Origin of the sequence: Pseudarthrobacter sp. TAF60_1 (assembly GCF_052113505.1) — a bacterium.
GTDB lineage: Bacteria > Actinomycetota > Actinomycetes > Actinomycetales > Micrococcaceae > Arthrobacter.
Map to the genome: position 1 here is coordinate 1 of NZ_JBFRDI010000005.1, position 115,343 is coordinate 115,343.

Sequence of the window (115,343 nt, forward strand, 5' to 3'; positions counted from 1 at the left end):
CCAGCTGGAACTCACCCGCCCCGAGGGGCAGCGCATGGACCGGCTGACCGTCCGGATTGAACGCCGCGAAACCGTTACCATCGAGCAAAGTTCGACGGCGGCCCGCGCCCTGCAGGAGCAAATCAAGATCCACGTAGGTTCCTCGTGCACCGTGGACGTGGTGGATCCGGGCTCGCTGGAGCGGTCCAACGGCAAGCTGCGCCGCATCTACGACCTGCGGCCACAGCCATAATTTCACAGTAAGTTATCCACTGTGGGTCCAGCTAGCGACACATACTCTCCAGCATTCCCCGGTCAATACCGCTGATCGCAGGGGAGGACGCAGCCTATACGCCCACATGGGAAGGATCAGCCTCTCAGCTTAACCACTCGGCTGAGGTCGTACTGCGGAGGCGGTGTCGGTTTGAGCGTATGTTCGAACCCGTCGCCGTCCCGCAGCGCCTTGCCGGGCTTCAGCTTCCGGTCGTGCCTGGCCAGCCAGCTCCGCGCTTGCTCCTCGGCAGACGGCGGATCCGGAAAGTACCGCAGGGGCGGCCTGTATCGACTACAGGGGAATAACTTGTACGGAAGCGTATGAAAGTTTTCCAAACAGTCTTGACACTGAACTACTCGTTCAGCGATGCTTGATTGACGGTGCAGCATGTGAGCGTCGTCACTCTGTTCAAGTGCCGGGATTAGCTGGTTGGGGCGGAGGGATTTCGTACAACCGTGGAAGCACAAAGGAGTCTCCCAGGCAGGCGCTAACTTCCTCACCACTTCAACGCATATTTCCGTGTTGTCACGTCTCACCATGATGCCTCGTGCTACCACCAACGAGGCCGCCGAGCGTCCGTACAACGGTCACTAAGGCAAACAACTCTATGGCGGGCGGCCGCCCCTTGGCCAGGACGCTCCTGGTCCTTGAGGGGACCACTGCAATGTCAGAGATTCTTCACGCCCACCCCGGCAGCAAACCTGCAACCAGGTGGCTGATGTGCCCGCACCTAAGCCGGTTACTGACCGCTATATCCGCTCAACATTGACCGGAAACGAAGGCCTTCGTGACCCGGCGGCAACGCGCGCAACTCCCCGTTCAGCATTCTCAGGTCTGCCTCACGCGAGGCCTGAATTCAGACACAATTCCGGAGGTCAACAATGTCCGAAGTCAGAATTGCATCCAGCACTGACACAGATACCGGCATGAGGCGAAAGCCTCTGCGGGCATTCTGGTACAGCGTTTCCAGCGCCCTGGTGATCGTCTATCTTGGCGCCGCGACTGCGAACGCCTATGGCACGGTCAATGCGCTAATCGGCATCGCGTTGTCAGTCGTACTGATGACTCTTATCTGCCAGTCCCTGACAGGTTTTTCGTTACGACATGGCCTCAACGTAGATGAACTGTCCCGCCGGATGTTTGGCAAAGGTGGAGCAGTCATTGCCACCATCACGCTTTTCCTCGCGGCGCTGTATTTCGCGGTGTTTGAAACCAGCGTCCTCGTCTTCACGTTCCAAACACAGTTCGGCGGCCCAAAGGAAATGTGGGCGGCCATCGTGGTCCTGTACTCGACACCACTCATCATTGGGCGCATGCGGCAGTTTCTGGACCGTATCAACGGATGGCTGCTGCCAATCTACTGGGGCGGTTTTGCCGTAGCCATCGTCTGGGCGACCATCCAGTACGGACTGAGCACGGACTGGATGACCCACGCCGGAATCCCCCTCGCCGTCATGGAGGGCGTTCCAGGCTGGGTAGCTGCCGCTGCGTCATACATGGGCACGTGGTCAGTGCTGTTGTTTGCCGTTGACTTCGCAGCACTGGGACGGCCCGGCGACGAGCAGTACCACCGTCGGTGGACATTCGGATTCCCGTTCTGGGTGCCGACCATTGTGTTCAACAGCCTCATCGGCATTGTGTTGATTTTCACCATCCAGGGGGCAGAATTCAGTGAAGCGGGTGTCGCTGGAGGCCTGGTGAAAATGATGGGAATCATTGGCCTGCTCCTGGTATTTGTCTCCCAGACCAGGATCAACACAGCCAACTACTATGTGGCCGTCACAAACCTGGAGACTACTGGTCGGCAGGCATTCCGCTTGGGTTGGCCCACCTGGGCGTGGGCTTCGATGAGTGCGGTGCTCATCTTCCTGCTGGTGCTCTTGCCGGTCATGGAATACATGCTCATTACACTCGCGTGGCTTGGAGTGGTCGTGCTGGCGTGGATTGGGATAGCTCTGGCCCACATCTTCATCAGCAACCGTCAGACCGGATCTGGGGGAGCCGAGCCTCATCCAGGCTGGCCCGGAGTGACTTCCTGGGTGATAAGTGCCGCCCTCGGCTTTGCAATCCTTCAGGCTAAAGGCTCCTGGATCTCAGGCTACGGCGCTTTTGTCACCCTGGTCGTAGCTGCCCTGTCCTACTATTTCTTGGTCAAGGCCGTCCCCCAGCCTGTTCCAACGGCCGTCGACTCATGAAGCACCTAACGGATGGGAACCCATGGATGGAGATGAACAAACTGCAGCCTTAGCCGCCGGCCCAACGATGCAGGGCCGGGCTGAGGCAGTCCCACATCCCAAAATCCCGTCAGTAATATCAGGCTCGGGTGCTGCAATGCCGGACTCCACACCGGCATTGCAGCATCGCCGAACCGGCCGTCTCCTGGGCGGATAAATTCGCACAGCTTCTGAGAAGGAGTACGCCCCTTGAATTCCCCCCAGTTCAACTTGAGGAGCATAGCCGTGGCTCTGCCCGATCGCGCCCCAGATCACACGAGAGCGTACGTTCGAGGAGATCTGCCATCACTGCTGCGCGCAGCACTTGAAGTTTTCAGACGCCGCGGCTTCGATGCTGCATCAATAGGTGATCTTGCCGAGTACCTGGGCGTGAGCCGGGGCACCATCTACCACTATGTGCCGTCAAAGGGCGAACTGCTGCGGCTGGCCCTAGAACCGGCACTAACAGCTTTGGAAGTCATACCGATCCAACGGGGAGCCAAGCACGGGCCTGCTCTCGATCGACTGCTGTTTGTGCTGCGGGAAATGGTAGTGGTGCTGACTAATCATGCGCCGGCAGTGGCCGTGCTAATCAGCCTGAGGGGTAACCTTGCAATTGAGCGCGAGGCCATGAGCCGCCAGCAAGCAGTAGAACAGGAAATCATCAAACTAGTCTCCGTGGCCCAAGACGAGGGGGCTCTACGGGCGGGTGTCGATCCCGATGCCGCCGGGAGGCTGCTCGTTGGAACCCTCAACTCCATTACAGACTGGTATTCAAAACGCGGGCCAATATCTCATCCCAGCTCGCAGAGGACATCATCTCTCTCACCTTCAGCGGGTTGAAGACGAGCACCGGGAACCCATCTGCCGTCTAGCTCGTCGCACATCGATTATCCTCTTTCAGAAATCCCCTTCGGAGGGGCGCGGAGCGCCGCTGTGCGACGGCAAAGCTGCTGGCCAACTCACCGCACAAGCCCTACAACGTCGGCTGGGACGATGACGGCAACTTCCACGCAGACGTCTACTTTTCGGAGAACCTGACCACAATCGGGGGATGGTTCGGTGAGTAGCGTACCGTCAGCGCCTGCATCCACTACACCGCCGCCGAAGATGGCCCGACCATGACATCCATCGCCCGCCTAGACGAGCCACCATACAACCGAAAAGTCGACGAGCAAGTCACCGTTCCGTGAGCCCCGGGGGGAAGCACTTGGCAGTGCAGCCACGGTGGCGTTGCCTTGAAGCTATGCCCGAACAGACATGTCCAGGTAAGCAGTTCTAGGGCCAGCGCATAAGGATTGAGGCGGCAATGAGGCAATCAAATGCATGATTTTCTCATCTAACGGGACCCCACATAAAACGGCGATAATGGAGATTCCGTCAAGCTAGCTGCCGATGTCAGGTTTGGGTGCCGTTTAATCTGGCTGGGAACGGTGGTGGCCGTTGAGGCCATTTTCGTAGGCGAAGATGACGGCGTGGACGCGGTCGCGCAGCCCGAGTTTCATCAGGATGCGGCCCACGTGGGTCTTCACGGTTGATTCGGCCACGAACATTTGCTCTCCGATCTCGGTGTTGGTTAGTCCGCCGGCTATGGCCGAGAGAATTTCGCGTTCCCTCGGGGTCAGGGCTGCGACGGCTTCGTCGCCCCTTGGTCGGGGACCGGAGGGAAGCCGTTGGCTGAAGAGGTCCAGCATCCGGCGGCTGACCCTGGAGGAGATGGTGGCGTCTCCACCGGCGACGGCCCTGATGGACGTAACCAGCTCGGCTGGTCCGACGTCCTTGAGGAGAAAACCGCTCGCACCGGCCCGGAGTGCAGCGAAGGCGTACTCGTCGAGATCGAACGTGGTGAGGACGATGACCCGTGATTGCGGATGCTCCTCAACAATTGTTCTGGTGGCGGCGATGCCGTCCATGCCGGGCATTCGCACGTCCATCAGCACCACATCCGGGGCAAGGGTGTGGGACATTTCGATTCCCATCCTGCCGTCGGCGGCTTCCCCGACGACGTCGATTCCTTCCTGGGCGTCGAGGACCATGCGAAATCCCATCCGGACAAGGTTTTGGTCATCGACGAGCAGCACCCGGATCGACCGCCCGGGTGCGGCAGTTACTGGCTCCATGAGGCTCCTTCCTGCGGGACGAACCGTGCGGTCACGGACCATCCACGGCCCGCCATGGGGCCCGCCTCCATCGTGCCGCCATACAGCGCGACGCGCTCACGCATTCCCACAAGGCCACGTCCGGAGTGGCCTGCGGGAATGATGTCATGTTGGCCATCGTCAATTACCGAGACCGTGATCTCTTCGGCTCTGAACTGCACCTCGACAGCCACCGTCGATGCCTCCCTCGCGTGCCTAAGCGCATTGGTGAGACCCTCCTGGACGACGCGGTAGATTGCCAACTGGATCCCGGTGTCAGCGTCAGCGGGAGGAATACCGGCTGACCTCAGGACCACCGGAAGACCTGTCGAGCGGAAAAGTTCCACGAGAACGGGTAATTCCCTGACACCGGGAGCTGGTGTGACCGTGCCGGGTGGTTCCCCGGTGTTGCCTTCGTTCAGTACTCCGAGCATCCGGCGCATGTCTGCCACTGCGGCGCGGCCCGTCGCGGCGACCTGGCGCATGGCCTCGGCGGCGCGGGCAGGGTCAGAGGGTGCGATCTCTGCCGAACCGTGGGCCAGAGAGATCATCACGGCCAATCCGTGCGAGACGATGTCGTGCATCTCCCGGGCAATCGCGTTCCGCTCAGCGGCCGCGGCGATGCTGGCCAAATGCTGTCGTTCCCGCACCAATCGGTCGGCGCGGTCGACTAGGGCGGCCACGTAGCTGCGCCGCGAGCGGACGTTGAAGCCGATCAGTGCCGCGATGACGAGCGCAGCAATTGCCTGACCGGCCTGGCCCGGGTCAACCATAGACGCGGGCAAGAGGACCGCGGCCAGAAGGAGGACGCCGCTGGTCCCGGCGAGGGCAATGGCTGCGTGCCGGGGGGACCTGTAGACGGCGACGGCATACAGGGCCATGGCTGCCGCCACGGCTGCGAAGCTGGCTGGCGCCGGGAACGTGAGGAGCATGATGCCCGCGGTGGCGGCAAACGAATACATCGGAGCCCGCCGGCGGAATAGCAGGGCAGTTCCGGAAGCCACCACCGCGAACAACTGGAGAACGAACTCCGGGCCGATGGTCTCGTGAACGACAGCAGCCGTGACAAGGGCCGGCCCTGCGTAGGCGGCAGAGATCAGAAAGTCTGTGATTCCCGGACGGGAGCGCCACCCGCCATACCGGATCGGCTCCTCCGGGGAACCCAGGGTGAACAAAGCCGGTTCCGCCGACGACTGAAGGCGCTCACTTCCTCCCGTCCCTGTCATGCTCCGGACTCTACCCGTCGTGAAGTGCATTACGGTCTTCCGGTCTTTAATTGGCAGGGAACGGGCAGTGCCAGCGTGGAGAATCATTGGACTGCAAGGACCAGATACAGGGCGGCGAGGGCAGCCGTTGCGGGGGTCATCACGAAGCGTTCGGGTTTGCTGCGCGAGAGGCCGTTCATCAGGACGCCGAGCGCGAAGTATCCCGTCATCACCCAGATGGTGACGGTCATCAAGGATTCCCCTATCAATGGCGGGACAAGGTCAGCCTCGGCCAATGCTGCATAGGCGAAGATTGCATACAGGCCGATGGAGACCGAACTGAGGATCCTGAGGTTGGTTGGGAGGACGCGGTGTTGTCCGCCCCAGGCCATCCTTCCGAGCGGAGCCCCGGTAATCAAAGCGACTTGGAAGACGGCCAGGGCTGCCAGAAGCCCGCAGGCGAGTATTGCGGAGGGCTGGTCCAACGGCATCAGAAACCACTCTTTACCATCGCGCCGAGGTGCGTGTGGGTGTTGACGTATCCGGCCCGGGTCTTCGCGACGGGCCGCGCGGCCCCGTCCAGGGAGAGGCCCGGGCGCTGACGGGATTCGTGGAGGTGCCGGGTCATTTCATCTGTCCTTCTGCCCGACCCCGAAGAGCGGTGCGAATGAGGGCCGGCAGGGCACCGGCGAGAACGGCGAGCAGCAGGCCGAGCACGATCAGGGTAGGGACGCGGACATAGGTTCCACCGGCGGGAAGGGTCAGATGCGCGGTGGGATAGTCGATCATCTTGGCTGCCGACAGGGCGGTGGCATGGTCGGTATGCTGCGCCAGATACTCCAGCGCGCCATCGAAGCCAAGCGCACCATCAGCGCCGGCAAAGGCACCGGCGGAAACGTTGCGGGACGCGGCCCATTCCTTCAAGTGGGGGTTGATGTCCTGGTCCCGGGCCGCGCCCGGGACAATGACCTCGTCCACCTGGGGTGCCCGGGTTTCAGGGACGGTGAGGAGAACCATCCCGTGCCTGGTGGTGACGGTCTCCGTGGCGGCGACCGGCACGGTGCGGGCCGCGAAGGACATGTTGTATACCTCGAAGGCGCTGGCGACGTCGGATTCTCCCACTCCGTCATAGAGCCCGACGGCGATCGTGGGCCGGAACCACGGGACGAGGGCGTTGAGTCCGACGGGAATGTCCGAGGCGGCAAAGGACTGGACGGGTATCGATGTCGACGCCGTGAGCGACCAGCCCGCATAGTTCACCAGGCGCCCGACCCGTTCAGCTTCGTCGGCGCCGGCCAGGTCCGCCATGACTTTCAGCGCGCCCGGAATGCCGGACGTGACACCGGCTGTGGTGGTGATCGTGCCGTCCTGGACGTACCGCAGGCCTTCGGCCCATTGAACCTGGGGACGGCTCTTCTTCAGAGAACTTAGACGTGACCAATGGCCGGTCGCCGTGTGCCCGTCGAGGATACCGCTCGCGGCAAGGACGTTCGATCCGTTGCAGACGCCCAGGATTTGGGCTCCGCGTCCTGACTCCTCCAGGATCCACTCCCGCATTGCAGTTTCCTCCGGCCCCTCGGGGGCGCCGACAGCGGGGACAACGACGACGTCCGGCTGCCGGGCCCTCCCCGATCGGACGTCGTTGAAGGTGTAGGTCGGCACGATCGCCGGACCTCCGTCAATGAGTGCAGGACCTGGCTCGGCTGCGATGGTGTAGACGGAGAATTCGGGGGAGCTGGCGAACACCTCGTAGGGAGCCAATACGTCGCTCCCCACGGTGCCCGACGAGCCGAGGGCAACGGCAACAACGATCGGGCCTGAGGAGGAAGGCTGGTTCACCGGCAATCCTTGCAGGCTCTGCTGTGGTGGTCCGGCATGGCTTTGTGCATCAGCCGCCTCGATGCCAACGAAGGCCAGCGCAGTCACAACGGTCAGGAATAATGTCCCGGAGAGAGCGGCGTGGGAAAAGCGTCGTGAACGGGAAGCCATGAGCTGGGTCTCGATTCTATGAACGTGCGGGCTGGCAGAGTGTGTGCGCCTGCATCGCTTTTCACGCTACGTTTTGCCCGTTTCCCGAACATCGGTCCAAGGGACACTTCCCGGAAGGTGCGCGTCGTACCGCGGTACTACACGTGTGGTTGTTGCATGCGGCAACATCGGCCGTGGCAGACGGTTTTGCTGGGACGGGCGCTCTCGCTCTGGCGTGCTGAGGCGTGCCTCGAGGGGCTAAGAGAAACTTCGATTCGAAAGTCCGTCCCCGAACGCGGGAGGCGACATGCAGTGATATCGGCTAACTCGAACTCACAGAGCTTGCAAACGGATGAAGGATTCGCTCGTCTAACGACGGTCTGGATCGAACGCTGAGAACCAGTCTGTCGTCAGCCTGCCATGGGGGAGAGGCTCCCAGCTGGCACACCTGTCCCTGACGATTTCGGCTAACGCGGCTCATATACGTCGGATCGGTGGTCGATGCCGGTGGACATACAGCATGCTCTTGTCAACGTCGGGGTGAACAGCGCGCAAGAGTCCCCGCGCCATGCCGTGCGCAGGCCGGGCAGTTCATTCGTGCGAGGTTTGCTTAGCCGACGGGCATCCTCTGCCAGCGGGCCGGTGACGAATTCAACGATCGCTGCTGCCGCCCTCCCGGGGAGCCGGCGGAATCCTGAAAGAATGGGCGCATGGACCAACCTCAGGCTGGCACCTTGGTTTGCCGGGAATCGGTCCTGGAGGTTCGCGTGGAGCTGGTCCACAGCAAGCCGCCCATTTGGCGTCGGCTGGAGATCGGTGGCTCCGTGGCGCTTCATCAGGTACATCAGATCCTGCAGGCAGCATTTGGCTGGGAAGACGCGCACCTGCACCGGTTCACACCGGATTACCCCTTCGCGCCGCTGCGGCCGGTCGACGGCGAATATCCGGAGGCCCTGCAATGGCTACCGGGACAGGAGTGTGAAGAACCCGAGGACAGGCCCGAGGAGGACTACACCCAGGATCAGCTGCTCGCCCTGGGTTCAGGCACAGCCTTCTACGAATACGACTTTGGTGACAGCTGGCTGCACCGGCTTGGACTGGTCTCCCGCCGGCCGGCAACCGCAGACACGCCGCCGGCCCGACTCATCGATGGCGCCAGGCGCGGCCCGCTGGAAGACTCCGGAGGATTCCCCGGCTATGAGGAAACCATGGATGCGCTGGCCGACCCGTCACATCCCGGCCACGGCGCATATTCCGCGTGGGTCGCCGAAACAACCGGCTCCGACGGGCCTTTTGACCCCGCTTCCCTGGATATCCGGCGGTGAACCGGGCCCTGGCAGCCCAGTTCTAATGCCCGCATTTTGGTCGAAAACGCTCAAGTTCGATCTCACGCACAGTCTTGAGGCCGCTCCCCCGCCCATTTGGGAAAGCCGATAACGGACGTTTCGGCCGGTTGAAGCGTGGCCTGGTGCTGCCCGGATCCGGTCATCGGCCGAGCGTATTGTCGCGAGGGCATTGAATCAGCACAACTGAGCAGGGTGGCCCCCTCCGGACGTGGGGTCTTGTGGCTGCCTGCAGCACGCTTCCGACATGGCTGAAATAGTCCTGAGGCGGGCCAAATGGCCTCGGCCGGTCATGCGGGTGTAGGCCCAAAAGCTCATGAGACGGGTGAAGGAGGTGTAGCCACATGAAGTCTCTCACAGTTAGATGGTTCTGCCGGCCACTTGGTGCTCGGTCCCTCGCGGGAGGCATCAGTCAGAACGTGGGTCGGCGCGAACCCGGCCGGCGTCACACATTTGCCAGCGCAAAGACAAACCGCGCCCCCTCAGTGGGGGAGCGCGGTTTGTCTTTGCGGGCTGCGCAGAACGGCCAATTTTGGGGTGTGCACATTGTGCACACTTCGGGCGGCGGATTGGCTCGTACTGGGGGCGGACCGGGCCGGATTGGCGATGTTTCCGGGAGTTCCCAGTTTTTGCAAGGGCTGGAACCCGGTTCGAGTCCCACCTCGGGCACGAAAAACCCCTCGTCAGAGGGGTTTTTGCTTTAACGTGTGGACATTGGCCCTGCTCGGGTCCCTCTGACGGGTGGTTGGCCGGCTTTGGCCGGGCTGCCGCGGAGCCTATTCAATGTGTGGGGGTGGCGGGTTCAAGCCCCTGGCTGGTGGGCCTTCCGCCTGCTGTGAGCGAGTTCTTGCGGTTCCTCGTTCCGGTTGTGTTGAGTGGGCCTGTGGTGGTGGCTTACACCTATTCATGGGCTGGGGGAGCGGGGACACCATGACTTCGGCGATATCGCTGCAGGACGCCTTTGGGAGGTGGTCTTAGGCGTGCCCGCGAGAGTCGCACGCCGAGGTTTGTCCTGCCAAAGAGGGTGTGGACAGTGTCCACACTTACGTCTGCTTTGTTGGACGGCCTGAGGACTTGAGCCCGATGCCGGGTCGGGCCAGAACCTTTCGATCACGGTGCCTAGAGTGTAGGTCTTGGAGCACAACGTGGTGCGATTTGGGGTGGTTTACAGCGATGAATGGCGGCGCTTCAGCGCCCCTACATATCGCCTTCGGATGCCCCTCCGCGGGTGCAAGAGGCAGTCAGGCCAGCTTTGGCCATTGACACTGCCCCGCTGTCTCGAAACGCTAGGGATTTGAGGCGCCTCAGTTATGAGACATGCAGGTGGGTTTCAGAGAAGGAGCCGGCGCCCGAGGGCGGGACCGCCTTATCGCATCAGCTGGTCACTTGTCGGAGCTTGAACACGACCGAGTCGAAGACGGTGCGTGCCTCGCTCGTCAGCTCCGGATTGATCGATTCGTGGAATTGAACCATCCAGAACATGGCGCGCTTGCCGTTCAGGTTGACCACCCTGTAGGTTTCGCGCTCAGCGGCGCTCGAGTACCAGCGTGTGCATAGGTTCGAATATTCTGAGTGGACGCAAAACTGACCGTTGTCGCAGGGTTTGATGTCCACGTCGCCCTCGACGGAGTGGTCGAACTCGACGCCGGAGTAATCGCCCACTATGACCTCGACGGGAGGGGTGCTGGCCGTGGACGTCTGCGCCGTCATCGCGTCGACGAAGGCCTTAGCCGACGGATTGACCTCGACGAGCGAGCCCTGCCACTTGCATGCGTCCCTCGGCACATGGTTGGAGGGCCACCAACCGACGAAGACCCCCATCGCATCCGGGTGATTCGGGTCGTCCTTTCCCAGGGCATCGCCGTCTTTACTCACCCAGCCGTCTGGGACGGTGATCTCGAAATTCTCTGCGAAGCTGGTGACGAGGTATGTGCCGGCGTCGATGGCGCCACTCTTCGGCAGCGGTGGGACCGTGGGAGTGTCGCCGCCGTCCGGCAGCGGTGGGGGCGTGCGAGCCTCCGTAGTCGGAGAACTGGCGGACGGGAGGGGGACGTCCTTGGACTCATACTGGCACCCCCCCGAGAAATCCAATCAGCGCGATAGCCGCCAGGGGCAAGAGGTGGCGGGGCCGCCGAGCGGCCTTTTCGAGGAGTGTCATGGAGCTCATCGATCCACCAAGGCCGCTACAGGGTGCTGTGAGGCCCCGCAGCCGGGTGGCCCCGCGGGCGGCCCGAAATGGGAGGCCGTCGCCTCAAGTCTCCTCCTGCCCAGAACCCGTGACAATGAAGTGTTGTACGCAGACCAGTTTCGACTCATGCCATCCCCCGAAATGGCAGAACCGCCCTGAGTCAGTGTTGATGACATGCCAAATTTGGTGGCAGTTTTCTCCGCCCGGGTCTAACTGGCTCAAGAGATCTGGGGCAGCTGGCTCTCGTAACCCTTGGGAAACGAGACGCCTCAACGAGCGAACAGTTGTGGAGTTTGCCGATAAGTGGCGGCGTTCTGTGATCGGTTAATGTCGCACCCCTGGGCGACCAGCTGGTGCGCATGGCTGGGGTTTCAACACATTTGGTTTCGAGACGTGGTTCGCCCCATCGTTTCCACTTGGCGACGGCCGTCGTGATTCAGGGGATCTTCGTTCGCTGACCGACTTCGTTATCTTGCTCCTCATTCCTCGTGCAGCGCCCAATCTGCCTTGGATGCAGGAAGTGCCGTGGCATGGTGAGCGACTCCGCGGTCATCGGTCACTGGAGGCGCGGGTCGAGCCCGTACTGATGTGGCGCGCCGAGGTGGTCACGGAGGGTTGTTCCCCGGTAGTCGTGGTGGAACAGGCCGCGGTCCTGGAGGATTGGGACGACTTCATCGACGAAGGTGTCGATACCGTCCTCGTAGATGTCGACGGAAACCCAGAAGCCGTCGACCGCGCCAGCCTCGAACCACTCCTGCATGTGGTCTGCGGTGACGGAAGCCGGACCGACGGGGGTGGGATGGTAGTCGATGACCCCGTGAGCGAGGACCTCCCGGATCGTCCAGCCCTCGCGTGCGATGGCGAGTGCGTTGCTGGCCCGGGGGTCGCTGGGGTTTGGCCTCGCAGCGGTGAGTTCCGCTGCGGTCAGGGGTGTATCGAGTCGATCGGCGGTGAGGGAGATGCTCAGCATGTAACCTAGGTAGGGCACCCGCTGGGGGAAAATGTCCTTCCCGAGGAGCAGGCGTCGTTCAAGCGCCTCCCGTCGGGTGGCGGCGATGGCCGGCATCACGCCGGCGAAGAATTTGATTTCGTCGGGATCGCGGCCCGCTTTCTCGGCCGCTTGCCGCAGCGCCCTCCGCTGCGCAATCGCGTCCTCAATCGTGAACGTCGCGCCGATGACGCCGTCGGCATAGCGTCCGGCGACGCCCAGGCCGTAGCCGCCGCCACCTGCTTGAAAGATGACCGGCTGGCCCTGCTCGGACGGCGGTATGGGCAGCGGTCCCCGCGAAGCGACGTGCCGGCCGCCCAGGTTCACGGGTTGAATCTTCGATGCGTCAGCGAAACGACCGGTTTCGGCGTTCTTAATCCATGCTCCTTCCTGCCAACTCCCCCACAGTCCCTGCACGACCTGGACCATCTCGTGGAGGCGTTCGTACTTATCCTGGCGCGCGGGGGCGGCCCTACCGAAGTTCGCCGCGGCCGTGTCATCTGCGGTCGGTACGACGTTCCACCCGGCCCGACCATGGCTCATCACGTCGAGCGTTTTAAACTGTCGCGCGAGGTTGTACGCGTCATTGAATGTGGTGGACGCCGTTGTGACCAGGCCGATCCGTTCAGTCGCCCTGGCGACGGCGGCGAGGGTCAACAGCGGTTCCAGAGTGAACATCGGTGGATGGTGGTCGATCTCGGCGCCGAGGCCGAGGAAGTCCGGCAAGAAGAGGAAGTCGATCTTCCCGCGCTCGGCGCTGCGCGCATATCGCACGAGTGCATCGAAATCCGTGAGGTTCGACGGGTCGACTCCGGGCATACGCCACGCGTCGGGCTGGGAACCGTAGCCGTTGCCGAACTGTAGGCCGAGAAGCATCTGACGCTTAGACACGATGGTCCTTCCAGAAAGGTAAGTGAAGCGGACTGGACGTACTGAACATGGTTCTCCCTGCGGACAACCACAGCCCGGTACGACCGCCGCCGACGCTTTAGCGGAGCGAGAATTCCGCTTCTGCTACTATACAAGCGGAGCGATCGCTCCGCTAAATCGTCAGGAGATCAATGAATACGCAGACCACCCGTGCTCATCACCAAGTGACCTTCGTGGTCCTCGTCGTCGGAGTCATCGCCTACGCGCTCCTGCAGTCACTGGTCACACCCGTGCTGCCGGTGATTCGGGAGGCACTCGGCACGACGGAGGGCAACGTCACCTGGGTGTTGACGGCGTATCTGCTGTCCGCATCGATCTTCACGCCGATCATGGGACGCCTTGGCGACATGCAGGGTAAGAAGAAGTACTTTGTCATCACGCTTATGGCCTTGGCGCTGGGTTCGGCCCTGGCCGCTCTTGCCACGTCGCTGCCGGTGATGATCATCGCCCGTGTCATTCAGGGCGTCGGCGGCGGCGTGCTTCCCCTCGCGTTCGGGATCATCCGCGACGAGTTCCCGGCAGGCAAAGTGCCCGGGGCGGTCGGTCTCCTCGCGTCCTTGTCCGCGATCGGGGCAGGTCTCGGAATCGTTCTCGCTGGGCCCATCGACTCCATCCTGGGCTACCAGTGGCTGTTCTGGATTCCCTTCATCATGATCGCAGCAGCCGCAGTCGCCGCGATCATCCTCGTGCCCGAATCCGAGAGCCGTGAGGCGGGCCGCATCAACTGGTTCACCGCGGCGCTGCTGTCCACCTGGCTCATCACACTCCTGATCGCCATCAGCCAGGGATCAGGCTGGGGCTGGACGTCGCCAGCCGTGATCGGACTGTTTGTCGTTGCGGTAGCCGTCGGCGTGGTTTGGGTGATCGCTGAGGCCCGGTCCTCCAACCCTTTGATCGACATGAAGATGATGGCCACGCGCGCCGTGTGGACCACGAACCTAGTGGCCTTCCTGTTCGGCGTCAGCATGTACGCCATCTATTCGGCCCTGCCCAGGTTCCTGCAGACAGCACCCGATGCCGGCTATGGTTTCGGCGCTACCGTGACGCACTCCGGTGTGATGCTGCTTCCGCAAGCCGCGTTCATGTTCCTGGTCGGTCTGACCACCGGACGCCTCGCCCAGCGATTCGGCTCGAAGAGGGTTCTCGTTGCGGGTTCGGTCGTCTCTGTAATCCCGTTTGTGATCCTCGCTTTCGCGCACGACCAGCAGTGGACGATCTACATTGCAACGGCCGTGAGCGGCATTGGCTTCGGGCTCGCGTTCTCGTCAATGTCGAACATCATTGTGGCATCGGTCCGGCAGGACCAGACCGGGGTCGCAAGCGGCATGAACGCAAACATCCGCACTATCGGCGGCGCCGTCGGCGCGGCGGTCATGTCGAGCATCGTCACCTCGCAACTCTCGTCGACTGGAGTGCCCAGCGAATCCGGATATACCATCGGGTTCATCGTCCTTGGCGGCGCGATGGTGCTCTGCGTCATCGCAGGACTGCTCATCCCGACGATCAAAAAGCACGTCGTTGGCCGCCACATGGAAGAGCCGGAAGTGCCGCTCCGGCACGCGGAGTTTGCTCTGGTGGCCGGAGGTACCGTCGTTGGTGACGAGTCGGAGTAATGTGCCACCGGCGACCATCACGATAGAAGGAGTAACTGTCCCGTGAAATCCACGACCGCTCAACCACCGCTACGCCGGGACGCCCTCGAGAACCGCCGGCGCCTCCTGAGCGCTGCCCGCACCGTTTTCGCCGAGCGCGGTCTGGAAGCGGGCGTGGAAGAAGTGGCAACAGCCGCTGGCGTGGGTATCGGCACGCTGTATCGCCGCTTCGCTACCAAGGACGCTCTCATCGATGAGCTCGTCAACGAACTCCTGATCGAAGTTCTGGCACTCGCCCGCGCGGCCGAAACGGTCGAGGACGGTCGTGGATTGGAGCAGTTCCTGTTCGCTGCAGGCGCTGCCCACGCCGCGAACCGTGGATGCCTGCCGCGGCTGTGGGCCGGTCCCGCCCTGGACCCTCTTCGCCTCGAGACCCGCCAGGCGATGACGCGCCTGCTCGCGGACGGGCAACGCCACGGCCGCGTCCGCCAGGAAGCCTCGCTCACCGATATCGAACTGCTCTTCTGGTCCTGGCGGGGCCTGTTCGAGTACGCGGGAAATCATGCTGAGCCTGCCTGGCGCCGCCAAACCTCTCTCACCCTCGCAGGCCTCCGACCGTCCAGCGGAACCATCGACGAACCCGCCGTCACCGCCGACCACATGAGCGCGATCATGCAAAACGCGCGCCGGGCAAAGAGCAACCTGTGAGGGCCGGAGCCGATTAGGGCGAGGCGCGGAAGCAAACACAAGTCTTAGTTCGGCTGCCTCGCGTCTTGAAAAAGAACCGCTTTTCACGACACCACTCCCGGGATTCGAATGAGCCGGTACCGCGGGCGGGATGCCGGTCCTAGCGTCTCGGAAAGTCGCCTCACCGCAAAATGGTCTCGATGGGGAATGATGCCGAGCTTTCGAGCCAGAATAACTTGAAGTGGGAACTGGGCACACCCGTGGCAGTACTGCCAGCCATGATGGTGAGCTTCAGATGGACGCCCGGGCCGCTCCGCGTAGGGTACAGACACCCGCCGCCTTGGGCAGCGGGCAGTGTCCGCCGGAGCAGTGGATGGGATGGTACTAGCTTGGTACCATGTCTTTCATGGCTATGAATTTGCGTGTCCCCGTGGATCTGGATCGTCGTTTGGACCAGCTCGCCGCAGAGGAGCACACCTCGAAGTCGGCGTTGCTGCTTCAGGGGGCGGAGCTTGTGCTGCAGCGCCACCGGCGAAGTCGTGAGGTCGGCGAGGGACTGGATTTCGTGATGAGCCATGATGCTGAGCTTTTGACGCGCCTTGAGGATGCGTGACCGCGTACCTCGAGATTGAGGACGCGTTACAGGTCCTTGACCGGTACGGGTTCCATATCCGGGATATCGGCCTCCTGGCCTCGGCCTTGGCGCGTCCGGCAACGACAGTCGTAGGTGTGGAAGCATATCCGCAGCTGGCTATGAAGGCGGCGGCCTTATTGGAGTCGGTGGCTAGGTTCCATCCGCTGATAGACGGCAACAAGCGAACTGCCTGGACGCTGATGGTTTTGATGCTTTGGATCAACGGGTTCCGGCATGACTTCAGCACTGATGATGCGTTCGATCTCGTCGTGGGCGTTGCCGCCGGTGACATCTCGTTGGAGGACAGCGCAGGGATGATTGCCGCGCACCTCGTAAAACGGTAGCCATATAATTCTGTGGCCGAGTTGGTGATGCTGGCTCACGGACCGGAATGCCGCGCGCGTTCGCTACAGTCGGCACCGGGCCTGGTGCGAGGCCGGATGCCGCATCACCTTTTGCCTGGTCAGGTGTTTACCCTCCCCAGAACCCGTGAGGTGGGCGAATGAGGTGTTTGCCGCCATGAAGTCTTTCTATGTTGAGTGGCCCTGCCGGCCATTGCACCCTCCGTTGCTCGAGGGCGGCGTCGACCACAACAAGGACGGGGGCGAAACCTGCCGTAGTCCCGGCGCAAACACGAACCGCTTCCTCAGTGGGCGAGCGCGGTGGTCGTTTCGAGGTGCTCAGAAGGGGCGAAGTAAGAGTGTGGACACTGTCCACAGTTGGGGCTTCGGACCGGGTCGTCCACCGGTCGAATCTGGCCGGATTCCGCATGTTTCCGCCACTTCCCAGTATTCACAAGGCGCGGAATACAGTTCGAGTCCCATCCCGGGCATAGCATATCCCCTCGTCAGAGGGGTTTTTTGCTTTAACGTGTGTACAGACTTTGGGGTGGCGTCCCTCTGACGCTATAGGCGCGGGCTGTGGCCTGGCCGCCGCGCTGGCCTATTCAGGTGTGTGGGGTGGGCGGGTTGAAGTCCTGGCTAGCTGGCCTTCCGCCTGCTGAAGCGGGCTATATGGTTCCTCGTTCCGGTTCTTTCGGGTTGGCCGGGGGTGGCCTACACCTATTCATGTGTCGGGGAGTCGGGGACGACATGACTTCGGCGATCTCGGTAAAGGGCGCCCATTGGAGGCGGTCTTAGGCGTGCCCGCGATAGTCGCGCCCCGAGCTTTGTCCTGCCAAACGGGGTGTGGACAGTGTCCACACTTACGTCTGCTTTACTGGAGGGCCGTGAGTCCGGATGTCAGGTTGGCCATAAACCTTTCGATCATGGTGCTTGGAAAGTGTTTCATGGATAACAACGTGACTGCGATTTAGGGTTGTTTGGTCGATGAATGGCCTTGCTTCAGCCGCGTTGAGGTTTCGAGACACCCAAGTGGACTCGGAAAAGGAAGGGCACCGGCCGCCCTCGTCGGAACCCGTCCGCGGCGCCGCCCTCACCGTAGTTCAGGAAATAGCGTCAAGATTGGAGGCGGGGCGCCTCCGCCACAGGCATTGCTTTGAGAACTGCTGGACCAGCCTCGGTATGTACCCCGGAGTGTTGATCAATGCCAGCGTGGCTATGCCGTATCCAATGGCTAGGGCAGTAATAGCTAGCCCGCGGCCTCGTTCGCCTCTCAGCGGGATCTGGTTGAGGGCAACGTGTACGGCCCCAACTGCAAAAACAGCAAGGACCGCAATACCAAATACCCACAATCCCGATGCGGCGATGACGGCGAAAATGACGGCTACAACGGCGAGTTTGTTCAATCGACCAGTTGATGTGCGAGCTGGCGTCATGGGCGTACTCATTTCGGTTCCCCCAACCTCGTTAGTACGAGTGAGTCTAGCTTGCCTCGCCGGCACAGAATGGGGCCTGAATCATTTAGTTTCGACAACCCTAAAGGGACGCAGATAAATGCTTATCGGTAGGCTGGGCCCATGGCGGTGGGGGACGCGGTACAGCCGCAGGCAGTTCAGTCGAACAGGGTGGTCTTGGATGCCTACGGGTTCATCAAGGGCTGGCTGATCGCGACCTCGCTCTGGGTAGGTGTACTGCTGCTCGTGGTTGCGGCATTCTTTGGCGTACCCGCGGTGCAGAACGGGACTGACGCCGGCCACGTGTGGGGTTTTTTGGGCACGGCGGTTCTTTATGGTTTCGGGGTCGCCCTGCTGATCGCGGCGCCGCTGGCCTGGGTGTTGGCCTACCTTTTGCGCCCGGTCCGGAATCAATGGGTCCACATTGGAGCCTTCTTCGCGGTGCCCACGATCGCATTCTGGCTGTTGGGCAGCGTTCTGGGTTTTGGCTGGCAGCCCGTGATGTTAATCCCGTGGGCCACCGTTGGCGTAGCGGCAACCATCGGCCGTTGGGCAGTCCGCAAGGACGTCCTCTACTCGAATTCTGCAGCTCCCCCTGCATGAATATCCTGTCAGGGGTCCGGGAGTTTCTTTTGTCCACTGGCGGACCTCGCTACTGCAGCTAGCAATGCTTACTTCTCAGCGAGCCAGAAGAAGAAGATTTCGGCTGTCTCCTCCGGGACCGGTGTACCAGCTCACCGCGGGGACGCAAGCTCGATCTTCTCGAACACGACGCGTTACTGCGCGAACACCGTCAACGCGCCGCGGATCCGGTCTTCGAGAACGACTACCGCACGCACCGGCCCATGGCCGTGCGGTCCACCGCGTGGCTCGCCCGCGGCAACAGACGCGTTCGGCACCGCGGCATCAGCCGGAACAACGCTTGGCTGCTCCTGCGGATCTCGGGACTAAACCTGCGCAGACTCCTCAACCTGGGGCTCATCGTGAACGAGGGATCATGGGCGTTGGGATATTCGACTGTTCGAACCCTGCCCACCGTAAAAACCACTGGATAACGCCTCAGACCTGAGGCAAAATGAAAGCAAGCGGGCGGAATGACCCCGTTGTCGCACCCAAGGGTGCTGACCAGAACACGCCGCTTGACGGCCCATTGGTGGCATTCCGTCCGCCCCACCAACGCATTGTTCAGCAGTCTCCTATGCGTAGTCGATGCAGTCAATGAGGCCGACCATCCGCTGGTGAGCGAATCGACATGACACAAGTCCATCTGGACCTCGTAGGCGGGCTGGCCTTTGAACGGTCCTTAAGGGCCTCTGCGAGCTGGGCTGTCTTGATTTTGGCTCGTCAACGGGTCAGATGTGCCATCAGCAGCGGGTCACGCGGTACGGACGGGCCGGGTTGACCCCAGTTACGAGGACGTTGTCGCTCGTCATTTCCAGCTCCCGCTTTCGACTTCAATTGCGTCATCGTTGCGGACCGCTAAAGGGTTCTCTTAGGGTTCGTGGTGTCAGCCTCGTTTCGGTGCCGGCGGGGCTCCGGTCCGATGGCTGTGTAGCAGTGGTCGATTAGTTCCATGGTTTGGACGGCCTCGTCGTTGTCTGTGGGCATTGGGACTCCGTGCCGGATAGATTGCGCGCTGATCGTTGGCTGCCAACCCTCAGTGCGGAGGATCAGTGATCGTCCGCTGTCTCCTTCAAATGCGCTTCGAGGACATCGCGGACCGAGGTCCACCCGTGCGGGCCATAACGATCATTGTTGACGTGATGGAGCTCGGCCTCGCCGTTGAACATGCTGACGAAGTACTGCATACCCTGCCATGCAGGGAACGCCTGGTCTTTGTCCTTCGACAGGTGCTGGCCGATCGTGCTCATGGCCGTCAAAATACCGGTGGTGCCGGCCCATTGCAGGGAGAAAGGGGTCCCCGTGAGGTCAGTCATGGTCCGGGCGATGCTGCGCGCCGTGACGCGGTCGCCGGCTATCTCGACGACGCGGGGTGCACCCTCATCGAGGGCGACAAGCGCGACGACGCGTGCGACGTCGTCCTTGGTCGTGAAGTCGAGAATCTGGTCCGGTGAGGACCAGAACAGGACCCGGTGACGCTTGAACAAGATCATGGGCGCCTGCCCGGTGAGCATGTCGGCGAATGCCCCGTTCAGCACGGAAGTCACGCGGATGGGGGCGGCGTCAAGCTCGGCGGCGAGCTCGCGCCGGAGTTCGAAGTTGCGGTTGCTGCCGGGGGTGATCCGGCGGTAATCCGCAGAGTAGTCCGACGGGATGAACCGGGCCACCCCCGTTTCGACGGCGGCCGCGAGGAGCGCCCGCTGCGCGTCGACAATGACCGGACGCGCGCCGCTGACGGCGGAAATGACGGCGTCGACGCCGGACAGTGCTGAGGCGAGGCCGGCCCGGTCCGTGTAGGCGACCTCGTGGATCTCCACGCGCTCCTGCGCGCCGTAGATTCTGTGGGCCTTGCCGCTCCCGGGGCGTGTCAGGACCCGTACCAGGGTGTCGCGGCGGAGGAGTTCGCCAACGATGCGTTGGCCGAGGTCACCGGTGGCTCCGGCGACGAGGACGTTGATGGTAGTGATGATGGGCTCTTCTCGGTAGGGTTTGTCGGTGCGGCACCGGCGGGTGAACTGGTGGGCGAGCCACGGGTTGCCCGAATACAAGCGCGGTCTTGCGCTTCGATGCCCGCAGCCGCCCGCAGTGGACCAAGCCGACGCCGGTCAGGCCTGGCCCTCATGCAGAAATAGTACTTGGCGACCAAGCCGAGGACTCCCCGCTGAATTTACCTGTTGTGGACCGGACGCAGCTCCCGGCACGTTGACGGACGAGGACCGCCGGCAGAGAGTGGCACATGTGAAGCGCGAAGCCCTTCGGGAGTATCTGGCGAGTGCCCTGTGGGCGATGCCGACACGCGCCGTCGTGCTCGCGCTCATCGCGGGGGCGAGTCTCTCCGCTGTGCAAATCGGCAAGACGGCGCTTCTTGCCGTCCTCCTCTTCCAGGGGACATCCGACGACGCGCGGAACCTGCTCGTGAGCATCGCCAGCACGATGGTCACGGTCATCGCCCTCGTCCTGGGCCTTACCGTGGTAGCCCTGCAGCTCGCGTCGACGCAGTTCAGCCCCCGGCTATTGCGGAATTTCCTCCGCGACATCCCCAACCAGCTGACCCTCAGCGCCTTCGTTGCGACCTTCGCGTACAGCACGGCGGGGCTCTACACGGTCGGCATCTTAGGCGGCCAACGCATCGAGGAGCATCCCCGCCTTGCCGTGAGCGGCGCGCTGATGCTGCTGTTCGTCAGCATGGTGATGCTCGTGTTCTTCGTCCACCATCTATCGCATTCGATCCAGGTGGACCAAGTCATGAAAGGCGTCGAGACGGCGACGCTGAAGGTGATCGCGCGGTCGTTCGTCCACGGCGACCCCGGCAGCCGTATGCCGGACGTGCCTGCCGGTGCCACGGCCCTGCCGGCACCGGCATCGGGATATGTCCAGGCCTTCCACGTCGGGCCATTCGTTGGAGCACTCGCGGACCGGGACCTTACGGCATTGATGGTGCCCATGGTGGGCCGGCACGTGGTTGCCGGCGCACCCATCGCCTGGGTATGGGACGTGACTGACGGCGACGGGAGACCGCTTGCGCCCGACGCCTCCGCCGAGCTCCGGCGTGCACTTGCGCAAAGCGTACGGATCGGCTACGAACGGACCCTGGAGCAGGACGTCGCGTTCGGGATCCGGCAGCTCGCCGACGTCGCGTCCAAGGCGCTTTCGCCTGCCATCAACGACCCCTACACCGCGAACCAAGCGGTCGACCACCTCGGCACCATCCTCGCCGCGCTGACACTCCGGCAGCACGGCCCGCAAGCAGTGTCAGACGCCCAGGGCACGGTCCGGCTCCATATCCCGGCCCGCGACTTCGCCTATCTCGTTGATTTGGCCCTCGGACAGGTGCGGCGTTACGGATCAAACGAACCCCGCGTCGTCCGGGCCTTGCTGCGGGTATGCCGCGATCTCGCCTGGTTTGGAAACGCCGCCCACCGCGCCGTCGTGCGGCAGTATGTGGAGACCCTTATTAGCGACGTCACCCGGCTCGTGGCGCAACCAGCCGACCGCGACCCCCTGCTGGAGGAGGGCGCGGCGGTCCTTGACCTCTTCAACATGACGGACGGCCCTACGGGCACCGCCTAGCTACGTCATTCTCCCGGCCGCAGACCCGCTCCCCGGTCTGCTGGTCCTCGGGCTGGCCCAGGTCACGGCGCCGCCGGGGGAGGACACGCCCGACTTGTCCTGTTGCTCCAGGCCGGGACGGGATATGCTCCTGCAATGGCACCGCGAAGTTTTCTTCAATGGCCGGTCGTCCGTCAACTGAGCACGGGGGATCTGCTGGGCCGTGGGCCCGCTGTCACCTCGGCCAAGACCAAGGCCATTGCCCCGCGCACAGCTACTGCTGACCGCGTTGTCCAGAGCGTGTGCCCCTACTGCGCCGTTGGTTGTGGACAGCGGGTCTACGTCAAGGACGAAAAAGTCATCCAGATCGAAGGCGATCCGGACTCACCTATCTCGCGCGGCCGCCTGTGCCCCAAGGGCTCTGCCAGCGAGCAACTGGTGAATTCACCCGGCCGGCAGACCAAGGTGCTTTACCGTGCGCCGCGCTCCAAGGAGTGGGAACACCTGGATTTGGCTACGGCCGTCGAGATGGTGGCGAACCGGTTCATCGAAACGCGCCGCAGGACGTGGCAGCAGAAGGACGACCAGGGCCGGCTGCTGCGCCGCACCATGGGCATCGCCTCGCTGGGCGGCGCAACCCTGGACAACGAAGAAAACTACCTGATCAAGAAGCTCTTCACGGCTGCAGGGGCGGTGCAGACCGAGAACCAGGCCCGCATATGACACTCCGCCACGGTTCCCAGTTTGGGAGCCTCGTTTGGACGCGGTGGTGCAACGCAATCACTGCAGGACATGGCCAACGCCGACTGCATCATTATCCAGGGTTCCAATATGGCCGAGTGCCATCCCGTGGGATACCAGTGGGTGGCGGAGGCTAAAGCCCGCGGAGCGAAGGTCATTCACGTGGACCCCAGGTTCACGCGGACCTCGGCGGTCTCGGATAAGCACATTCCCATTCGTGCCGGCTCTGACGTGGTGCTCCTCGGCGCGCTGATCAACTATGTCCTGACCAATGACCTGTGGTTCAAGGAGTACGTCTCCGCGTACACCAACGCCGCGACGCTGGTCCACGAGGATTACCGCGACGCCGAGGACTTGGGCGGCCTGTTCTCAGGCTTTGATCCGGAGAAGCGCGCGTACGACACGTCATCGTGGGCCTATGCGGAAAAAGGGGACGGTGCAATCGATGAACCGGGGCCTGGTTCGGAACACGGAGCCGATGCCACGGCGCGCGCCGCCGGCCACGCTTTTGGAAGCGGCGGCCCACCCTTGGAGCACGCGGAAGTGCAGCGCGATGACACCCTCCAGGACCCGCGGACTGTTTTCCAGATCGTCAAGCGGCACTACGCCCGTTACACCGCGGAGATGGTCCAGGATATGTGCGGGATCGACGCCGCGGACTTCGAGTACCTGGCTCGCTCCATCACGGAAAACTCCGGTCGCGACCGGACCACGTGTTTCGCTTACGCCGTCGGTTGGACCCAGCACTCCCTTGGGGCCCAGTTCATCCGCGCCGCCGCCATCCTCCAGCTTCTGCTTGGGAACGTCGGACGCCCTGGCGGCGGAATCATGGCCCTGCGCGGCCATGCCAGCATCCAGGGCTCCACGGACATCCCCACCCTCTTCAACCTTCTGCCCGGCTACCTGCCGATGCCCAGCGCCGGACGCCACGACAGCCTTGAGGAATACCTGTCAGTCATTGGCTCGAAACAGCAGAAGGGTTATTGGGCCGACGCCGACGCCTACACCATCAGCCTCCTAAAGGCCTGGTGGGGCGACGCCGCAACCGCGGACAACAACTGGGCTTACGACTATCTTCCGAGACTGACGGGAGCCCACGGCACGTACGAGACAGTGATGGGTATGCTCGAGGACGAAGTTGAGGGCTACTTCCTTCTTGGCCAGAATCCTGCAGTGGGTTCGGCCCACGGCCGAATGCAACGCCTCGCCATGTCCCATTTGAAGTGGCTGGTAGTGCGTGACTTGAACCTCATCGAGTCGGCGACGTGGTGGAAGGACGGTCCGGAGATTGAATCCGGGGAGCTGCGCACCGAGGACATTGAAACCGAGGTGTTCTTCCTCCCTGCCGCAACCCACGTGGAGAAAGCCGGCTCTTTCACGCAGACCCAACGGCTGCTGCAGTGGCGGCACCAGGCGGTGGCACCGCCGGGGGAGTGCCAAAGCGAGCTGCAGTTCTTCTTCGAGCTGGGCCAGCGGATCCGCGAGAAGCTGGCCGGTTCGGAGGACGAACGGGACCGTCCGCTGCTTGACCTCACCTGGGACTACCCCACGGATGAGCATGGCGATCCTGATGCCGAGGCCGTGCTTGCGGAAATCAACGGACGCCACCTGGACGGCCCCGACGCCGGCAAGCCACTCTCGGCATACACCGAACTCCGGGCCGACGGGTCCACGGCGGCTGGCTGTTGGATCTACACCGGCGTGTACGCTGACGGTTTCAACCATGCCGCTAACCGTAAGCCCGGCCAGGAACAGGGGCCTGCGGCTCCGGAATGGGGCTGGGCATGGCCAGCCAACCGCCGGATCCTCTACAACCGTGCGTCGGCCGATCCGGCCGGCAAGCCGTGGAGCGAGCGGAAGAAATACATCTGGTGGGACCAGGAACAGGGTAAGTGGGTCGGAGACGACGTGCCGGACTTCCCGGTTGACCGGGCACCCGGCAGCAAGCCCGATCCCTCCGTCGGTGGTCCAGCCGCGCTCAGCGGTGATGATCCCTTCATCATGCAGGCCGACGGCAAGGGCTGGTTGTTCGCTCCGAAGGGCCTCGTGGATGGCCCCCTTCCCACCCATTACGAAGCCCAGGAATCCCCGGTGGCGAACGCGCTTTACCCGCAGCAGCAGAGTCCTGCGCGGCTGGTGTTCCCCAGGGCCGACAACCTCAGCGCGCCGAGCGCCGGTACCCGTGGTGCAGACATCTACCCGTACGTCTTCACCACGTACCGGCTCACGGAGCACCATACGGCGGGCGGGATGAGCCGCTGGCTCCCTTACCTTTCAGAGCTGCAGCCGGAGATGTTCTGCGAGGTTTCGCCCGAGCTGGCCGCCGAGCGTGGCTTGGAGCCCTATGGGTGGGCCACCATCATCTCGCCCCGCTCCGCCATCGAGGCGAAGGTGCTTGTCACGGACCGGATGAGGCCCCTGGCTGTTGGCGGTCACACCGTGCACCAAATCGGGCTGCCTTACCACTGGGGTGTCGGCAGCAATGCCGTGGTCAGTGGTGACGCGGCCAACGACCTGCTGGGTGTGACCCTGGACCCCAACGTCCAGATCCAGGAGTCCAAGGTGGCTTCGTGCGACATCCGTCCGGGGCGGCGCCCGCGCGGGCGGGAACTGCTTGACCTGGTTGCCGAGTACCAGGCGCGGGCCGGAGTGACCATAGAGACCGGTAATCGCGCGGTCACAGATCCGGCAGCGGAAGGCATCAAAGCCTCGCCGGATGAGGACGGCCGGGCAGACGGCAGAGCGGACTGATGAACGTGACCACCCCTGCCCCCGCCGAAGCACACAATGCCCCGCCCGGACACCCTCTGCCTCCGGGCAGAGTTCCGGGCAACAACCCCACGTTGGAGGACTAGATGGGCCAGCTGGCCGGACCGACCGACCCCACCGCCGATGCCCACTGGGAGCACAGCCATCCGCGCAAGGGGTTCTTTACCGACACTTCCATCTGCATCGGCTGCAAGGCCTGCGAAGTCGCCTGCAAGGAGTGGAACCACAACCCGCAGGACGGAAACCTCGAGTTGCTGGGGTCCTCCTACGACAACACGGGATCGCTGGGCGCCAGCACGTGGCGGCATGTTGCATTCATCGAGCAAGGCCAGGAACGGATCGTTGAGGCGCGGGAGTCCGGCCGCGCGCTGGTGAGCCTTGGCATGCCGCGTATCGGTCCGCCAGCCCCGGCCGGGGCTGCAGTGACGGATCTCGCGGGGGCGGATACCACCCCGCCGGACACGGCCGACTTCCGCTGGCTGATGTCCTCCGATGTCTGCAAGCACTGCACCCACGCAGGATGCCTCGACGTCTGCCCCACCGGAGCCCTTTTCCGCACCGAATTCGGCACCGTGGTGGTCCAGGACGACGTCTGCAATGGCTGCGGAACCTGTGTGGCCGGGTGTCCCTTCGGCGTGATCGAGCGCCGCAGCAACGGCACGGTCAAGGTCGCCACCAGCCGCGAGGACCAGCACGCCGGGCACCCCGCCGTCCCCAACGCGGGCGTCGCCCAGAAGTGCACCCTTTGCTACGACCGTCTGGTGGCGGACGAGACGCCCGCCTGCGCCAAGGCCTGCCCGACGACGTCCATCAAGTTCGGCGACCACGACGACATGGTGGAGGCGGCCCGGGAACGGGTCGCCGACCTGCACGCGCAGGGCATGACCGAGGCGCGGCTTTACGGCGCCAACGAAAACGACGGCGTCGGCGGAACCGGTTCCGTTTTCCTCCTGCTCGATGAGCCCGAGGTATACGGACTCCCGCCGGATCCGCGGGTCCCCACCGCCGACCTGCCCCGGATGTACCAGCGGGCCGGCCTGGCGGTAGCGGGCATGGCCGTTGCCGCGGCGGTTGCCTTCCTGGGAGGTCGGGAGTGACTCTTTCAGAGTTCGACAGTTTCCGGCCGGCAGAGCCCGCCCGGCGCCGCCGGACTGCCGGCAAACGCGGCACCGGCCGCCGCCGTGACAACAGTGACGGCTCGCGGGAAATGCCGATGGTGCCGGAGCCGGAGTTCACCTCGTACTATGGCCGTCCGGTCGTCAAACCGGCTCCCTGGGGCGACGACGTCGCCATCTACCTGTTCCTGGGCGGGGTCGCGGGCGGCTCGGCCTTGCTCGGCCTCGGCGGCCAGCTGACCGGACGGCCGGCGCTGCGCCGCAATGCCCGGTTGAGTGCCCTGGCCGCGGTGGGCCTCGGCGCCGTCGCCCTGATCAAGGATCTCGGCAGGCCGGAACGTTTCCTGAACATGCTGCGGACGTTCAAGGTGACCTCGCCGATGAGCGTCGGGTCATGGATTCTCAGCGCTTTCAGCGCCGGAACCGGCGTCGCCGCGGTTGCGGAGATCGACCGCATGACCGGTGAACGGTTGCCGCTGGGTCCGTTGCGGACCGTGCTGCGGGCGGTCGAGGGCCCGGCCGGTTTTGAGGCCGCGCTGTTCGCCGGACCGCTTGCGGCTTACACGGCCGTGCTGCTCGGCGACACCGCGACCCCGACTTGGCACGCTGGCCACGAGGAATTGCCGTTCGTGTTCGTGAGCTCGGCCAGCCTCGCGTCCGGCGGCCTCGCCATGATCACCACACCGGTGCGCGAAGCGGGCCCCGCGCGAAAACTCGCGGTCCTCGGCGTCGTGGGCGATGTGGTCGCGATGAAGGTGATGGAGCGGCGGATGGATCCTGTGGCAGCGGAGCCCCTGCATCAGGGCAAGGCCGGCGCCATGCTGAAATGGAGCGAGCGGCTTGCCCTGGCCGGTGGACTGGGGACACTTTTGGGGGGACGCAACCGCGTGGCGGCGGCAGCTTCGGGAGTGGCCTTGTTGGCCGCTTCCGCGCTGACTCGCTTCGGGGTGTTCGAAGCCGGCCTCGCCTCGGCCAAGGACCCCCGGTACACCATCGAACCGCAGAAGAACCGGCTCGCGGCCCGCCGTGCCGCCGGCATCACCGGCGACGCGATCACCACCGGCAGCTGAGCTGCCTTCCCCGGCCTAGCGGATCTGGATTCCCCGGCCGGCCGTGGTGTGGCCAATGACGGGATAGCCGGGCAGCTCGCCGACCACCAGCAGGCCGCCGGAAGTCTGGGCATCGGCCAGAAGCAGCAGGTCGTCTTCGGTGATCCCCGGTGCGGTCTCCAGGTGCGGACGCACCCAGTCGAGGTTGCGCCGGGTCCCGCCGGAGACAAAGCCGTCGCGTAGCGCCTCGCGGGCTCCGTCAATCAGCGGTACCGCCTTCAGGTCGATCACTGCGCCAACTTCCGATGCCCGGACCATCTTGTAAAGGTGGCCAAGCAGGCCAAAACCCGTGACGTCCGTCGCTGCCCGGGCCCCGGCGGCCACCGCGGCTTCGGAGGCGTCGCGATTGAGGCTCGCCATCATCTCTATCGCCTCAGCGAACACTTCACCGGTCGCTTTGTGCCGGTTATTGAGAAGCCCGACGCCGATCGGCTTGGTAAGCGTGATGGGCAGCCCCGGCTGGGCGGCGTCGTTGCGCAGCAACCGGTCTGGGTGCGCGACGCCGGTGACGGCCATGCCGTACTTGGGCTCCGGATCGTCAATGGAGTGTCCGCCAAGCACTGGGCAACCGGCCTCCGACGCCACACTCAGGCCGCCACGGAGGACCTCCGTCATGAGCTCCATCGGCAGGACGCCGCGGGGCCAGCCGACCAGGTTGATCGCCGTGACCGGCCTGCCGCCCATTGCGTAAATGTCCGAGAGCGCATTGGCAGCCGCGATTCGGCCCCAGTCAAAGGCATCGTTGACAACGGGAGTGAAGAAATCGGCGGTGGTAAGAACCGCGAGGTCGTCGCGGACCAGGACGGCTGCCGCGTCGTCACCACTGTCCAGGCCAACCAGCACCTCTGCACCCGGCTGGCCGATGAGGCCACGGACAACATCTTCGAGCTCCCCCGGTGGAATTTTGCAGGCACAGCCTCCTCCGTGGGCATACTCGGTGAGCCGAAGGGCGCCGGCTCCCTCATCACGTTGCTGGACTGACGTCTGGGCCTCATTCACCCGCCTAGCGTACTACCGCAAAGCAACCTGCTATATTGAGGCGCGGTGGCGTCCGGGTCCTGGTGGGCCCCCCGGTCTTCAAAACCGGTGCGGCTGAGCATCTCGGCCTGGCGGGTTCGATTCCCGTCCGCCACCGCCAAGTTTCGGCAGTGGATGCCGCGATATGAGGAGGGCTGTGGACCACGTCGATCCCCGGCGCCTGATTCCCCGCACGAACGACCTGCTGGCACTGCCGCCCGTCCGCGAAGCCCGGACACGGCTGAATGAGCGTGTGATCCGAGGACTTGTCCGGGACATCCAGGAGCAGGCCCGGCGCGGTGACCTGCCTCCCGGCCAGGTGGAGGCGGTCCTGCTGGCCGCCATCGCTGACCGCAAGGCAACAACCCTGCGCCCGGTGCTGAATGCAACGGGGATCATCGTCCACACCAACCTCGGGCGCGCACCGCTTTCCGCGGCTGCGGTCGAAGCTGTTATCGCAGCCAGCGGCTACGTTGACGTGGAACTCGACCTGGCTGACGGAAACCGCTCCCGCCGGGGCGCCGGGGCCCGTGCGGCACTGCTCGCGGCATGTCCCGCCGCCGAGGACGCGCTGGTGGTCAACAACGGAGCAGCGGCGCTGGTACTGGCCACGACAGCACTGGCCGCCGGCCGGGAGGTGGTGGTGAGCCGCGGTGAACTCGTTGAGATCGGTGCCGGCTTCAGGCTCACCGACCTGATGGAATCGACAGGCGCAAGGCTTCGCGAGGTGGGCACCACCAACCGGACCCACCTGCACGACTACGCCGGAGCCCTGGGGCCGGATACGGGCTGCGTACTGAAGGTCCATCCGAGCAACTTCCGGGTAGACGGGTTTACGTCCGCTGTTCCGCTGCACGAACTGAGCCCGCTGACGCAGGCCAACGGGGTACCGCTCGTGGCCGATCTCGGCAGCGGACTGCTGGCGCCCGACCCTCACCTCCCTGATGAACCTGATGTTGCCTCCGCGTTGGCCGGCGGGGCCGACGTCGTCATCGCCAGCGGCGACAAACTGCTGGGCGGACCCCAGGCAGGTCTGCTGCTGGGCCGCAGGGAAATCATCACGCGGTTGGCCCGCCACCCGCTCGCCCGGGCCGTCCGGGCCGACAAGCTTGCCCTCGCCGCCCTGGAGGCGACGGTCGCGGGCGGAATGCCGCCTGTCGTGCAGGCGCTGCACGCCGACGTCGGACAATTGCGGCGCCGCACGGAACGGCTGGCCCAGGAACTCGGAGTATCGGTGGTGCCGCATGACGGCAGGGTAGGCGGCGGGGGTGCCCCCGGTTTTGCCTTACCTGGCTGGGCGCTCCGGCTCCCCGAAGGGCTGGCGCGGCTCCTGCGTGCCGGCGATCCCGCCGTGCTTCCGCGCGTCCACGACGGTTCCTGTTTGATCGATCTGCGCTGCGTGCCCGAACGGGACGACGACCGGATTCTCGAGGCCGTACGGCAGGCGCTGGCAACCCTCGAGGCTGCGGATGCAGGCAGGGCGGGCTAAGAGTGCACGTCGTTGCCACCGCCGGACATGTCGATTCGGGCAAGAGCACCCTTGTCCGCGCCCTTACCGGCATGGAGCCGGACCGTTGGGAAGAAGAACGGCGCCGCGGGCTGACCATCGACCTAGGTTACGCATGGACCACGTTGCCGTCCGGACAGGACGTTGCGTTCGTTGACGTCCCGGGCCACGAGCGTTTCCTGGGCAACATGCTTGCCGGAGTCGGACCCGCGCCGGTGGTCTGTTTCGTCGTCGCCGCCGACGAAGGCTGGCAGGCGCAGTCGAGCGACCACCGGGACGCCGTGGCGGCGCTGGGCATCGAACACGGCGTGGTCGTCCTCAGCCGTGCGGACCGGGCGTCCAGCCAGCGGGTGGCGGACGTACTGGCACGCACCCGCGTGGAGCTGGCCGGGACTGGTCTGAGGGACGCCCCGGCAGTTGCCGTGTCCGCCATTGACGGCACCGGCCTGGCTGACCTGCGTTCAGCGCTCGACGGCGTCCTGGCCAGCGTGCCGCGTCCGGTCACCGACGGGCGGGTCAGGTTGTGGGTGGACCGCTCGTTCACGATCACCGGTTCCGGCACCGTGGTGACCGGAACATTGGCAGCGGGGACGATCGTCCAGGGGGACCGGCTGAGCCTGCTTGGACACTTTGGTTCCCGGTCCGTCGTCGTCCGTGGCCTGCAAAGCCGGGACACCTCGTACACCTCGGTGGCGCCGGTCAGCCGTGTGGCCTTGAACCTGCGTGACGTTTCCGCCACCGACATCCGGCGCGGGGACGCGCTGCTAACCCCCGATGCCTGGCCCACCACCGGCGTCGTGGGCATCCAACGGACGACTGGTGTGGCCTATACGGAGGTGCCGGAGCAGCTGATGGTCCATGTTGGCACCGCGTCCGTGCCGGTCAGGCTGCGTCCTTTCGGCGCCGACCACGCCAGGCTCGTCCTTGACAGGCACCTGCCTCTCGTCCTGGGGGACCGGCTGGTGCTGCGCGACCCCGGGAGCCGCTCGGTGTTGGGCGGGGCACGCATCCTCGACGCCGATCCACCGGCTTTGCGGCGGCGTGGAGATGGCGCCCACTGGGCCGAGCGGCTTGCAGGCATGGGCCCGGCGGGCGATGTGCTGGGGGAGGTAGCAGCCCGCAAAGCGGTGCAGGTGGAGCATCTGCGCCGCCTTGGGCTGCTGTCCGGGCACGAGCCGGACGCGCCGCCGGGCGTACAGGTCATCGATGACTGGTGGGTGCACGCTCCTGTCCTTGAGGCCTGGCAGCACCAGCTTCGCATCGCAGTCCAGGCGCTGCAGGAACGCGATCCCTTGGCGCCGGGCCTTTCCATGGGCGCAGCGCGGGACTTGCTCAAGTTGCCCGACGAGAGGCTGCTTTCCCATGTCATCCGGGGGGCCACCCTGGAACAGGACGCAGGGCACGTCCGGCTGCCCGGCAGCCGGAGCAATCTTGGCCCCATCGAACCGGCAATAGCCAAGTTGGAGGGCAGGCTCAGCGCGGACGCGTTCCATGCCCCCGAAGCCAATGAGCTGGCTGCACTGGGCCTCGGTGCGCGCGAGCTCGCTGCCGCAGAGCGCGCGGGGCGCTTGCTGCGGCTGCGCGACGGGGTGGTGCTGCTGCCTACGGCCCCGGCCCTTGCAATGCGCACCCTCGCCGGCCTGGAACAGCCCTTCACCACGAGCCAGGCGCGCCAGGCACTGGGCACAACACGCCGGATCGCGGTTCCGCTGCTGGAACATCTCGATTTGCGGGGGTGGACGCAGCGGTTGGACGCAGGCCACCGGAAGGTGGTGCGCTGAGGGTCCGGCGGGTGTCATTGGCGGTCGTGCCGGTTCCTCCAACTGAACCGCTGCAGGAAGTCGTGGATGTCCTGGAGCATCAGCTCCTACCTGACGGAAGGGGAACCGGAGGGCCAACGGACAGCGCTTTCACCTGGCTCGGTTGGACAGGTTCCTCGAAGGATCGGTTTCCGGGTCTCTGATCCGCAGTCAGCAGCGACCAGTCCTCTTCGTCCCCGACTATTGAGAACGGGGATAGCCGGGCGGCTGATTTCTGCGCCTACAAGGCCGTCGTCTGACCTCGGCCGCGCCTCCGGACGGTCCCGCCCGAAAACGACACCCGGGCCTGGTTCTGGATTAGCGAATCAGGGAATTCCCGCCGCCCATGCAGCTCCGGGAGCCGAGTGATAGCAAGGGCTGGAATGCAGTTCGAGTCCCATCCCGGGCATCCGTAGCGGACAATGGCAGGCGAGTTTTATGGGTGTGCCATCATTGTCGGGCCTGTCCTGGCAGGTCTTTCTGCGGACCATAACCTTGGTCTGCAAAAGTCCTGCCGGACAATCAGGGCCTGGACTAATGCATGTCCTTGATTTCGCTAATGGTCAGGTTCCGGAAGGTGGCGGCTCCTTCATGGGCGTAAAGGCGGATTCCGTTGTCGCCTTCAAGCGGGAACACCCGGTGGGAGTGCACCACGCGTCCGTCTCCGACGAACATTTCCACGCTCGTACGGTCCACGAGGATGCGGATGGTGAGCCGTCCTGTCGAGGGGTCGATAGGGGTCTGGGTTTCGCCGCCGCTAGGGTTGATCGTTGGCCGCCTGTTGAGATACGCGAAGGGGCCTCGCAGGAATGCGCCGGCGGCGACGTGTCTGCCGCCGCCGGGTGCGCGGCATAGCTCGAAACCCACGTTGGCGGGAGCGGAAGCAGGGTCCCATACGAGCTCGCAGGTCAGGTCGTAAGCGGCTGCGCGGACGTCGAGGTCGCGGGTGCCGCTGACGACTACGTCGCCCAGGACGTGGTCGCGCTTCCCATAATTTCGCAGCGCAGAGGTGGGGGCGGAGACGAGGTGGTACCCGCCGTCCGCCCGTTTGAGGCGGAGGTCGCGCACGATCATGTCATCGCCGTTGTAGGCGTCCATCTCAAGGGTCGGTGTGTTGTGGGGGTAGTCCCAGAAGTTCGCCCACCCGATTGCCCGGCGGAGGGTCTCATCCTCCGCACCCGACGCGTCGTGATGGGGATATGTGACTGCTCCATAAAAGTCATAGCCGTAGTCGAGCCACTCTGCCTCGGACCGGTCAGGCGTGAATGATGTGCCGTCGAAGGCGCCCGTCCAGTACGCGTAGGTCGCGGGCAGGCCGCGGCCTTTGCCGTTGGCGCTCGTCCCGAGGATCCAGCGGGAGGTGCCGTCGTCAGCGGTCATCCGAAAGATATCAGGGCATTCGAGCACTCCCAGGTCGGTGCGTATGAACTCGCCGACGCGCCGCCAGGACCGCAGATCGCCAGATGAGTAGAAGCCAAGCTTTTGCCCCTCGGCGTTCACCAGGAACCATCGCCCGCGGTCAGCGTCCCAGATCACTTTGGGATCCCGGAAGTCAGGCACTCCGGGGTTCGGCAGCACCGGGGCGGAACCCGCGGCCTGGAACGAGCGCCCGCGATCGTTCGAGTACCAGAGGTACTGAGCCTGGCGACCTTCCGGCGCCTGAGTTACAAGGGCGATCACCGCACCCTTGCCATATCCGGCCGTGTTCTGCTCGTCGACCACAAGCGATCCTGACCAGCAGTCGCCGTTGCCGTCGCTGAACTTCGGGATCGAGACGCCGCGGTCGGCGAATGCGACGTGGTCGGTGGTCGTGGCGCGGCGCCAGGACGTGCCTCCGCCGCCCTGCAGGTAGTCGGCGTTGTACAGGTAGTAGTAGTGGTATTCCCCGTCGATGTAGATGGGGCGCTGAGGGTCGTTTTTCCAGTTGTCGGGGACGCTGAAGTGATAGGTCGGGCGCATCCGGCGTGGTCCTTTTGAGATGGAGCCTTTTGATCGGGGTTCAGGTGCCGTGGCGGGTTCGGCTGCGGCGGGTCCGGCGAACGCTGCTGAAAGTGCGAGCGATCCGCTGAGGGCAGCCACACTGCTTCCGGTAAGGAGTGAACGACGAGAGACCGTGGGGGAATCTTCCATGACTTCCTTCTTGTTTTTGGGCAGCCTCGATGCTGCTGTGTGAGTGGTTGTTGAAGTGCTGCCTCCCGCCTTCAGGGGAAGAGTGGCCGCGTACCCTCATGGATTTCGGCCATAGTCCAGGCGTCCAGGGCAACGATCCGGGCAGTGCCATCGGCGGCAAGGGTGACGTGGTCTCCGCCCAGTGTGGGGTAGACGCGGGCGGTGAGCGCTATCCCGTTGGCGAAGATTTCGACGGCGGACCGGTCCAGGATGACACGCAGGTGCACCCGTCCTTCGGGCATGGGGACGGGTCCTGACTTGTCTTCCACATCAACGGTTGGATCAAGGCTGCTTCTAGTGCGGTCCAGGCGGAGCGTGCCATCGTTGCCGGTGTCAGCCGCCCTGCATAGCTCGATAACAGTCTCCTCGTTGGGGCTGCCGGAGGGGCGCCCGTTTGCGGAGCCCAGGACACCAAGCCGCAGCCGGGCTCCCGGTGTCAGGTGGAGGTCCAGTTCGAGGTCGAGTTGCGTGCCGGACAAGCCAAGTTCCAAGGGCCCCGATGCGCCGGTCAACACCTGCCCGGGCAAACCGGCGTGGTCACGGCGCAGCGTCTTGATTTCCGGTACTGGCGCGAACCGGAGAGAACCGTCGTCCGCCGGCGTGACGATTCGGGGCAGGCTCATGACTCCGGACCAGCCGGCTTCCACCATCGCAGCATCACTTCGGCCTTCCTGCATCCAGCCGAACATGACACGCCGGCCGGACTCATCCTGGAAGGATTGCGGTGCGTAGAAGAAACGACCTCCGTAGTCGAGGCGGTGCAGCGCCGCGGGCTCGAAGGTATCCCCGGCGTACCGGCCGGTCCAGTACAGCGGGTGGTGGGTGTCGCCGTCGTCCCAAGCGGAGAAGACCAGCACGTCAGGCGAGCCGTCAGGAGGTGCAGACCCGAGCGATCCCTGTCCCGCCCGGAACAGGTCCACGCATTCCCACATCGTTCCCGTCCAGTCATTGTCAGCAGGATCGCCATGTGACGCATCGCCGATGAACAACGGCCCGATGTAGTCCCATCGCCGCAAATCCGGGGACTCGTACAGGAACGCCGTACCGCCGCGGCCCCGGATGCCCGAGCCCACCAGCTGCCGCCACATGGCCCCCTCGCGCCAGACGCAGTGATCGCGGTACGCCGTGATGTCTACGCCAACCGGCGGCGCTGCAATCACGGGGTTGCCGGGGTCCTTGGTCCAGCTCAAAAGATCCGGGGATCCTACGGCGACGCAGGGCAGCTCCCTGCCGTCGAACCGCCCCGAATACACCAGGGTGGGCGTGCCGCCGTCGTTCACCAATACCCCCGACCAGCAGCCCTCGGCGTCCGGCCCTGCAGACGGTTCCAAGGCAACAGGCTGGTCCGTCCATGTGACGAGATCGGTGCTGGTGGCATGACCCCACTGGATGCGGTGGTGGAAAGCGCCCTCCGGGTTGTATTGGTAGAAGAGGTGGTACGTGCCGTTCCATTGGCTGACGCCGTTGGGATCATTGAGCCAACCGGCCGGCGACACAAAGTGGAAGCGCGGGCGGAGGGGATCGGCCTCGGCGCGGGCAACCAACTCGTCCCGGGGAACGGTGGCGAGCGGGTGGGTCAGTTCAGTCATGCGGAGGCCTTTTCTGGAACGTTCGACGCCGGGGCGTTGGGTTGCGTCGGTTCGCCTGCCAGGGCATGGCCGTCGCTACCTGCCCACGGCTGGTAGAGGTGGCAGCGCACCCAATGCCTGTTGGCCGGATCTCCAACCTGGTGGCGCACGGGTTCTTCGGCCGAACAGGCCTGGGCCGGGTCGCCGTCGAAGGTGCACGTGGTCGAAGCCATCACCGCCTGCCGCAGTTCAGCGCGGCGGACGGGATCGTACGACCCTGCACGCGCAGGGTCCGGCACCGCTGAAACCAGGAGCTGCGTGTAGGGGTGGGCCGGGTTGGCCAGCAGGTCCAGGGACTCGCCTTCCTCGACCAGTTCCCCGGCGAACATGACGGCCGTGCGGTCCGCCAGGTAACGGGCGGACGCGAGGTCGTGGGTGATGTAGAGCATGGAGATGCCCTGCTCGTCGCGGAGCTTGCGCATCAGGTTCAGTACACCGATCCGGACGGAAACATCCAGCATGGAGGTGGGTTCGTCGGCCAGGATGACTTGGGGTTCAACGGCGAGGGCCCGGGCAATCGCAACGCGCTGGCGCTGACCGCCGGAGAGCTCGTGCGGATACGAGTCCAACATGTCACCCTGCAGGCCAACAGTGGTCATGAGTTCCTCGAGCCGCCGCCGGGTCTCTTCCTCGGAACCGCCACTCTTGCCGTGAATCGCCAGCGAACGCCGCAGGAAGTGCTCGATCCTGTGGGCCGGGTTCAGGGAACCGAAGGGGTCCTGGAAGACCATCTGCAGCTGCGAGCGGAACGCCCGGGATGCCTGGAACCGGTCACGCTTGAGGACGTCGACGCCGTCGATCAGGATCTCGCCGGAGCTCGGCTTTTCCAGCCGGGCAACGCAGCGGGCCAGGGTGCTTTTGCCCGACCCGGACTCTCCCACGAGGGCAACGATTTCGCCGCGGTCGATAGTTAGGTCCACACCGTGCAGGGCGCGGACCGATCCGCGGGAGAACAACCCGCCGATGGGGAATGACTTGCCGAGCCCACGGATTTCAAGGGCAGGGCTGCTGGTGGTGGACGCAGCCACCGGGGATGTTAACGAGTGGCTCATCGTGCGGCTCCTGCCAGGTTCGCGGAATCGTTCACTGAAGCGTCGGCACCAAACGGGGCCACGAAATGCCCGGGTGCTGCCTCGGTGAGGTCCGGGATGTTCCGGAACTTCACGCCGTCGGGCAGTCCCGTCAACGGAACCCGCGGACCCGTGAGCGGCGGGAACGCACCCATCAGCGCCTGGGTGTAGGGGTGGCGGGGGTTGGCATAGACGTCCTGGGCCTTCGCGGTCTCCACGATCCGGCCGCCGTACATCACGGCCATGCGGTGCGAGAGTTCCACCATGAGGGACATGTCGTGGGTGATGAAGAGGACGGAGAAGCCCAGTTCGCGCTGGAGCTCCTTGATCTGCGCCATGATCTCCTGCTGCACCACCACGTCCAGTGCGGTGGTGGGTTCGTCGAGGATCAGCAGTGATGGCTTGAGCGCCACGGCCATCGCTATCACAGCGCGCTGCCGCATGCCGCCCGAGAGCTGGTGCGGGTACGACTTGAGGCGAGCGGGGTCGATCCTCACCAATTCGAGCAACTCACCGGCACGCCGCAGCGATTCCTTGCGCGAGTGGCCGGCATGCGTGGTGAAAATATCCACGATCTGCTCGCCGATGGTGAGCACTGGGTTGAGCGAGTTCATGGCCGACTGGAACACCATGGCCACGTCCTGCCAGCGGAAGCGCCGCAGGTCCGCAGGGCTCATGGCCAGGACGTCCTTGCCGCCGAAGGAGATGCTGCCGCCGGCGATCGTCGCGGGATCCTTCAGGAGCCGCATGATCGAGTTGGCGATGGTTGACTTCCCGCAGCCGGACTCGCCCGCGAGCCCGAACACCTCACCGGTGCCGATGCTGAAGGAAACGCGGTCGACGGCGGTGGTGGAGCGGGTGTCGCCGATGTACTTGACGGTGAGGTTCTTGACCTCCAGGACGGGCTCGTGTGAGCCGAAAGAAACTTGGGAGACTGTCACTTGGCGGCGCTCCTTTCGGTAATTTTTGGGGTTTTGATCTTCCGCAGCCGCGGGTTGGTAACCTCGTCCACGGCGTAGTTGATCAGCGCCAGGGCGAACGCGACCAGCGCGATGCAGACACCCGAGGGAACAAAGACCCACCAGCTGCCGGTCAGAAGGGCGCCCTCGTTGCCGGCCCAGAAGAGGTTGTTGCCCCAGGAGACGGTGCTGACGTCACCCAGGCCAAGGAACTCCAGGCCTGCCTGGGCGCCGATGCCGTAGATCACGCAGGCCAGCAGGGTACCCATGACGTTCGAGGCCATGTTCGGCAGGATCTCGCGGAACATGATCCGGCCCGCCCGTTCCCCGGACACCACGGCCGCGGCCACAAAGTCCTTTGAGCGGATGGACAAGGCCTGTGATCGCAGCACACGTGCCGACCCGGCCCAGCCGGTGACCACGAGGACCAGAATCACGGTTCCCAAACCCGGCGGCAGGAACGCGGCCAGGATGACCAGGAGCGGAAGTCCGGGCAGAAGCAGGAAGACGTTGGTCACCAGGGACAGTGCTTCGTCAATGAACTTGCCAAAGTACGCCGAGGCCAGGCCCACCAAAATGCCGATGAAGGTGGATGCGAGGCCCACAGTCAACCCGACGAACAGGGAACTGCGGGAGCCGTGGACAGTCAGCGCGAGCACGTCCTGGCCTTTGGCTGTCGTTCCCAGCCAGTGCTCGGGAGAGGGTTCCAGCGAGGCCATGTCGGTAATCCGCGACGGGTCACCCGGGAAGAGCACCGGTGCGAGCAGGGCCAGTGCAATGAAGACGAGCATCACGGCCGTCCCCGTCATGGCTTTCTTGTTGGTCCGGAGGCCGTGGACGAAACTGCGGTTGGGCTTGCGGGCAGCTGTGGGCTCAGTGGGCTGCTTCAGAATTGCGGTTGTCATGATAGATCCCTCAGTTGCTGCGCACGCGCGGGTCGAGGCGGACGTAGAGGATGTCCACCAGGAAGTTCGCCAGCAGCACGGCGGCGGTGATGGTCAGGAACAGGCCTTGCATCAGCGGGTAGTCAAGGCCCTGGACGGCGTTGAGGAGCTGGTAGCCAACACCGGGGTACGCGAACACCACCTCGGTGAGCATGGCACCGCCCACCACAAAGCCCAGGCTCATGCCGAAACTGGTCACGGAGGGGAGCATGGCGTTGCGTGCGGCGTAGCGGAACATGATGCGTCCCGGACGTAGTCCCTTGGCCTCGGCCATGGTGATGTAATCCTCCGAGTTGGTTGCGATCATCGTGTTGCGCATGCCAAGCATCCACCCGCCGATCGACACCAGCACGATGGTCAGCGCCGGAAGCACCAGGTGGGCGCCGACGTCGGAAAGGAACTCCCAGGTGAAGCCGGGTTCCACACCGTCACTGAACGCGTGGCGCAGCGGCGACCAGCCTAGGATCACTCCGAACAGGTACAGCGCGCCCATAGCTAGCCAGAAGTATGGGAAGGAGCCGATGAAGATCAACACTGGCGGCAGTGCGGAGTCGATCGCGCCGCCTCGCCGCCAGGCGGCCAGGATGCCGAGTAAGTTACCTATGACGGCGGCAATCACCAGTGCGGTGCCGCCGAGCAGGAGGGTCCAGCCGATCTGGGCGGCGATGACCTCGGTGACCGGGGCGGGGAAGCGGGAAATCGAAATGCCCATGTTGCCCGTGACAATGTTGTGCAGATAGTCGATGTACTGCTCCCAGATGGGACGGTCGTCCACACCGAGCAGCTTACGCAGTGCGTCGATCTGTTCAGGCTGCATCTTGCCCTGGGTACGGGCAAACATGCGCGAGACGGGGTCACCGGGCATGAAGCGCGGGAGCAGGAAGTTCAAGGTGATGGACGCCCAGAAGGCGATCAGGTAGAAACCCAGACGGCGCAGAATAAAGCGCACGGTTTCCTCCATTCAGGTATTGCGGCAATGGGGAGGGAGGGCATGCCCGGCGCGGTGATCCGACGCCGGGCATGCCGGGCTGCTGGGCCCTGCAGGCCCAGCTGTTACTTGCGCGGTTCCAAAGTGGTGAGAATCAGCACCGTGGTAGGAGAACGATCGGAAAGTGTGGCATAAGGGTTGTCCTGCGACGGCCATCCCGTGAAGTGGACGTCCGTGTAGTCGCCCCATTCAGGTCCTGAGAACAGCGGCACCAGCGGGGCGGCGTCGTTGTATTCTTCCTGGAGCTTGTACGCGACGTCCTTCTGCTTGGCTTCATCGCCGGCGGCAACGAAGTCCTGCAGGAGCGCATCGGCTTTGGGGTCACCAAACCGGTGGTAGTTGTCGAATGTCTTGGTGCCGACCGGCTTCACTGCGGCGCTGCCCATGGCATTGTTGAAGTACTTGAACGGGCTGGGATCGTTGGCGCTCCAGACAATGCCGGAGTCAAACGTGCCCTGTTCGTATCCGGCCACCACGGAGGCCCAGTCGGGAGAGTCCACCTTGGCCGTGACTCCCACTGCTTGGAGGTTCTGTGAGATCACGTTGGCTACGGACAGCCAGTCGGAGGAGCTGGCGCCCACGGAGATCTTGAACTCGAAAGGCGTTCCATCCTTCAAGGTGCGCTTGCCGTCGGCCCCCTTGGGGTAGCCGGCTTCGTCCAAGACTTTGTTGGCTTCGTCCACGTTGAGCTTGGTCCAGCTGCAGTTGTCCTTGACGGCCGGGTTCTTCCACTTCTCGTAGTTGCCGGAAAGGCCGGTGCAGTCGGCGGGCTGGGCGTAGCCGCTCATCCCGATCTTGGTCACTTGGTCGCGGTCCACGGCCATACTGAGCGCCTTGCGCACCTTTGGGTCGTTAAACGGAGCCTTGGTGGTGTTGAGCTGCCAATTGATCATGGCACCCGTGGGCGGGAACCAGTAGTGGCGGTGCTCCTTATCTTTGGAGATGAAGGTCTTCTCGATGTTGGGGATGAACTGGGTGGACCAGTCGACATCCCCGTTGACGCTGGCCAGGTTGGCTGCGTCGTTGCCGGACATAGCAAGCATCTTGATGCCAGCAATCTTCTGTTTTTCCGGCTGCCAGTAGTTGGGGTTTTTCTTGAGTGCGTAGGACTGAGCCTGGAAGGAATCGACCTCCGTGTAAGGTCCTGTTCCCACGGGCGTGGCGTTGGCGTCCTTCGCCGGGTCGGCGATCGCAGACCAGATGTGCTTGGGCAGAATGGGTAGCTGGCCCACTTCGTAGAGCGCCGGAGACCAAGGCTTGTTGAAGGTGAAGGTCACCTTGTTGGTTCCCTCTGCGGTCACGCCGTCCAGGTACTCATAGCCGCCCTTGAGCTTCTTCTGCAGCTCGAACGTGTAGGCGACGTCGTCGGCCACGAGTGGCTTGCCATCGGACCACTTCACACCGTCGCGCAGAGTGAAGGTGATGGATTTGCCGTCAGCAGCACTCTTCCATTCGGTAGCGAGCCACGGCGTCGTGTCTCCCTTGGCCGGGTTGAAGACCAACAGGGGTTCGTAGATCGCTTGGTTGACCATGGGATTCACCGCGGGCGCAAAGGGATTGAAGTTGCGGTCGAAGGTGCTCATGTCTTCCCGTGGGATGGTGAGCATGGCGTTCGTGTTGTCCGAAGTCGAGGAGCTTGTGCCTGACTTGTTGACGGTGGCTGCACAGCCGGTCAGCAGCAGTGCGCCTACCGCCAGCCCGGCCGCGGTGATGCGGGCAGACCTCAGGAATCTGGGTTGTGTCATGATGGTTATCTCTTTCCTATCTTCATCAGCAAGGTGAAGGGGTGGGGGAGGGGTTGCTCTTCGCTATTGATTTCGCGGTCAGACCGAAGAGCGTTCTAGCAGCGGACAGTCGACTAATTGCTGGTCGGCAATTATCGGCTGTCCTGCTGTCAGCGCTGCGAGCGTCCGGACTCCCAGGGCGCCCATTTTTTCGAACGGCAACGCAACCGTGGTCAGCTTGGGCCTAAGGTAGGCCGCAATCAGTTCCTGGTTGTCGAAGCCAATCACGGCGATGTCTCCGGGGATGGTCAGGCCCCGTTCCTTGATGGCGTCGTAAGCGCCCATCGCCATGCGGTCGTTGAGGCAGAACAGCGCGGTTGGCCTGTCCTTTTCCGTGTATCGGTCCAGGATTTGGCACGCGGCCTCATACCCGCCGTCCGCCGTCGCATGTCCGGGCACCACGAGCTCCGGGTCCAGCTCAAGCCCGGCGTCGGCAAGTGCTTCGCGGGCACCTGCCAAACGTCCGACTGCTGCCGGAATATCCGGGTCCAGGTTGATGACTCCGATCCTGCGGTGGCCAGCCTGGAGCAAACGTTCCACGGCGACGCGGCCCCCGGCACGTTCGTCCGGGACAATCGAGGGCAGCTTCCCGTCAGCGTCAAAGCAGTTGATCAGTACGGTGGGTACTTCCTTGGCGCTTTCCGGCACGTGCACGCCGCGGTGGTACGTGGCTGCGTAGAGAAGTCCTTCCACTCGCTGCTCCAGCAGCTTTTCGGTTGCGGCGTCTTCCAGGCCCTGGTTGGGCCCTACGGCATCGGCCTGGTCGGACGGCGCGATGAGCAGGAACTTGCGGTCGAGCCATGCTTGGTCTTGTGCGCCCTTGATGATGTCGACGGCGAACGGTGCCGTTACGATCTCGGTGACAATCCCGTACCAGTCACTGCGCTGGGAGGCCAGTGCACGTGCTCCGGCATTCGGGCGGTAGCCCAAGGCCTGAACAGCTTCGTTGATCCGGGCGCGGGTCTCCTCGGAGATGCTGGCATTTGCGCGGTTACTCAGGACGAACGAGACCGCGGTCCGGGAAACGCCGGCGTGCTTGGCGACATCATTCATGGTGACACCCCGCTGCCGCCCAGCAGCGGCAGGGTTCGAGGTAGTGGTCTTCGCCATTGAATGCTCCGTGGGTGATCGGTAATGCTGCCAGGTAGGTAACGCGCGTTACTAGTGCGGTGTGATAGAGATTACGCGCGTTACTGGACTGCTGTCAAGGGGGATTCTTTGTGAACTTCCGGCAAGCAGGACTCGATGGTCAGCTTCATTGCAAGCGCTTGCGTTAATCGTCGTCATCGACCTAGCATGAGCACATGGCAGCTAGCGTGGAAACCGTCGCCAAGATGGCCGGCGTCTCTGTATCCACAGTCTCACGTGCCCTCCGTGACGTTCCTGGCGTATCAGTTGTGACTCGCAAGCGCGTGCAGGCCGCCGCCCGGGAACTGGGTTATTCGGCGTCTCCCGCTGCTTCGCGGCTTGCGACGGGCCGGACGTACGCTGTGGGAATTGTGGTGCCGGTCTTGGCGAAGTGGTTCTTCGGAAAGGTCGTCGGTGAAGCAGCGCGGACCCTCCGGGAAGCCGGGTTTGACGTGCTCCTTTTTGAGCTGGCCACCCCTGCGCAGCGGGAGCGTTTCTTCGGTGGTGTGCATCTGCATGGCCGGACTGACGGGGTCATCATCATGGCGCTGCAGCCCACCAAGGACGAGTTGGAATCGCTCGCTTCCCAAGGCCAGGCAGTGGCGTTGCTTGGTGCGGAAGCGGATGGCATCGGATCAGTATCAGTGGACAACGTCGGCGCCGGGCGGGCTGCCGTGAGGCACTTGGTGAATCTCGGCCACGAACGGATCGCGTTCATCGGCATCCGTGACAGCGAGGGCAGCAACCTCGGCGGTGTACCTCCCTTGCAACGGCTCATGGGCTACCGTGAGGCGCTCTCCAAAGCCGGACTGCCCCAGGACAGCAAGCTTGAACAGTTTGATGAGAACAGTGTCGCCGGGGGTGCCCTTGCCATGTCGCGGCTGCTGATCGCTGAACAGGTCCCCACAGCGGCTTTTGTCGCCTCCGATGAGATGGCGTTCGGGGTTCTCAAAGTCCTCCGCCACGCAGGCTTGGACGTTCCACGGGATTTCTCCGTGCTGGGGTTCGACAATCACGAGCTCTGTGACGTCGTGGACCTGACAACCATGGACCACGAAGTAGCAGAACAAGGACAGAACGCCGCCCGGATCCTCCTGGCCATCATCAATGGGCGGCCCCCTGCCGCCCTCGTGCGTCCGGCGCGCCTGGTTGTGCGGGAGACCACCGCACCTCCCCGTGCGCTGCGCTCAACTACCAGCACCCCGGACTCTCCTCATTCCGCCGGACATTCCGGCACCCCTTGAAAGGAAACTTCATGCAATACCGCAAACTCGGCACCAGCGGCATGTACGTTAGCGTCATAGCACTGGGCAACTGGGCTACGCATGGCGAAACCGTGGACCAGGACCTCGCCACGGAATGCGTCCGCAAGGCGCTGGATCTGGGCATCACCACTTTCGACACCGCGGATGCCTATGCTGGCACCAAGGCCGAATCCATGCTCGGCGAGGCCCTGAAGGGAGTCCGCCGCGAAGGTGTGGAAATCATGACCAAGGCGTTCTTCCCCACGGGACCGGGCAAGAATGACCGCGGCCTGTCCCGCAAGCACGTCATGGAATCCATCAACGGTTCGCTGAGGCGTCTGCAGACGGACTACGTGGACGTTTACCAAGCTCATCGCTACGACTACGAAACCCCGCTGGAGGAAACCATGGGGGCCTTCGCGGACATCGTCCATGCCGGTAAAGCCCACTACATCGGCGTGTCCGAATGGACCGTGGAAGAGATCCGGGCCGGCGCAGCGCTGGCGGCCGAACTGGGCATCCGGTTCGTGTCCAGCCAACCGCAGTACAACATGCTGTGGCGCGTGATCGAGCCCGAGGTAGTGCCGGCCTGCGAAGAGCTTGGAATCACCCAGGTGTGCTGGTCACCGCTGGCCCAAGGCGTGTTGAGCGGCAAATACGGTGGTTCCACGCCACCTTCCGGCAGCCGGTTCAGCGCCGATGACGGCGGACTGAAGACGGAGCACAGGTTTATGCAGCCGGAAGTGCTGGAACGAGTGGAGAAGCTTAAGCCGATAGCCCAAGATTTAGGCGTGCCGTTAGCCACCCTGGCCGTCGCCTGGGTGTTGGCCAACCCGAACGTTTCCGCAGCGATTGTCGGCGCCAGCCGCCCCGAACAGCTCGATGACACAGTTAAAGCTGCCGGGCTGGTTCTGGGGCGCGAAACGCTTGAACTGATCGACGATACGCTGGGCGAGGTTGTGGAGCGCGACCCTGCGAAGGTTGAGTCATTCCCGGAGCGGGTTTAGGCCGCGACCGAAAAGTCCGTAGAAATTGAGGCCTCGGTGACCGGCCGGCAGCTACGAGAGCGAATGCAGCTGGGGCTCATGCTGCAGCTTTCCGCGGAGTTCATCTCCGGTGGGGGGCATGGCGCCGGACCGGGAGACGGTGATCGAGGCCGCAGCAGCGGCTGTGCGTCCGAGCTGTTCGAGGACGGAAGGCGCATAGCCGTCGGTTCCGCGGGTGAGGAGTCCCAGGATCAGGGCGGACATGTAGGAGTCGCCGGCACCGATGGTGTCAGCGACTGTGGACTTAACCGCGGGGATGCTGAGGGAGGCGGAGGATGTCGCGAGCAGCGAGCCTGATGAGCCCTTGGTGACGACAGCCAGATCCGCTCCCAGGCCCAGGATGTGGGTTGCTGTTTCCTCCGTGGTCTTTTCGGGATAGAGCCATTCGGCGTCCTCGTCGCTGAGTTTGACGACATCGGTGAGGTGTACCAGTTCCTCGAAAGTACGCCGGGCTTCCGCGTGGGTTCCGAGCAGCGCTGGCCGGATGTTGGGGTCGTAGGTGACGGTGCACGCATTATGGAGTTGCTGGAGGATTGCTTTGACTTCGCCGGCGCCCGGTGAAAGGAAACTTGCGATCGAACCGGTGTGAAGGATCTTGGGCGGGGTGGGTGCAAGGTCGGGCGGTTCGACATCCCAGGTGATGTCGAAGGCGTAGCTCGCCGAACCATCGCGGGCGATGGTGGCGGTCGCCGTCGACGTTCTCTCCAGTGCGCGGGAGCCGGACAGGAGCATCACCCCGGCGCCGGTGAGGTGCTCCGCGAGCACCTCGCCGCGGCGGTCAGGGCCGATGGAAGTGATCAGCCCGGTGCTGACTCCCAGCCGGGCCAGGCCGTATGAGACATTGGCTGGTGACCCGCCGGGGTGTTCGGTGGTGCCCCCCGGGGTTGTGACGACGTCGGTAAGGGTTTCGCCGATCACGACGACGTCGAGCACCTGCCGCGGAGGTTTCGGCTTGCCGTTGTTTTGCATGTTTGTCTTTTCTGGCTTGGGTGCTGCCCTACGCGAGCTGCGTGACCTGGAGGCTGTTGATGGTTGCTGTGCCGCCGATGGCGTAGACGGAAAGGTCGGTGCTGGACTCGGCCGGGAAGATCAGTTCGGTCATGGTGACCTGGCCCTCTTGGGCGAAGATTTCCACGGAGCAGCGGTCCACGAAGATGCTGAGGTGGTAGGAGCCCGCCGTTGTCCGGAGCGGGGCGGTGTCCATGGAGGGGAAGGATTCGTGGAAGTCTGTCTGCCCCGATTCCCGCCGGTCCACGCACAGTTTGCCTTCGTCGGGGCGGACGCCGATACGGGTTCCTTTGACTCCGTCTCCACGCAGGATGAGGCCGAATTCCTCTGCGCTCCCGGGCGTGAAGGTGGCGTCGATGCGCTGGACCGTTCCGGCCGCGCCGGCCAGAACCTGTACGGCGTCGTCGATGGTGGCTTCAGAAAGGCGGAACGAGTCCGAGCCCGCCAAGGTAGTCGTCTCATTCGCGGGCTGCTGGACCAGGCACAAGTCCCCGTTGCGGGTCTGAAGTGAAATTTCGCGGACAAGGCTCATGGGGCTGCGCCATGGTGCTGTCGGGATGTCGTTGGCGTATTCCCAGTTGTTCATCCAGCCGACCATGAGGCGTCGGTTGTCCGGGGCATCGCTGAAGGAGACGGCGGCGTAATAGTCCCGGCCCCAGTCCAGCCAACCGTATTCTCCCAGCCGGTCAGGGTCCTGGAGGCCTTCGGTTACGGTGCTGGCGGAGGTGAAAGTGGTTCCGTCGAAGTCGCCGATGAAGTATTGGCCGGCTGAGCCTTTGTTGGGGCCGCCGGGGTTGAGGTTGACGGTGAGTACCCACTTGAGGTCATCCGGGTCGCCGTCCACGGGCAGGGGGAACAGGTCGGGGCATTCCCAGACACCGCCGGTGGCGTTTGCGGGGCCGAAGGTGCTCAGCAGTTCCCAGTTCTTCAGGTCGTCGGATTTGTAGAAGACCACCTGGAAGTCTTTGGCTTCGACGGCGACCATGACCCAGTAGCTGCGCGCGCCGCCGTCGTACCTAAAGACTTTGGGGTCGCGGAACTCGGCGGATCCGCGGCTAAGTACGGGGTTGCCTGCGTGTTTTGTCCAGGTGTAGCCCCCGTCCAGACTGTAGGCCAGGGATTGGGCCTGGACGCCCTCATGCATTGAGCCCGGTTTGAAGGCACTGGTGTAGATCGCCACAAGCGGGGCGACGGAACCGCTGCCGAATCCGCTCGTGTTGTGACGGTCATAGACGATGCTGCCGGAAAAGATGTCTTCGTTCTCGTCACAGGCGATGGCGACGGGGTGTTCGGTCCAGGTCTGCAGGTCGGTAGAGGTGGCGTGACCCCATGACATGTTTCCCCAGACGTTTCCCATCGGGTTGTTCTGGTAGTAAAGGTGGTAGACGCCTTCATGAAAAATCAGGCCATTGGGGTCATTGAGCCAGGTGTCTGTTGCGGTGTAATGCAGGGCAGGGCGGTAGCTGTCTGCTGTCGCCGCCGTGTGGGTCGAGGTAAGTGTGTCCACGAGGTTCCTTTTATGATTTTGTGTTATTTGCTCGCGCCGGCCGTGAGGCCTTCCCGCAGGGTGCGCTGGCCGAAGATGAAGACCACCAGTGCGGGCAGCATGGACAGGATGACGCCGGCGAGGACCACCGATATGCTCCCCGTGCCGAGGTTGCCCTGGAGCGTGACCAGGCCGAGGGGGAGGGTGAAGTTCTGTTCGCTGATGGTGAGGATCAGTGGCCGGAAGAACTCGTTCCAGTGGAAATTGAACGCCAGGATCCCGACGATGGCCATGCCGGGGACCGCCAGCGGGACGTAGACAGAACGGAAGATCCGCCACGGTCCGGCGCCGTCCAGGGCGGCCGCTTCCGCGAAGTCGTTTGGCAGGCCCAGGAAATATTGGCGCATCAGGAAGGTGCCGAAGGCGGTGGGAATGGCCGGCAGGATCAGGGCGAGCAGCGTATCGGACAGACCCATTCCTCGAATGAGCATAAACACGGGGACGATCGTGACCTGCACCGGGACCATCATGGTGGCCAGCACCAGCGAGAAGATGGCGTTCTTGCCGCGGAAGTCCATTCGGGCGAAGGCATAGCCGGCCAGAGTAGCGGAAGCCATCTGGCCCAGTGCGATCAGCCCGGTCACCAAGGCGCTGTTCAGGACCAGGAGGCCAACGTTGATCTGCTTGAACACCTCTTGGTAAGCGGTGAAGTCAGGATTGATGGGCAGGAAGGACGGTGGCAGGTTGAAGGATTCCGACGGCGTCCGCAGCGAGGTGGACAGGGTCCACAGGACAGGCCCGAGGGTCAGGGCGGCCGCCACGGCCAGTGCGGTGTACCTGCCGACGGTTCCGGCAGTCGGCAGGCGGCGGTTGCGGTAGCGCTTGGGCGTGGTCGGTTTGCCGGTGGTGGAACCGGAAGGCGTGTCGGTCCCGGTGTGCAGGGTCTGGCTGGACATGAGGGACCTCACTGGTAGAAGACGAAGCGGCGGCTGAGGCGGAATTGCAGGGCGGTGACGGCAAGGATAAGAACGGTGAGTACCAGGCCTATGGCCGAGGCCTCGCCAAACTCCAGTTGCTGGAAGGCGGATTCAAAGATCACCATGACGGCGGTGCGGGTGGAATCGCCGGGACCGCCGTTGGTCAGGACGTAGGGCTGGTCGAAGACCTGCAGGGCACTGATGATTGCCATTACGGAGGCGACGAGCACCGTGGGGCTGATCAGCGGAAGGGTGACGTTGCTGAACTGCTTCCAGCCTGTGGCGCCGTCCAGGTTGGCGGCCTCGTGCAGTTCCTTGGGAATGTTGGTCAGGGCACCGAGGAAGAGGAGGAAGGAGAACCCGAAGTTCTGCCACACGTAGACCAGGACCACCACGGCTGCGGATGCCGCGGGACTGGTCAGCCAGGGCACTGCGGGAATGCCAATCAGGGACAGGAGCCAGTTCACGACCCCGAACTGTTCGTTGAACATGTACCGCATGAAGATGGACACCGACGCGGCGGACAGGACCAGGGGGAAGAAGAAGGTGGACCGGAGGAAGACCCTGAGCCAGGAGGGCATTCTGGCCTGCAGCATGGACGCCAGGCCAAGGGCGATGCCCAGTTGAAGGATGACTGCGACGACGACGAACACGATGGTGTTAAGGAACGACACGCGGACGGTGGGGTCCTGTGCCAGGGAGGCGAAGTTGGCGAAACCGACGAACTGGGGTGCCGAAATGATGTCCCAGCGGAAGAAGGCCAGGACCAGCGAGCCGATGATCGGCAGGAAGGTGAACAGGGCCATCCCGAGAACCGTGGGAGCAAGGAAGATCATGGCCAGCCACCGCTCGATAAACGGGCGGCGCGCGGCCGCTGGTTTCGCCGTTCGGCGCGGGGCGGTGGACGTGGTGGTCATGAGTTCCTCCTGAGGGCCAGTTCGAGATCGCGCTGCAGGGTGCCCATCGCGGCCCGCAGATCAGCGGGGCTGCCGCTGACAGCGGTGGAAACGTTCTTCATCAGGGCGGTTTCGACGGCGGCCTGCTGGGGCGGAGCGGGGATGGGGCCGGAGGTGGGGAACCTGTCGAGGGTGTCGTAGAAGACTTTCCAGTGCCTGGGTCCGGTGGCCGCGTAAAAGGACTCATTAACCATCGAACGGCGGGTGGGGGTGGTGTTCGGCTTGGGAATGGCCAACTGCATCGCTTCGCGGCTGGAGCAGAACTTCACCCATTCCCAGGCGGCGTCCTTGTCCTTCGCCGTGCGCATGATCGCGTAGCCGGCAGCGCCGAACTGGTGCCGCTGCGTCCGCCAGCGGGGAAAGAACTGGACGTCAAACTGATCGGCCGTCATTCCGGCGTCGTGCAGGCCCTGTGCCCAGTAGCCGCCTGCCGGAGTCGTGCCGATGCGGTTGTTGCCGAACAAGCCAACCAGGGCGTTGCCGCCCCCGGATTCGGGACGGACGCCCAGTCCTTCGGCGACCAGTTCGCGCAGGTAGTCGAAGGTCTCGATAACCCGCCCGTCTTCGGCGTTCGGAGCCAGCCATTGGTAGCCGCCGCCGCGGGTGGCCCGGGCTGGGTCGTTCGGGTAGAAACGGTCCCAGAGCCAGTCCCCGCCGGAAGCCTTGGTTTCGGTCAGGAAGCTGGTTTCATTGGCGTACAGCCACGGCACTACTCCACCGAAGAGCCGGTTGGTCCAGTAGTACGGGGTGAAGTCGGCCGGGCGTGCTTTCCGCAGGGCACGGAGGGTGGCGCTGAAGTCGTCCTGCGTCCAGTCGTCCCTGGGCCGGTCGAGCCCGGCCTGGGCGAATGTGGTGGTATTCAAATACATGTTCGCCGCGTTCCAGTCCAGCGGAAGCTGGTAGAGGTTGCCTTGGTACATGAAGGCTTCCAGCAGGCTCGGATGAACGTCGTCGAAGTAGTCCCTCATGTCCGCGGCGTCCCGGCGGACATAGTCATCCAGCGGCTCGGCGAGCTTGTCGGCAAACAGCTGGGCGCCCTCGGTGGCGACGTAGACGACGTCTGGCGGTGTTCCGGCGGCGGCCATGGTGAGGATCTTGGAAAAGAAGTCCTTCCAGTCCGCGCCCTGGATCGCCTGCAAGCGGACCGGAATATCAGGGTGGGCGGCGGTAAAGGCGTTAATCAGGCCCTGGCGGGCCGCGGCGTCTGCTGCCGTTCCAAGGATGGCGATGTTCAGGGCCTTGCTCCCGCGGCGCGGAATGTCAGCTCCGGTCAGTCGGGGCCAGGCGCCCACCGTGGCTCCCGCAAGAGCGAGGCCGGTAAGGCCCAGCATGGAACGCCGAGTGAGTTGTGAAAGTCCGCTGCCGGACCGCGGCGCATACGAGGGGGTTGTTTTCCCCGGTGTCTTCTCAGACGTCATTGTCGGCTCCTCCTAACACGTGTTAAGTAGGGTAGGTAGCTGACCTAACACGTGTCAAGTAAGACTTTTCCGGTGGTTGAAGGAATTCGAATTGCGAGCGGGACCTGCCGGGCCGCGCGCGGACAGCTGGCTCCCGCCGGAGGCTGGGACAGGTCATCCCAGCCATAGTGTTTCAGCAGCCAGGCGCTGTGGAAACGGTCCGCCACGTTAGCCGGGCGTGACCGCTGCAGTGGATGCCCGCGGGATGATCCGGCAGGGCATGTAGAGAATTCCTGCTTCCGATTGCTCAGCTGCCAGGGATTTTCCTTCGACCGCGTCCAATAGCAGGGACATGGCCGATGCTCCGATTTCAGCGTGCGGAAGTGCCACCGTGGTGAGGGCGGGAACAAGGTTGGCAGCGAGGTTCTGCTGGTCGTCGTAGCCAACCACGGACAGATCCTGCGGTACGCACAGTCCTTCGGCGGCCGCGTAAAGCAAAACGCCGGTGGCGACCCTGTCGTTGGAGCAAATGATCGCCGTCGGCCGGTCTCTGCCGCCCAGGATAGAGGCAGCGGCGCGGTAGCCCTCGTCGATGTCCCATCCGGTCGTGTGGACATGCTGTTGTTCAAGGCCTAGTCCGGCCTCCTTCATGGCCTCACGGTAACCCTGCTCGCGCTGCGCTGCGGCGGGGGAGCTGAGAGTACCGGTCAACAGGGTGATGCGGCGGTGGCCCAGGTCAATCAGCAGCTGTGCCGCGGCGCGCCCGCCGTCGACCTCTGCCGGTATGACCGACTGGAGCTGCGAGCCGGCGTCGGTGCAATTCGCCAGAATGGCGGGGAGGGTGAGCATCGCCGGCGGGGCGGTAATCTCACGCAGGCTGCCGGTGGCGTACATGATTCCGTCGACCTGCCGGTGCACGAGTTGCTGCGCCGCAGCGCTATCGCGGGCCGTGTCATGTTCTGTGTCGACCACCAGGACCATGTACCCGCGTGCCAGCGCCGTGCGTGAGGCGCCGCTGATTAAACGACCGGCGAAAGGGCTGGTGACGATGTCATCGGTGATGATGCCGATCGTCGATGTCTGCTGGTTGCGCAGGCTGAGGGCAACGGAGTTGGGCGTGTAATTTAGCTCCGCCGCGGCGCGGAGCACCCTCTCCTGGCGTTCGGCGGTGACGTTGCCGTCTGCCCTGCCGTTTAGTACCAGTGACACTGCACTGCGCGACACCCCTGCCCGTTGTGCCACATCCAGTGCCGTTGCTTTACGTTTGGCCATACCGATCCATCCCCTGCCTTTCGGCTTAGCATACCTAACTCGTGTGAGGTTGGGAGATGCCTTGTCCGGGTGCCCCTTTCGCTGTCCGGGCACAAGGAAATCGCCAGTCACGCGCCAGGCACAGGTGCCAGGGGAAGTGCATTCAATTTTGAGGGACAGGTGCACTGCCGTAAGTTCCGTCGGAGAGCCCATCCTCTGTTGAATGAGGCGGAATGTCGGCCTCTTCGCAGGCGGCGGCAGCAGGTCCGCCCAAAGTGTCGATTGAGCATCCAGGGCCCTAGCGAGCAAGCTTGGGGTCGGGAGGAAAGACGTCCTCCGCTTGCACCACAGCGGAATAGTTGTGCCGATTCCCGCTCTGGGGCGGGACGGGCCTTCGCCTGACAGCCGCCGGGGGTCCGGTCAGACGAGCCAGCGCCACCAGCGTGACCGCTCCGGTTCGGGCGTCGGGTCCGGTTCCGGCTCCTCGCCCAAGGCCAGCGCGGCCTCGACGATGTCGTCCGCGGTGAGCGTCATGACGGCCTCACGATCGAGCGCGTCGAGGCTTTGTTCCTCGTCGAGCGACAGCCGCAGGGCCTGACGGTTGAGCGCCTGCTCGAACAGCGTGCGGGCGAACCTTGCGTTGCCGGAGTCCTCACCCGCGTGGAGCCCGGTGAAGATACGGCGCAGCATCTCGTCCGCACCCGGCTCCAGCCTGTACTCGTGCTGGGCCAGCATTCGGTGGAAGATGGTCTGTAGTGCGTCGACGGAGTAGTCGGGGAACGTGATCTCGCGGGCGAACCGGGAGCGCAGTCCGGGGTTTGAGAGCAGAAAGGACTCCATCAGCCGCGGGTACCCGGCTACGATCACGACCAGGCGGTGGCGGTGGTCCTCCATCCGCTTGAGCAGGACCTCGATCGCCTCTGGGCCGAAGTCCATCCGGCCGTCCTCGGGGGCCAGCGCGTAGGCCTCGTCGATGAACAGGACGCCATCCAGCGCACGTCGTATCACCCGGTCCGTCTTGATGGCGGTTGTGCCGACGTACTGCCCCACCAGGCCCGAGCGGTCGACCTCGACCAGGTGGCCTTTCTGCAGCAGACCGACCGCGCGGTACATCTCGGCCAGGAGCCGAGCCACGGTGGTCTTGCCCGTGCCCGGGTTTCCGAGGAACACCAGATGCTGCGATGTGGCCACCTCCGGCAGCCCGTGCGCCTTACGGCGGGCCTGGACCTGGAGCAGTGCGACGAGCGCCCTCACCTGTTCCTTCACGGTCTCCAGGCCAACCAGCGCGTCGAGCTCGGCCTGCACCTCGGAAAGCGGCCGGGCCGGCCCGGGCCGCGGACCCACGAGATCGCCGACCAGGTCGTCGACGCGCTCCGAACCGGGCAGCTTGAGCTGATCGGCAAGGCGGCCGATGGTTTCGCGCAGGTCGTCGAGCGGATTGCGGCTGGCTGCCATGCAACTACTGTAGTCCTCGATTCCCAACCGGGGTGGGGTTGGCCTCACCAGTATCAACCCCCTTTTCCTGCGGGACGGGCCACCGGACGCGGCCGACGGGCAATGGGGAGACAACGTCGAGGTAACCATCACGCTTCCGGAAGGGCGCGACATGGTCTGGAGTACCTGGGCGGGCGAGAACACTGGACCAATAGGTATTCCGCCCGGTTCCTACCGGCTGCGTGTCAGTGCGAAGGGGCGGGATGAAGGGCACTCCGGGGAATTCGCAGAGGGCGCCGTCGATGAGTACCTCCTTCAACTTTGGCCTGCCCAATGGAAGCCCGATGCAATACTCCGTACCGGGAGCGAGAACGCCAGGTACTGGCACAAAGAAGTCGGCAACCGCCGGTAGGAGTGGTGTCTCTCTTCTGATCCATCGGGCGCAACATCAAGACTCCCGCCGGGCTTCACTTTTTAGGCACCCGGTCCCGCGCTCGGACGCGCCGCCGTCGTAATTCTCCGGCAGTATGCTCATCGGAGGCATTCTTCTATTTCATCGGTTTGGGGGTGGGGTATGCGGTTCACCGCGTACGTGGCTGTCGCTGGAAGCATCTTGTTGGTTGGTGCTGGCCCCTCAATGGCATCCGGGGATCAGATTGATGTTGGGGGAACCCCTCTCAGCGTCGTCATCGACGCCGACGGCACCGCTTATATCGGCGACTATTCTCACGGCGGAGGGGTAAGCGTTCTTCCTGCGGGGTCCTGCTAAAGGGTCCGTAGTTGGCCGGAGCCACTTAAGTCCGTGATGCGGTACGTTGGCCCGTGCGTTCGGCCATCGTTTCCCCAACAGTGGACTTCCGGCTCCCGACAGTCCCATCACGAGTAGGGCGGGTTCTATTACAGCGTCCCTTGGTGCTCGGTCCCTGCGGGAATCGGTGAGAGGCGCGTAACTTCGACAGGTACCTGAAGGAGGCCGTTGAGCGAAGCATTAAGGCGTTTAACGGCCGGCCCCGCACCATGGGCGTCGAGCATTTCAGCCGTTTCCCACTTTTCAATCATGACGATCTGGCCGTTAGGCGCTTCGTGGATGGCGTACAGCAGACATCCGGGCTCCTCATGCACTTCAGCGATGGCGGGGGAGAGGGCCGCAGCTACCTGGCTGAATGCCCCTTCTTGGGGTGTGAATACGGCAGTGACAATGACGGTCATGGGATTTCCTTATCTGGTGGGGGAGAGCGTGAGGGATGAGCAGCTGCTGCGTGGGACGAAGTCGGCCTTTACTTCAATCGTGCGGGGGGCTGGAGGGAGCCGGCCCTGCATCCTTCCCAGGACCAGCTCCAGGGAGTGCACCGCGAGCATGTCGATCGGCTGGCGGATCACGCTCAACGGCGGGCTGGTCAGTTCCGTCCAAGGGTTGTCGTCAAAGACAATGACCGACAGGTCGTCAGGGATCCGCACGCCGATCTGGACAAGGCGTCGAACGGAGCTCTGAACCTGGGCGGTGTTGGCCACAATGAGCGCGGTGGGGCGGTCCGGCAGAGCGAGAAGAGATCCCACTGCGTCACCCCCGCCGTCTCCCCGAAACGCTACATCCCGAATGAGCTGGGGGTCCACGCTGACAGAGAAGTTGTTGTGCGCGCTCCGGTAGCCCTCTATCCTGGACCGCCCCGTTGAGGTGCTGACGGGCCCGGTAATGAGGCCAATACGCCTGTGTCCGAGGCCGAGCATGTGTTCCGTGGCGCGACGGGCCGAATCTACGTTTTCGATGCTCACGACGTCGACGTCTGCGAGTTCGGGAATGGCGCGGTCGACGAAGACGACGTTTACACCCAGGGACTGGAGGCGCGCCCACTTCTCAATGTTTGCTCCGGTGGGCGTGGCAATGACTCCTCCGACTGAGCGGTCAAGGAGTGTGTCCAGGCTGTCGGCTTCGAGGTGTGGGTCTTCCTGGGTTGTCATCACCATCACCTGCACGCCGTGGCTGCGGGCCTCCCAGACGACGCGGTCGGCCAGCTGCGCAAAAAAGGGGTTGGCCAGGTCGGCTACCACCAAGCCAATCGTTGGAGTATGGCCGACGCTGAGTTCACGGGCGGCGGCGCGGGGCCGGTACCCGAGTTCATCAATGATCCGCAGCACCGTTTCGCGCTTGGCCGGCGCGACCGGGCCTGAGTCAGGGTTCAGGACCCGGGACACCACCGAGACTGAAACTCCTGCCGCGGACGCGACATCGCGGATTGTTGGCGCCTTCTTCACTTTTCCTCCTCGGTGAGGGTCCTGACCCGGCAAGCGATCACCAAGGGCCGAGCGTGAGCCCTGGGATGCTCCCGAGAAACCTTCGTTTGCGTCCCGGTGTGACTGTTGACACAGCGTATCACCGGCTGGTAAAAAAGTGGAACCGGTTCCACTTCGGTCCCAAAATTCCAGATTCACGACGACGAAGTTGCTCCGCCAGCAAGGCGGAGGGTCCTTCTCGACGAGAAACGTCAATCAGAGAGATCCCCATGAACCTCCACAAACTTCTCAGCGACCGCGAGCAGGAAGGCCGCCCGGTTCGAGTCGGACTCATCGGAGCTGGCCGCTACGGCACCATGTACCTCGCCCAGGCAAACAACATCCCGGGCATCCACGTGGTCGCCATCGCCGACATCAACGTCAAGCGCGCCGAGGGTGCATTCGCCCTGGTCGGATGGCCGAAGAACCAGGTCGCGCCGGACATCGCTACCGCGTTGAGGAACCGCACCACGACTATCGTGGCCAACGCGGATGAGCTCCTTGATGTAGACATCGACGTCATTGTTGAAGCCACGGGCAACCCGATCGTCGGGGTGAAGCACGCACTGCGTGCCATTGAGACGAAGAAGCACATCATCATGGTCACGGTAGAGGCAGACGCACTGGCCGGTCCCGCCCTTGCCAAGCGCGCCGAAGCCGCTGGCGTGGTTTACTCGATGGCTTACGGCGACCAGCCTGCCCTCATCATGGAACTGGTCGACTGGGCGCGCACCAGCGGCTTCGACGTTGTCTGCGCCGGCAAGGGCGCAAAGTTCCTCGAGCACTATCACGAGATGAACCCGGACAACGTCTGGGAGAACTGGGAGTTCTCCAAAGAACTCACCGATTCCGGCCAGCTGAACCCGAACATGCACACCTCCTTCCGGGACGGCACAAAGGCCTCGATCGAAATGGCTGCGGTTGCCAACGGTGCCGGCCTGGTCCCGTCCGACACCGGGCTGACGTTTACCCCAGGCGATGTCGAGGAGATCGCCACCATCTGCCGCCCCACCGACGTCGGCGGAGTCCTCGCCCACGAAGGCACAGTCGACGTCATGTCCAGCGTCAAGCGCGACGGCACCTGGATCCCGCACAACACCCAGGAGGGCGTGTTCGTCGTCGTCAAGGCTACGAACGCCTACGTGTCCGGCTGCTTCACCGAGTACCCGTGGCACCCGGACCCCTCGGGCCAGTACGCCGCACTGTACCGCCCCTACCACTACGTGGGCCTCGAGCTGAACATGTCCATCGCCAACGCGGCCCTTCGCGGCATCGCCACGGGTTCACCGATCGGGTTCTTCGGAGACGTCGTGGCCACGGCGAAGAAGGACCTCAAAGCCGGCGAATTCCTCGACGGCGAAGGCGGGTACACGGTCTGGGGTCAGCTGGTTTCGGCCAAGCACTCCGTCGCAACCGGCGCCCTCCCGGTGGCTCTGGCCCACCACGTGGAACTTCGCAACGACGTTGCCAAGGGCGCAATCGTGGGTTGGGATGACGTCATCATGGACGACTCACTTGCCCAAGCGTTGGAGCTGCGCCGGGAAACCGAAGCGCTGGTCGCGGAGTCCGCACTCAGCGCCTGACCCACCGACCCCACGGCGGCATTGAACGTCAGCCGATGTCGTTCACGCTCCGAAACAACACTCCTTCCAATGAAGAAAGGCAACACATGAAATCCACCACCCGCGCCCTTACCGGAGTGCTGGCATGTACCCTCGCAGCCTCAGTCCTTGCCGGCTGCGCCTCCGGAGCTCCCGCCGGGGGCGGAGCACCGCCAGCCAAGATCCAGCTGTCGATCCCTGACCCCCTCACGTCCTCTGTCGGCGTCTCGGCCCAGCATTTCGCCGACCAGGTCAAGAAAACGTCCAACGGATCCGTGACAGTCACCGTGGTCCCCAACGGAACGAGCTTCAGCGGAGACCAGAACGCAGCCGTGACACGCCTGCAAGGCGGCTCCCTCGATGCGCTGATCCTGTCGACGTCCGTCTACGCCGCCGTCGTACCCGAAATGAACGCCATCAGCATTCCCTACCTCTTCAAAGACACCACCGAGGAATCGGCGTTCCTGGCAGGAAAGCCGGGTCAGGCGCTGAAGGATAAGCTCGCTGCCAAAGACACGATCGCGCTTTCCTTCCTCACCCGGACCGGCCGGGAGATTACCAACTCGGTTCGCCCGATCGAACAGCCCGCCGACCTCAAGGGACTGAAGATCCGCGTCCCCGGTAACCCGTTGTGGACCGATTACTTCAGCAAGCTCGGTGCCAGCCCCACCACCATGGCGTTCTCCGAGGTCTTCACCGGTTTGCAGACCGGAACGATCAACGGCCAGGAAAACCCGATTGAGGTGCCCTGGACCAACAAGTTCTCCGAAGTCCAGAAGTACGTTTCGATGACCAACCACATTAACGACGCCTGGGTGCTCGCCCTCTCCTCGAAAAAGTGGGACACCCTCACCGATGACCAGAAGAAGGCCCTCACGGACGCCTCGGTAGAAACCGCCACTTTCAAGACCGGTTATGACGCCGAGCAGTCCAAAAAGCAGCTTGATGAACTCACCGCCAAGGGCATGAAATCCAACGAGCTTAGCGCCTCCGGCCTGGAGGAATTCAAAGCAGTCTCCAAGAGCCTTTACCCGACCTTCTCCCAGCTGATCGGCAAGGACTTCTTCGACCAGGCGATCGCTTTTACTGCCACCAAGTAGCCCCGCCGGCCCGGAGAGCCACCGTCTCTCCGGGCCGCCCGCAAGGAAAAGTCCCCACTCTCAATGTCGACAGTCTGGAAGCCCATGAAACACGTCACTACTCCGGAGGAGCTCGAGGAGGTCCTCCCCTCGGACGCGGAAGAGATCCTCCACCACGGCCACGTCCCCCCGCGCTGGAGCGGTGCCGTTTGGCTTGACAAGGCACTCGAATGGATTGTGGGCGCGGCCATCCTCGCGGAACTCGTCGTCATCCTGCTGAACATCATGGTCAGGGTAATCACCGGCGACTCGGTGCTCTGGACGCAGGAAGTTTCAGAAATCGCACTGCTGACGATCGCTTTCATTGGCGGCGCCATCGCGTACCCCAAGGGGGCGCACATGTCCGTTCAGGCGCTCATCATGCGACTCCCCGCTGCTTGGAAGCCTTACCTGGCAGCGCTGGTCGACTGGCTGGTCTTCGTTATGAGCGCAGGGGCATTTGCGCTGTTCATTCCGACTCTCGTCCAGCAGATCGAGGAAAAGACACCGATCCTGCAGCTACCCGTTTTCTGGGTCTCACTGCCTTTCTCAGTCGGCATGGTGCTGATCGCCTGGTTCGCCCTGCTCAAGCTGTGGCGCCAGGAGCGCCGCTCCGCGCTTACTGCCGCGGCAATCGCGGCCGGGCTGATTGTTCTCGTCCTTTGGGCTCAGCCGCTTTTCTACTACGCCGCCCCCAACGTCCTTCTCGGCGTCGTCCTTCTGATCTTGTTCATGCTGCTGTTCCTGGGCCTGCCCATCGCATTCGTTCTTGCACTGGCATCCGGGATCTACCTTTATTTGGGCGGTATTTCCGAAGTCAGCGCTATCCCCATTGGAATGGCTTCCGGGGCCAAGGGCTTCGTCCTTCTGGCAATCCCGTTCTTCATCCTCGCCGGCACCGTGATGAACTCCGCCGGCCTGACACTCCCGCTGGCCAAGCTCGTCGACACACTCATTGGACACCTCCGCGGCGGCTTGCTCCAGGTGGTCGTCGTGACCATGTACGTCTTCTCCGGCATCTCCGGCTCCAAGGTGGCCGATGTCGCGGCAGTGGGCACCACGATGCGCGGCATGCTCGAAGAACGCAAGTACCCCCGCGGCGAAGTCGTTGCCGTGCTGTCGGCCTCGGCCATTATGGGCGAAACGATCCCGCCGAGCATCGTGCTCCTGATCCTCGGATCCATCACCACCATCTCCACCACCACACTTTTCCTGGCCGGATTTGTTCCCGCCGCCTTCCTGGCCCTCTGTGTCATGGCACTAGTCTTCTTCCGCGCCCGCAAGCAGGGCGGCGTCGCCAGCCCGAAGTCCAGTTGGCGTGCACGCGGGTCGGCAACCTTCTTCGCGATTCCGACTCTTCTCCTTCCTGTGGGCATGGTGGTGGGCATCCTGAGCGGCTTCGCCACACCCACCGAAGTGTCATCCGTGGCCGTCGCCTACGCCTTTATCCTTGCCGCGGCGTACCGGCGCGGCAGCAAGCGCCTGCTTGGTGACACACTGCGGGAAACGACAACGACGGCGGGAATGGTTCTGTTCATCATCGCGGCCGCGTCCCCGCTCGCTCAGACGCTCGCCCTTGCAGGTGTCTCCCAGCAGATCCACGACCTCATGTCGGGGCTGGGGGACTCGCCGCTGCTCTTTATGCTGTTCACCGTGGTGCTGCTGATCATCATGGGCCAGCTGCTGGAAGGGCTTCCCGCTGTACTGATCTTCGCGCCGCTGCTCCTGCCGATCGCCGTCGACTTCGGGGTCAACCCCGTCCAATACGCCATGGTCCTCATCATTTCCATGGGCATCGGCTCATTCGCACCACCGGCCGGCGTGGGCTTCTATGTCGCCTGCGCGACCGCACATGAAACCGTAGAAAAGAGCCTCAAACACTTCTGGCCATACCTCATCGCAGTGTTCCTCGGCCTCCTTGTGCTCGCCGCCGTCCCGTGGTTCAGCACCTTCCTTCCCGCCCTCGCCGGCCTGATCCCTTTCTAGCCACATGACAACGCCGACAATTAGTGGGAAGAGAAAGCCCGGCCTCTCCGGGTCCGTGGCCCTCATCGGCACCGGACCAATGGGAGCTCCGATCGCCCGCAATATCCTCGCAGGCCAGGTTCCCCTTACCCTATGGAACCGCACACCGGAAAAAGCCCGTGCGATTGGTGGAGGCACCGTCGTAGCCGCCCCGGCCGCGGCCGCAAGCGACGTCGTTCTGACCGTATTGCCCGACCTTCCCCAGGTTGCGGCTCTACTTCCTGGCGAGGACGGCCTCCTGAAAGGATGGAAAACCGCAGGCATCGAACATCCCATCCTCGTGATTCACGGAACCGTGTCACCAGTGGCGGTCGCGGAGTTCGCCGACGAATGCCTGCGCAACTGGGGGGTGACGGTTGTGGACGCACCACTTAGCGGTGGAACCATTGGCGCTGAAGAGGGCCGGCTGAGCATCATGGTCGGCGGTCCCGCCGATGTCGTGGAGCGACTGACCCCTCTCTTCGGGCTATACAGCTCAACAGCCGTTCATTTTGGCAAAACCGGCGCGGGGTCAACGGCGAAGGCGTGCAACCAGATCGTCGTCGCCGCCACGGTAACGGCCTTGGCCGAAGCGATGGCGCTTGCAAGCGCTGCCGGACTCGACCCTAAGAAGGTCCAAACGGTCCTGGCGGGTGGTCTTGCCAACTCAGAAGTGCTTCGCCAAAAGGGACAACGCTGGATCGACCAGGACTTCGAAGGAGGCGGATCAGCGAAAAACCAGCTCAAAGACCTCAACTTCGTAGCCGAGATTGCCTCGGCACGCGGGATAAACCTCCCGCTGGCTACCAGCGTCCGAAACGCCTTCCAACTCATGATCGAGGCGGGCTACGGCGACCTGGACCATACCGGCATCTACCGGACCATCCTCGGCTAACCGCAAACCCGTTCGAGAGCGTGCCTGCTGATTGGTTGATTAACTCGGAGGCTGCCCCGCGGTTTCCGATGCTGCGGAGAGCAGGGGAACGCGGGGCAGGCCGTCCAGTTGTTAATGTGCGGTGATTTCCAGCAGCAGTGCGTGTTCCGGGTTGAGGGCGGGCATGGGCAGCCCGACCTCGGCCAGGAACCGCCCGTTGGCGACGGCGCCGTCCGCCAGCCAGGCCGGTGGGCGGACCTGCGTGAACGTGTGCGAATAGTCCGCGTCACCCGGAGACGGGAAGACGACCTCCACGCGGTACTCCCGGTCCGGCGCCAAGCCGGGAACAGCAATGCGTCCCGGCTGTTCCGCGGCGGCGGTGCCCGTGCTGACCAGGGCGAACAGCGCCGCCGTGCTTTGACTGCCCTCCTCGGCGGCCACCACACCGTGGAGCATAAGGGAGTCGTCGGCAACGTCGGCGCGGACCATGCGCCCGGAGTGGATGAGGTTCCGGTGTTCTTTGTAGAGGGCGATGACGCGTTTGAGTTCCTCCCTCTCGGCGCCTTGGACGCTGCGGATGTCCCATTCCACGCCGAAGTGGCCGAACATGGCGGTGATGGCGCGGAAGGACAGGTCGTGCGTGCGCGCCGTAGTATGCGAAGTCGTGGGGCCGATGTGGCTGCCCACCAGTTCCGGCGGAACCACCATGCCGGTCCAGCGCTGGATGATCTGCCGCTCCAGCGCATCGTTGCAGTCGGAAGCCCAGATGCGGTCTGTCCGTTCCAGAATTCCAAGGTCCACCCGGGCGCCACCTGAGGAGCAGCTTTCGATCTCCACGCCGGGATGCGCTGCACGGAGGGTGTCCAAGAGCCGGTACGCAGCGAGGGTTTGTTCGTGCACGGAGGAGCGGCCGGCGTGGCCGTGTTCCAGGAGATCACGGTTCTGGTCCCACTTGAGGTAGCTGATGTTGTTTTCTCTCAGAAGAGCGTCAATGCGATCGTAAATGTACTGCCAGGCATCCGGGTTTACGAGGTCGATGACGTGCTGCTGCCGCCACTCCAGCGGCAGCCGGCCGCCGTCCTTATACGAGGCGGCAGAAGGACCTACGATCCATTCCGGATGGGCCCGCACAATGTCGGAGTCCAGGTTGACCATTTCCGGCTCCACCCAGAGTCCGAAATCCATGCCGCGGGAGGTCACGGCATCGATGAGCGGCGTGAGCCCGTTGGGCCAGAGCACTTCGTCTACATACCAGTCGCCCAACCCGGCGCGGTCGTCACGGCGCCCCCGGAACCAGCCGTCGTCGAGCACGAAACGCTCAACACCGAGTTCAGCAGCGGACTCAGCCATCCCTATAAGGGTGGACAGGTTGTGGTCGAAGTAGACGGCCTCCCAGACGTTCAGCACCACAGGACGCGGCTTTCCGGGGGGCAGACCGGTAGCGGGCGCGGGCATCACGTGGTGCGGGCGGGAACGGAACCAGCTGTAGAACGCCTCGCTGATGCCGTCGAGTCCCCGGCTGGAGTAGGCGGCAAAGAGGGCAGGAGTGGTGTAGCTGGCGCCAGGCTCAAGGATGACCTCGGCCGGGCCGAGGAGCTCCGAGCCGCCGATCATGGTGCGGCCGTCCCCGATGCTGTCGGCGAACTGCTCGTGGTTGCCGCTCCACGCCAGGTGGGTGGCCCAGACCTTCCCGTGCCGGTTGCCGAAACCGGCGGTACCGGCGGCGAAGAGGAGAGAAGAGTCGTGCCCGGTGCGGCCGTGCCGGCCGGTGCGGACCCAGGTGCCCTGCTGGATGGAGCGCCGTTGCGGGTTGCGCTCACGGCACCAGCGCCCGGTCAAGTCAAGGAGCTCGCCGGCGTCAGGAGCCACAGGCAGGACGGTCGCCAGTTCGTCGACCTGATAGGGCGTGGTGCCTTGGTTGGTGACAGTGTGCCGCAGCTCCACCAGGCCGCCGCTGTGAAGCGTCAGCGAGGAGGAGACGATGAGGCCGGCGTCGGTGTCGGACTGAACGATCACCGCGGATGCCTCCTCGGCAGTGACGCTGACGACGCGGAGGCGGGCTGAAAAATCAAGGCCCGAGACGCCGTCGGCGATGCGGTGGCCGCGGAGGGCGGGACGGCCTCGCCAGCCGGCTGACGCCTGGGGCAGGAGTCCGGTGGGTACAGTGGCGTCGATAGACGACGGCGGGACAGCGGCTGTGAGGATAGCGAGGTCCGGCAGCATACTGCCAAGGTCCGCGCCCCAGTGGATGACTTCGGCCTCCCCGCTATCGAAGCTCATCACCAGGCTGGTGCCGGCGGAGCGGAGGTAGAGCGGATTCATAGACATTGTCCTTCTGCGTGGGAGTAGAGAATGGGACACCCGGGTGGAGCTGGACGGTGAAGTCCCGGGGAGAGTGCCCCGTCTCCGTGGCAACGGATGGTTACTTGAAGAGGGCGTTGACTTGTTCGTTGGCTTGCGTGAGTGAGCTGGCAGGCTTCTTGCCGCTGAGTACTGCGTCCATTGCGGGCTTCATGATGCCGTCGACCTTCGCTGCCTTGTCCGCGATCGGGAACAGGAACGTGGTGCCGTCCTTGACGTGCTGGGTAAAAGCGGTGACGTCCATGCCCTTGGCCTTGAATGCTTCGGCCGCCTTCTCGGAGGAGCTGATGATGGCCGGGAAGACCACGGCCTTGGAGGCTACGACGTCCTGGCATGAGGAGGAGGCGAGGTATTCAACCCACTTGGTGGCTGCTGCGGGTTTCTTGGTGCCGGCCCAGATGGAGTCGGCCAAGCCGTTGAACATGCTGGCGCGTTTGCCGTCCGGTCCCGTCGGGGTGGGTGCGATGCCGGTCTGGATACCCTTGTAGCCGGAGTATTGGCCGAGCATCCAGTCGCCTGTGGTGTTGATGGCGGTCTTACCGGCGCCGAAGTTGTCCGACATGCTGGCGCCGACCGTTGTTTCGAGCTTGGGCATGTAGCCCTTGTCCGCCAGGCCGGCCCACCAGGCGATGGTTTCCTGGAACTTTGGGTCGTCGTAGTTGAACTTGGTGCCCCAGGGGTTCATGTCGGTGTGGGTCCAGCCGGTGGTAGCGGTCAGGTAGCTCCACTGCGTTTGGCCCTGGCCCGAGCCGGATGACTCCAGACCAAGGCCGTAGACGGCCACAGCGTTCTTGTCGAACCCGGCCTCGTCGCCGCGGACGCCGTTCTTGTCCACGGTCAGGTGCGCGACGGTCTTCTCGTAGCTGCCGCCGTCTTTAGGGTTCCACTCGAGGTTCGCCATCTGCTCGGCGGTCAGGCCGGCCGAGTCGGTCATGGCCTTGTTGTAGAACAGGCCAACGGTGTCCCAGTCCTTGGGCAGGCCGTAGCGCTTGCCGTCCTGGCCGACCCAGAGCTCGGCCAGGCCCTTGTTGTAGCTGTCCAGCTTGATGCCGTCCTTGGCCACGGCGTCATCCAGGGAGAGCAGCTGCTTCTTGGCGGCGAACTCGGGGTACTTGGACAGGTGGTTGGTGAATACGTCCGGGGCGGTGCCGGCGACGAACCCGTTGGTCAGGGTGGTCCAGTAGTCATCCCAGCCGCGCTGGGTGATTTTGACTTTGATGTCGGGGTTGGCCTTCGTGAAATCGTCAGCGCACTGCTGGTAGGCCGGGAGCTGGTTGGAGTCCCACAGCCAGTAGTTGAGTTCACCCTTGGCCTCGGAGGAGTCGGGGGTGGAACCGCCGCAGGCGGACAGTGCGAGGGCGATGGCTGCGGCGGCAGCTGCGACGCCGATAGTTTTCTTCATGATGGGCCTTTCGATGCGTACGGGGAGATGCGTGGCGGAAAGCGTTTTTTATTTGATGCCGGAGAAGCCGATGGAGTTGACCACCTTCTTGCCGAAGGCGATGAACAGCAGGAGCACCGGGAGTGCGGCCACAAGCGTTGCGGCCATGAGGCCGGTCCAGTCGGGGGCGCCCTGCGGGGACTGGGATTTGAAGACGCCCAGGCCGACGGTGAGCACGCGGACGTTTTCGTCCTGGCCCACCAGGAGCGGCCAGAAGTATTCGTTCCACTGGCCGATGAACGTCAGCAGGGCCAGTGTGGCCAGTGGCGCGGCGGCATTGGGCAGCACGATTTGGAAGAAGATCCGGAGGTGCTTGGCGCCGTCGAGCATGGCGGCTTCCTCGACTTCCCGGGACATGCTGAGGAAGAACTGGCGCAGGAAGAAGATGGCGAACGGGGTCATGAACAGGAACGGCAAGGTCATGCCGGCGAACGTGTTGAGCAGTCCCAGGTTCTTGATCATGAGGAAGTTGGGCAGGGCGGTGAAGATCGGCGGGACCATCATCGTGGCCAGGAAGAGGCTGAAGACCACGTTACGTCCGGGCCAGCGGAGCCGGGAAAAGGCGTAGGCGGCCATCGCGCTGAAGAACACCTGCCCGGCGGTGGTGACGGTGGCGAAGATGACCGAGTTCCGCAGGTAGAGCCAAAAGTTGATTGCTGCTCCCGAGCCTCCCTCTGCGATGGCCTCTTCCGGGGTCTGCATTCCGAGGACCCGTTTGAAGGCGCCGAGACTGAAGTCTGCGGGCAACAGGTTGCCGGCGTTGGAGGCCAGCGAGGCATTGGTGGACAGCGCGGTGCGGAGCATCCACAGGAAGGGTGCGACCGTGACGGCGACTGCGATGGCAACCACGGCCCAGGCTCCGACGCGGCGCCAGTTGACCGGCTTCTTGCTGACGGGAATGGTCTTGACGGACTTCTTGCGGGTAAGTGTGGAGGTGCTCATGGCTGGGGTTCCTTAGTCCAGATCCGATTCGTTGCCCTTGAGGAACTTCATTTGCACGAAGGCCACCAGGGCAAGAATGAGGAAGAGAATGACGGACAGGGCCGATGCGTAGCCGAAGTCCGATTCGCCGAAGGCCTTTTGGAAGATGTACATCTGGATGACCCTGGAGGCGTTGACGGGGCCGCCGCCGGTGGTCACGGCCACGGTGTCGAAGACCTGGAAGGATCCGATCACGGTGACCACCAGGACCAGGACCAGCACAGGCCGAAGGAGCGGCATGGTGATGCTCCAGAACGTCCTGGTGTTGGAGGCGCCATCGAGCGAGGCGACCTCGTAGACGTGGTTGGGGATGGACTGCAGCCCGGCGAAGATCAGCAGGGCTGTGTACCCCATGTGGCGCCAGACGTTGACGCCGGCGATCGTGGGGATGGCCCACTGTTCGCTGCCGAAGAAGGCGACCCGGGGCAGGCCGAGCCAATTGATGATTTCGTTGACGATGCCGATCTGGTAGTCAAGCATCCAGAACCAGAGCAGGGCCACGATCACGTTGGCCACCAGGAACGGTAGGAGCAGTGCGCCGCGGATGAATGTTGACTTGGCCACCCGGTGCATCAGGAGGGCCAGCCCGAGGGCGATCACGGTCTGGAATGCGATGTTCAGCCCGACGTATTGAAGGGTCACTCCCATGGCATTCCAGAACAGCTCATCGCCAAAGATGGCCGTGTAGTTCTTGGTGCCGATCCAGGTGGGGTCGCCCAGGATGCTGTACTCGGTGAAACTGAGGTAAACGCCCCGGATGGTGGGCACCAGGAAGAACGCAACAAAGCCGACCAGCGCCGGCGCGATGAAGAACAGGGCGATCCGCAGGTCCCCGTGGTTCCGGCGCCAAAATGGCTTCGCGGTCCGTCCTGGTGGTTCGTGAAGCGCAGCGCTGGCTCTGACGGCCCGGCTGGCGGCAGTGGTGGTCATTATTGTGGTCCCTCTCCTGTGAGGTAGATAACACTTGGCCGCTACTCTACGCGCGTAGCTATGTTGGCGCAAGAGTATTCCTCCCATTTATGGGGGTTTTTGACTACCAATGAATATTTTATTGACGCGCGTAGATTTTGTGTCCATACTCTTCCCATGACTTCTTCAATTGGAATCGTTGGTGCGGGACAGTTCGCGGGCGTATTCGCCAAGCTCTTCGCCGCCCACCCCGGAACCTCAGACATCTATTTCACCGACCTGATCACTGAACGTGCAGAGGCCCAAAGCAGCAGCGCCGGTGCGGCTGGGACCTTCGACAGCTTCGAGGCAATGCTTGAAAGCGACGTCGACGCCGTTGCGATCTTCACCCAGCGCTGGACACATGGACCGCTGGTGCTGCAGGCGCTGCGGGCCGGCAAACACGTATACTCCGCTGTCCCAATGGCCATCTCCGAAGAGGAGATTGCAGAAATTATCGAAGCGGTCCGCGAGACCGGCCTGACTTACATGATGGGTGAGACCAGCTACTACAACCCGGCAACCGTTTTTGCCCGCAAGAAGAATGCCGAGGGCGCCTTCGGCCGGATCTTCTACGCCGAGGGCGACTACGTCCACGACATGGACCTCGGCTTCTACGACGCCTACCAGTACAGTGGCGGAGAAAACTGGAAGCGCACCGCCAGCTACCCGCCCATGCTCTACCCGACCCACTCAGTGGGCGGGGTGCTCGGAGCAACGGGCTCCCACGCCGTCAGTGTCAGCTGTGTCGGCTTCCGGGATGAGCGCGGCGACGGCGTCTTCGACCGCGATATAAGCATGTTCGGCAACGACTTCTCCAACGCCAGCGCCCTGTTCGAACTCGCCGCCGGCGGGTCCATGCGCATCAACGAGTTCCGGAGGGTGGGTTACCCTTCCCACTTGCGCGAGAGCCGCTTCCGCTACTTCGGTACGGAGGCCAGCTTCGAACAGCTCGCCCTGGTCAGCGTCTGGCAGGACAAGCACGCCGTGACCGACATCAGTGACCAGCTCGAGACCCAGGCCACCATGGACTCGGACGACCCCATGTTGGCCGACGTCGCGCTTGCACTGCGCGACGCTTTTATTTCCGGCATGGCCCCCGTGCACGACGCCGGGCGGCTGCCGGCGGAGTTCCGGGGCCTGCCCAACGGTCACGAGGGCAGCCATCACTTCCTCGTGGACGACTTCGTCACCGCCATTAACACCGGCACACTGCCTCCGGTCAACGCCTGGGAAGCGGCCCGCTACACGCTTCCCGGCATCATTGCCCACCAGTCCGCCCTGCGCGGCGGCGAACGCCTGCAGGTGCCAGACTTCGGCGACGCCCCGGCAGAGCTGCCCCGCCCGGTACTTCGCGAGTCCGCCAAGTGAAACACCGCTAGCATGGTTGCCATGCCGCACCCAACCTCGCACGTCAAGCCCATCACACGCGACGACGTCGCCCGGATGGCAGGGGTCAGCAGCGCCGTCGTCAGTTACGTGGTCAACGGCGGGCCCAGGGCAGTTTCCCCTGCGAACGAGGCCAAGGTGCGGCAGGCAATCAAGGCGCTGGGCTACCGTCCCAACGCGGCAGCCAGGGCACTTGCCCTGGGTTCCAGCGAGATGCTCGCCATGATCATCCCCGATGCCCTGAATCCGTTTTTCGCCTCGCTCGCCCGCGCCGTCGAGAACGCCGCGGCCGAGCGGGGCTACACCCTCCTGCTGGCGGACTCCCAGGGTTCGCCGCGCACAGAGCGCCGCCTCATAAAAAACTTTGCCGCCCGGAGGGTGGACGGACTTTTCCTCTGGAGCGAACTGTCCGATCCCGATCTGATGGACCTTGAACAGGCAGACATTCCCGTAGTGCTCCTGAACCACAGCACCGACCTCGCCACAGCAGGCAGCCCGGCCGTCATGAAACACGGAGCGGGAAACCGCGGCGCCAACTCCGTCGGAGTAGCCTTCCAGGACGGAGCGCGGATGGCGGTCGAGCACCTCATCAGCCACAGCCACGAGCGCATCGGACTGGTCATGGGCACCAACGCCGGCGGCGAACTTGACGCGCGCGAGGTCGGATGGCACCAGGGCATCCAGGACGCCGGGCTCAGTGCGGGCCCGATCGTTCGGGTTCCGTTCACCCGTGAGGGCGGGTACCGCGCCGGGCAGGAGCTACTGGCCCGCAGCGAGCGGCCCACCGCAGTCTTCGTCAGCTCAGACCAGCAGGCTGTTGGTCTGCTCTGCGCCCTCCAGGAGGGCGGCTTGCGAGTACCGGAGGACCTGGCGGTCTTCTCCTTCGACGGCTCACCCGAATCTGAATACAGTTGGCCCCGGCTCAGCACAGTCGCCCAACCCGTCAAGGACATGGCAGAAGCCGCCTTGGAAGCCCTCCTGGCGCCGCCCGGACAGGAAACCCAGACCAATATCTTCCCCGCCGAGCTGGTGCTGCGCACCTCCTGCGGCTGCCACTGACGCGCACTGTCTCCCAGGCTGCCGACAACAGGATCATCACCGGTGAATCCGACCTACGGTTTCACGGCCAGATTGCCAAAGTGACCGCTCCGGCATGGGATTGGCGACCGCCCGCGCGTTTGCGCGCCACGTTGGGGGATTGCGCCGAGCACGCAGGATGACCATCGCGCAGTATGCAGCCGACGTCCTGGACGCCATTGAATCTGAATAGCGACGCCTCGAGGCCTGGGCTCGGGCGCTGACCTGAACGACCCTCCCTGAATATCGCCGTCGTCCTCGTCACCGGAGCCAACGGCGGCATCGGCACCCACTTCGTCCACGAAGCACTCGCCCGCGGCGCGAGGAAGGTTTATGCCACGGCCCGTAACCCGCGCACCTGGGACGATGAACGGATCGTACCGCTCACCCTGGACGTCACCGGCCCGACATCCATCCGCGCGGCAGTCGAGGCCGCCCCGGATACAACAGTGCTTATCAACAACGCCGGGGCCAGTACGCCAAGCCCCGGCATCCTGAAATTCTCTGCGCATCGAGCTCGCTGCCGAGAATGTGCACGTCGTGGGGGTTCACGTGGGCTACGTCGATGCCGCCTCATGCCGGGAGCCTCAGCTGATGAAGGCTGTCATGCGGATCGAAACGAGAATTCCCGGTAAGTCGACGCCGAGCTTGGCAACATAGCGTGTTGGAGGGTCATGCGGGAACCACCGTACGTACTCCTCATTCAATCCCGCGAAATCCGACGGAACACTGAGCAAGACGCCGACCTCGACAACGTCTCCCAACCCTGCCCCGGCTGCTTCAAGGATGGCCTCGCAGTTCGCAAGAGCCTGGCGCGCCTGGTCTTTGATGCTGTTGCCCGCGAGCTGGCCGTTGGTCGGATGAGTGCCCACTATCCCGGACACAAAAACGAAGGGTCCCGCTTTGACGCCCTGGCTAAAGAACGGTGAAACAGGCGCGTTGGCCGACCTAACGATCTCCCTTGTCATGACCGATCCTTTCCCGGGCCGTCTGCGTGCTGGCAGCAGAATGGCAGTCATCGCCGGTTAGCACAACCCCTGGCCGCCCATACCCGGGGCTGGCAGCGTCGTGCGAAAATCGGGCGAACCTCCCAAAAGGGGAACTGCCCGGAGTAGGGTTTGCCCTAGCCGACGAAGGGGTCGCCATGAGCTACAAATATCGAACTGTCCGGGTTCGCGGTACCGATCTGGTTGGAACCATTGCCAGGAAGCACGGGAGTGCGGCTGAGATCTACGAAACGTCCAAGGACCCCAGTACCTCGGTGGTTCCGGTGTTCTTCGAGGCCACCGGCGAGGTCCGGTTTTTCGACAGGTCAGTGCTGGAGGACGTTGTGGCACCAGCCGGTTAACTGCCCGGACATAAGGGCGCCGGCCTGCCCGGTGGGACGCGTTTCAGCCACCGCGATGTTCTCGACGGCGGGTTCGCAGTCCGGCCCGGCCGGGCACACTCCGAAGGGTGTAATCACCTCCTGACTAGCCGTCCAGGGGCTGAGCCAGCAGGGCTTCGATGTCCCGGGCGGTAGCGTCCAGCCTGGCGATGGTGTCCCGCTGGATGGCCCGCAGGTATTCGGCATCGGACTCGCCGTCCTCCACCCAGTTCTCGTCGCCGAGTGACTCCATCGCTTGGCGGGTGTTGTCGGTTGCCTTCCCGATATTCTTCAGCATTGCGTGCAGCCGGGCCTCGATGGCGGGGATCTCGGCAGTCATGGTGTCCTCCTTGATGGGGTTGCGTCGTGGCCGAAAGATGCGAGCCGCGATTGCATCTCCCAGTAAGGTGTGGCGGCCGGCGCCTGCTTGCCGTCGCGCAGTGCATTCACCACGCCCACCGCCGCGTCAACTGCCGCCCGGTACGGTAGGGAGCCGGAACTGACCCGCCGAACCCCCAGATCGCCCAGCTCGGCAACAGTCAGGGAAGGATGCGCCAGCACATTGACCGGTAGCCCGATACCATCGGTGATGACCCTGATGTCCTCCGGAACCACAAGCCCGGGAACAAAGATCCCGTCCGCCCCGGCGTCGGCGTAGATGCCGGCCTGGACGAGGACGGCATCCACAGTGGCCTCCTCGCCGAACCATATGTTGTCCACACGGGCGTTGATGAACACTGCAGGGCTGCGCCGCTTGACGGCGGCAACCTTGCTGGCGAAGGCTGCTGGATCGACCAGGTGCCCGGCGGTGCTGTCCTCCAGGTTGACCCCGGCCACGCCCAAGGCAGCCAGTTGGGCCACAAGTTCCGCTACCTCGGCCGGGTCGTCGGAGTATCCGTCCTCGATGTCCGCGGTGACGTGGACAGGCAGGCGGCACAGCCGCCCCACCAGTGCTGCGGTTACCGCCTTGCTGGACCGGCCTCCGTCGGGCAGGCCGGCACTTGCCGCAATTCCAAAGCTGGTCGTGCCGACGGCCGGGAATCCCGCCGCAGCGAACGCCAAGGCGGATCCTACGTCCCACGCATTGGGCAGCAGCAGTGGCAACGAGGTGTTGTGAAGATCCCGAAAGGTCGACATGTTCATTCCCATCCCTAGCCAACCAAAGTGGGGTGAATACCGATTCAGTCTACAAACGTCGCGGACCGCTGCAAGGGGTTGACGCTGCTGGAGGCAGGCGCTCAATTCTGGATTGAGCCTGACGTCCGCGAGCCCTAACGGTGTCAGAATCCGGACGGCCATAGCCCCTCGCCGGCCGGAGGCGCGCGCCCGCGGAACGATGCCAAAACCCGACGCCAATAACCCTGTTGGAGAACAACCCGAGTGTCTATTCTGGCAGGTAAGGACCGCCGCGACACGCGGTCCAGAGGCCGCCGGCACGTCCCGGGAAGCCTTCCCGCTGCGGTGGCCCGTCTCGATGAGGAGGCGTCGATGTCCAGTCCTGATGTGCCAACACGCGGGCCAGCGAAATCCGGTCCGTACGTCATCACGGGAATCCTGCTGATTGTCGCAATTGTGGTGCCCTTGTTCGTGCCTGCGTATTCCCTCGATGAGCCGCGTTTGGCGGGAATCCCGTTTTTCTACTGGTATCAGATGACGTGGATTCCAGTCACTGCGGGCCTGGTGGGGACCTCGTACTGGCTGGTTACCAAGGAAGACCGCCGCCGCCGTCAGGCTGCGCGGAGCGCGACCGGTGCAGGGGAGGAGCCATGAGCGCCGTCACTGTCCCGTTGGCCGTCACGGACCGTCCCGTTAGCGGTGTTGCCCTCACCATTGTGATCATTCTCTTCCTTGGTGTTGCCGCCTTGGGGTTCGTTGCTGCGCGTTGGCGCCGGGAGAAAGAGACAGGGCTGCACAGCCTGGACGAGTGGGGCCTTGGGGGCCGCGGTTTCGGCACGTGGGTGACGTGGTTCCTGCTCGGCGGGGACCTTTATACGGCTTATACCTTTGTGGCAGTTCCGGCTGCAATGTGGGCCACTGGGGCCGTGAGCGGGTTCTTCGCGGTGCCGTACACGATCGTGCTATACCCGATCGTGTTCCTCCTGATGAGCCGATTGTGGTCTGTCTCGCACCGGCATGGCTTCGTCACACCCGCTGACTTCGTGGGCGGCCGCTACGGCAGCAAGGCCCTCACCCTTGCCGTCGCCGTCACGGGCATCGTCGCAACCATGCCATACATCGCGCTGCAGTTGGTCGGCATCAAAGCGGTACTGACAGTCCTGGGTCTAGGCAGTGCGGAGAACCCGCTGCTGACTGACATGCCGCTGATCATCGCCTTCGTGGTGCTGGCCGCCTACACGTACACATCAGGTCTGCGGGCTCCTGCCCTGATCGCTGTTGTGAAAGATCTGCTGATCTACCTGGCGGTGATTGTCGCGGTCATCTACCTGCCGATCAAGTTTGGCGGCTGGGGAACCATTTTCGACGCCGCCCAAGCGAAGCTGGGCGCTGTCAATCCGGCCACCGGCAAACCCGCCGGCGTCTTCATCCCGGGTGCCGGCAGCTACTCCGCCTACTGGACGTTGGCCTTGGGCTCGGCCCTGGCACTGTTTATGTACCCGCATTCCATCACCGGGGTCCTGGCGACCAAGAGCCGGAATACGATCCGTAAAAATGCCGCGGTGCTGCCGTTGTACTCTCTGATGCTGGGATTCCTGGCGCTGCTGGGCTACGCAGCAATTTACGCCGGCACCAAACCCATTGACCTGAACGGCGCCGTCAATCCGCAACTGGTCGTTCCGCAACTGTTCCTGGATCACTTCCCGAGCTGGTTCGCCGGAATCGCCCTGGCTGCCATCGCCATCGGCGCGCTTGTTCCTGCCGCAATCATGTCAATCGCTGCGGCCAATCTGTTCACCCGCAACATTTACCGGGATCTGATAAAGCCGGACGCCGCACCCCGGCAGGAAGCCAAAGTCTCCAAGATCGCTTCTCTTGTTGTGAAATTCGGTGCCCTGGTCTTCGTGATCGCCATGGACCAGTCGGCCGCAATCAACATGCAGCTCCTCGGCGGCATCTGGATCCTGCAGACCTTCCCGGCCATCGTGGCGGGCCTGTACACGCGCTGGTTCCACCGGTGGGCGCTGTTCATTGGCTGGGCGGCCGGAATAATCTACGGCACCATCGCGGCCTACAACGTGGTCAACCCCGTCACGAAAGCCCACTTCGGCGGTTCCATCGCGGCCATCCCCGGAACCGACATTCAGGTCTACATCGCTGTCGTGGCATTTGCGATAAACCTGATCGTTGCCGCCGTCCTGTCCGTGGTCTTCCGTGCCCTAAAGGTCCCGACCGGCGTCGACATCACCCGTAGCTCGGACTACGGTGCCGACGAGAACGATCCGAAGGTCGCCGAGATCCAGCGTGAGTACCCCCTCGGCGAGCCCGGCGCCCCGGCATTCTGACTCACCAACTTCCAGCCGATTCAGCTGAAGGAGCCAGGCTGGGCAGGGTGAGTCAGCTTTGGCGGCATACGCCGCTGCATCCAAGGCGCATATGCTCGTGTTCCGTTCGGCGATACCGGGCGGCCCTTCGCTGGCCCTGCGCCGTACGCGGACCACGACGACGGTCCCGCCTCCCGCATTGCTACAGTGAGCCCATGAGCACGGGGGAGCAAGAGCCGCCGGACGCCAACTCAGCGGCCCTGCCGGACCGCCCGCCCGGCGTCGGTCCGGGAGCTGTTGCGCCCGCAAGTACGAGGGTCGGGGATCCAGTTTCCCGGCCCTCTACCGCACCGGCTGTCCCGCTGCACCAGCGGCTGCCTGCCGGGCTTGTCCGGAATCCGCTCCATGCAGGCTGGACGTGGACGGGTTTCTGGGCGTTGCTGATCGTTGTTGACGAGTTCGTGAACCTGGCCGGCTGGACCTGGTACGTGTTTGTGGGCATGGCCGCCCTTCCCACGCTGGCCTGCACTGTGGCCGTTCTCCATGCGACCCCGCGCCGGTACCTCAAGCCGCAGAAAGAATCGGTGCTGGCGCACTTCTTTGTCCGGTTCCTTGCGCTGACTGCTGCGTTTATGGTGTGGGGCCTCTCCGTGGTGGCCAGCGCCTCGATTTCCACAACAGTGCAGGCACTGGCCGGGAACTCGGAGCGTGCGGTGACGTCGTTGGGGTTCAACCTGCTCCTGGCCGCGGTCCCGTTGGTGGTGTCGGTGTTGTGGATGGCGCTGATTGTGCGCTGTGCGTGGTTTCTGCGCCGTCTCCGCGGCTGGCGCCAGAACCCGCAAGATACCCGGCTGCCCAAGAAATTCCTGCGGCACTCGCCCGAACTCAGGCGTGTTGTGGTGGGTCTCGCCCACCCCGGCCTGCTTCTGGTGGCTGGGCTGGGCACGTCGGTCCTGGCACTCTTCCTCGGCGCCGTGGAACTCACGCTCAACCTGATTGCCTGAGGACCGGGAGCTTTTGGCGGCAAACGGAGGATCAGCCTTGGCCAATCCGAGTTGCCTTCGCGGCCCCGCCGAGTTCCGGTGCGATTGCCCGGACTACTTCCCGCGTGTGATCCAGTGCCGCGTCCGCAAGGGAGTCGTAGAGCCGCACGAACGCCTGGCGAGCCTCGAAGAGCGGAAACGTTTCGGGGAGCAGTTCCGAGGGGAGGCCCGGATCGTTCCAGGGGAAGGCCCGCCAGGCGTCCATGGCTTCAGTCCTGAGCCGGAAGGCCTCCCTCAGCCCTATCCCGCCGTGTGATTCCGCCGCACGCGGACCGTAGGTTTCGATGAAGGGCGTGTACTGTTTCTGCAGTTCGTCCAGTTCCCAGGCCTGGATGAGCGGCTTTCCGCGGAGTTCCGATTCGGCAGTGCGGAAGATGACGTAGTTGTCCACGCCGAAGGCGCGGCAGGAAGATTCCAGCTCGTCGGCGGTATCCCACGCAGACACCCACAGCGCTCCGTAGAGTGGCGCGAACCCAAGCCATTTCAGCCGGGACCGCAGCAGTTCGCGGAGCTCCCGTGCGCTTTCCGGAATGGTGAAGGCCACTACCGTCCAGGTGCGGTCCCAGCGCCGGTTCTCCGCTCCGAACTCGCTCACCTGCCTGAAGCCGACCCTGAGCCTCCGCTTGGCAGCCTCGGTGAATCTGTACCGCGACGCCCTTCCGGCGTTTGACTGCTCGAGCACCCCTCGTCCCGCGAGGCGGCTCAGCGCAGTCGAGGTGGCCGACGCACTCAGGTCGAGGTCGGCTGCCAGTGCCAGGATCAGCCGCGACGGCAGCCACGCGTCAGCTTCCCGCCAGTAGTCCGCCAGCATGGTGACCACCAGGTGTTGCGACGCGGAACCTTTCGACGGCCGCGGAAAGCTGACAGGCTCCGAATGGGCTTCGTTTCCAGCGTGAGCGTCAAGGTCTTCAGGCACGGTTCATCTTCGCAGGCAGGCGGGGCCGCTCCAAATTGCTTTGCATAAATCTTGACGGCCGTGTAAAAATACGCATAAACTCAGAATGTGATGCCAGCCACATCCCGGCATGGTGTGAACACTTCAGCAGCCTGAAGCTCCATAGTCTTCCTTTCCTTTTTCTTTCCTTCCAGGAGATCCGCAATGACAGCAGGTCCCATAATTCCGCCGACGCCGACGTCGGAGGAACTTGAATCCAACCCTTCCACGGGCAATGCCCGCGGGAACGGCAAAGGCGGAAACGCGCGCCGCGCCGCCGCAGCCAGTTTCATCGGAAGCACCCTTGAGTACTACGACTTCTTCATCTACGGCTCAGCGTCAGCGTTGATCTTCAACAAAATCTTCTTCCCCGGGATTGATCCCGCGCTGGGGATGACGCTGTCCATGGCCACCATCGGCATCGGCTACGTGGTCCGGCCGCTGGCCGCCGGCATCATCGGTCACTTTGGTGACCGCATCGGTCGGCGCCAAATGCTGGTCCTGACCCTCGTCCTCATGGGCATCTCCACGTTCCTGATCGGGTGCCTGCCGCCCACCGCCGTGATCGGAGCCGCCGCGCCGGTGCTGCTTGTAGTCCTGCGGGCACTGCAGGGTGCTTCGGCGGCAGGCGAATCCGTTGGCGCCGTCACCATGACCCTCGAACACGCACCGAGCAACAAACGCGCGTTCTATGCCAGCTGGGTCAATACCGGGGCGGTTGCGGGAATCATGCTCGCTTCGCTGGCATTCCTGGCCGTGTCCCTGCTGCCGCAGGATGACCTCCTGTCGTGGGGCTGGCGGCTGCCCTTCCTGGCCAGCATCGTCGTGGTGGGCGTCGGGCTCTGGATCCGGCTGCGCCTGCCCGAGTCTGAGGTGTTCGAGGCGGCCAAGGACGCCGAAGCCGAAAACGAACTCCCCATCAAGGTTGTCCTGCGGGATCACTGGGCGACCATCCTCAAGGTCATCGTGTTCGGCTTGTGGAGCGTCGTTTCTTCAGTATTCGCCGCGTTCGGCCTCGCGTATGCCACCGGGAAGTTCGGCGTGCCCGCCCCGGTCATGCTGACCGTAACAATCGTGACCGCTGCGTTGGGCATCGTGGTCCAGCCCTACGCCGGCATCCTCGCTGACAGGATCGGCCGCAAACCTGTCTTCATTACCGGGAACCTGATCTGCGCCGTGGCCGCCTTTGCCTTCTTCTGGTCCATCAGCATTGCCTCCGTACCGCTGATCTTCGCCACAGCCATTCTTTTCATGACGGTGGGCTACGGACTGGTTAATCCCTTGGGACCCTCCATGACCGCCGAGATGTTCGAGACACGGATCCGCTACACGGGTGCGGCCACGGCCTCGCAGCTCGGGCTCGTGGTCACCGGTTTCGCACCCACGATTGCCGCAGCGATCGTCCAGCCGGGTCCCAACGGCTGGATCCCGGTGGCTGCTTTCACCGCTGGATGCTGCCTGGTGTCCGCCGTAGTCACCGCAGTCTGGGTCAAGGAAACCTACAAGGTGAGGACCGAAGACCTCGGCAACCAGCGGGCGGCCGCGAAGGCACTCTGACGCTGCGACACTCCGGCGGGGCCTGCCAAAGGCGGGCCCCGCCACCCCTGCCGCGGTCCGGCGTCGTGACCGGCAGCCATCCGCACCAACGAACAAGACTTAAACACCCGAAGGACAAACAGTGCAATATTCCGTCATCGTGGACAGCGATGTTGAAGCGGCGATGGCCGACGGAACGGTCCTCCGTTCCACCGTTTACCGGCCCGCCGCTGAAGGGCAGAGGTTTCCCGTGCTGCTCACGCGTACGCCTTACGGGCGCGACCTGGCAGTGAACTCCGCCTATTTCAACCCTCTGACAGTCGCGGCCGCGGGTTACGTGGTGGTGATGCAGGACTGCCGGGGACGCTTCGGCTCCGATGGTGACTTCATCCCCTCCGTGCACGAGGCGGCCGACGGCGCCGCCACCGTCGAGTGGGCGGCGCGCCTTCCGTGGGCGAACGGCGACGTCGGAATGTGGGGCCGTTCCTACTTCGCCGAAACACAGTGGCGGGCAGCCCAGGGAGCGCCCAAGGCGCTCAAGGCACTGGCACTGGGCGTATCCGCGGGCGGAAACGCCAACAACGGGGCGCTGTACCGGGGCGGTGCCCATGAATTCGGCAGCCGCCTCAGCTGGGGTCACGCCTCCGCTTCCCTGAACGAACTGCTGCGCGAATTCCGCGACGATCCGGAACTGCGGGACAAGGAACTGCAGTCCTGGCTTGCCCTGGACGGGTCCTTCGCCGACGGTTCCATTTACTCCACGCTGCCCATCTCGGGGCTGGCGCCGCTGCTGAGAACATTCATGCGGACACATATCCTGCCCTCCGCGGCTGAAGGCCCAGGGAGCGCATTCTCCCAGCTGTGGGATGCCGCCTCCGACAGTCCCGTGTCCCTGCCAACGCTGCATATCGGCGGGTGGTTCGACATTTTTGCGCCAAACACCCTGGACCAGTACCGCATGCAACTCGACCACAGCCGTGGGCGGCCCGAAGCAGCACCCCGGCTCATCATGGGACCGTGGACGCACACCAACCTTTCGGCTACCTACGCCGGAGTCAGTTACGGAATGGCCGCCTCCGCAGGACTCCTGGACGGCATCGGGGACCTGTCGCGGGTGCACACAGCCTGGTTCGATGCTGTCCTGAAGGGGGACGCCACGGGCCTCGAAACCATCCCGCCGGTCCTGGTGTATTTCCTCGGCGAAAACCGTTGGCGGGGGTTTAAGGAGCTGCCGGAACCCCGGTCCCAGCGCTCTTGGTACTTCGGAGCCGAGGGGGCCTTACAGGATGAAGCAGGTACTGACGGGACGGCGGAATACACCTACGATCCGCTGGATCCCGTCGTGACCAGCGGGGGAGCGACGATGCTCCAGGGCCCTTTCCCGGCGGGCCCTTCCCGCCAGGAAGCAGTCGAGGCGCGGGACGACGTCCTCGTGTTCACCTCCGCGCCGTTCGAGGAAAGCGTCACCATCTTCGGCGCGGTCCAGGCAACTCTCTTCGCTTCCTCCAGCGCTGTGGACACGGACTGGGTGGTCCGGCTCTGCCGCGTGGACTCCGACGGCGTCTCCACCGGAATTGCCGATGGAATCGTCCGCGCATCCTGGCGGGACGCCCACGCCGGAACCGGGCGCTTCACGCCGGGCATTGAGCAATCCCCGATCCAACCGGGACGTGTGTACGAGTACACCGTCAGTCTCTGGGAAACTGCCCTGACTTTCGGTCCCGGCGAACGGTTGCGCGTGCAGGTGACGTCGAGCTGCCATCCCCGCTGGGACAGGAACCTGAATACAGGATTGCTGGCGTCCGACTCGGCCGAGCCGGTCACCGCCCGCCAGGGCATCCGCTTCGGGGCAGCCTTCCCGAGCCGGCTGACGGTCGGCATCCTGTGACTCCGTCTTTATTGCCGGGAGCACACCTGCCTGAACCGCCGGTGTTGACCTTCCTCGCCAAACTCACTGTCCAGGTGGGGCCGCCCATCGACGTCGGACCCACCCCGGAGGGACACCGGCGCATCGTGCCGATTCTCGGGGGGACGGTGCAGGGACCAACGCTGCGCGGGCGGGTGCTTCCGGCCGGCGCGGACTTCCAGGTGCTTCGAACGCCGGAACTGACGGAGTTGGACGCCCGCTACGCCCTGGAGACCGACGGCGGTGCCGTGATCTATGTGCACAACGTGGCCCTCCGCCACGGCAGGCCTGAGGACATGGCCAGGCTCAACCGTGGTGAACATGTGGATCCGGCCGCGATCTATTTCCGCTGCACGCCACGGTTCTCCACCGCCGCATCCGAATGGTCCTGGCTCAACAATGTCCTTGCCGTGGGCACCGGGACGCGGATGCCGGACGCTGTCGAAATTGATGTCTTCACCATCGGGTGAGGGGCCGTTCGGCTAGCCGTTAATCGCCGCAGCCCACGGATTGCATTTTCCCTGCCACCACGTGAGCATGTTGAATTCCTCGGGCGCCGGGACTATTTCGTTGAATCAAGCGGTTATGCGTCTAGCAGGATCAGGTATGCGAGCAGCGCTCTGTGATGACGACCCGGAATGAGATGACGTGACGACAATGCCTGCAGAGGGGGTCGGCTTCCGCTCGAAGCGCGGTCCGATACTGATTTCCTTGATGCTTTCAACCGGCTTGGTGGCGATTGATTCGACGATCGTCGCGACCGCGGTGCCGTCGATCGTGCATGACATTGGCGGATTCGCATCATTTCCGTGGCTGTTTTCGGCTTATCTGTTGGCGCAGGCTGTCTCCGTGCCCGTCTACGCGAAGCTCTCCGACGTCGTCGGCCGTAAACCGATCATCCTGATCGGAATCGGGCTATTCCTGCTGGGTTCGATCTTCTGCGGCTTGGCATGGAGCATGCCGGCCCTCATTGCGTTCCGTGTGCTGCAGGGCCTGGGCGCGGGAGCAGTCCAACCGATGGCGATCACGATCGCTGGCGACATCTATTCGCTGACTGAGCGGGCGAAAGTGCAAGGCTACCTTGCGAGCGTGTGGGCGGTGTCCTCCGTTGTTGGCCCGACGCTCGGGGGCGTGTTTTCGGCACTTGGCATGTGGCGCGGGATCTTCCTCGTGAACATCCCCCTGTGCCTCCTGGCGGGGTGGATGTTGTTCCGAACGTTCCACGAGAATGTGGAGCGCGCCAGGCATCGGGTCGATTATCTGGGGGCGGGCCTGCTGACTGCCTCACTGACGCTGATCATTCTTGGGGCGCTGGAAGGCGGCCAGGCGTGGGGCTGGACCTCTGCCATCAGCGTTGCTGTGTTCGCCGGCGGAGCACTGTTGTTCGCCGTGTTCATCCTCGTCGAGCGCAGGGCCGCGGAGCCGGTCCTGCCGCCGTGGGTCGTCTCCCGGCGACTGCTGGCTACGACCGCGTTGATCTCCTTCGGCGTTGGAGCGGTCATGCTTGGGCTTACCTCTTACGTTCCCACGTTCCTCGAAGGGGCCCTCTCCACCTCCCCGATCCTGGCCGGACTCGCGCTGGCGGCACTGACGATCGGCTGGCCGATCAGTGCTTCCCAATCGGGCCGGTTCTATCTGCGGCTGGGTTTCCGAAGGACCGCGATGATCGGCATCACTGTCACGGTCCTAGGCACAGCGGTGCTTGCCCTCACCGCCTCCGCACCCAACGTTCTCCTGGCGGCCGCGAGCTGCTTCATCGTAGGGCTCGGGCTCGGGCTGGTGGCCACCCCGAGCCTCATCGCCGCCCAGTCCAGTGTCGACTGGAACGAGCGTGGAGTTGTCACCGGCACCAATCTTTTCGCACGGTCGATCGGCAGTTCCATCGGTGTCGCGGTTTTCGGGGCGGTTGCCAACGCGATCTATGCGGGCACTCCGGGCGGCAATACGGATCCGCACACAGTCGTCTCCGCTTCCGGGGCTGTTTTCCTGGCCGTACTGGCCGCCGCCGTACTCACAGTGGTGGCTGTTGTCGCGATGCCCGCCACACACAACAAGGCCACCGCCCGCCCGACTCTCGACCCTATGGCGGCCGCTGAGCACAGTTCGGCACCTGCACAGGATTAGGACAACCCCGGCATTTCCCGGGGGAATATTCGGTCCGCGCCCGCGTTGGGTCTGGGTATGAAAGCAATCGTTTACCGGACCACCGGCGACCCCTCCGTCCTTGAACTCGTTGACCGCGAGATCCGCGACCCGGGGCGTGGCGAGGTACGTGTGCGGATCATGGTCTCCGCGGTGAACCCCACCGACTGGAAGTCGCGCCGCGGAGCCAAAGCGGGCGAGCCGCTGCCCTTCGCGGAAGTCGTGCCCAATCAAGACGGCGCCGGCGTGGTGGACGCAGTCGGACCCGGCGACGAGCATCTCCGCGTCGGTGACAGGGTTTGGCTTGCCTTGGCCGCTTATCAGCGCGCCGACGGCGGGACAGCGCAGGAGTTTGCCGTGCTGCCGGCGGAACGGGTCTTTCAGCTGCCGCAGAACGCCGGGTTCGACGTCGGCGCAAGCCTCGGCGTGCCCGCGGTCACCGCGCACCGGGCCCTGACCATCGCCGAGGACGGCCCGCGGCGGTTGCACCCGGGAGCGTTGGAAGGCAAGGTAATTCTGGTCGCGGGAGGGGCCGGTGCCGTTGGCCATGCGGCCATCCAGCTCGCCAAGTGGGCCGGCGCCGTTGTGATCACCACCGTGAGCGGACCGGCGAAGGCGGCGCTGGTCACAGCCGCCGGCGCCGATCACGTCATCAACTACCGGGAGTCCGATGCGGCCACGGAAATCCGCAGGATCGCGCCCAACGGCGTCGACCAGATCGTGGAGGTGGCACCCGCGCAGAACGCCGAACTCGACCTGGCAGTGATCCGGAACCGCGGCTCTGTGGCGGTCTACGCCAACAACGGTGGCGATCAGCTCAGCCTGGACGTGCGCAGGCACTTCAGCCTCAACATCCGCTACCAGTTCGTGCTGCTCTACACCGTTGGTATGTCGGCGGTGCACGCCGCCGCCGAGGACATCAATGCTGCCATCGCCGACGGCGCCCTTCAGGTAGGCGAGGCAGCGGGCCTGCCGCTACACCGTTTTAAGCTCGCTGCCGCGGCTGCGGCACATGCGGCGGTGGAGGAGAGCATCGTCGGCAAGGTGCTGATCGATGTGGCAGCGGGCTAGCCGCGTAGGTCGCCGCCGGCCGTTGACACTGTTCAGGGCCGCGAGGAGACTCTAATTTGGGGGGTGCCTCTTCGAAAGGAGCCCAAGATGCCGTGGCATGTCGAGGGCACGTATTTTGAGAATTGCAACTGTGATATGGCCTGCCCGTGTACTATGTCTGGGCTGTCCGCACCGGCCGACAACGAACGCTGCAACGTGGCCTTGGCCTTCCATGTGGAAACCGGCGAAGTAAACGGTGTCGACGTCGGCGGTCTGACAGTCTGCGTTGTCGCCGACACTCCGGCCCTGATGAGCGACGGGGGCTGGAAAGTCGGAGTACTGCTGGACGCCGCCGCCTCAACTGAGCAGGCTGAAGCGCTCGGTGCAGTCTTCGGTGGCCAGCTCGGCGGCCCGATGGAGGGCCTTGCCCCCTTAATCGCTGAAATGGCCGGCATGGAGTCCCTGAACATGGCCTACGCCGACGACGGGCGTGTCCACCGGGTCCGGATTGGCAGTGCCGTGGACATGGTGGTCGAGGACTTCGTGTCTCCTTTGGATCCCACCGGACAAGGAGTCAAAGTCAGCGGAGTCGGATTCCCGGCCGACACTCTGGCAGCCGGGACCTCCAGCACCGCCCGCGTCGACGTGTTCGGGATGACCTGGGATAACACCGGGAAGAACTCCTACTCTGCCCCCTTCGCCTGGTCCGCGTAGTGCCGGGCAGGGCCGGCCTGTCGGTCAGCCACCATGCGGCAGAGGTGGCATTGATCGGTTGCGCCGTGCTGGCCTGGTACCGCACTTTCTTGGGCTTCGCCGATATGTCCGCAGGACCGGGGACCATGGGGCTGGAGCTCTGGGGTTTCCTCGGGGTGTGGACACTGATGATGGCAGCCATGATGTTGCCGGCGCTGGCGCCGCTCACGTCGACATACCTGAGAACCATCCGCGCCGTCCGCAGCAGCCGGGTGCGGGTCATCCGGACAACTGGGCTGGTTGGCGGTTACCTTCTGACGTGGATCGGATTTGGAGTCGTTGCCTACGCGGCCGCGGCGCTGGCCGCGCTGTTGGCTGAGGACGCGCCGGACAGTGCACCGTGGGTGGGGGCTGGAGTGCTTGTGGCGGCTGGCGTTTACCAGCTGACCCCGCTCAAGGATTTCTGTCTCAGGCACTGCCGCTCGCCAGTAGCATTCCTGTTGCACGTATCCGGGTACAAGGGCCGCCTGCGGGATGTCCGCGTCGGCATCTACCACGGCGCGTATTGCGTGGGCTGCTGTTGGGGGCTCATGGTGGTGCTCATTGCCGTTGGCGTGATGAACCTGGCATGGATGGCAGTGCTCACAGTAGTGATCTTCCTGGAAAAGACGTGGAAATACGGCCCCACGTTCAGCCGGATCACGGGCGTCTCGCTGATCGTCTTCGCGCTCTTTGTCCCGGCCCACCCGGAACTTCTGCCCGGGCTCCACATGACCGTGCCCATGTGAGGGAGGAGCGAGCAGAATGGGGAGCATCGGATGTATCGTTGACTATCGTTCGCGACTCGCAGAGGAGAGCATGATGCGTAATTCGTACCCGGCGGGCGGCTTTGGCGGCCCGAACATTGACGGCATGTGGCAGGCCGTTGAGGAGCTGCGTTCACGGTTCGAGAAGCGCTCGGGCACCCGCGCGGGTCGGGGTGAAGTGCGGTCGGCGATACTGGCCCTGCTCGCGGAGCGGCCGATGCACGGCTACCAGATCATCGGTGAGATCGAGGAGCGCAGCCGTGGCAGCTGGAAGCCGAGCGCCGGATCGGTCTACCCAACACTGCAGCTGCTGGCCGATGAGGGGTTCATCAGTGCCGAGGAATCCAACGGCCGCAAAATTTACTCACTGACCGAAGCCGGCCGGGAAGAGGTGGCGGGTGCCGATGCGTCAGCGCTCTGGGACTCAACGGGCCCGGCCTCAGGCACGGGGTTTGCGGCGCTGCCCAAGGCCGGCGTTGAGCTCGCGCAGGCTGCGGCCCAGGTGGGGCGCACCGGCTCGCCGAAGCAGGTGCAGGAGGCCGTGATGGTGCTCGACGAGGCACGTCGTCGGCTGTACTCCATCCTCGCCCAGGACTGAAGAGGGTGGCGTCGGTTCGCCGGGACCGGGCAGATCCGGTACCCGGCGCCGGGAACAACCGCGCCCGTTACCGTCGCATCCTGCGCTTCGCCGCGTGGCATCTCGCTTTGACGTGGTGGTTTGAGCTGTTACTCCCTCGGATCGGGCTGGCAAGGATTGCCGAACGCACCAGGACCAGGCGGATGCGAAGTTTCGCGCAGCGCTTCCACGCGCTCGCGGTGGACCTTGGCGGCCTGATGATCAAGGTTGGTCAGTTCCTGTCGTCCAGGCTCGACGTCCTTCCGCCCGAGATCACAACGGAACTTGAAGGGCTGCAGGACGAGGTTCCCCCCGTCCCGTTCGCCGCAATCCGCGCCCTTGCCGAGGCGGAGCTGGGGGCGCCGCTGAGCAAGGTCTTCGCCTCGGTCGAGGAAACGCCCATCGCCGCCGCCTCCCTCGGCCAGGCGCACCGTGCACAACTCCTGCCGGCAGACGCTGCCGACGCGGGGCTCCACAGCGTGGTGGTGAAGGTGCAGCGTCCGGGCATCGACGCGATTGTCGACGTCGACCTGGCGGCACTTCGCAAAGTAGGCGGCTGGCTCAGCCACGTGCGTCTAGTGTCCGCCCGCGCTGACATGCCTGCGCTGGTCGAGGAGTTCGCGCAAACCAGTCTTGAGGAGATCGACTACCTGCACGAGGCAGTGAATGCCGAGCGCTTCGCGGCTGATTTTGCCGACGACGACAGGGTGACGGTGCCCGACGTCGTCTGGGAGCGAACCACCCGCCGCGTGCTGACCCTCGAGGATGTCACGGCGATCAAGATTACGGACTTGACGGCGCTCCTTGCTGCGGGAATCGATCCAGCGGAGGTCGCCCCGGTTTTCGCCTCTGTCATGTTTGACCAGTTGTTCACGGAAGGCTTTTTCCATGCCGATCCGCACCCCGGCAATATCTTTGTCACTCCGAACACCCATTCGGCCGCCGGGCGCCCGTGGAAGCTGACGTTCATCGACTTCGGCATGATGGGCGAGGTTCCGCCCAGTACACGCAGCGGCCTGCGGAAGCTGCTGATCGCGGCCGCCTCCCGTGACGGCAAGGGCCTGGTGACTGCGATCAGAGACGTGGGTGTGCTGGTGCCCTCGGCGGATTCGGCCGAGCTTGAGCGCGCGATGACGCACCTCTTCGCGAGGTTCGGCGGGATGGGTTTCGCAGAGCTTCGCGAGGTGGACCCGAGGGAGTTCGTCGATTTTGCGGCGGAGTTCGGCGATCTTGTTCGCTCGTTGCCGTTCCAGTTGCCAGAGAACTTCCTGCTCATCATCCGCGCAATGTCACTGACATCGGGTGTGTGCAGTTCGCTGGACGCACGATTCAATCTATGGGACTCGGTAGAACCGTATGCAGCACAGCTGCTGCGCGACGAGCGCGGCAACATCCTTCAGGACGTTGCACAGCAAGCGTTCGACGCCGCCGGCGTGGCCCTGCGGCTGCCGAAACGACTGGATGAGCTGCTCACTCGCATTGAGGACGGGTCACTATCGGTGGCCAACCCCCGCCTCGAACGCCAGGTGGCACGGCTTAACCGCACTGCGCAGCGATCGGCGTCGGCACTCGTATTCGGCGCCCTGCTCATCGCAGGTGCCGTGGTCCGAGCGGACGACACGGTCCTCGGCAGCGTCCTGATGATCGCGTCGGCGGTTCCGCTGCTGCATGGGCTGTGGGTAGGGCGCCGCGGCCTCTAGATGAGCTGGCGAGTTGTACCGATTATCAAACGCTTGGGCTTTCGAGGTAAGTTGTCCGCACATTGAAACGCCTGTTCGGACGCTAGCTTGATCTAACAAGGCGGAATCGGATGGGCGCAACGGACGTTCTGTAGCTCCCAAAGGAGGGAAGAACGCGCGATGCCCGCTGCAACCAGAAACGCGTCGGACCGCTCCGTCAGGTTCGGCTTCGCCTTCGTCGGCCTTCTGCTCATTGCAGTCAACCTTCGGGTGTCCTTTGTCAGCGTGGGACCGGTACTCGCGAACATCAGCGGCGACCTTGGGCTGTCCGGCGCCGCAGCAGGGTTCCTTACGGGCCTTCCGCTTATTGCGTTCGCGGTCTTCTCACCCCTGGCGCCCGCCTTCGCGTCCCGCCTGGGCCTGGACCGGGCGCTGTGGACGTCCTTGCTGTTCCTTGCCGCGGGCATCGTGCTCCGCTCCTTACCCGTCACCGGCTTCATCTGGGCGGGTACCGCACTGATCGGGCTGGCCATCGCATTTCTCAATGTCCTGGTTCCCTCCCTCGTCAAGCGGGACTTCCCGATGCGGGTCAGCCAGGTCACCGGGAGCTACACCGCCACGCAGGCGGCCTTCGCCGCGATCGGGGCCGCCGTCGTCGTCCCTGTGGCACAAACGTCCCCAGCGGGATGGCGGCTTGCCCTCGGAATCTGGGTGGGACTGGCCCTCGTCGCCATGGCAGTGCTTTTGCCGTGGCTGCGCCGGCCCAGGCCAGGCATTACGCACGCCGCCGGGCCGGACGTCTCCTACCGGTCGCCTTGGACCTCAGCCCTGGGCTGGCAGGTGACAATCTTCATGGGACTGCAATCGATCGCCTTCTACGTCCTCATGGCATGGCTGCCCACCATCGAACAAAGCCGCGGGGTCCCGGCCGCTACTGCAGGCATCCATCTGTCCATTTTCCTGCTCATCAGCGTGTTCGCCAGCCTCGCCGCAGGGGGAATCCTTCACCGGGGTTCGGACCAGCGGCTCGTGGCGTTCACAAGCGGCGCCCTCACGTTCATCACGTTTCTCGGGCTGGCAATTGCTCCGGACCTCGTATTGCTGTGGGTCCTTCTTGGGGCGACCGGGTGCGGGAGCCTCATCGTCATCGCCCTGTCGCTGTTCAGCCTCCGCACCGTTAATTACCCCCAGGCAGCGTCCTTGTCCGGCATGGCGCAATCCGTTGGCTACGCCCTCGCTGCGTCGGGACCCGTGTTGTTCGGCGGTCTGCGGGACCTCAGCGGAGACTGGACTCTGCCGCTCCTCGTCACCGCAGGCCTCATGGCCGTTCTCGCCGTGACGGGCGTTCTTGCCGGGCGTCACCGGGTGATCGGCGGTTCAACCTGACACCCGTCACCGGAGGCCGGATTTGATCGCTGCGAGTAGTGCTGTCCCGTCCGGGCTGCCGAGGCCGGTGCAGGGGTCCCAGCCGCTCGCGGCGTGGTACGTTCCGTTGTTTCCCGAGGTGACGTCGTGGAAGCCGGACTTCAGTGTGTAGAGCAGTGGCTGGATCTGTCCGAACCGGCGGCTGGTTGTCTGGGCGATGAGGGCGATCAGGGCTGCCCAGAGGGGCGCCACAGCGCTGGTGCCGCCGATGACCAAGTCCTTGCCGTCAACCCTGACTTTGTACCCCGTCTGCGGGTCGGCCACGCCGCTGACGTCCGGGACCCCGCGCCCCTGGCCCCCATGCCCGGGTGCCGGTTTGTGGCGGCGCGAGTGGGCAGCCAGCCCGCCTTGCCAGACGGGTGCCGGGAACGTGCTGCTGTAGCCGCCGCCCGTTGCCGAGTGCGGTCCGTCATTCCAGACTGTTTCGGACCTGATTCTTCCGGTGGCGGGGTCGGCATCGAGCCGGGTGCCCCCGCAGGCCAGAGCGTGCGGGCTTGAGGCCGGGAAGTCCGCGTGGTCTTTTCCATCGGTTGCACCGTCGGCGCTGCCGTTGTCTCCTGCGGCTGCGGTGACGGTCACGCCCATGGCCGACGCGTCGGCGAGGGCCTGGTCAAACGCCGTCCGTGCCTGGCCGGTCCACGCGTCCTCGCTTTGGCCCCAGCTGATACTGATCGCCGACGGCGTCGTGGCGGCGTGGGAGGCATTGATGATCGCATCGAGGAAGCCGGCGTCCGTGTTCGGTGCGAAGTAAACAAGAATGTTCGCCTTCGGTGCCAGGGCACCGACTACCTCGATGTCGAGCAGTACTTCCCCGTCCGCCCCGGTGGGGTCCTGTCCGGGCTGGTTTACGGCACCATCCACCCCGACGGCGGTCACTTTCGGTCCGGTGATTCCGAGACTTGCGAAGTAAGAATCCAGGTCCGCCTGACCGAAGCCGCCGCCCAACTCGATGATGGCCACGCTTTGGCCGGCGCCGTCAGCGCCGGCGGGAAAGTTGTATATCCTCGCCAGTTCCGGCGGTGTGTAGCTGGTGCCCGCTGCGGCGAGAGGGATCGCTCGGAACTGCGCGTGTGCCTGCGGACGGTCATCAAGGCCCAGGACGGCAGTAACAACTCCCTCCAGTACGGCCGGAACCTTCAGGCCTCCGGTCCGGTGACGGTGCGTGACATCGTGGCCGTGGGACCCGCTGCTGGTCACTTCCTCCAGGCTGGTGCCGAAGATTCGGCTCAGCTGCTCCACTGAGCCGGCCAGCCGGATGCGGCGGGAGGCCGGGTCCGCCTCGAGGATTTCCGCTCCGAGCCGGGTGAAAGTCTCCGTGGCAAGGCGCAGATCCTCCGATGAGGAGCCGTGACGGGATGCGAGCTCGTCGCGGGACATCGGCTCGGCCAGTGATTCCGGCAGGGGTTGGTTCCGGCGGAGGATTACGGTCACCTCAATCCTGCGGGAAGGATCGACGGGCCCGTGTGTGGCCTGGATCCTTGCCGCGGTAGGGCGTTCCGAGCCGGGCAGAGGGACGCTGTCTGCGGTGGTGCTCGGCGGGGTGTTGCTCTGCTCAGACATGAAACTGCTCCGTATTAGGCGGGGTGGGCGGATGCAAAGGGCGGGGGAGCGGGCAGTGCGCTTATTTTCCCGAAGGACAGGGGACTGCTTTTACCCCGACCGAAGTGTGACACAGGTCATACAAGGAATATACCCGGCTTTCGGCTCGAGGGTATTTCATCAGCTGCTGACCTCAAGAGGCTTGATGATGGAGCCTAGCCTTCATGCATTAAACCGCCGCTGGGGCCGCGGTTGACGCGGCCCCACCGGGTGATGGAACGAATGACTGCCGAGCGGGAGAGGGGTAGCTAGTCCTCGCGACCGCACGATGAGGAGTCCACTACCTGGACGGCTACGCCAAGAGTATTCTCAGCCAGGCTGCCCCAGGCGTAGACGATGGTGTTCTTTCCCTCGGTGATCTTGACGTCCGCGGGGCCGATTACCGGGACAGTGGTCCCCGCGGCCGCGACCGAGGCTGAAACAGTTCCGGCTTCGAGGGTGAGGGTTTCCTGATCCGGGTTGGTGAGGCCCTCGATGACTGCGGTCCCGCCGGCCAACACATCGACAGCGGGAGCCGCAGCGACGTGCCGGACCGTTAGCTTGCCCTGTCCATCCGGGCTGGACGAGGTGTCATTGGTGAAGAGAGTGGCTGTCGGGGTGCCGTCAGCAGCCAGATGGGCAACCGCTGTGTAGTCCTGGTCTTCCGCCAGATCCACGGTGACGGGGCCGATCACCGCGTTGTCGGCGCTCGTGGCGTCAGCCGCAGTGATGGCAATCTGATGGTCACCATCAGGGACATTCAACGGGCCCGCCAAAGTGCCCGGCTTGAAGTTGTCCAACGTGAGTTTGCCGTCAACCCAGACATCCACGGTCAGTCCAGGGACGCCGTGGAGGACAGACAGTTTGGCTGTGCCCCCGTCATCTCGATGATGTCCATTGCCGGCTTGGGCCGGGGCAGCGAGGGCGAGTGCTGCCAACAGCGTCATTGCTCCGGCGGTGGCAAAGATTTTTTTACGCATTTCCAACTCCTGTGAGAGGCCCCCTTGGGGGCTGTGGTTGTGCTGACACCCCTACTACCGGCCCGAGGCAGGACTTGGATGCACCCCAACAGAAGATTTCGAAAGGTATTGACCGCGTGGACGCCCTGAGGACCGACACAGCTGTACCGTCACCGGCGGTGCCGACGGTTACATTCCTTACAGTTAGGCGCCGGCGTCCGCGGACTTCCTGCTTACGGGAATATCCGGAGGGAGGTGTCCCAATTAAAGTGTTGGTGCTCGGGGCTGACCTGCAGGCCCATGACAACCAGCATGATGGCCTCCAGTTCGCGCGCACGCCGGAGCGGCCCCACGTCAATAGGCCTGAGTCCGGCGGCCGCGGCCACAGCACTGACCTTTTCTTTGGCCTGCTCCGAGTCGCCAGCAATGAAGACGTCCAAGTGCTGCCCGGCGACTTCTCCGTTCTCCAGGGTGGAGGGAAACGTAGTATTGAATGCTTTAACCACCTCTGCTCGTCCCGCCAGGAGACGGGCAGTTTCTTCGGCCGCGGACGTGCCCGGTTCCGTGGTGAGCCGGTCGAAATTCGAAACGTCCACGGTGTTGCTGATGTCCACGACCACCCGGCCGTCCACGGAGTCGCCGATTTCCAGGATGGCGTTGTGTACTTCCTTATGTGGAATGGCCAGGAAAACTATGGCTCCGGTAATCGCCGCCCCCATGACGCCGCCAGTAGCCCCTGGTCCAAGGCTCTCAACCAGTTCGCGGGTCTTCGTGCCGTCACGCCCCAGTATCTGTACTGGATTGTTTCCTCTCAGCATTGCCTTCGCGAGAGCCCGGGCCATGTGTCCGCCGCCGAGAATGCTGATGTTGGTCATGATCATCCCTTGCCGAAAATGCCGTGGTCCTTGTGCTTCCAGTAGACCTTCAACAGAGGTCGCTGTAACAGGGACGAAAGCCCCGGTTCCCATGGCATGAGTGCCGGAGGGGACCGCATCACGGCTCACCTGCCGTGCCGCAAGACGTCCGGCAGTTCGTCCACGTAGACCGTTTGCGGCGGTTCGTAGTAGATCACCAGCACCTCGTCACCCACCGCGAAGTCGCTCGACTTGTCGAACGGGTGGGCGTGGAAGGCCATGGTGCCGCCAAGGTAGGGCAGCATGACCTCGCCGATGGTGCCCGGCCCGATGTGCCCCGTCACCCGGCCGATCTTGCCTGTCAGGCTCCGGTCAACCTCCCTGTGCATGCGGTAACCCTACGCGCCGGGAGCCTCGGGTGGGCGTTTGGCGTCCGGGCCTTTCTTGAGCGCCGACGCCAGAGCCGGAAGGTAGTCGCCCACCTGCGCGAGGATTCCGCCGAGCATCTTGTTGACGCCCTCGCCGCCGTTCAGGACAGTCATCTGACCTACGTGCGAGAACGGCTCGGCCGCTGCAGCGATGATGGCGGGCATGTTCTCGGCGAGCTGCTGCGAAATCACCGCATCCTGGTTGGTCCCCAAAGCTTCGGCCCGGGCCTTGATACCGTCTGCCTCAGCCAGCGCCTTGGCCTTGATCGCGGAGGCCGCAGCCTCACCCTTGGCCTTCGTGGCCGCGGCTTCGGCCTCACCCGTGACCTTGGTGGCTCCGGCCGCGGCAGCAGCGGCAGTGGCATTCGCCTGTGCTTGCAGTTCCGTCCGGCGGGCGTTGGCCTGGGCCTCAAGTTCCGTGCGGCGTGCCAGTGCCTCGGCGGCGCTGATGTCCGCCGCTTTCTGGCCTTCAGCGTCGGTTCGTTTGGCGTACGCTTTCGCGTCGGCGGGTTTCCGCACGGTGGTCTGGAGCTTCTGTTCTTCGCGGTCCGCCTCGAGCTTGGCGACTTCGGTTTCCTGGACCACCACCTGCTGCCGCGCCGTGGCGTCGGCCAGGGGGCCGGCCTGGGCAGCGTTGGCCTTGGCGCGCTCGGCGTTGGCCTGCGCCACCGACTGCCGGATTGCTGAAATGCTCTGTGCGTCCGCGATCAATGCCGCCGCCTCCGCTTCCTTCTCGGCAGCCTCACGGTTCCTGGTGGCCTCGGCGATGCGGGCCTCCATCTTCACCTGCGCAATGTGCGGCTTGGCGATGTTCTGGATGTACCCTGTGGGGTCCTGCAGGTCCTTGATCTGCAGCGAATCCACCACGAGCCCCAGCTTTTCCATCTCCACGCCGCTGGCGCTGCGGACCTGCGAACCGAGTTTGTCCCGCTCGCGGATGATCTCCTCCATGGTCATGCTGCCGATGATGGAGCGCAAGTGGCCCTCAAAGACGTTGTACACCTGGCTTTCCATCTTGGGCTGCTGCCCCAGGAAGCGCCGGGCCGCATTGGCAATAAAGGGCGGGGCGTCACCAATCTTGTAGATGACCACGCCCTCCACGATGACCTGGATGCCCTGCGATGTAACACAGGACACTTTGAGCTCGGTTTCGTTCAGGGTGAGCGAGAGGGTCCGTACCGTCTGAAGGCCCGGTAGGACCAGTGCACCCTTACCCGTGACGATCTTGAAATCCATCCCGGCCCGGGTTTCCAGGGTTCCACGGGTCAGCCCGGAGATGATGAGGGCTTCATTGGGCTCAGCCACCTTCCACATCAGTTTTGTTGCCACCCAAACAAAACCGATGGCAACAAGCACCCCCAGGATGGTGGCGATTAGCGGGAAGAATGCTGAGAAGTCCGGCATGAACAGGTCCTTTCAAGGGTCGCAGGTGCCGCGTTAAAGCCCCAAAATGCTGCAACTGTCCGTTCCCGACCGGGTCAAGATACGGGTTTCCGGGCTGCCGGGCCAGCTGTTGTAGTCAGTCTGATTGGGCGCCGCCCAAGAGTCCAGAGCTCAGCTGATATTTGCCTGCGGCAACGGAACTGGCGCCCGACGGCGGCACCCGGCTCCCGCCGTCGGGCGCGGTTTGGCCCCCGGCCAACTTACGGCCGCGCGAAAAGCCGCTCCCTTGATCAGGACTCGCTGCGGGGCCGGGCGCCCATCACGTTGACCGGGCCGATATCGGCCAAGTTATAGCCCTCGGCATAGATCGGCGGCGCGGCCTGTCCGGGAATGAAGCTGGGAACAGTACTCAAGCGAGTGCGGCGCCGGATGGTGTTGCGCACGCCCATGCCGGTATTGAGCGCGAGGCGTGACCACCAGGTGCTTCGGGGGAGTCCGAGCGCCGCGGCAAGCTGCGCGTCGTCCAGCATTGTCGCGATCATGCGCGTCGTGACCGGATGGAGGAGCCTCGGCTGCATGCTTTGGAATACCTGGACCGTGGCGCCCATGAGCGTCCTGCCGGCACTGCTTGGCGCCACCCTCCGGCGTTCGTAGTCGTCGAAAAACTTTTCGGCTGCTTCGAACGTGACGGGAATGTCCGCGATATGGATTCTCTCACCCAGCTCGCGGAAGAAGTGTGTTGCGGCGTCTCGCTCGGTCTGCGTCGGTCGGCGCCAGCCGTAACGGTCGGTCCACCGGATCGGAACCACCAGGAGGGTCATGAGCACATAAAGAAAATCCTCCTGGCTGCCAGGAACGTGCCGGTGGACGCGGTTGAGCAGCGCCGTCATCTGCCGCCCGCGTTCCGAGTCCAGCCCGCAGGCGATGAGTTCGTAAATAACGAGGCCGGTGTCGATGGACCGCTTCATGGGCCGGGCCGGTATTTCCCCGTTCCTCACGAGCGTGGCTGAACCGGACGGAATGGCGAAAGTCCGGTAGTAGGCAAGGAAGAAGCCGAACTGGATGTCCTCTGCGAGGTCAAACAGCGCCATCTGACGGAATGTCTGCTCCCAGTCTTCCGGGCCCCGTGCCAGCTGCCTGTCCCGGCTCTGCGCCAGAGATGAATGGACCCGCATCATGGGAGACCTCCAACGTGAAGAAAACTGCTCAGCCTTCGTGTTCCGCGGCGCCGGCGTCCGGGGCCGCCTCGTCGGCGGCCAGGGCCTTTTGCCGACGATAGATCTGGACCGCGGTGACCGCCGGTATGGTGGCCAGGGCGACCGCCCGCATCCATGGCCGGTCCAGGATATGGCCGGTGAGCGCGTCCAGGGACAAGGAGCCGGGGCCGCCCAGGGTGAACGTTGCTGCCGCCACGGCCAGGACCGCCGGGTACTCAAGTCCGCCTTCTGTGGCGAAGAATCCGCCAGGAGCATGGACGCTGGCCGCGACGGCCATCGTGGTGGCAGCGGCGGCGCCGGCCGCCGGAGTCGCCAGACCCACGGCAAGGGCGAGGCCGGCTCCTGCTTCGCCAACGCCTGCGAGTACGGCGCTGGATTTTGCGGGGCGGAAGCCCATAGCGTGCATGCCCTTGCTGGTGCCTTCGAGGCCTCCGCCCCCGAACCATCCGAAGAGCTTTTGGGATCCGTGGGCCATGAGGACGCTGCCGAGAGCGACCCGGAAGATGGCCTGCGCGGCGCTAGCGGCGGTGGAGCTGGTGGTTTCGTGGCTCATGGAGTCCTCCTCAGGTACAGTTTTCCGCTGCAGCAAGTCCACCGCAACGGGTGCCGCTTATTTCGCCGGCCTCAAAGCCCTTCGAAGAGATCGGTCAGCAACGGACTGCCGGGAGGCCGGCCAGGCCACGCCATGACCGTCGATTCACGGGAGGCCATCGTGGCCCACCGGCGTTCGTCCATAGCCGGATCCACCAGCACGTCCCGCTGGGACTTGTGTTCCAGCAGCCCGGCAAGAACCCGGTGCGCCACCTGGCGGGTGTCCACTTCGATGTCTATCGACTCGTCGGGAACCGGCCGCAGATGGTATTCCACGGTTGGGTCCCACGGCGCCAGCCCCTCCCGCTGCCGCCTGAGGTTCCACCGTTCAAACGTGGACGCGCGCATGGCACCGTGCACCAGCCGCCGGAAGCCCGGGCCCGGCGTCTGCCGCGCCCGGTGGAACGCTTCATCGGTGGCCCTGCCGACGGCGATATGATCACGGTGCCCGGTGATTCCGTCGGGCCCGAACGTCGCCACCACCTGGGGCCGTTCCTCAAGCAGGACCTCCAGGATCCGGCCCACCAGTTCCTCGAAGTCGGCCTCCGCCACCCGTCCGTCGGCGTAGTCCAGCCACTCGTGGCGATCGGGGATTCTGCCGTGGGCCCGCCACGCGTTGGCGCTCTCGCGGCGGCGCCAGGCACCCAACGCATCAGGCGTCGTCGGAACCCCCGCGGAGATCTGTCCGGCCCCGCCGTCGGTGGCGAGCACCAGGCAGAATCTGAATCCCTCGTCCTTCTCGTGCAGGGCAATCGAGCCCGCGCAACCGTACGCATCGTCGTCCGGATGGGCAACCACCACCGCCAGGGAGTGCGGCTCATTCATGGGAGCAAGGTTAAACCCTGCAGCGGGAGAATCACAGCGCTAATAATCCGTCAGGATGCCGGCCGCCCGGGCCATTCCTTGCCCGCCCACGGATCGTAGTCGGCAATGAGCTCCTCCTGCGCCGGCCGCTCAGTGTCGGGGATGTGCTGGAGGTTGACCCGCACCCGGTACCAGAGCGAACTTGATCCACGCATCCCGTCCACGAGCACATCGGCCGGATGCAGGGCCGGGACGAGGTCCGCATGCCGGGCCTTCCACTCCTCCAGCGCCGCGAGTGCTTCGGGCTTCGTCCTGGTGCGGGCCACCTCGACCAGCGGCATCACCGACTGCCGGCGCCCCGAACCGTCGCCCGCACGGGGCGGCTTTTCGGCCGGGCCGAGTTCTTTAGCCAGAGTGAGGAGGCCGTCGAGGGTGCCGACGGCGTCGTCAATACCGGCGTGCGGGTCGCCGAGATCGGCGAAGCGCCCCGGCACCGTCCGAACAGTGAACTGCTCCGGACGGGCCGAACGGACCTCTTCCCAGGTGAGCGGCGTGGAAACCCTGGCATCGGGCAGGGGCCGCACCGAGTATGCGGATGCCACGGTGCGGTCCTTGGCGTTCTGGTTGAAGTCGACAAACACACTCTCGCCGCGTTCCTCCTTCCACCACCGAGCGGTGGCGAGGCCGGGAGCCCGGTTCTCGACCTCACGGGCGAGGGTTTCGGCGGCCAGCCGCACATCGCGGTAGGACCACTGCGGCGCGATCCGCACCAGGACGTGGAGCCCACGCGACCCGCTTGTCTTGGGCCACCCCACGAGGCCGACGTCGTCGAGCACCTCCCGCGCAACGTACGCGACGTCCACGATCTGGCTCCAGTCCACCCCTGGCATCGGATCGAGGTCCACCCGGAGTTCGTCGGGGTGCTCAAGGTCCTCGGCGCGCACCGGGTGCGGGTTGAGGTCCAGGCAGCCAAGATTCACCACCCAGGCGAGCCCGGCGGCATCGCGGATAACGGCTTCCTCAGCCGAGGTGCCGGAGGCGTAGTGGAGTGTCGCGGTGTCAATGAAATCCGGGTGGTTCTCGGGCACACGCTTTTGGAAGAACGGTTCGCCGTCGATGCCCTTCGGAAAGCGTTTGAGCACCATGGGACGGCCCCCTGCGCCGCGCAGCGCACCATCCGCGACGGCGAGGTAGTAGCGAACCAGATCAAGCTTCGTGAGACCCGGCCCAGGGAACACCACCTTGTCCGGACTCGAGATGCGAACCTCCGCACCGGCAATGGTCAGGATCTCGGCCGGGGTCTTTGAGGGGCTCATGACGCCACGCTAGCAACGATCGGATGTCCCAGCCAGACTGGTGTTGGAAGCCAAAGGAAGGGAAGCCACCGTGAAATCGATAACCGGGGAAATCTTCATCAACGCCCTGGTGGCAGAGGTGTTCAACTTTGTTGCTGATGAACGCAATGAGCCGCTGTACAACGAAAACATGCTCCGGGCCGAGAAGCTCACCCCGGGACCAGTTGGGGTCGGGACGCGATTCTCCGCCGTCATGAAGGGGCGCAGCCGCACAGAGGTGACCATCGAATACACCGGCTTCACTCGCCCGCAGACCCTTGGCTCGATCAGCCGGACTGCCGGGATGGAGATCGAAGGCGAGCTGACCTTTGTTCCCGAAGGAAAGGGCACCAGGCTCCGCTGGGTCTGGAAACTGCACCCTCATGGCGCGCTGCGCCTCCTCACACCGTTGGTGCGGTCTACGGGAAACCGCCAGGAACGCGCCAACTGGTCAGCGCTGAAAAGCTATCTGGAGGCCACGCCCAGGACTGCCTGAGCTGACGGGTAGTTGGCGGCCTGCGGTGATTACGTGGCAAGTAGTCGTCCGCTGGAGCCGCGCACGATCAGGCTGGTCGGCAGGGCCGCACGTCCCGCTGGCTCTGCCGGCAACGGGCCCCCCTCGGCGCTTGACAGGTCCGCCAGAATCAAGGAGAGCGCCGTCGACCCGGCTTCACTGAAGGGTGAGGCAATAGTTGTCAGCGCCGGGGTGGTGAAATCGGACCCAAAAATGTTGTCGAAGCCGACCACGCTGAATTCCTCCGGTATCTTCACCTTTGCTGCCTGCAGTTCCCTCATCAACCCGATAGCCAGGACGTCGTTGAAGCACAGCGCGGCGGTGGCCCCGGAGGCGATCACGTCCCTCGCGGCACGCCGGCCGCCCTCGGTGGTAGGTGCTGCGGTGGAGATGAGCAGCGCCTCGCGCCCTGTCCATTCACAGGCGGAGCGCAGGCTTTCCCACCGGCGGGCCGAGAGCCAGGAGCTGTCAGGTCCGCTCAGGAAAGCGATCCTACGGTGGCCGCCGGAGGCAAGGTGTCGAACCGCTTCGGAGATGCCGGGTTCGACGTCGGGGACGACGGAATCAACGCCTTCAACGCTGCGGTTGACGACAGCGACGGGTTTGGTGGCATTGAGTCTCCGGATCTCCGGATCGGACATGCGGGGGCTCGCAAGAATGATGCCGTCAGTAGAGGGCTGGATCCGCTGTGCGACCATCAATTCCGTTGAAGCCGACTCGGCCGACTCCGCCAGCACCACGGTCATGCCATGTGCGGCAGCGGCGGACTGGGCGCCGCGGATCATGTCGAAATAGCTGGGGTTGGTGATGTCCGCGACGATGAGCCCGATGGTGCCCGTGCGGCCCGTCAGCAGCGCACGGGCGAGTGGATTGGCCCTGAAGTTGAGCTCCGCGGCTGCGTCCTCCACTAGTTTCCTCGTTTTGGTGCTGACCCGCTCGGGTTTTCCCAGTGCGCGGGACACGGTGGAGGGATTAACGCCGGCAATTTTTGCGATGTCGTAAATGGTGACCTTGGTGCCGCCCGTGCTCGAACTCTTCGCCATGGCAACATTCTCCCAAACTTGAACCCTTGAACGTCCAATGCTCCGGGGCTAGCATGTCCGGCACGCGGCCCAGCGGAAACTGACGTTGATCAGATCGGAGAGACGGCCATGAGCGAGACAACCGCGGAGGCGTCATCGGCAAAGCTGATGGTGGATCTGATCATCTCCCTGGACGGCTATGCCTCCGCCGAGGGGTGGCCAGGCTGGTGGGGCCTGGAAGGGCCCGAGTATCTGGCGTGGCTCGAACAGGAAGGGGAGAAGGGTTATACCTTCCTTCTGGGAGCGAACACTTACCGGCTGATGTCCGGCATGTCGGGGGAAGCCGCCTCCGAGGGGTCCGGTTACTCCGAGAATGAGGGGGCCAGCCTGACCGGCCTTGCCGCAGTTCCCAAGATTGTCTTCTCCTCCACACTGCAGGCGCCCCTGACCTGGCCGAATTCCGAACTGGTCGCCGGCGACGCGGTGGAGGCGGTGACGGAGATGAAACGGACCGGCACCGGGCCGCTGAGCACCCTTGGCAGCCTCAGCCTGTCCCGATCATTGCTGACGGCCGGCCTGGTGGACAGGTTCCGGTTGGTGGTTTTCCCTGTGATTACCGGCCGCACCGGACGGGAGCGGATCTATGACGGTTATCCGGACGTTGCGCTCGAGATGGTGGACAGCAGGACCTTTGACGGCCGGCTCCAGCTGCTTGAGTACGTCCCCACCGTGCTCAGCGGACCGCCGGGCACCACTGCGCGCTGAGTTAGAGCAGCAGGAACACACCGACTGCCACCAGCCAGAGTGACCACACGATGTAGGTCACGGGAGTCAGTGCCGCGGCCAGCTTCCAGCCCGCCGGTTCAAACCGCCCAACGAATTCCAGCGAGCATAATGCGAGCACTGCGCCGATGATTATGCCCACAATCCCGAGCCACGCGGGCAAGGTGCTGCTTTGGGTGATGGCCACGCCGGCAAGCACGCTCCAGGCGCCGCTGAGCAGGTACCCAAGGTGCTCGCCCACGGCGACGCCCAGATAGCGGTTGAAGGACTGGAAGACGATGTCGGCCGCCTCCTTCCGGGCCGGGGAGGCGTCAGGGGCGGTTGCCGTGCGGGCAAGGTAGGGCACCAGGAACGGCCAGCGGATGAGTCCGAGGAACTGCACAACGGCGGCCAGCACACCCGCCGTAGACCCCAGCGCGAGCAGCGTTGCATCCGCTCCGGCCAGCGCCCCCGACAGCAGTACGGCTGCGGGGGCCAGCAGCACTGCCGTCATCGCGAACGACCACCAAAGAAGCACCAGGGCTGACCCGCCGTCGCGGAAGCGGAGCAGGATTTCCTGCGTCGGCTTGCGCAGGATGTCAGGGTAATCGAACTTGGCGGCCAGGGCAGCGAATGCCGCGTTGAATCCCAGCGGCAGGATGATCAGCAGGACGCCCGCCGCGGTTGCGGCGTTCACCGCCGGGTCCCGGCTGCAGGTCCAACGGCGGCACGTCCCACGGACGCGGAACGTCCGTCCGGTGAAGGTCCGACGGCGGCGCTCGCCGCCGGGGCAACGATCACGCTGGGCCGGCGGCCGAGGATGCGGCGGAGGACAAGTCCGGTACCAGCAGTGACGATCAATGCGCCGCTGGAGCCGAACGCGACATAGCCGCTGTCGGCGTCGACGATGACATTGGCGGTGACCACCCAGCCGAGGGCCCAGGTTGCGCTGACCGTGACCGCCCACAGCGCGGTGATCTGCCAGCCGCGGCGGAGTGCCAGGCCCTGGCCCAGTCCCACTGCCGCCCCTGCCAAGACGCCAGTTACGGCCAGGGCGCCCACCGACGTCGCCGATCCCGTCACGGCGGCCGCAATGGCGCTGCCGGCCGCCATCCCGACTGTGCTGGCGGCAATCCACTGCCAGCTGACTGCCGGCCGCAATGCCAGCCACTGGGGGATGCCGATAATGCCTCCGGCAATGGCCCCCGCCAGTGCCGCGGTCAACGGGCTGTTCGCTGACCCAATCATCAGGAAAGCCAGCCAACCGCCGAGGGGGAAGCCGAGGAATGAAGGTGCCCAGCGAAGGAATGACATTGGAGTCTCCTGAATGGAAGGGGTTTGTGTACGTTGTACGTTACGCTTAGTGTACGCTGTACGCAAGAGGTCCCAAGAGAAAGTTGAACCCGTGCCTGGAGCAGTCTCCGCCCCCCGCAGCCGGCGGCCCCGCAACTCGCTTACCGTTGATGAAATCCTGGACGTTGCCGAGCGTGTGGCCTCTGCCGGGATCGAGACACTGACAATCCGGGCAGTGGCCGCCGAGCTGGAGTCGTCACCGATGGCGTTGTATCGCTACTTCAGCACCAAGGAGGACCTGGTGGACGCCTTGCTGGACCGGGTGCTGGGACGGATGGAGCCGCCGTCGGAAAGCGCCGACTGGATCCAGGACCTGGCGGCGTTCGCTCGGAACCACCGCGACATGCTCCGCCGCCACCAATGGGCGGTAACGGCGCTCTTCGCCCACCCGGCGCCCGGACCCAACGCCCTGCCCATCGGGGAGTGGGCGCTGCAGATCCTGGCCAGGGGAGGGATTACGGGAGACACAGCCGTGGCAACGTTCAGCGGGATCGTCGGACTGAATTATGGCTGGGCGTCATTCGTGGTGGCGCGGAGCGGCGGCGCAGGGGAGTCGCTGGCCGAGGGCCTCAGGGGTCCGGACGTGGCTCAGGCGTTCCCGCTCACCGCCTCGGTGGCCGGGCCAATGAGCCGATACGGCAGTGCGGAGCACTACGACCTCGTTCTGGGCCAGCTGCTCGCCGGAATTTCCTCGCAGCCGGACCGTGACCACACCACTGAGTAGTCAGTAAACTGGGCGGCATGACCGAGCAGGAACCGGCTTTTCCCGAGGCCGCTGCCGTTCCCGAGGCCGTCGACACGTCCTTGCGCAGTCCGGCGCAGCGTTCCCGCACGTTCGGCGGGATCCTGGTGAACACTGCCCTGGCCAACATCACCACCAGCTACCTGTGGTTCGCCCTGACGTTCTGGGTGTACCTGGGAACGCGCAACGTGATCGCCACCGGGGTGGTGGGTGGTGTTTACATGCTGTTGATCGCGCTCTCCAGCATCAGCTTCGGGACCTTCGTGGACCGCTACCGCAAGTTGGCCGTCATGCGCTTTGCCGCGGGCTTCACCCTGGCGATGTTCCTGCTGTCAGGGGTTATGTTCCTGCTGACATCGGCCGACTCACTGCTGGACCTGGCCCGGCCGTGGTTCTGGATCTTCACGCTGATCATCCTGGTCGGTGCCGTGGTCGAAAACATGCGCAACATCGCCCTCTCCACGACCGTCACCATTCTTATTGAGCCGGACCGGCGGGCCAACGCCAACGGGCTGGTGGGCATGGTGCAGGGACTGATGTTCATCGTCACCTCGGTGCTCTCCGGATTGTCGGTGGGCCTGCTGGGCATGGGCTGGACCATCGTGGTCGCCCTGGTGCTCACGGCGCTGGCCTTCGCGCACCTCCTCACCCTCCGCATGCCCGAGGAAGTGCGCGCGGCTGCCACAGATGCACAGGGCAGCTTTGACCTGCGAGGCTCCCTCGCGGCCGTACTCGCAATCGCGGGACTCTTCGCACTGATCCTGTTCTCCACCTTCAACAACTTCATCGGCGGCGTCTACATGGCGCTGATGGACCCCTACGGCCTGGAGATGTTCCCCGTGGAGCTGTGGGGGACCTACTTCGCGGTTGGCGCCACCGGATTCATCGTGGGCGGTGCGCTGATCGGCAAGTTCGGGCTCGGGTCCAACCCGTTGCGCAGCATGCTCATTGCGGTGATCCTGATGGGGGTCCTCGGCGCGGTGTTCACATTGCGGGAGTGCGCCTGGCTGTACATCGCGGGCATCTGGCTCTACCTGGTCCTGGTTCCATTTGTGGAGGCTGCGGAGCAGACGGTCATCCAGCGGGTGGTGCCGCTGCCCCGGCAGGGCCGGGTGTTCGGGTTCGCCATGGCCTTTGAATCCGCAGCAGCGCCCATCACAGCATTCCTCATCGCGCCGATCGCCCAGTTCTGGATCATCCCGTATGCCCGGTCGGCCGAGGGCGCCGCCCGGCTGGCCCCGCTGCTGGGTGAGGGCACTTCCCGCGGCATCGCGCTGGTGTTCCTCGTGGCCGGGATCATCATGGTCGCCGCCGCCCTGCTGGCCTTCCTGACCCCGGTGTACCGCCGGGTCTCGGCGTCCTACGCCGGGGTAGACGCAGGGGAACCGGAGGCGGCGGCGGACACCGTCGGGTAGTCCGCCCCTTCCCCGGTGCCTTATCCCGCGGCGACCGGCAGCGGCTCGAGGGGCACGTGGCGCACCGCCCCCTTGTCCGCCGAGAGCGCGAAGGCCGCGTAGGCCCGCAGCGCCGGTGACACAGCGCGCTCACGGTTGCGGGGCCGGTACCCGGTGCTCGCTTCCAGCAATTCACGACGGCGGTCAAGTTCGGCGTCGGGCACTTCAACGGTGATGGAGCGTGAGGGAATGTCGATGGAAATCGTGTCGCCGTCCTCGACGAGCGCAATGGCTCCTCCTGCGGCCGCCTCGGGGGAGATGTGGCCGATGGACAGTCCTGACGTTCCGCCGGAGAAGCGGCCATCGGTGATCAGCGCGCACTTTGCGCCGAGTCCCAGTCCCTTGAGGAACGACGTCGGATACAGCATTTCCTGCATGCCCGGTCCGCCGCGCGGGCCTTCGTATCGGATGACGACGACGTCGCCTGCGACGATCCGTTTGCTGAGGATGGCTTCGACGGCGTCGTCCTGCGATTCGAACACGACGGCCGGGCCGGAGAACTTGAAGATGGATTCGTCCACGCCGGCGGTCTTCACCACACAGCCGTCCACCGAGATGTTTCCCCGGAGGACCGCCAGTCCACCCTCCACGGTGTGCGCGTTTTCGATCGAGCGGACGCAGCCGTTCGCGTTATCGGTATCCAGCGTGTCCCAGCGCTCGGACTGGGAGAAGGCCGTCGCGGACCGGACGCAGCCGGGCGCCGCGTGGAACAGTTCGACGGCGCTGTCGGTTGCTTTGCCGCCGCGGATGTCCCAGTCGTCCAGCCAGGAGCGCAGGTCCGGGCCGTGGACGGAGCGCACATCGTGGTTGAGCATTCCGCCGCGGTCCAGCTCGCCCAGGATGGCCGGGATGCCGCCGGCTCGGTGGACGTCCTCGACCAGGTAGTCGCCGTTGGGGGCAACTTTGGTCAGGCAGGGCGTGCGGCGCGAGATCGCGTCGATGTCCCCGAGCGTGAAGTCGAGTTCAGCCTCCTGTGCTGCGGCGAGCAAGTGGAGGATGGTGTTGGACGACCCGCCCATGGCGATGTCCATGGTCATGGCGTTCTCAAACGCGGCGCGGCTGGCAATGGCCCGCGGCAGCACGGTCTCGTCGTCGCCGTCGTAGTACGCGTTGGTGATGTCCACGATGGCCTTGCCGGCGTCCCGGTACAGTTCCTTGCGGGCCGTGTGCGTGGCCAGGGTGGTGCCGTTGCCCGGCAGCGAGAGGCCCAGGGCTTCAGTGAGGCAGTTCATGGAGTTGGCGGTGAACATGCCCGAGCAGGAACCGCAGGTGGGGCAGGACGTTTCCTCGATGCGCAGCAGGTCCTCGTCGGAGACGGCGTCGTTGACGGCATCGGCGATGGCGGAGATCAGGTTCAGGCGCTTGCGGACGGTGCCGTCCACCAGGACGGCGGTGCCCCCTTCCATGGGGCCGCCGCTGACGAAGACCGTCGGGATGTTCAGGCGCAGCGCGGCCATCAGCATGCCCGGCGTGATCTTGTCACAGTTCGAGATGCAGATCAGGGCGTCGGCGCAATGGGCGTTGACCATGTACTCCACCGAGTCGGCGATCAGGTCGCGCGAGGGCAGTGAGTAGAGCATGCCGCCGTGGCCCATGGCGATGCCGTCGTCGACGGCGATGGTGTTGAACTCGCGCGGGATGCCACCGGCCTCAATGATGGCGTCCGAGACGATGCGGCCCACCGGCTGCAGGTGCGTGTGGCCGGGGACGAATTCGGTAAAGCTGTTTGCGACGGCGATGATCGGCTTGCCGAAGTCGGATCCGTTGACGCCGGCGGCCCGGAGCAAGGCGCGGGCGCCCACCATGTTGCGGCCGTGGGTGACTGTTCGTGAGCGTAGAGGAGGCATGAAAGCAGTCAACCAGTGCGGGAGGGGCGGTGGAAGACGGTGCTGGTACTAGTAGTGGCAGTGCTAGATTCTTGGGGTGAGTGATGAACGACGACGTGAGCTGGGGCAGTTCCTGCGGGACCGGCGCGGAAACCTGGTACGGGCCGAGCTGGGGCTGCCGCCGATCGGACGCAGCCGCACCCAGGGGCTGCGCCGTGAGGAAGTTGCATCCTTCGCCGCCGTCAGCGTCACCTGGTACACTTGGCTCGAACAGGGCCGGGAGATCAACGCCTCGCGGCAGGTCCTTGAGGCAATCGCGCGGGTACTGCAACTAACAGCAGCGGAGAACGCGTACCTTTTGGCTTTGGGCGGCTACGCGCCTGTACCTGTCGCGGACATCGCCCCGATCGAGGAAGCGCCTGCACATGTGCAGCGGCTGCTGGACTCCTTGGATTTCCCGGCATTCGCCGTGGCTCCGGACTGGGGAATCGCCGGCTGGAACCGTGCGTATGCAGGCCTGTATTCGCGGATCGCCGCCGTTGGCCCGGCGGACAGAAACTTGCTCTGGCTTATTTTCACGGACCCGCACCTGCGCGACATGCTCCCGGACTGGGAAGAGACGTCCCGGCATTTCGTTGCTGAGTTCCGCGCCGAGGCCGGAGCTCGGCTGGGCTCCGCGGCACACACGGCGCTGATTTCCCGCCTGACCGCGGCCAGCCCCGAGTTTGCCCAGCTGTGGGCGGACCGCGGAGTGGAGCGCTTTGCTTCCCGGCAACGGGTGTTTCTGCATCCCGACGCCGGCAGGTTGGTCTACGAGCAGCACCGGTTGGTTCCCTCCGACGCGCCCGAACTGCACCTGGTCATGTACGCCCCTGTGCAGGGTGCCTGAACAGGTTCGAACACGACGCGTATTCAGGGATCGCGCCGCGGAGCCGATCGGGCGTTGAGCCACTGACGGACCAGCCTCAGGACCTCATCAGGGTCAGCAGTGGAAATAGTGCTCGGGTCATCGTCCGGAGCTTCGCTGTAGGTAAGCCTGGCGCGAAATGGCACGGCCTGATCCGGCTCGTTCCACGTGCGGATGACCAAGGCGGCCATGGCAGGCATCGCCGGGTCTGACCCGTTTTCGTCAGAGACTCCTGACGGACGGCCATCCTGTGTCATGGCATTTCACCCTACTCTCAGTCGGCGGACTCCCATTCAGTGGAACGTGTGGAGGCTGCCTCGATCCTGCAGCAAGAGAATCAGCGATCAGCCTAGCTTTGCGAAAGGTTCGCTCAAGATCGGAGCGTCGGCAGGTCCGCCGCCCGGTGCAGGGACTGTTTCACATCGGAACACTATGGCCTGCGCCGCACCCCTCATCCTGAATACAGAGGCAGTGGCCTACATCACACTCTGACTACGTCGGTTTCAAAGGAGAAACACATGCCCAGCACCACAACATCGCCGCCGGCGATGACCCCCCGCAGGGCGGCCACCGCTGCACTGCTCGGCAGCGCGCTCGAGTACTACGACTTTTTCGTCTACGGCGCCGCAGCGGCCCTCGTATTCAATGTCCTCTTCTTTCCTTCGGGTGACCCCACGGTCGCCCTGATCGCATCCTTCGCCACCTTTGCAGTGGGCTACGTTGCCCGGCCGGTCGGCGCGATGGTGATGGGGCACTTCGGTGACCGCCTCGGCCGCAAGCGCGTCATGCTCGCAACGGTGGTCATGATGGGCATCGCCTCGTTCGCCATCGGCTGCCTCCCGACATTCGACCAGGTGGGGCTGCTGGCCCCGGCACTGCTGGTCGTCCTCCGCGTCGTCCAGGGCTTCTCCGCGGGTACCGAATCTGCCGGCGCCTCGACGTTGACGGTTGAGCATTCCCCCGTCGGGAAGCGCGGCTTCTTCACCAGCTTCGTGATGGTCGGCTATGCCGTGGGCTGCTCGCTGGCCACCATCGTCTTCCTCCCGGTGGCACTCCTGCCCGCCGAGCACCTCTACAGCTGGGGCTGGCGGGTGCCATTCTGGCTCAGTGCCGTCGTCGTCGTCATCACCTACTACGTGCGCAGCCACCTGGACGAAACCCCGGTGTTCGCCGAAGCGAACTCGATTCCGCCACGGACATCGTTGATCGGGGCGCACGGCAACCGTGCGTCCGTGAAGATGTCGAACCACTCTGAAGCTGGCTTCGTGGCCATCAGTTCCACCAGAAGCGGACGCAGGGCCTTACGGTTGTGGCTGCGATCCGGCGGCGTGCCGAACCTTGGGTCCGTGGCGAGGCGCGGCGCGCCCAGAACACCGCACAGGGTACGGAACTGGCGGTCGTTGCCGATGGCCAGGACGATGTCGCCGTCAGCGGTGGGGAGCGGCTCGTAGGGGTAGATGCTGGGGTGCTCATTGCCCATGCGGGTGGGCACGTTGCCGCTGAGCATGAAGCCGGGTCAGGGGACTGCTTCCCCTGACCCCGACGTCGAAGAATTACAGATCAGTTGATTTGTGTGCCGGTGAGAGGGGACCAAGTAATCCGGCCGCCCTGATAGTCCTGCCGGACGCTACCTCCATCGATGGAGTACTCCTCGGAGGTCGGGTAGCCCAGTTTCCCTGACTCGTAGCCCTGCGCCGCCCAAGCCTGGCGGATCGCCCCCAAAGTCCGGTGTGCTCCGGTGGTCGGGGACCAGTTGATCCCCCCGCCCTGGTAGTTTTGGTACGCCCCGCCGTTTCGCATGCCGCCCACCTCGTCAGTGGTCGGGTAGCCAAGCTTCCCTGACTCGTAGCCCTGCGCCGCCCAGTTCAAGCGAATAGCCCCGACGGTCGCGTGTGCTCCGGTGGTCGGAGACCAGTTGATCCCCCCGGCCTGGTAGTTTTGGTACGCCCCCCCGTCCCGGATGCCTGACACCTCGTCAGTGGTTGGATAGCCAAGCTTCCCTGACTCGTAGCCCTGCGCCGCCCAGTTCAAGCGAATAGCCCCGACGGTCGCGTGTGCTCCGGTGGTCGGAGACCAGTTGATCCCCCCGCCCTGGTAGTTTTGGTACGCCCCGCCGTCCCGGATGCCTGACACCTCGTCAGTGGTTGGATAGCCAAGCTTCCCTGCTTCGAATCCCTGGGCCGCCCAAACCTGACGAATGGCACCGAGGGTCGGGTGTGTGCCGGTGGCCGGAGACGACGTCATCGCACCGAACTGGAAGTTTTGGGAAGCCCCGCCGTTCCGGAGGCCGTCCTCCTCGTCGGTGGTGGGATAGCCCAGCCTGCTCCTCTCCCAGCCCATTGAGGCCCACTTGGCCCGGATTCCGCCATAGATCTTGTGTGCCCCCGTGGCGGCGGACCAGTAGATGGAGGCCCCGCCGGAACCGGAGAAGTGGTTGTAGGCTCCCACCTTGTCCGGAGTGCCAGCCTCGTCGGTGGTCGGGAACCCGAGGACGCCTTCGGCACCACCCGCAGCCCTGAAGATCGTGTATATCCCGGCGTGCACCTCATGGGCGCCCGTTACTGCAGACCAGCAAATGATCCCCTTTTCGTAGTCCTGGCACTTTCCAACTGAAACTGAGTACTCCAGAGTAAGAGACCTCCCCAGAGAAGATCTGGGGTCGCCGGCACCAATGCTGCTTGCCTTGGCCGCTATGGGATCGTCAGTACCATTCCCGGTGAGCATGACTTTCAGCTCGCCCTGGCCGTCATCGGCCGTGACCAGGTAGAACGTGTCCAAAGTCCCTGCCTGTCCAAGGACTGTTGGTTTGAAAGTCACACTCTGGTAAGCCGATTCACCCGGGGGAATCCTCAGTCCCTCGGAGATCGGCGTGACGGTTGAGAAAACCCCCTGCGGGGCCTTGGCCTTTGTGAGGGTCATCGGTATGTTGCCGGTGTTCTTTATCGTGAAGTCCCGGGTGGTTGACATCCCCACCGGCACGTCGCCGAAGTCCAGGGAGGCCGGGATTTCCAGGCGTGAGGTACCCGAAACGGCAGTCGCATTGACCGTCACCGACACTGAGCCCAGGTCACCGGCGACCACCAGTTTGTCGGTAACCCCCGCCGCCGTCGTCGGAGTGAACGTCAAAGACACGGGAAGTGAGGCGAGCGGCTGGACGGTCTGGCCCGTGATCGGCACCGTAGTCGGGTCGACTGTGAGGGCAGAATTGGCTGGCAATGTCACGCCAGTGATTGTGACCACCGCGTTGCCGGTGTTGATGATGTTGACGGTCTGTCTGCTGGCGGCACCGGTGGGCACATCGGTGAATTGGACTGTGCTGGGTGACGCGCCCAAGCCGTCCTTGGTGCCCACGGCGTGGACGCCAATGAGGTCTGATTCGCCATCAGAGGTGTTGAGGGTGAGCGTACCGTCAGCCTGGCCGGCCAACGTGGGTGCGAAGGTGACCGGGACGGTCATGCTGCCTCCCGTGGCCAGGGTCTGGGGCAACGCAAGTGCTTCAACCCCGAAGGGGGCAGAAGCTGTAACGGTGCTGATTGTCACCGCCCGGGACGCCGTGAGGGTCACGGTGCCTTTACCGGTGGCGCCCACCGCCGCTGTGCCGAGGTCGGTGTTTGTTGCCCCCACCGCCGACGTTGTCGGGGCGCCGAAGGCAAGCACCTGCCCGTCACGGGTCCCCACGTACACCCGACCGCCGTCAGTCGCTGGCGTCGTGAATTTGGCGGCTATGCCAAGGGGCGCGGTAAATACTTGCTTGAGCTGCCCGGCCGCGTCCGGGATAGCACGGTACGCCCTCAGTTCCGCGGCGGCCCCGGTGCCTCCGCTGGTGTAGACCACCCAGACGAGGGCGGACGCGCCGTCCCTGCCGTTGGAGGTCACGGCCGGCGCACCGGAGCCGAACCCAAAGGTGCCGGCGGATGTTCCCACCGAGGCGAGCTTCATTCCGCCCGAAGTGCTTGGCACGAGCTGGTGGGCGCGCAGGTAACCCCTGTTCTCAGCAGTGTAGATGTACCCCCCGCTGGTGGTTCCAAGGAACGCGGGTCGCCCCCATACTCCGCTGTACGGACCGGCTTCGTCGAGGACCTCATCGGTGCCGCCGGCTCCCTGCCCCATGCCCCCCAGATTGTCCCGGTCGAGCAAGTAGACGCGTCCGTCCTTGCCGACCTGTACCAGCAGGTGCGGGTACTGCGCCGTGCCGTAGCCGTCCGGAATCCCGATCGGCGCACCGGAACCCAGGTCGGCGTCGTTCTGGTCCAGTTTGAGGTTGTCCGTGGGGCTGAAGAAATCAGTGGGGGTAAGGTTCCCGTCGGTTCCGACTTGGAGCCGGACCACCGACTCTGCCAGCGTCTTCGGCGGCGTCTTACCTGGGCCGGGCTTCGGCGATATGCCGTTACCCGTAGTAAACAGGATCTGGCCCGGACCATCGGACACCAGCCCTCCGCCGGACTGCCAGATGCCGCCCTCTGCGTTGCTGTTGCCCGATTCGGTCGCCCACATGGTCGTCTGCCGTCCGTTGGTTGAAACCCCGATGACGTAGCCCACGAATGGAGCATAGTCACAGTGGCTTGCGAAACCGGCGTACACGACTCCGTTCAGCAGCAGCAGGCCGGGCCGCTGCATCGCCGTCATTGCGTTGAACGGACGGGTCGGGTCGTTGGTCGGGGCCCCGCCGATGAGGACGGGAAAGCCTGCCCGCTCTGCCCCATTGGTGACGTCGAGGGAGTGCATGTACCAATGCGGGAGCTGGGGAGTGGCACCGTCGTTGGTCTTCGTGGTCAGGAAAACGCTGTTTGTCGCGGCGTCGAAAACTGGAGTTGACGTGATGCCGACGTCGGGTGCGAGGTCACCACAGCTCACCGTCGCCGCCGGCCAGGAGGGACCGAGGCTACTGCTCCACTTTTTCACCCCCGTGGCGCCGTCAAGCCCGTAAACGTTGTTTTTTTCGGTCGCCGCAATTACCGTCGCGCCAATCACAAGCGGCTGGGCGTAGACCTGCCCGTCCACGGCAGCGGAGAACAACTTTCCGAAGTTCGAGGAGGCAACGGCCGACGGCGACAGTGCGGTCTCGTTATTGTCCCACCCTGTCCGCAACGAGTCGATTGCGATTGTCCCCACATCAGCAACGGCAGCGCCGCTAACGGTCAACCCAGCAAATGCGAGCAATGCCGAAAGGACGGCGGCATGCGCGCGCCCGCCGATGCGCCGGGCGACAGGCTTTATAGCCCGGGCACCGTCGGAATCCATTGAACGTACTTCGTCAAGCATATCGAGACCCGTTTCTACCGACGGCTGGTACTGCCCCATAGGTGGAGGCTAGGCAATCGACTGGGGGCCGCACAGGAGTGGCTCATACCCGATTTTCTGCGGGGACACACTTGCTTCACGGCGGTCCCTACTCGCTCCAATGGATCTAAAACGGCGGACTACTTGGTCTATAGGCCGTCCGGCGGAGATGGGAACTGGCGGCGGTAATGCGGGTTGACCTCATGTCTGCGAGCTAGGCGCATAGCGCCGCGAAGACCGTTGCCAGCTCCGGGTGTGGATGTATTCGGCGGAGAATGTACGACGGCCGGTGTGGGAGCGGCGCCGCCGAACAACTCCAAGAGCTTTCGGGATCCGGTCCGCTTAATAGGATTTCTTTTCACATCCCACCAGCAATTACACCGCGTCCAATACCTATTAAGCTTCGGATTATTGCAATTTGTGAAAGTATGCCCGTATGGAGATTCAGCAATTGAGGGTGTTTCTGGCCGTGGCGGAGGAGCTGCATTTCGGCCGTGCGGCGGAGCGGCTGCATCTGGCCCAGCCGCCGGTGAGCCGTACTGTGCGGCAGTTGGAGCGCGACCTCGGTGCTGACCTGTTTATCCGCAGCACGCGCAGCGTCCAGCTGACGGCTGCGGGAGCGGCCCTCATGACGCCGGCCCGGGAGATCCTTGCCGCGGCGGACCGTGCCAAGGCCGGCGTTCTCGCGGCTGACCGCGGGGAAGCGGGAACAGTCAAGCTCGCCTATGCCGGTGCCTCAACCCACGTACTGGTGGGCGTCCTCGCCCGGGAAGTCCGGCGGGTTCATCCCGGCATTTAGTTCCGGCTGAACAGCCAGGACTTCGCGCTGCCGGCCCTGGCCCGGGTGCTGCGTGGTGAGGTGGATATCAGCCTTGGCCGGTGGAATTTTGTGCCGGCAGGTGTGAAGTCCCGCGTCATCGTCGAGGAACACCTGGTGATGGCCGTGCCGGCGTCCCACCGGCTGGCCTCGCAGGAGGACGTGCGTCTGGCGGAACTTGCCGGCGAGCCTTTTGTGGCATTGCCCCCGCACGAGGGCTCGGTCCTGGGCGACCGGCTGCGCAGGCTCAGCCTGGGTGCCGGTTTCGATCCGGACATTGTCCAAAGGGCCCCGGACTCCTGGACCGCCATGGCACCGGTGGGGGCGGAAGTGGGATGCTCCCTGACCGTTTCCAGTGTGGCCGAGAACGTGACAGACCCCCATGTGCACTTCCTGCGCGTGCGTGACAAGACCTTGCCGGTCTACCTGCGGATGGCTTGGCGGCAGGCCTCGGACAACCCGGCACTCGGCCTGGTCCTCGCCCTTGCGGAACAGGTCTGGCCCGGTCCGGCCGATGCAGTGTGAACCCGCGCTACTCGGCGCTCGGCCGCCGTCGTTGCTGTTTTGTGGCCGACCGCTGTTGTTTGGCGGCGAGGTGCCGATGTTTAGAACCCCGGGTAGGTTTGGTCGGTCGGCGGCGGGGACCTTCCGGCGCAAGGGCCACCCGCACAAGGTCGGCCAGCTTGGCCAGCGCGATATCACGGTTGCGCAGCTGGGAACGCTGCTCAGAAGCAGTCACGGTAATGACCCCGCCGATCAGACGTGGTTCGAGGCGTGCCAGGAGCGTCAGCCGCTGGCTTTCTGACAGCACCACCGAGTCACCGACGTTCCATGAGAGCTCCGCCCGGCTGTCTGTGGTGTTGACGTGCTGGCCGCCCGGGCCCGACGAGCGTGAGAACCGCCAGCCCAGTTCCGTGGCGGGAATGGTGAGCGCGGGCGATACCTCCAGATCCATGGAATCAGGGTTGCACAAAAGGCACTCCGCACCTACCCACGCCGATGGAACGGCGGGTTTCGGCGAAGTGCGGAGGGCCTATTCGGGCGCGAGTTTGCTTGCATCCGTACCCACGCGGTGGGTGCGGGTGGTGAGGTAGAGTCGATGCGCTGTGATCACCAACGCTAGCCAGGCCGCCCCGAGTGCCCACGCGGCCAGCACGTCCGTGAGCCAGTGGTGGCCCAGATATACCCGGCTCAAACCGATGCTAAAGGCAAAGAGCCCTGCCAGGGTCACCACAACGATCCTGCCACGGGGCGACTTCAGCCGGAGGATGATCAGGTAGGCAACAATCCCGGCGATGACAACAGAGTTCAATGAATGACCGCTAGGAAAGGATGCCGAGTACTCGTAAGGCGGAACTGCGTCGACCAGCGGGGGCCGGGTCCTGCCGACGAGCGACTTGCCCGCGATGGTCATGAGCAATGACCCGGCGCCGGCAATGACTATGAGGATGACCGGGGTCCACGACCGGCGTCGAATAGCCAGCGTCGCCATGACTGCCAGCGCGAGGAGCGGCATGCCGATGGTTCCGCCAACATCCGTGTAAGCGGTGGTCATGATGTTCAGCGCGGGGGAGCGCAGTGTCTTGGCGGTGTCAAGGACAGGATGGTCCAGACCGGCAACACCATCGGCTTCGACCACGGATTCGTAGACCTGCGCAAATACCGCGGTGAGTGTCACGGCCAGTGCTGCACCAACGGCCAAGGTCAGGATCAGCGCGGCGTGCGGGCCGAGAATACGGCTGACGCGGCCGACGACGAAGGCCAGGAACTGGCCGAGCCGGGTGTCCCAGCGCGTAAGGTCATTCCCACCGACGAAGCGGTCGTGTTGCACTTCGCCTTTTACGCCACCCTCAGGGGCTTGCCTGGTTTCCGGCGCCACGCATTCCTACCCTTCGTTCAACACATCCACAATAATAAGCAACCTTATCATTTGGGGAGTCCGCAGATCTTCAAAACCGCAATACCTCACACCAGCGGCCACGGGTACCGCATGCCGGTATGGTCCACCGGCAGCACGCCGTCGTGCAGTACCCGCCGCACCCTGCGCTGCAGTGCTGCAACCTCGGCGCCGTCGAGGAGTTCGGCCACGGCAGGAGGCACGGCCTCGGCGAGCGGGATGATGTCCTCGAGCAGTGCGCCGGGGATTGGTTCTCCTGCGAAGTCCCAGATAACGGTCCGCAGCTTGAAGGGCGCGGAGAAGCACAGCCCGTGATCGATGCCCCAGATGCGCCCGTCGTCGCCGCGCAGCACGTGCCCGCTCTTCCGGTCCGTGTTGTTGGTGACGTAGTCGAACAGGGCGATCCGGGACAGGGAACTGTGGGTCTCGGGGGCATCGGCGTACAGGGTGAAGTAGTGCTCACGGAAGTCGCAATCGATGAACCACTGCAGCGACCCGATGCCCAACGGGGCGTCCTCGCGGATCACCGTCGGCGGCACCAAAACCCAGTCCAGGTACTCACTGAGCAGGTACGCCGCCCGTTCCCGGCGGAACAGCCCTGGCTCGAAATCAGAGAGCGGGCGTTCGCCGGCTTCAGGCTTGTAGACCGCTTGTGCCGAGTCTGCCCCGCAGGAGATCCGGACGAGGAACGTCTCGTTGCTGCTGCGGAGGATCCGTCCGAGCAGCTCCACCCGGCCCTCGCCGAGCAGGGTCAGCTCCCGGCCCGGCACCAGCCGCACCTTTTCACCGTCTGTCCCGAACTCGTGGGGCCCTCAGTCCACTCAGCGGGTCGGCCGTGGAATTCACCATCATCACCGCCGGCGCCCGGCCCTCCACAAAGGAGATGGCCGACACGGAGCCGGGGCTGATGACAATCCGCTGGAACAGGTCCAGGCGCGTGCCCAGGGCGTGGGCGACGGCAACCTTGATGGGGTCGGCGTGGGAAAAACACACGACGACGCCCCCCGGGTGGGCGGTGCACAGCGCCTCGAGCGTTCCCACCATGCGTGCCTGCATCTGCACAAAGCTCTCACCGTTCGGGAAGCGGAACGCCGAGGGGCTGTGCTGGACGGTCTGCCACTCCGGCAGGCCCACCAGTTCGGCCAGCGCGGCGCCGGTCCAGTCGCCGAAGTCGCACTCGATCAAGCCGGTGTGTTCATGCACATCCAACCCACTGAGGGCGGCCGTCGGCGCGGCCGTCTCGCCGGCCCGCTCCATGGGAGAGGAATAGAGGCCGTCAATGGGCAGGCC

General features: G+C 64.3%; 99 protein-coding genes, 1 tRNA gene and 4 pseudogenes (1 of these 104 running past the window's edge). 48 read left to right on the forward strand and 56 right to left on the reverse strand.

Annotated elements, in window-relative coordinates:
* The 3 genes and pseudogenes from AB4Y73_RS07060 to AB4Y73_RS07070 form a co-directional block, all read left to right on the forward strand.
* Nucleotides 1–232 (forward strand): annotated as a pseudogene (locus AB4Y73_RS07060) (phenylacetate--CoA ligase); the annotation flags it as partial.
* 947 nt (nt 233–1,179) lie between these two features.
* Nucleotides 1,180–2,448: a purine-cytosine permease family protein gene (locus AB4Y73_RS07065; protein ID WP_441870302.1), complete on the forward strand. Its 1,269-nt coding sequence runs from the start codon at nt 1,180–1,182 to the stop codon at nt 2,446–2,448.
* A gap of 228 nt (nt 2,449–2,676) precedes the next feature.
* Complete coding sequence (locus AB4Y73_RS07070) at nt 2,677–3,309, forward strand: TetR/AcrR family transcriptional regulator (RefSeq protein WP_441870304.1); 633 nt, start codon at nt 2,677–2,679, stop codon at nt 3,307–3,309.
* A gap of 572 nt (nt 3,310–3,881) precedes the next feature.
* Here AB4Y73_RS07070 and AB4Y73_RS07075 read toward each other — a convergent pair.
* From AB4Y73_RS07075 to AB4Y73_RS07095, 5 genes are all read right to left on the reverse strand, one after another.
* Nucleotides 3,882–4,586, reverse strand: a complete 705-nt coding sequence (locus AB4Y73_RS07075) for a response regulator (protein WP_441870306.1) — start codon at nt 4,584–4,586, stop codon at nt 3,882–3,884.
* Nucleotides 4,574–5,830 carry a sensor histidine kinase gene (locus AB4Y73_RS07080; RefSeq protein ID WP_441870308.1) on the reverse strand — a complete coding sequence of 419 codons (1,257 nt, stop codon included), beginning with the start codon at nt 5,828–5,830 and terminating at the stop codon, nt 4,574–4,576. The genes AB4Y73_RS07075 and AB4Y73_RS07080 overlap by 13 nt, the downstream gene beginning before the upstream one ends.
* An 83-nt stretch (nt 5,831–5,913) precedes the next feature.
* On the reverse strand, nt 5,914–6,300 hold the full coding sequence (locus AB4Y73_RS07085; protein WP_441870310.1) for a hypothetical protein: 387 nt from the start codon (nt 6,298–6,300) through the stop codon (nt 5,914–5,916).
* Nucleotides 6,300–6,437, reverse strand: a complete 138-nt coding sequence (locus AB4Y73_RS07090) for a hypothetical protein (RefSeq protein WP_441870312.1) — start codon at nt 6,435–6,437, stop codon at nt 6,300–6,302. Before AB4Y73_RS07090 ends, AB4Y73_RS07085 begins: the two co-directional genes overlap by 1 nt.
* Nucleotides 6,434–7,648, reverse strand: a complete 1,215-nt coding sequence (locus tag AB4Y73_RS07095) for a DJ-1/PfpI family protein (RefSeq protein WP_441870314.1) — start codon at nt 7,646–7,648, stop codon at nt 6,434–6,436. The genes AB4Y73_RS07090 and AB4Y73_RS07095 overlap by 4 nt, the downstream gene beginning before the upstream one ends.
* Before the next feature lie 839 nt (nt 7,649–8,487).
* Between AB4Y73_RS07095 and AB4Y73_RS07100 the strand changes: the two genes are divergently transcribed.
* Entirely contained in the window at nt 8,488–9,102 is a 615-nt protein-coding gene (locus tag AB4Y73_RS07100) for a plasmid pRiA4b ORF-3 family protein (protein WP_441870316.1), read from the forward strand.
* 1,392 nt (nt 9,103–10,494) lie between these two features.
* On the opposite strand, the gene AB4Y73_RS07105 is transcribed toward AB4Y73_RS07100, so the two are convergent.
* Nucleotides 10,495–10,995, reverse strand: coding sequence for a hypothetical protein (locus AB4Y73_RS07105; RefSeq protein WP_441870318.1), 501 nt, complete (start codon nt 10,993–10,995; stop codon nt 10,495–10,497).
* A gap of 869 nt (nt 10,996–11,864) precedes the next feature.
* Nucleotides 11,865–13,187: an NtaA/DmoA family FMN-dependent monooxygenase gene (locus AB4Y73_RS07110; RefSeq protein WP_441870320.1), complete on the reverse strand. Its 1,323-nt coding sequence runs from the start codon at nt 13,185–13,187 to the stop codon at nt 11,865–11,867.
* A gap of 170 nt (nt 13,188–13,357) precedes the next feature.
* On the opposite strand from AB4Y73_RS07110, the gene AB4Y73_RS07115 reads away from it, so the two are divergent.
* From AB4Y73_RS07115 to AB4Y73_RS07130, 4 genes are all read left to right on the forward strand, one after another.
* The gene (locus AB4Y73_RS07115) at nt 13,358–14,839 is read left to right on the forward strand and encodes an MFS transporter (RefSeq protein ID WP_441870322.1); all 1,482 of its coding nucleotides are present in this window, start codon (nt 13,358–13,360) and stop codon (nt 14,837–14,839) included.
* Between the two features lie 42 nt (nt 14,840–14,881).
* Nucleotides 14,882–15,526 carry a TetR/AcrR family transcriptional regulator gene (locus tag AB4Y73_RS07120; protein WP_441870324.1) on the forward strand — a complete coding sequence of 215 codons (645 nt, stop codon included), beginning with the start codon at nt 14,882–14,884 and terminating at the stop codon, nt 15,524–15,526.
* A 376-nt stretch (nt 15,527–15,902) separates the two neighbouring features.
* Nucleotides 15,903–16,118 (forward strand): ribbon-helix-helix protein, CopG family, encoded by a 216-nt coding sequence (locus tag AB4Y73_RS07125; protein ID WP_441870326.1) that lies wholly within the window; start codon nt 15,903–15,905, stop codon nt 16,116–16,118.
* A complete protein-coding gene (locus AB4Y73_RS07130) occupies nt 16,115–16,483 on the forward strand; it encodes a type II toxin-antitoxin system death-on-curing family toxin (protein ID WP_441870328.1) in 369 nt (122 codons plus the stop codon). Before AB4Y73_RS07125 ends, AB4Y73_RS07130 begins: the two co-directional genes overlap by 4 nt.
* Nucleotides 16,484–17,583: 1,100 nt before the next feature.
* Here the strand turns inward: AB4Y73_RS07130 and AB4Y73_RS07135 are convergent.
* On the reverse strand, nt 17,584–17,886 hold the full coding sequence (locus AB4Y73_RS07135) for a DUF4190 domain-containing protein (protein WP_441870330.1): 303 nt from the start codon (nt 17,884–17,886) through the stop codon (nt 17,584–17,586).
* 171 nt (nt 17,887–18,057) lie between these two features.
* Between AB4Y73_RS07135 and AB4Y73_RS07140 the strand changes: the two genes are divergently transcribed.
* Together AB4Y73_RS07140 and AB4Y73_RS07145 are read left to right on the forward strand one after the other, a co-directional pair.
* Complete coding sequence (locus tag AB4Y73_RS07140) at nt 18,058–18,537, forward strand: hypothetical protein (protein WP_441870332.1); 480 nt, start codon at nt 18,058–18,060, stop codon at nt 18,535–18,537.
* 113 nt (nt 18,538–18,650) lie between these two features.
* A pseudogene (locus tag AB4Y73_RS07145) lies at nt 18,651–18,989 on the forward strand (transposase); the annotation flags it as partial.
* A gap of 424 nt (nt 18,990–19,413) precedes the next feature.
* Here AB4Y73_RS07145 and AB4Y73_RS07150 read toward each other — a convergent pair.
* Nucleotides 19,414–19,542: a hypothetical protein gene (locus tag AB4Y73_RS07150; RefSeq protein WP_441870334.1), complete on the reverse strand. Its 129-nt coding sequence runs from the start codon at nt 19,540–19,542 to the stop codon at nt 19,414–19,416.
* A 62-nt stretch (nt 19,543–19,604) separates the two neighbouring features.
* Nucleotides 19,605–20,525, reverse strand: coding sequence for an NmrA family NAD(P)-binding protein (locus AB4Y73_RS07155; protein WP_441870850.1), 921 nt, complete (start codon nt 20,523–20,525; stop codon nt 19,605–19,607).
* A 268-nt stretch (nt 20,526–20,793) separates the two neighbouring features.
* On the opposite strand from AB4Y73_RS07155, the gene AB4Y73_RS07160 reads away from it, so the two are divergent.
* From AB4Y73_RS07160 to nrfD, 4 genes are all read left to right on the forward strand, one after another.
* On the forward strand, nt 20,794–22,125 hold the full coding sequence (locus tag AB4Y73_RS07160) for a DUF2254 domain-containing protein (protein WP_441870336.1): 1,332 nt from the start codon (nt 20,794–20,796) through the stop codon (nt 22,123–22,125).
* 135 nt (nt 22,126–22,260) lie between these two features.
* Nucleotides 22,261–25,596 (forward strand): formate dehydrogenase, encoded by a 3,336-nt coding sequence (gene fdh, locus AB4Y73_RS07165; protein ID WP_441870338.1) that lies wholly within the window; start codon nt 22,261–22,263, stop codon nt 25,594–25,596.
* A 104-nt stretch (nt 25,597–25,700) separates the two neighbouring features.
* Entirely contained in the window at nt 25,701–26,711 is a 1,011-nt protein-coding gene (locus AB4Y73_RS07170) for a 4Fe-4S dicluster domain-containing protein (RefSeq protein ID WP_441870340.1), read from the forward strand.
* The gene (gene nrfD / locus AB4Y73_RS07175) at nt 26,708–27,799 is read left to right on the forward strand and encodes an NrfD/PsrC family molybdoenzyme membrane anchor subunit (protein ID WP_441870342.1); all 1,092 of its coding nucleotides are present in this window, start codon (nt 26,708–26,710) and stop codon (nt 27,797–27,799) included. The genes AB4Y73_RS07170 and nrfD overlap by 4 nt, the downstream gene beginning before the upstream one ends.
* Nucleotides 27,800–27,814: 15 nt before the next feature.
* On the opposite strand, the gene selD is transcribed toward nrfD, so the two are convergent.
* A complete protein-coding gene (gene selD, locus AB4Y73_RS07180; protein ID WP_441870344.1) occupies nt 27,815–28,837 on the reverse strand; it encodes a selenide, water dikinase SelD in 1,023 nt (340 codons plus the stop codon).
* A gap of 44 nt (nt 28,838–28,881) precedes the next feature.
* On the opposite strand from selD, the gene AB4Y73_RS07185 reads away from it, so the two are divergent.
* The 3 genes from AB4Y73_RS07185 (at nt 28,882) to selB (ending at nt 32,143) form a co-directional block, all read left to right on the forward strand.
* A tRNA-Sec gene (locus AB4Y73_RS07185) sits at nt 28,882–28,976 on the forward strand.
* A 36-nt stretch (nt 28,977–29,012) separates the two neighbouring features.
* Nucleotides 29,013–30,344 carry an L-seryl-tRNA(Sec) selenium transferase gene (gene selA, locus AB4Y73_RS07190; RefSeq protein WP_441870346.1) on the forward strand — a complete coding sequence of 444 codons (1,332 nt, stop codon included), beginning with the start codon at nt 29,013–29,015 and terminating at the stop codon, nt 30,342–30,344.
* Between the two features lie 2 nt (nt 30,345–30,346).
* Nucleotides 30,347–32,143 (forward strand): selenocysteine-specific translation elongation factor, encoded by a 1,797-nt coding sequence (gene selB / locus AB4Y73_RS07195; RefSeq protein ID WP_441870348.1) that lies wholly within the window; start codon nt 30,347–30,349, stop codon nt 32,141–32,143.
* Nucleotides 32,144–32,695: 552 nt separating this feature from the next.
* On the opposite strand, the gene AB4Y73_RS07200 is transcribed toward selB, so the two are convergent.
* The 8 genes from AB4Y73_RS07200 to AB4Y73_RS07235 form a co-directional block, all read right to left on the reverse strand.
* Entirely contained in the window at nt 32,696–34,120 is a 1,425-nt protein-coding gene (locus tag AB4Y73_RS07200) for a glycoside hydrolase family 32 protein (protein ID WP_441870350.1), read from the reverse strand.
* A gap of 242 nt (nt 34,121–34,362) precedes the next feature.
* Complete coding sequence (locus tag AB4Y73_RS07205; protein WP_441870352.1) at nt 34,363–35,919, reverse strand: glycoside hydrolase family 32 protein; 1,557 nt, start codon at nt 35,917–35,919, stop codon at nt 34,363–34,365.
* A complete protein-coding gene (locus tag AB4Y73_RS07210) occupies nt 35,916–37,010 on the reverse strand; it encodes an ATP-binding cassette domain-containing protein (RefSeq protein WP_441870354.1) in 1,095 nt (364 codons plus the stop codon). Before AB4Y73_RS07210 ends, AB4Y73_RS07205 begins: the two co-directional genes overlap by 4 nt.
* Entirely contained in the window at nt 37,007–37,969 is a 963-nt protein-coding gene (locus AB4Y73_RS07215; RefSeq protein ID WP_441870356.1) for an ABC transporter ATP-binding protein, read from the reverse strand. The genes AB4Y73_RS07210 and AB4Y73_RS07215 overlap by 4 nt, the downstream gene beginning before the upstream one ends.
* Nucleotides 37,966–38,892: an ABC transporter permease gene (locus AB4Y73_RS07220; RefSeq protein ID WP_441870358.1), complete on the reverse strand. Its 927-nt coding sequence runs from the start codon at nt 38,890–38,892 to the stop codon at nt 37,966–37,968. Before AB4Y73_RS07220 ends, AB4Y73_RS07215 begins: the two co-directional genes overlap by 4 nt.
* Before the next feature lie 10 nt (nt 38,893–38,902).
* Complete coding sequence (locus tag AB4Y73_RS07225; protein WP_441870360.1) at nt 38,903–39,880, reverse strand: ABC transporter permease; 978 nt, start codon at nt 39,878–39,880, stop codon at nt 38,903–38,905.
* 104 nt (nt 39,881–39,984) lie between these two features.
* Nucleotides 39,985–41,664, reverse strand: a complete 1,680-nt coding sequence (locus AB4Y73_RS07230; RefSeq protein WP_441870362.1) for an ABC transporter substrate-binding protein — start codon at nt 41,662–41,664, stop codon at nt 39,985–39,987.
* Between the two features lie 78 nt (nt 41,665–41,742).
* Complete coding sequence (locus tag AB4Y73_RS07235; RefSeq protein WP_441870364.1) at nt 41,743–42,813, reverse strand: LacI family DNA-binding transcriptional regulator; 1,071 nt, start codon at nt 42,811–42,813, stop codon at nt 41,743–41,745.
* 194 nt (nt 42,814–43,007) lie between these two features.
* On the opposite strand from AB4Y73_RS07235, the gene AB4Y73_RS07240 reads away from it, so the two are divergent.
* Nucleotides 43,008–44,075, forward strand: a complete 1,068-nt coding sequence (locus tag AB4Y73_RS07240) for a LacI family DNA-binding transcriptional regulator (RefSeq protein ID WP_441870366.1) — start codon at nt 43,008–43,010, stop codon at nt 44,073–44,075.
* An 11-nt stretch (nt 44,076–44,086) separates the two neighbouring features.
* Nucleotides 44,087–45,082, forward strand: a complete 996-nt coding sequence (locus AB4Y73_RS07245; protein ID WP_441870368.1) for an aldo/keto reductase family protein — start codon at nt 44,087–44,089, stop codon at nt 45,080–45,082.
* Nucleotides 45,083–45,133: 51 nt separating this feature from the next.
* Here the strand turns inward: AB4Y73_RS07245 and AB4Y73_RS07250 are convergent, their stop codons facing one another.
* The 9 genes from AB4Y73_RS07250 to AB4Y73_RS07290 form a co-directional block, all read right to left on the reverse strand.
* Nucleotides 45,134–46,090 (reverse strand): carbohydrate kinase family protein, encoded by a 957-nt coding sequence (locus AB4Y73_RS07250; RefSeq protein WP_441870370.1) that lies wholly within the window; start codon nt 46,088–46,090, stop codon nt 45,134–45,136.
* A gap of 28 nt (nt 46,091–46,118) precedes the next feature.
* Entirely contained in the window at nt 46,119–47,636 is a 1,518-nt protein-coding gene (locus tag AB4Y73_RS07255) for a glycoside hydrolase family 32 protein (protein WP_441870372.1), read from the reverse strand.
* 23 nt (nt 47,637–47,659) lie between these two features.
* Nucleotides 47,660–48,571, reverse strand: a complete 912-nt coding sequence (locus tag AB4Y73_RS07260; protein ID WP_441870374.1) for a carbohydrate ABC transporter permease — start codon at nt 48,569–48,571, stop codon at nt 47,660–47,662.
* A gap of 8 nt (nt 48,572–48,579) precedes the next feature.
* Nucleotides 48,580–49,509 (reverse strand): carbohydrate ABC transporter permease, encoded by a 930-nt coding sequence (locus AB4Y73_RS07265; RefSeq protein ID WP_441870376.1) that lies wholly within the window; start codon nt 49,507–49,509, stop codon nt 48,580–48,582.
* Nucleotides 49,506–50,966, reverse strand: coding sequence for an extracellular solute-binding protein (locus AB4Y73_RS07270; RefSeq protein ID WP_441870378.1), 1,461 nt, complete (start codon nt 50,964–50,966; stop codon nt 49,506–49,508). The genes AB4Y73_RS07265 and AB4Y73_RS07270 overlap by 4 nt, the downstream gene beginning before the upstream one ends.
* A gap of 207 nt (nt 50,967–51,173) precedes the next feature.
* Nucleotides 51,174–52,217 (reverse strand): LacI family DNA-binding transcriptional regulator, encoded by a 1,044-nt coding sequence (locus AB4Y73_RS07275; RefSeq protein WP_441870380.1) that lies wholly within the window; start codon nt 52,215–52,217, stop codon nt 51,174–51,176.
* A 399-nt stretch (nt 52,218–52,616) separates the two neighbouring features.
* Nucleotides 52,617–53,651, reverse strand: coding sequence for an AAA family ATPase (locus AB4Y73_RS07280; RefSeq protein ID WP_441870382.1), 1,035 nt, complete (start codon nt 53,649–53,651; stop codon nt 52,617–52,619).
* 876 nt (nt 53,652–54,527) lie between these two features.
* The gene (locus tag AB4Y73_RS07285) at nt 54,528–54,839 is read right to left on the reverse strand and encodes a putative quinol monooxygenase (RefSeq protein ID WP_441870384.1); all 312 of its coding nucleotides are present in this window, start codon (nt 54,837–54,839) and stop codon (nt 54,528–54,530) included.
* Between the two features lie 9 nt (nt 54,840–54,848).
* Nucleotides 54,849–55,883, reverse strand: a complete 1,035-nt coding sequence (locus AB4Y73_RS07290; protein ID WP_441870386.1) for a LacI family DNA-binding transcriptional regulator — start codon at nt 55,881–55,883, stop codon at nt 54,849–54,851.
* 248 nt (nt 55,884–56,131) lie between these two features.
* On the opposite strand from AB4Y73_RS07290, the gene AB4Y73_RS07295 reads away from it, so the two are divergent.
* The 4 genes from AB4Y73_RS07295 to AB4Y73_RS07310 all read left to right on the forward strand — a co-directional run bounded on the left by AB4Y73_RS07295 (nt 56,132) and on the right by AB4Y73_RS07310 (nt 61,519).
* Entirely contained in the window at nt 56,132–57,484 is a 1,353-nt protein-coding gene (locus AB4Y73_RS07295) for an NAD(P)H-dependent oxidoreductase (RefSeq protein ID WP_441870388.1), read from the forward strand.
* Between the two features lie 86 nt (nt 57,485–57,570).
* On the forward strand, nt 57,571–58,602 hold the full coding sequence (locus AB4Y73_RS07300; protein ID WP_441870390.1) for a DctP family TRAP transporter solute-binding subunit: 1,032 nt from the start codon (nt 57,571–57,573) through the stop codon (nt 58,600–58,602).
* Between the two features lie 84 nt (nt 58,603–58,686).
* Nucleotides 58,687–60,606, forward strand: a complete 1,920-nt coding sequence (locus AB4Y73_RS07305) for a TRAP transporter large permease (protein WP_441870392.1) — start codon at nt 58,687–58,689, stop codon at nt 60,604–60,606.
* 4 nt (nt 60,607–60,610) lie between these two features.
* The gene (locus tag AB4Y73_RS07310) at nt 60,611–61,519 is read left to right on the forward strand and encodes an NAD(P)-dependent oxidoreductase (protein WP_441870394.1); all 909 of its coding nucleotides are present in this window, start codon (nt 60,611–60,613) and stop codon (nt 61,517–61,519) included.
* Between the two features lie 111 nt (nt 61,520–61,630).
* On the opposite strand, the gene AB4Y73_RS07315 is transcribed toward AB4Y73_RS07310, so the two are convergent.
* The 4 genes from AB4Y73_RS07315 to AB4Y73_RS07330 form a co-directional block, all read right to left on the reverse strand.
* Nucleotides 61,631–63,820: an alpha-galactosidase gene (locus tag AB4Y73_RS07315; RefSeq protein WP_441870396.1), complete on the reverse strand. Its 2,190-nt coding sequence runs from the start codon at nt 63,818–63,820 to the stop codon at nt 61,631–61,633.
* A 100-nt stretch (nt 63,821–63,920) separates the two neighbouring features.
* The gene (locus AB4Y73_RS07320; RefSeq protein WP_441870398.1) at nt 63,921–65,261 is read right to left on the reverse strand and encodes an ABC transporter substrate-binding protein; all 1,341 of its coding nucleotides are present in this window, start codon (nt 65,259–65,261) and stop codon (nt 63,921–63,923) included.
* 48 nt (nt 65,262–65,309) lie between these two features.
* Complete coding sequence (locus tag AB4Y73_RS07325) at nt 65,310–66,242, reverse strand: carbohydrate ABC transporter permease (RefSeq protein WP_441870400.1); 933 nt, start codon at nt 66,240–66,242, stop codon at nt 65,310–65,312.
* A gap of 12 nt (nt 66,243–66,254) precedes the next feature.
* Nucleotides 66,255–67,211: a carbohydrate ABC transporter permease gene (locus tag AB4Y73_RS07330; protein WP_441870402.1), complete on the reverse strand. Its 957-nt coding sequence runs from the start codon at nt 67,209–67,211 to the stop codon at nt 66,255–66,257.
* A 156-nt stretch (nt 67,212–67,367) separates the two neighbouring features.
* Here AB4Y73_RS07330 and AB4Y73_RS07335 point away from each other — a divergent pair, with 156 nt between their 5' ends.
* The 3 genes and pseudogenes from AB4Y73_RS07335 to AB4Y73_RS07345 all read left to right on the forward strand — a co-directional run.
* Nucleotides 67,368–68,600 (forward strand): Gfo/Idh/MocA family protein, encoded by a 1,233-nt coding sequence (locus AB4Y73_RS07335; RefSeq protein ID WP_441870404.1) that lies wholly within the window; start codon nt 67,368–67,370, stop codon nt 68,598–68,600.
* Between the two features lie 12 nt (nt 68,601–68,612).
* Nucleotides 68,613–69,677 carry a LacI family DNA-binding transcriptional regulator gene (locus AB4Y73_RS07340; RefSeq protein ID WP_441870406.1) on the forward strand — a complete coding sequence of 355 codons (1,065 nt, stop codon included), beginning with the start codon at nt 68,613–68,615 and terminating at the stop codon, nt 69,675–69,677.
* A 257-nt stretch (nt 69,678–69,934) separates the two neighbouring features.
* Nucleotides 69,935–70,192 (forward strand): annotated as a pseudogene (locus AB4Y73_RS07345) (SDR family NAD(P)-dependent oxidoreductase); the annotation flags it as partial.
* A 90-nt stretch (nt 70,193–70,282) separates the two neighbouring features.
* On the opposite strand, the gene AB4Y73_RS07350 reads toward AB4Y73_RS07345, so the two are convergent.
* A complete protein-coding gene (locus AB4Y73_RS07350; RefSeq protein WP_441870408.1) occupies nt 70,283–70,663 on the reverse strand; it encodes a RidA family protein in 381 nt (126 codons plus the stop codon).
* Nucleotides 70,664–70,839: 176 nt separating this feature from the next.
* Here AB4Y73_RS07350 and AB4Y73_RS07355 point away from each other — a divergent pair, with 176 nt between their 5' ends.
* Nucleotides 70,840–71,043 carry a hypothetical protein gene (locus AB4Y73_RS07355; RefSeq protein WP_441870410.1) on the forward strand — a complete coding sequence of 68 codons (204 nt, stop codon included), beginning with the start codon at nt 70,840–70,842 and terminating at the stop codon, nt 71,041–71,043.
* A 124-nt stretch (nt 71,044–71,167) separates the two neighbouring features.
* Here AB4Y73_RS07355 and AB4Y73_RS07360 read toward each other — a convergent pair whose 3' ends face one another.
* On the reverse strand, nt 71,168–71,401 hold the full coding sequence (locus AB4Y73_RS07360; RefSeq protein ID WP_441870412.1) for a hypothetical protein: 234 nt from the start codon (nt 71,399–71,401) through the stop codon (nt 71,168–71,170).
* Nucleotides 71,398–72,204: an isocitrate lyase/PEP mutase family protein gene (locus AB4Y73_RS07365; RefSeq protein WP_441870414.1), complete on the reverse strand. Its 807-nt coding sequence runs from the start codon at nt 72,202–72,204 to the stop codon at nt 71,398–71,400. The genes AB4Y73_RS07360 and AB4Y73_RS07365 overlap by 4 nt, the downstream gene beginning before the upstream one ends.
* A gap of 345 nt (nt 72,205–72,549) precedes the next feature.
* Here AB4Y73_RS07365 and AB4Y73_RS07370 point away from each other — a divergent pair, with 345 nt between their 5' ends.
* The 3 genes from AB4Y73_RS07370 to AB4Y73_RS07380 all read left to right on the forward strand — a co-directional run bounded on the left by AB4Y73_RS07370 (nt 72,550) and on the right by AB4Y73_RS07380 (nt 75,505).
* A complete protein-coding gene (locus AB4Y73_RS07370; RefSeq protein ID WP_441870416.1) occupies nt 72,550–72,831 on the forward strand; it encodes a DUF3311 domain-containing protein in 282 nt (93 codons plus the stop codon).
* Entirely contained in the window at nt 72,828–74,522 is a 1,695-nt protein-coding gene (gene mctP, locus AB4Y73_RS07375; RefSeq protein WP_441870418.1) for a monocarboxylate uptake permease MctP, read from the forward strand. The genes AB4Y73_RS07370 and mctP overlap by 4 nt, the downstream gene beginning before the upstream one ends.
* 194 nt (nt 74,523–74,716) lie before the next feature.
* Nucleotides 74,717–75,505 (forward strand): hypothetical protein, encoded by a 789-nt coding sequence (locus tag AB4Y73_RS07380; RefSeq protein WP_441870420.1) that lies wholly within the window; start codon nt 74,717–74,719, stop codon nt 75,503–75,505.
* Nucleotides 75,506–75,536: 31 nt separating this feature from the next.
* Here the strand turns inward: AB4Y73_RS07380 and AB4Y73_RS07385 are convergent, their stop codons facing one another.
* Nucleotides 75,537–76,460, reverse strand: a complete 924-nt coding sequence (locus AB4Y73_RS07385; RefSeq protein ID WP_441870422.1) for a PaaX family transcriptional regulator — start codon at nt 76,458–76,460, stop codon at nt 75,537–75,539.
* A gap of 183 nt (nt 76,461–76,643) precedes the next feature.
* Between AB4Y73_RS07385 and AB4Y73_RS07390 the strand changes: the two genes are divergently transcribed.
* From AB4Y73_RS07390 to AB4Y73_RS07435, 10 genes are all read left to right on the forward strand, one after another.
* Complete coding sequence (locus AB4Y73_RS07390; RefSeq protein ID WP_441870424.1) at nt 76,644–78,035, forward strand: MFS transporter; 1,392 nt, start codon at nt 76,644–76,646, stop codon at nt 78,033–78,035.
* 121 nt (nt 78,036–78,156) lie between these two features.
* Nucleotides 78,157–79,902 carry a CocE/NonD family hydrolase gene (locus AB4Y73_RS07395; protein WP_441870426.1) on the forward strand — a complete coding sequence of 582 codons (1,746 nt, stop codon included), beginning with the start codon at nt 78,157–78,159 and terminating at the stop codon, nt 79,900–79,902.
* Nucleotides 79,899–80,390 carry a DUF3237 domain-containing protein gene (locus AB4Y73_RS07400; RefSeq protein ID WP_441870428.1) on the forward strand — a complete coding sequence of 164 codons (492 nt, stop codon included), beginning with the start codon at nt 79,899–79,901 and terminating at the stop codon, nt 80,388–80,390. The genes AB4Y73_RS07395 and AB4Y73_RS07400 overlap by 4 nt, the downstream gene beginning before the upstream one ends.
* Before the next feature lie 187 nt (nt 80,391–80,577).
* The gene (locus tag AB4Y73_RS07405; RefSeq protein ID WP_441870853.1) at nt 80,578–82,044 is read left to right on the forward strand and encodes an MFS transporter; all 1,467 of its coding nucleotides are present in this window, start codon (nt 80,578–80,580) and stop codon (nt 82,042–82,044) included.
* A 57-nt stretch (nt 82,045–82,101) separates the two neighbouring features.
* A complete protein-coding gene (locus AB4Y73_RS07410; RefSeq protein ID WP_441870430.1) occupies nt 82,102–83,133 on the forward strand; it encodes an NADPH:quinone reductase in 1,032 nt (343 codons plus the stop codon).
* An 87-nt stretch (nt 83,134–83,220) separates the two neighbouring features.
* Nucleotides 83,221–83,826 carry a DUF1326 domain-containing protein gene (locus tag AB4Y73_RS07415; RefSeq protein ID WP_441870432.1) on the forward strand — a complete coding sequence of 202 codons (606 nt, stop codon included), beginning with the start codon at nt 83,221–83,223 and terminating at the stop codon, nt 83,824–83,826.
* A complete protein-coding gene (locus AB4Y73_RS07420; RefSeq protein ID WP_441870434.1) occupies nt 83,826–84,593 on the forward strand; it encodes a DUF2182 domain-containing protein in 768 nt (255 codons plus the stop codon). Before AB4Y73_RS07415 ends, AB4Y73_RS07420 begins: the two co-directional genes overlap by 1 nt.
* 73 nt (nt 84,594–84,666) lie before the next feature.
* Nucleotides 84,667–85,209 (forward strand): PadR family transcriptional regulator, encoded by a 543-nt coding sequence (locus tag AB4Y73_RS07425; protein WP_441870856.1) that lies wholly within the window; start codon nt 84,667–84,669, stop codon nt 85,207–85,209.
* A gap of 5 nt (nt 85,210–85,214) precedes the next feature.
* On the forward strand, nt 85,215–86,927 hold the full coding sequence (locus AB4Y73_RS07430; protein WP_441870436.1) for an ABC1 kinase family protein: 1,713 nt from the start codon (nt 85,215–85,217) through the stop codon (nt 86,925–86,927).
* 159 nt (nt 86,928–87,086) lie between these two features.
* Nucleotides 87,087–88,292 carry an MFS transporter gene (locus tag AB4Y73_RS07435; protein WP_441870438.1) on the forward strand — a complete coding sequence of 402 codons (1,206 nt, stop codon included), beginning with the start codon at nt 87,087–87,089 and terminating at the stop codon, nt 88,290–88,292.
* Nucleotides 88,293–88,298: 6 nt separating this feature from the next.
* Here AB4Y73_RS07435 and AB4Y73_RS07440 read toward each other — a convergent pair whose 3' ends face one another.
* The 9 genes from AB4Y73_RS07440 to ligD all read right to left on the reverse strand — a co-directional run bounded on the left by AB4Y73_RS07440 (nt 88,299) and on the right by ligD (nt 97,461).
* Nucleotides 88,299–89,891, reverse strand: coding sequence for a S53 family peptidase (locus tag AB4Y73_RS07440; protein ID WP_441870440.1), 1,593 nt, complete (start codon nt 89,889–89,891; stop codon nt 88,299–88,301).
* A gap of 287 nt (nt 89,892–90,178) precedes the next feature.
* Entirely contained in the window at nt 90,179–90,889 is a 711-nt protein-coding gene (locus AB4Y73_RS07445; protein WP_441870442.1) for a DUF4397 domain-containing protein, read from the reverse strand.
* 212 nt (nt 90,890–91,101) lie between these two features.
* Entirely contained in the window at nt 91,102–91,743 is a 642-nt protein-coding gene (locus tag AB4Y73_RS07450; protein ID WP_441870444.1) for an NADPH-dependent F420 reductase, read from the reverse strand.
* Nucleotides 91,744–91,868: 125 nt separating this feature from the next.
* Complete coding sequence (locus tag AB4Y73_RS07455) at nt 91,869–92,111, reverse strand: hypothetical protein (RefSeq protein ID WP_441870446.1); 243 nt, start codon at nt 92,109–92,111, stop codon at nt 91,869–91,871.
* Nucleotides 92,112–92,120: 9 nt separating this feature from the next.
* Nucleotides 92,121–93,554, reverse strand: coding sequence for a flotillin family protein (locus tag AB4Y73_RS07460; RefSeq protein ID WP_441870448.1), 1,434 nt, complete (start codon nt 93,552–93,554; stop codon nt 92,121–92,123).
* 269 nt (nt 93,555–93,823) lie between these two features.
* Complete coding sequence (locus AB4Y73_RS07465; RefSeq protein WP_441870450.1) at nt 93,824–94,711, reverse strand: oxygenase MpaB family protein; 888 nt, start codon at nt 94,709–94,711, stop codon at nt 93,824–93,826.
* Nucleotides 94,712–94,739: 28 nt separating this feature from the next.
* Nucleotides 94,740–95,303, reverse strand: coding sequence for a DoxX family protein (locus AB4Y73_RS07470; RefSeq protein ID WP_441870452.1), 564 nt, complete (start codon nt 95,301–95,303; stop codon nt 94,740–94,742).
* Nucleotides 95,304–95,374: 71 nt separating this feature from the next.
* Nucleotides 95,375–96,166 (reverse strand): PIG-L deacetylase family protein, encoded by a 792-nt coding sequence (locus AB4Y73_RS07475; RefSeq protein ID WP_441870454.1) that lies wholly within the window; start codon nt 96,164–96,166, stop codon nt 95,375–95,377.
* A gap of 50 nt (nt 96,167–96,216) precedes the next feature.
* A complete protein-coding gene (gene ligD, locus AB4Y73_RS07480) occupies nt 96,217–97,461 on the reverse strand; it encodes a non-homologous end-joining DNA ligase (protein ID WP_441870456.1) in 1,245 nt (414 codons plus the stop codon).
* A gap of 70 nt (nt 97,462–97,531) precedes the next feature.
* Here ligD and AB4Y73_RS07485 point away from each other — a divergent pair, with 70 nt between their 5' ends.
* Nucleotides 97,532–97,975, forward strand: coding sequence for an SRPBCC family protein (locus tag AB4Y73_RS07485; RefSeq protein ID WP_441870458.1), 444 nt, complete (start codon nt 97,532–97,534; stop codon nt 97,973–97,975).
* Between the two features lie 29 nt (nt 97,976–98,004).
* On the opposite strand, the gene AB4Y73_RS07490 is transcribed toward AB4Y73_RS07485, so the two are convergent.
* The gene (locus AB4Y73_RS07490) at nt 98,005–99,036 is read right to left on the reverse strand and encodes a LacI family DNA-binding transcriptional regulator (protein ID WP_441870460.1); all 1,032 of its coding nucleotides are present in this window, start codon (nt 99,034–99,036) and stop codon (nt 98,005–98,007) included.
* Nucleotides 99,037–99,144: 108 nt separating this feature from the next.
* Between AB4Y73_RS07490 and AB4Y73_RS07495 the strand changes: the two genes are divergently transcribed.
* Nucleotides 99,145–99,780 (forward strand): dihydrofolate reductase family protein, encoded by a 636-nt coding sequence (locus tag AB4Y73_RS07495; RefSeq protein WP_441870462.1) that lies wholly within the window; start codon nt 99,145–99,147, stop codon nt 99,778–99,780.
* Between the two features lies 1 nt (nt 99,781).
* Here AB4Y73_RS07495 and AB4Y73_RS07500 read toward each other — a convergent pair whose 3' ends face one another.
* Together AB4Y73_RS07500 and AB4Y73_RS07505 are read right to left on the reverse strand one after the other, a co-directional pair.
* Nucleotides 99,782–100,474, reverse strand: a complete 693-nt coding sequence (locus AB4Y73_RS07500) for a DUF4386 domain-containing protein (RefSeq protein ID WP_441870464.1) — start codon at nt 100,472–100,474, stop codon at nt 99,782–99,784.
* On the reverse strand, nt 100,471–101,091 hold the full coding sequence (locus AB4Y73_RS07505) for a hypothetical protein (protein ID WP_441870466.1): 621 nt from the start codon (nt 101,089–101,091) through the stop codon (nt 100,471–100,473). Before AB4Y73_RS07505 ends, AB4Y73_RS07500 begins: the two co-directional genes overlap by 4 nt.
* A gap of 91 nt (nt 101,092–101,182) precedes the next feature.
* On the opposite strand from AB4Y73_RS07505, the gene AB4Y73_RS07510 reads away from it, so the two are divergent.
* Both AB4Y73_RS07510 and AB4Y73_RS07515 read left to right on the forward strand, forming a co-directional pair.
* Nucleotides 101,183–101,854 (forward strand): TetR/AcrR family transcriptional regulator, encoded by a 672-nt coding sequence (locus AB4Y73_RS07510; RefSeq protein ID WP_441870468.1) that lies wholly within the window; start codon nt 101,183–101,185, stop codon nt 101,852–101,854.
* A 17-nt stretch (nt 101,855–101,871) separates the two neighbouring features.
* Entirely contained in the window at nt 101,872–103,287 is a 1,416-nt protein-coding gene (locus AB4Y73_RS07515) for an MFS transporter (RefSeq protein WP_441870470.1), read from the forward strand.
* 20 nt (nt 103,288–103,307) lie between these two features.
* Here the strand turns inward: AB4Y73_RS07515 and ilvD are convergent, their stop codons facing one another.
* Entirely contained in the window at nt 103,308–105,173 is a 1,866-nt protein-coding gene (gene ilvD / locus AB4Y73_RS07520) for a dihydroxy-acid dehydratase (RefSeq protein WP_441870472.1), read from the reverse strand.
* A 76-nt stretch (nt 105,174–105,249) separates the two neighbouring features.
* Here ilvD and AB4Y73_RS07525 point away from each other — a divergent pair, with 76 nt between their 5' ends.
* A complete protein-coding gene (locus AB4Y73_RS07525; RefSeq protein ID WP_441870474.1) occupies nt 105,250–106,041 on the forward strand; it encodes a helix-turn-helix transcriptional regulator in 792 nt (263 codons plus the stop codon).
* 23 nt (nt 106,042–106,064) lie between these two features.
* Here AB4Y73_RS07525 and AB4Y73_RS07530 read toward each other — a convergent pair whose 3' ends face one another.
* Entirely contained in the window at nt 106,065–106,316 is a 252-nt protein-coding gene (locus tag AB4Y73_RS07530) for a hypothetical protein (protein ID WP_441870476.1), read from the reverse strand.
* A gap of 291 nt (nt 106,317–106,607) precedes the next feature.
* On the opposite strand from AB4Y73_RS07530, the pseudogene AB4Y73_RS07535 reads away from it, so the two are divergent.
* Nucleotides 106,608–107,216 (forward strand): annotated as a pseudogene (locus AB4Y73_RS07535) (MFS transporter); the annotation flags it as partial.
* Here AB4Y73_RS07535 and AB4Y73_RS07540 read toward each other — a convergent pair.
* Together AB4Y73_RS07540 and AB4Y73_RS07545 are read right to left on the reverse strand one after the other, a co-directional pair.
* Nucleotides 107,192–107,566 carry a CoA transferase gene (locus tag AB4Y73_RS07540; protein ID WP_441870859.1) on the reverse strand — a complete coding sequence of 125 codons (375 nt, stop codon included), beginning with the start codon at nt 107,564–107,566 and terminating at the stop codon, nt 107,192–107,194. The pseudogene AB4Y73_RS07535 and the gene AB4Y73_RS07540 overlap by 25 nt on opposite strands.
* A gap of 53 nt (nt 107,567–107,619) precedes the next feature.
* On the reverse strand, nt 107,620–111,360 hold the full coding sequence (locus AB4Y73_RS07545; RefSeq protein ID WP_441870478.1) for a choice-of-anchor D domain-containing protein: 3,741 nt from the start codon (nt 111,358–111,360) through the stop codon (nt 107,620–107,622).
* Between the two features lie 415 nt (nt 111,361–111,775).
* On the opposite strand from AB4Y73_RS07545, the gene AB4Y73_RS07550 reads away from it, so the two are divergent.
* Both AB4Y73_RS07550 and AB4Y73_RS07555 read left to right on the forward strand, forming a co-directional pair.
* On the forward strand, nt 111,776–112,138 hold the full coding sequence (locus AB4Y73_RS07550) for a LysR family transcriptional regulator (protein WP_441870480.1): 363 nt from the start codon (nt 111,776–111,778) through the stop codon (nt 112,136–112,138).
* 45 nt (nt 112,139–112,183) lie between these two features.
* Complete coding sequence (locus AB4Y73_RS07555; RefSeq protein WP_441870482.1) at nt 112,184–112,681, forward strand: LysR family substrate-binding domain-containing protein; 498 nt, start codon at nt 112,184–112,186, stop codon at nt 112,679–112,681.
* Between the two features lie 7 nt (nt 112,682–112,688).
* Here the strand turns inward: AB4Y73_RS07555 and arfB are convergent, their stop codons facing one another.
* The 4 genes from arfB to AB4Y73_RS07575 form a co-directional block, all read right to left on the reverse strand.
* Nucleotides 112,689–113,111 (reverse strand): alternative ribosome rescue aminoacyl-tRNA hydrolase ArfB, encoded by a 423-nt coding sequence (gene arfB / locus AB4Y73_RS07560; protein WP_441870484.1) that lies wholly within the window; start codon nt 113,109–113,111, stop codon nt 112,689–112,691.
* A 78-nt stretch (nt 113,112–113,189) separates the two neighbouring features.
* Nucleotides 113,190–113,987: a phosphatase PAP2 family protein gene (locus AB4Y73_RS07565; protein WP_441870486.1), complete on the reverse strand. Its 798-nt coding sequence runs from the start codon at nt 113,985–113,987 to the stop codon at nt 113,190–113,192.
* Nucleotides 113,988–114,121: 134 nt separating this feature from the next.
* Nucleotides 114,122–114,823: an SCO1664 family protein gene (locus AB4Y73_RS07570; RefSeq protein WP_441870488.1), complete on the reverse strand. Its 702-nt coding sequence runs from the start codon at nt 114,821–114,823 to the stop codon at nt 114,122–114,124.
* 13 nt (nt 114,824–114,836) lie between these two features.
* Nucleotides 114,837–115,343: the 3' portion of an MSMEG_4193 family putative phosphomutase gene (locus AB4Y73_RS07575; protein ID WP_441870490.1), read on the reverse strand. It continues 183 nt past the right edge of the window; the window shows 507 of its 690 coding nt (coding positions 184–690); its start codon lies beyond the right edge, outside the window; the stop codon is at nt 114,837–114,839.

Coding starts and splice junctions, on each gene's coding strand:
- AB4Y73_RS07065 (WP_441870302.1), top strand. CDS start 1,180: ATGAGGCGAAAGCCTCTGCGGGCATTCTGGTACAGCGTTTCCAGCGCC.
- AB4Y73_RS07075 (WP_441870306.1), bottom strand. CDS start 4,586: ATGGAGCCAGTAACTGCCGCACCCGGGCGGTCGATCCGGGTGCTGCTC.
- AB4Y73_RS07080 (WP_441870308.1), bottom strand. CDS start 5,830: ATGACAGGGACGGGAGGAAGTGAGCGCCTTCAGTCGTCGGCGGAACCG.
- AB4Y73_RS07085 (WP_441870310.1), bottom strand. CDS start 6,300: ATGCCGTTGGACCAGCCCTCCGCAATACTCGCCTGCGGGCTTCTGGCA.
- AB4Y73_RS07090 (WP_441870312.1), bottom strand. CDS start 6,437: ATGACCCGGCACCTCCACGAATCCCGTCAGCGCCCGGGCCTCTCCCTG.
- AB4Y73_RS07100 (WP_441870316.1), top strand. CDS start 8,488: ATGGACCAACCTCAGGCTGGCACCTTGGTTTGCCGGGAATCGGTCCTG.
- AB4Y73_RS07115 (WP_441870322.1), top strand. CDS start 13,358: ATGAATACGCAGACCACCCGTGCTCATCACCAAGTGACCTTCGTGGTC.
- AB4Y73_RS07125 (WP_441870326.1), top strand. CDS start 15,903: ATGTCTTTCATGGCTATGAATTTGCGTGTCCCCGTGGATCTGGATCGT.
- AB4Y73_RS07140 (WP_441870332.1), top strand. CDS start 18,058: ATGGCGGTGGGGGACGCGGTACAGCCGCAGGCAGTTCAGTCGAACAGG.
- AB4Y73_RS07150 (WP_441870334.1), bottom strand. CDS start 19,542: ATGCCCACAGACAACGACGAGGCCGTCCAAACCATGGAACTAATCGAC.
- AB4Y73_RS07170 (WP_441870340.1), top strand. CDS start 25,701: ATGGGCCAGCTGGCCGGACCGACCGACCCCACCGCCGATGCCCACTGG.
- AB4Y73_RS07200 (WP_441870350.1), bottom strand. CDS start 34,120: ATGCGCCCGACCTATCACTTCAGCGTCCCCGACAACTGGAAAAACGAC.
- AB4Y73_RS07205 (WP_441870352.1), bottom strand. CDS start 35,919: ATGACTGAACTGACCCACCCGCTCGCCACCGTTCCCCGGGACGAGTTG.
- AB4Y73_RS07210 (WP_441870354.1), bottom strand. CDS start 37,010: ATGAGCCACTCGTTAACATCCCCGGTGGCTGCGTCCACCACCAGCAGC.
- AB4Y73_RS07220 (WP_441870358.1), bottom strand. CDS start 38,892: ATGACAACCGCAATTCTGAAGCAGCCCACTGAGCCCACAGCTGCCCGC.
- AB4Y73_RS07230 (WP_441870362.1), bottom strand. CDS start 41,664: ATGACACAACCCAGATTCCTGAGGTCTGCCCGCATCACCGCGGCCGGG.
- AB4Y73_RS07235 (WP_441870364.1), bottom strand. CDS start 42,813: ATGGCGAAGACCACTACCTCGAACCCTGCCGCTGCTGGGCGGCAGCGG.
- AB4Y73_RS07240 (WP_441870366.1), top strand. CDS start 43,008: ATGGCAGCTAGCGTGGAAACCGTCGCCAAGATGGCCGGCGTCTCTGTA.
- AB4Y73_RS07245 (WP_441870368.1), top strand. CDS start 44,087: ATGCAATACCGCAAACTCGGCACCAGCGGCATGTACGTTAGCGTCATA.
- AB4Y73_RS07250 (WP_441870370.1), bottom strand. CDS start 46,090: ATGCAAAACAACGGCAAGCCGAAACCTCCGCGGCAGGTGCTCGACGTC.
- AB4Y73_RS07260 (WP_441870374.1), bottom strand. CDS start 48,571: ATGTCCAGCCAGACCCTGCACACCGGGACCGACACGCCTTCCGGTTCC.
- AB4Y73_RS07265 (WP_441870376.1), bottom strand. CDS start 49,509: ATGACCACCACGTCCACCGCCCCGCGCCGAACGGCGAAACCAGCGGCC.
- AB4Y73_RS07270 (WP_441870378.1), bottom strand. CDS start 50,966: ATGACGTCTGAGAAGACACCGGGGAAAACAACCCCCTCGTATGCGCCG.
- AB4Y73_RS07275 (WP_441870380.1), bottom strand. CDS start 52,217: ATGGCCAAACGTAAAGCAACGGCACTGGATGTGGCACAACGGGCAGGG.
- AB4Y73_RS07280 (WP_441870382.1), bottom strand. CDS start 53,651: ATGGCAGCCAGCCGCAATCCGCTCGACGACCTGCGCGAAACCATCGGC.
- AB4Y73_RS07285 (WP_441870384.1), bottom strand. CDS start 54,839: ATGACCGTCATTGTCACTGCCGTATTCACACCCCAAGAAGGGGCATTC.
- AB4Y73_RS07295 (WP_441870388.1), top strand. CDS start 56,132: ATGAACCTCCACAAACTTCTCAGCGACCGCGAGCAGGAAGGCCGCCCG.
- AB4Y73_RS07300 (WP_441870390.1), top strand. CDS start 57,571: ATGAAATCCACCACCCGCGCCCTTACCGGAGTGCTGGCATGTACCCTC.
- AB4Y73_RS07305 (WP_441870392.1), top strand. CDS start 58,687: ATGAAACACGTCACTACTCCGGAGGAGCTCGAGGAGGTCCTCCCCTCG.
- AB4Y73_RS07310 (WP_441870394.1), top strand. CDS start 60,611: ATGACAACGCCGACAATTAGTGGGAAGAGAAAGCCCGGCCTCTCCGGG.
- AB4Y73_RS07315 (WP_441870396.1), bottom strand. CDS start 63,820: ATGAATCCGCTCTACCTCCGCTCCGCCGGCACCAGCCTGGTGATGAGC.
- AB4Y73_RS07320 (WP_441870398.1), bottom strand. CDS start 65,261: ATGAAGAAAACTATCGGCGTCGCAGCTGCCGCCGCAGCCATCGCCCTC.
- AB4Y73_RS07325 (WP_441870400.1), bottom strand. CDS start 66,242: ATGAGCACCTCCACACTTACCCGCAAGAAGTCCGTCAAGACCATTCCC.
- AB4Y73_RS07330 (WP_441870402.1), bottom strand. CDS start 67,211: ATGACCACCACTGCCGCCAGCCGGGCCGTCAGAGCCAGCGCTGCGCTT.
- AB4Y73_RS07335 (WP_441870404.1), top strand. CDS start 67,368: ATGACTTCTTCAATTGGAATCGTTGGTGCGGGACAGTTCGCGGGCGTA.
- AB4Y73_RS07340 (WP_441870406.1), top strand. CDS start 68,613: ATGGTTGCCATGCCGCACCCAACCTCGCACGTCAAGCCCATCACACGC.
- AB4Y73_RS07350 (WP_441870408.1), bottom strand. CDS start 70,663: ATGACAAGGGAGATCGTTAGGTCGGCCAACGCGCCTGTTTCACCGTTC.
- AB4Y73_RS07355 (WP_441870410.1), top strand. CDS start 70,840: ATGAGCTACAAATATCGAACTGTCCGGGTTCGCGGTACCGATCTGGTT.
- AB4Y73_RS07360 (WP_441870412.1), bottom strand. CDS start 71,401: ATGACTGCCGAGATCCCCGCCATCGAGGCCCGGCTGCACGCAATGCTG.
- AB4Y73_RS07365 (WP_441870414.1), bottom strand. CDS start 72,204: ATGAACATGTCGACCTTTCGGGATCTTCACAACACCTCGTTGCCACTG.
- AB4Y73_RS07370 (WP_441870416.1), top strand. CDS start 72,550: ATGTCCAGTCCTGATGTGCCAACACGCGGGCCAGCGAAATCCGGTCCG.
- mctP (WP_441870418.1), top strand. CDS start 72,828: ATGAGCGCCGTCACTGTCCCGTTGGCCGTCACGGACCGTCCCGTTAGC.
- AB4Y73_RS07380 (WP_441870420.1), top strand. CDS start 74,717: ATGAGCACGGGGGAGCAAGAGCCGCCGGACGCCAACTCAGCGGCCCTG.
- AB4Y73_RS07390 (WP_441870424.1), top strand. CDS start 76,644: ATGACAGCAGGTCCCATAATTCCGCCGACGCCGACGTCGGAGGAACTT.
- AB4Y73_RS07405 (WP_441870853.1), top strand. CDS start 80,578: ATGCCTGCAGAGGGGGTCGGCTTCCGCTCGAAGCGCGGTCCGATACTG.
- AB4Y73_RS07410 (WP_441870430.1), top strand. CDS start 82,102: ATGAAAGCAATCGTTTACCGGACCACCGGCGACCCCTCCGTCCTTGAA.
- AB4Y73_RS07415 (WP_441870432.1), top strand. CDS start 83,221: ATGCCGTGGCATGTCGAGGGCACGTATTTTGAGAATTGCAACTGTGAT.
- AB4Y73_RS07425 (WP_441870856.1), top strand. CDS start 84,667: ATGCGTAATTCGTACCCGGCGGGCGGCTTTGGCGGCCCGAACATTGAC.
- AB4Y73_RS07435 (WP_441870438.1), top strand. CDS start 87,087: ATGCCCGCTGCAACCAGAAACGCGTCGGACCGCTCCGTCAGGTTCGGC.
- AB4Y73_RS07440 (WP_441870440.1), bottom strand. CDS start 89,891: ATGTCTGAGCAGAGCAACACCCCGCCGAGCACCACCGCAGACAGCGTC.
- AB4Y73_RS07445 (WP_441870442.1), bottom strand. CDS start 90,889: ATGCGTAAAAAAATCTTTGCCACCGCCGGAGCAATGACGCTGTTGGCA.
- AB4Y73_RS07450 (WP_441870444.1), bottom strand. CDS start 91,743: ATGACCAACATCAGCATTCTCGGCGGCGGACACATGGCCCGGGCTCTC.
- AB4Y73_RS07455 (WP_441870446.1), bottom strand. CDS start 92,111: ATGCACAGGGAGGTTGACCGGAGCCTGACAGGCAAGATCGGCCGGGTG.
- AB4Y73_RS07460 (WP_441870448.1), bottom strand. CDS start 93,554: ATGCCGGACTTCTCAGCATTCTTCCCGCTAATCGCCACCATCCTGGGG.
- AB4Y73_RS07465 (WP_441870450.1), bottom strand. CDS start 94,711: ATGATGCGGGTCCATTCATCTCTGGCGCAGAGCCGGGACAGGCAGCTG.
- AB4Y73_RS07470 (WP_441870452.1), bottom strand. CDS start 95,303: ATGAGCCACGAAACCACCAGCTCCACCGCCGCTAGCGCCGCGCAGGCC.
- AB4Y73_RS07475 (WP_441870454.1), bottom strand. CDS start 96,166: ATGAATGAGCCGCACTCCCTGGCGGTGGTGGTTGCCCATCCGGACGAC.
- ligD (WP_441870456.1), bottom strand. CDS start 97,461: ATGAGCCCCTCAAAGACCCCGGCCGAGATCCTGACCATTGCCGGTGCG.
- AB4Y73_RS07490 (WP_441870460.1), bottom strand. CDS start 99,036: ATGGCGAAGAGTTCGAGCACGGGCGGCACCAAGGTCACCATTTACGAC.
- AB4Y73_RS07495 (WP_441870462.1), top strand. CDS start 99,145: ATGAGCGAGACAACCGCGGAGGCGTCATCGGCAAAGCTGATGGTGGAT.
- AB4Y73_RS07505 (WP_441870466.1), bottom strand. CDS start 101,091: ATGTCATTCCTTCGCTGGGCACCTTCATTCCTCGGCTTCCCCCTCGGC.
- AB4Y73_RS07515 (WP_441870470.1), top strand. CDS start 101,872: ATGACCGAGCAGGAACCGGCTTTTCCCGAGGCCGCTGCCGTTCCCGAG.
- ilvD (WP_441870472.1), bottom strand. CDS start 105,173: ATGCCTCCTCTACGCTCACGAACAGTCACCCACGGCCGCAACATGGTG.
- AB4Y73_RS07530 (WP_441870476.1), bottom strand. CDS start 106,316: ATGACACAGGATGGCCGTCCGTCAGGAGTCTCTGACGAAAACGGGTCA.
- AB4Y73_RS07540 (WP_441870859.1), bottom strand. CDS start 107,566: ATGCTCAGCGGCAACGTGCCCACCCGCATGGGCAATGAGCACCCCAGC.
- AB4Y73_RS07545 (WP_441870478.1), bottom strand. CDS start 111,360: ATGGGGCAGTACCAGCCGTCGGTAGAAACGGGTCTCGATATGCTTGAC.
- AB4Y73_RS07550 (WP_441870480.1), top strand. CDS start 111,776: ATGGAGATTCAGCAATTGAGGGTGTTTCTGGCCGTGGCGGAGGAGCTG.
- arfB (WP_441870484.1), bottom strand. CDS start 113,111: ATGGATCTGGAGGTATCGCCCGCGCTCACCATTCCCGCCACGGAACTG.